This window comes from Lactobacillus sp. B3795 (assembly GCF_026535805.1).
Lineage (GTDB): Bacteria > Bacillota > Bacilli > Lactobacillales > Lactobacillaceae > Apilactobacillus > Apilactobacillus kunkeei_C.
Genome location: NZ_JAFNPE010000014.1, coordinates 115,344 through 218,148, shown reverse-complemented (window position 1 = coordinate 218,148; position 102,805 = coordinate 115,344). Strand labels below are relative to the sequence as shown.

The window sequence follows — 102,805 nt, the reverse complement described above, 5'->3', positions numbered from 1 at the left end:
GCCCAATCTTCTGCTCAAAGCTCTGAAGCTCAAAGTTCTAGTGCCCAATCTTCTGCTCAAAGTTCTGAAGCTCAAAGCTCTAGTGCCCAATCTTCTGCTCAAAGTTCTGAAGCTCAAAGCTCTAGTGCCCAATCTTCTGCTCAAAGCTCTGAAGCTCAAAGCTCTAGTGCCCAATCTTCTGCTCAAAGATCCGAAGCTCAAAGTTCTAGTGCCCAATCTTCTACTCAAAGCTCTGAAGCTCAAAGTTCTAGTGCCCAATCTTCTACTCAAAGCTCTGAAGCTCAAAGTTCTAGTGCTCAATCCTCTGTAACAGATGAACACAGCAACAATGCAAGCACTCCAACACAAAGTTCTAGCGTTGAAAGTTCAAGTGCTCAATCTTCTGCAGTAAGCAAGAACGGTAACAATGCCGGTACCCCTACTTCAGACAAGAGCTCTTCTAATACAACTACAGCAACCACTAAACCAGTAACTCATAACAATGCTGGTAAGCCAAATAAGGAAGTTACTATCAAGCATGTAGATCCTGCTGTTCCTGGTCACAAGAACAACACTTCTCATCCTGATACTGAAAATAAAAACAAGTTACCTCAAACCGGTGACGAAACTGAACAAAATGTATTAATTTCTCTTGGTGCCGTAGCAATCGTTACTGCATTAGGACTTGCTGCGTACTCACTACGTCGTAAAAACAAATAATTAATACAATCAAAAAAAGACTTCGATTTCATTCGAAGCCTTTTTTCTTTACATAATTTTAAGATTTTGATTATAGACAGATTAGAAACCTAGATATAACATTTTATATATAAAGAAGAAATCAAAGCAACGGAGGGATTGCCCATGAAAAAATCTATTAAAACAGCGCTTTTATTTTCTACGCTGATTATTGGAGCCGTTGAAACTCCAAACGTCATTAACCAAACTTCTGGTTCAGCTCAATTTGTGGCCCATGCCGACAGTACTGTTGATAACAGCAGTACATCAAATATTAAAAAGCTCGATCCAGAAATTCAACAAATTTTGTTACAAAACGTAAATCAAAACGAATTTAAAAATTACGGTAGTGCAGATCAAATTACAAATGGTGACTTATCAAACCTACAATCAATTAACTACACTGCTTCTGGTTCAGAAAGCATTAAAACATTAGATAACATTAACCCTGATATTTTTCCATCACTAACTTCCATCAATATTAGTAATGTAGATATGAGTTCAGTTAAGGATCTCTCACCATTAGCTCAATTAACGAACCTAAATACAATTAATTTAACTGGTGCTAACATCACCAGTGATCAACTTAGCACTTTAGGTCAATGGTCTGACTCATCACTAAATAACCTAGACCTATCAAATAACAATATTAGTAGCCTAGACTTCCTAAAAGACATCTCTATTCCAAATGTTGAAAACATTAATATTAGTCACAACAAAGTTAGTGATTTTACACCAGTTAAAAGTCAAAAATGGCTTCAATTAGCAACATTAAAAGCTGACTTTAATAATATTTCAGATATCTCTCCAATTGCAGATGTTAATTGGCCTAATCTAACGGTTTTAAGCGTAAAAAATAATCAAATTTCTGATATTTCACCTATTTCATCCGCAAACTGGCCAAACCTAGATCAATTATATGCTGACAACAATAACATTTCTGATATTAACTCATTCGCTAATACCAACTGGCACAAATTAAGTACCATCTCAGCAAACGGAAACCATATTAGCAATGTTGCTTCACTAAAGGACAAAAAAGCTCAGTTCCCTAATTTAACTAAATTCTATGTAAGCAACAACAACATCAATGATATTTCATGGATGAGCGGATATAACTTCGACTCTAGTTCAAACGCGAAACAAGAAATTATTAATGCAACTGCTAATGTCGTGAAGACAACTGATGGCAAACCAGTAACCATTAAGCTTCCAATCTCAATTAACGACATTTCATTAGATAATAGCCTTCTAGCCTCACCTGATTCAAATGGGCAAAATATCATTGTAGATAACAATTATGTAAATAATGGTGTGAACTACAATGAAAATGGAACACTTGTTAATACAGATCAGCTTGTTGGTAATGATGGTAAAGCATATACCATCAACGACGATAATGGTAAACAAACATCAAATGGTTTGGCTGGCATTAATTTGAATAGCGGTACCGGATCAACTAAATACACATTCGGTTTCACATCAACCTTGGGTCAAGGTTACACTGGATACTTCTATGGTGCTTACAACCTAACAGTTAACTGGGGCGAAAACACTACCCAAAGCAAAGATGTTAATGTAACAGTTAAATACGTTGACCAAAACGGTAAGGAAATAAGCACACCACAAACTAAGAAAATCAGCTTCACTGAAACTGGTTTCAAACCAGATGACACTGCTCAACAAATCACTTGGAACAATGATTGGAAGGACGTCGATGGTACTTCTTACTCATTCACCAGTCCAAATATTGAAGGATATGAAGATCCATCAGAAGTTCAAGTAAGCGGAACTGTTGATCATGATTCAACAGACATCGTCAAAACAGTGACATACAAGACTATTCCTGTTTCAAGTTCTGCTTCATCTAGCTCAAGTAACTCACAAAGTGCTTCAAGCGCAGATAGCCAATCTCAAAGTTCAGCTAGCTTAAGCACTTCAAGTGCTGCTCAAAGTTCAAGTGCTTCAAGCCAACAAGCTAGTTCATCAAGTGCCGCTAAAGAAGCAAACAGCTCTTCTAGTGAACCTCAAAGTTCAAGTGCTGCTAAAGAAGCAAACAATTCTTCTAGTGAACCTCAAACCTCAAGCGCTGCTAAAGCTTCTAGTGAAACTCAAAGCTCAAGCGCCGCTAAAGAAGCAAACAGTTCTTCTAGTGAATCTCAAAGCTCAAGCGCCGCTAAAGAAGCAAACAGTTCTTCTAGTGAACCTCAAAGTTCAAGCGTTGCTAAAGAAGCAAACAGTTCTTCTAGTGAACCTCAAAGTTCAAGTGCTGCTAAAGAAGCAAGCAGCTCTTCTAGTGAATCTCAAAGCTCAAGTGCTACTAAAGAAGCAAGCAGTTCAGCTCAAAGCATCCCTGCCTCAAATCAATCAACTGCTTCATCAAGTTCATCTGTATCTTCTTCATCATCAAGCACTAATGAAAGTTCAGCTACTCCAACTACACCATCAAAATCAGCTGTAGTTGCGCCAAAGCACTCAAAGAACAGAACTCCAAAACATTCAAACAACAGTGGAACTCCAAAGACGGATAATGTTCAATCTAAGCAAGTAACTGCTAAAAAGGTTGAAACTCCAAGTTCTTCAGAACATAAAAACGCTAAGTCATTACCTCAAACTGGTGATAGTACAAATCAAAATGCTCTTGTAGCATTAGGATCTGTACTAGTAGCTATTAGCGCAACCATGATTGCATTCGTACTACGTCGTAAAAATAAATAAGCAATAATAAAAAAAGACCTCGAAATCATTTCGAGGTCTTTTTGTTTAGAATATTTTATTTAGACGTTTAACATCGTCAATCTTAAAGTGATTATGTTGCCCGTCGACTAGCTTATTACTCTTTTCGTCACGTTTTACCAAACTATATTGAGATTGATCTTGAATAAATTCTTGAATAATTGCTTTTAACCATTTAGTACTCTTAGTTTGGGTAATGCGCATTTCGATTTCTTTTTGAATAACCTGAGTCGCAGCATTTAAATCACTTTGTGAACTAGTGATATCGTATGTATCATCACCATAATCAAAATATTCGTTCATAAAATTGATGTATTGGGTTTCTAAACGTTTGCTTGGCCACCATGCCATCAAGATTGGTCGACGATCATGTTCTGTGGATTTTTCCCACTTTTGACCGTTTCTTAGAATCATCTTTGGTCGATACCAGGTGTTAAACGTTAAATATCCATCTACAGTGGAGATGTTTTGTTTATCAATCTTGTAAAACGCATTTTTAGCAGCATAATCGTTGTTAGGATTATACGCCGGTTTTACAATCCCTGAAGTTTCCGCCCTGGAATTAGAGATAGATAGAATCAATCCAATTCCAAATAAAGTCGCTACTACAACCGCGCATGTCGCAATCGACAGTAGTAATTTTTTACGTAAGAAACTCAGCTGTCCTTTTTTCATTATAAGCACTCCCAGTTTCATATTATGATGTTAATTTTACCACAAAAGAGCTTTTTTCTTGCCTCTTCATCTTATTCATGAAATATTAGTTAATATTGTTTTATTTTAGGAGATGTTTATATTGAAAGCAAAAATGTTGTTTAGAATCATCTTGTACATAATTGGACTAAACGTTTTAGCCCTTGGTACAACACTATTTGCTTGCGGAAAACTTGGGGTCAGTTCATTAGTCTCTGTTCCACAAACATTGTCATTTATTATTCACACCACACTGGGTCATGCCACGACCATGTTCTTCATCGTCTTGGTATTAATCCAACTGATTATTGTTAGAAGATTTGAATTAAAAATCGTCCTACAATTGGTCCTAGCATTTGTGTTCGGTTGGCTGGTTGATTTCTACGGTTTAACTGTTGGTTTGAAACGCATCCCATTAAACGGATACGCAGAAAGAATTCCGGTCACCTTATTAGCCATTTTATGTACCGCACTTGGTATCTTTATGATGGTAAAGGCCTCATTCGTGTTAATTCCAGCAGATGGTTTCGTTAACGTTATCAGTGAAAAGCTACATAAACCTTTTGGCCAAATGAAGTTTTGTTTCGATGCATCAATGATCGTCATCACAATCATTTTAGGATTAGTATTCCTACATCATATTACTTCAATTGGGATTGGAACTGTTTTAGCAGTTCTTTTCGTTGGTCAATTGATTAACCTATTTAATTACATTGTGGATAAGACTAAAAAAGCTTAGAGCGATTGCTCTAAGCTTTTTTATTATTTAAATTTACGACGGTATCCTAAATACGTTGAGACAACAAACGCTATTGGATATATAACAAAGAGAATAAAGTCGAAGTGGCCGCCCAAAATTAAGTTGAAACAAATAAGAACCGTCATTATAGCTACTAATGTAATTAAATTTTGAATGATAAAACTTCTGATAGCTATTTTTCGTTCACTGTCGGTACTATAATCATATTCATCTAATCCATGGTTTTTCACAACAATATTCATATATGTTAATGCAATTAAAACGGCTATTGAATCTGCAAAAATCATCCCAATCGCAATATCGGAAGTATCGTAAAAGTTCCCTATTCCAAGTGATACAAATATTGAAACAAACAAAAAGATAATTAATCCAAATGCCACCTTGTTGGCAGCCTCAGAAATTACCTTATTGGTAAATTCATCAAATGGTTCATTAATACCGTAAATAAATTTAACTAACTTCGTAAATAAAGATTCCTTCATATTCATTCACCTCATTTTTTAAATTGACGACAATACTGAGTATAGATTGCCACCAAAATACCAATAAAACAACCAATAAAGGATGGAAAAATACTTTCGGACATTCCCAAATATCTAAACCAAACCGAAATTGGATACATAGCAAGTGACAAAGTCAATACAGTCGTGAATATTCTACTGATAATAAATCTTTTACCATAAATCTTTCGTTCTTCTTCATTATCAAATTCATAGCAATCCAATTTATTTTTTCTAATGATTCTACTCATATATGCACTTGCAATAAAATGCACAAATATATCAGCCATAATTACACCACTTACTACATTCATAGGACTGAACCATCTTATCAGTACCATCAACGCATATGCTGACATAAGAAGATATACCATTAACCCCATCGCGATTTTATTTCCAGCATCGTTAATGACGTCCCTGGTAAACTCATCAAACGGTTTGCTAATTCCATAAAAATTTTTAACTAATTTTATAAACAATGATTCTTTCATCGGCTATTCCACTCCTTCATTCCAAAATAAAGTATTTAAATCTGTTTTTAGTGCTTTGGCAATGTTCAAACATAGCTTCAAGCTCGGATTGTATTCTCCCTTTTCAATCAAACTTAACGTTTGGCGGGAGATACCAACAGATTTAGCCAAATCCTTTTGCTGCACATTTTCTTTTGTGCGTATTTCTCTAACACGATTTTCCAAAATGTTGCTCCTCTGATTATCATGTGATCTTTATATTATTTTAGGTAATATATATATTCCATATGTAAACTATATATTACATAGGATTAAAAAACAAGTAATTATTTCAAATAAAAAAGACGCCAATTTCTGGCGTCTTTTTGCGTATCTTATTTATGGTATGGACTACCTTCATTGATCATGAAAGCACGATAAATTTGTTCAGTCAGTACCAAACGCATCAATTGATGTGGCAAGGTAAAACGACCAAATGAAATTTGGGTGTCAGCACGTTTCAATACCTTTGGCGCTAGACCAAGTGATCCACCAATCACAAAAGTGATGTCTGAATGACCATATGTGGCCAACTTATCGATTTCTTTGGCGAATTCTTCGGATGCACGTTCTTTACCAAGAATGGCTAATGCATATACATATTCCTTGTCGGCAATTTTGTCTAAGATTCTAGTTCCTTCCTTATCCATAACGTCTTGCATCTCTGATTCACTAAGGGTTTCAGGCGCTTTCTCATCTGGAACTTCGATAATCCGAAACTTACAAAAACGTGATAAACGCTTGCTATACTCATCAATTCCAGCCTTAAAATATTTTTCTTTTAATTTTCCGACCACAACTAGCTTAATATTCATTTGTGAAATCTCCTTTTTGAAATTTTGAACCACTATATTTAGTATGTGGAAATGTTGTTAACTACTACTAATATTGTCCACAGATTGTCAAGGTTTTTCACGAGTTATCCACATCTGTGCATATGTCATTTTGACCCGTGTAACACTCAAGAAATACTGTCACACAGGCGTTTCACAATAGTGCATTTTCCGTGTAACTTTCTTTTCCACAATGTTATCCACAGAGTTATCCACATGAGGTGGAAAACTAAAAAATAGCGATAATTGTTGATTTTTCGGGCATATATATAGATCTAAAAAATTTTCTTTTTTCTAGTTATACACCGAATGTATGTTTTTTTCTTTGTGAAAAGTTTTGGATTAAAATTTCACAAAGATTATTATACAAAATTAAGTAATCGTTCGTAAAATTTTATATAAAAAAAGCGTTGAATTTAATCAACGCTCTCATAAATAGCTGGTAGTTATTTAGTTGGTAGTTCGCCTTCCACGATTTGATCTAACGTTGTCATAGAAGGGATAAAGAACATGTTACCGGTCACTGGATCAGAGAAATCTAGCAAGCGGTCGGATTGGCCAAACATGTTTTCAAGCATGCGTTTAGTAACTGTCCAATGTCTAGCATATCCAATGAAGTATGTTCCGGTCTTGCCTGAACTAGGATCTGAGAATGGGACATTCATTCTGACAATCTTGTGTTCCACACCATCGTCGTTATCTTGAGATGCGACGTTATGTGAGTTTTCTAGTTTTTCGTCATCCTCTAGTTCCAAGTCGGAGTATTTCTTTCTACCGATTGCCTTTTCTTGGTCTTCGGTCTTTAGTGCATTCCAAGCATCCATATTATGGATGTATTTTTGTGCGAATGCGTATGAACCATTTTCAAAATCGGGGTCTTCATCCCCAATGATGGCGTATCCTGAAGCCTTTTGAATTTCAGGGTTTTCGGTACCATCAACGAAACCGATAATGGCACGTCCTTCGAAGTATCTGAATCCCTTAGTTTCATCTTCCACCGTAGCAAAGTCTCGGTAGTAGTTTCTGATTTGACTGGTTACTTCGTACACAACAGCTTCTGAATCAGCACGAATGTGGATAAATAAATCGGCTGGGGTTGCTGGTGAAGTGTATTTAGGTCCCTTCACTGGTTTAAAATCTTCTAATTCTTGTGGTTTCTTAGCATCAGCGAATAAGTAGTCCCAAATTGAGTTTGAAAAACCAAAAGCGACCTTTAAATGTTCTTCTGGATATCTGATATTCATTGAGCGTAAAATTGCTTGTTCTCTAGATACTAACTCTGCGACTTTCTCACGGTCATCGTCAGCGTTACTTCTATTAATAGTTAGGGTTGTAAATAGTACATTTTTTCCCGCATCTTTATATACATCTTGTGCGTCAGTAGGATCGAATGGCATGGTAGTACCTTCTTTCGTTATTTATAATGATTATAAACTAATAATCAATCTTATTATAACCCATTTTACCCCACCATGAACGATAAAATTTTTAAAAAATTGTTAAAATCGTGAGCATATATTATCATAAGTTTTTATTTAGCATTACAATGTTGGTGTATAAACGTAAAGGGGGAATTATTCATGACCAAACTAACTACTGACGAAGGTCAACCATGGGCAGATAATAATCATTCATTAACTGCTGGAAATCGTGGCCCTGTTTTATTACAAGACTACCAATTAATTGAAAAATTAGCTCACTTTAACCGTGAACGTATCCCAGAAAGAGTTGTTCACGCTAAGGGTGCCGGTGCTAAGGGTGTCTTTACTCTTACCCGCGATATGAGCGACTACACCAAAGCCGACTTATTCAATGGTAAGGGTAAGCAAACACCACTTACTATTCGTTTCTCAGAAGTTGCTGGTGAATTAGGTTACCCTGATACCATCAGAGATGTGCGTGGTTTCGCAATGAAGTTCTACACTAATGAAGGAAACTATGACATCGTTGGTAACAACACACCTATCTTCTTTGTTAACGATCCTTTGAAGTTCCCAGACTTCATTCACTCACAAAAACGTGACCCTGCTACTCATCTTCGTTCAGAAGATATGCAATGGGACTTCTGGTCACACTCACCTGAATCACTTCACCAAGTTACCTATTTAATGGGTGACCGTGGTAACCCAGCTAGCTACGCTAACATGAACGGTTACGGTTCACACACATTCAAGTGGGTTAATGCCAAGGGTGAAGCATACTGGGTTAAGTACCACTTCATCTCAGAACAAGGTGTTAAGAACATGACCGAAGACCAAGCTGCCAAGGTTGCTTCTGAAAACACCGACTACTTAATTCAAGATTTATACGATCGCATTAAGAATGGTGACTATCCAAAGTGGAAGGTATGCGTTCAATTAATTCCTTACGAAGAAGGATTAAACTACAAGTACGACATCTTTGATGTTACCAAGACCGTTTCTCACAAGGACTACCCACTACAAGAAATCGGTGAATTCGTATTAAACGAAAATCCTGAAAACTACTTCAATGATGTTGAAGAAGCATCATTCTCTCCTGCAAATCTAGTTCCAGGAATCGAACCTTCAATGGATAAACTATTACAAGGTCGTTTGTTCGCATACAAGGATGCCGCTAGATACCGTTTAGGTGCCAACTACGAACACCTTCCTGTTAATAGTCCAAAGACTGAAGTTCACAACTATGCTCGTGACGGTTACATGTCACAAGGTCAAAATGGTGACGTTAACTACGAACCAAACCAATATGAAGATTCTCCACGCGAAGATCCTCATGCAAAGATTAAGCCATTTGCAGTTGAAGGCGAAGCCAACAGCTACAAGACCTATGACGAAGACCCATACTCACAAGCAGGTGCTCTATACCACGTCTACTCAGACGATGAAAAGGACCGCTTAATTCAAGCTATCAAGAAGCACTTAGGTAGCGTTAAGAGCCATGACACAAAAGTACGTCAAACTAAGTTGTTCTACCGTGCAGATCATGACTATGGTAAGCGAGTTGCTGATGCTTTAGGCCTAAATATGGATGAAATTACTGAATAATTGATAAAAATAACACCGCTATGATTATTGTCATAGCGGTGTTTTTAGTAGTTTTGTTTCAGTTTGTAACAATTAATAATATAACTGTAACCATGTAATAACGTTACTGATATATAACTCCGATATAGTATTAAACATCATAAGAAATCGAAGAAAAAATTTTTAAGGTTTATATAAAGGAGTTATGTTTCTTGAATAACGTTACAAAATCTTTTATCAAATTCACAGTAATCGCATTTACATCACTATTAATTTTATTTGCAATCAACTTCGCTAAAAACGACGTTCACGCTGATGCTTCAGTTAACTGGCAACATGTTGCTGAAAAGAACCTAAGCAAGAAGAACATTGCCGCAAGACGTTGGATTTCATTCCACGAATCAACTAACAGATACTACGCAAGAAACGGTGTTTGTTACGGTAAGTTCCAATTAGATATCAGCTACCTACACGGTGACAAATCAAAGAAGAACCAAGAATTAACTGCCAACAGATATGTTGCTAGTCGTTACGGTTCATGGATTAACGCCAAGAAATTCTGGCAAAGACACCACTGGTACTAAAATAAAAAGCAGCCTAGCTAATCGCTAAGTTGCTTTTTTATTGTCTAAACATGATTGCTTTATTATCTTTTTGAAGAATTTCTTGGTATAGCATGTGAGCGGATTCGATTGTTTGGTTAGCTAGGTGCCAATACTTACCTTCTAGGTTACTAACATCTTTTAAATCGCTAAGATCAATGTCAGTTCTTAGGATGTATTCCGCCGCAAAGTTATGGTTATCAATTGCTAAATGATGACTACCATCAATGTCGTAGTACGGATTATTTTCTAAAATATCGACGACATCTTGTAACAAGGCGTTGGCAGTTGGCTTTCTTCCGGCCCCCTGACCTAGAAAACCAAGTGGTCCGATGGTATCTCCAGTTAGTTGGACGTAGTTTAAGTTACCGTTGACGGTCGCAATGGTGTTATCAACAGGTAATAATGTTGGTTCAATTGAAATTGCTAATTTGTCTTGATTGTACAATCTATCCTGTCCAATTAATTTGATATTCATGTTACGACCCAAGAAGAAATCAACATCTTTCTTTAATAAGTTTCTGATACCGACCTTCTTAATCGCATCCCCCGGTTTAACAAGTGTATTAAACGCTAAATCAGTCGAAATGCATAACTTATTTTCAACATCATAACCATCGATGTCGGCTGTCGGATCAGCTTCAGCGTAGCCCAAGTCTTGCGCCTGTTTCAGTGCCTCCTTAAAACTGACGTGTTGATTCACAATCGCATCGATAATGAAGTTACTGGTCCCGTTTAAGATTCCCCGATTGATTGAACATCATCAATTCTAAGAACACGTTTAAGGTTTTGAATCCATGGGATTCCACCGGCAACGCTGGGTTCAAAACGAAATGACACATGATTTTGTTTGGCTTCATTGATAAATTCTTCCATATATTTGGCCACAACCGCCTTGTTGGCAGTAACCACATTTTTGCCCGCTTTAAAAGCATCCATAATCATCTCATAAGCTGGATGAATGCCACCCAGAGTTTCGACAATCACCTTAATGTCATCATTATCCAAAATTGATTGATAATCATTGGTCTTATTTTGTGTTGCGTCCACCTTTTCTTTTCTAACCCAGATGGCTGCTACGTTTAACTTTTCCTTTAGGCGTTGACTTTCATCAATGATTTCTTTGACCCCACCGCCGACTGTTCCAAGTCCTAAAATTGCGATATCCAATCCGATCACATCTTTTCTTTTTGTATGTGTATAATAAACACTTGTTTTTTATTAATAAACAGATTATCATGTAATCAAATCTTTTTCAACCACATAGGAGGATATAAATTATGGAAAAATATACTAGCACAAGAGATAAAAACGTCGAAATTAGTTCGTTTGATGCGATTATCAAAGGATTTTCAGACGACGGCGGATTATTCGTTTTACCAGATTTAGCCGATCATAATATTAATATCGATAAAGTTATCGACCAAAGTTACCAAGAAATTGCTTTCGATGTTGTTAAAACATTGCTACCTGATTTTTCAGATTTCCAAATCGCTAACAGCATCCATGAAGCATACGATGATGGCTTTGACGATTACGAAGTTACACCCATCAAAGATGTCGATAATTTCTCAGTTCTAGAATTATTCCATGGCCCTACCTGTGCATTCAAAGACGTCGGTCTTCAATTATTACCAAAGCTAATGAAACAATGTCTCCCTGAAAACAAGCACGTGATGGTATTAGCCGCTACCAGTGGTGACACCGGTACTGCTGCCCTTGCTGGCTTCAAAGATGTCGACAAGATGGGAGCAATGGTCTTCTACCCTCAAAACGGAGTCAGCATGGTCCAACAACAACAAATGCTAACTACTAAGGGTTACAACACTAAAGTTGCTGCTATCAATGGTAATTTCGATGACGCGCAAACTAACGTCAAAAAAATCTTTAACAACCAATCGCTAAAGGAAAAACTAGGTGACGACAACTCACTATCTAGTGCCAACTCAATTAACATCGGTCGTTTAGTTCCACAAATCGTTTACTACTTTGACGCTTACAAACAAATGGTTAAAAACGGCAAAATTAACGTCGGTGACGAAATCATCTTCACTGTCCCTACCGGAAACTTCGGTGACGTTTTAGCCGGTTACTACGCCAAATTATTAGGTCTACCTGTAAAGAAGCTAGTAATTGCATGTAACTCCAACAAAGTTCTTTCCGACTTCTTCGAAAATGGTGTCTATGACAGAAATCGTCCATTCTTCAAGACCATTGCACCAAGTATGGATATCCAAATTTCTAGTAACTTCGAACGTCTTTTGTACTACAAGAGCGGCGAAAACGTCGACTATGTCAAATCACTAATGGATGATTTGGAACGAGACGGTAAATACGAAGTGCTTCCTGAAATTTTAGAATCAATTAAAGAAGATTTCATTTGTGGATACAGCGATGACGATGAAATCAAAGCATCCATCAAGGAAGTCTTTGAAAAATATCATTACCTAATGGATCCACATACTGCTTCCGGATACCGTGTTACACGTGAAACACAAGCTAAGTATCCAAATACTCCTGTCGTAATGCTAAGTACCGCTAGTCCATACAAATTTGTCGATGCGGTCGCTGATGCCATCATTGGTGAACACCGTCAAAGTCCAATCGAAACTAGTGACCTATTAGTTGAAAAGACTGGTATCGAAATGCCCGAACAACTAAGACAAATCTGGCATGATGAATCTGTTGTCCCTGCCAAAATCAACCCTAACGAAATGGAAGACTTGGTAGTCGACACAATAAAGGATGTGTTTAAAAATGATAAAAGTAATAGTGCCCGCAACTAGCGCCAACATTGCGATGGGTTACGACTGTCTTGGTATGGCCGTTAATCTGTTTACAGCGGTCAAAATTGACGAAGCTGATAAATTTAACATTACGGGTTGTGACGAGGCCTTCCAAAACAAAGATAATCTGGTCTATCAAGGTTTCATCCAAGGATGTAAACATTTAAACCGAGCAGTTCCTACCATCTCAATCGATATTCAAAGTGAAATTCCAGAATCCCGCGGTCTCGGTAGTTCATCTGCTTGTATCGTCGCTGGAATCATCGGTGCGTTTGAATACTTCAAAGAAGAAGTAGATAAGGATGTTATCCTTCAAATCGCTACTAAAATGGAAGGTCATCCCGACAATGTCGCTCCTGCCATCTACGGTGGATTATGTATGGCCTTTGAAGATAGTAACGGTCACTACGACGTCATCAAGTACCCAGTAGATGATTCTTACTATTTCACTGCCGTTATTCCCGACTTCAAGGTATCAACCAACGAAGCCAGAAAGATTGTTCCAAAGGAAGTCAAAACAACAACGGTAGCTCATCAACTCTCTCATTGTTTAGCGATGTTAAACGCCCTATCAAATGGTGACATCAAACAACTAAACGACGCCATCGACGACCGTTTGCATGAACCCTACCGTCAAAAACTAATCAACGGATTTGGTGAGGTCAAAAAAATCGTTGAGGCAAATGGTTCTGTCGTATATATCAGTGGGAGTGGATCGACGCTAATAATCATTAGTAATTCAGCTGATAGACGTGATAAAATAATAGAAGCGTTACAAAAACGATTCGAAAAATTCAGCATCAAAAATGTTGAAATTATGAACTAACGGTGGTGAGAACAATCAGTAAGTATTATATTGTCGATGACTCGCTTCTACCAGAAGCATTCGGGAAGGTCATTGAAGCAAGAAAAATGATTGATAACGGGGAAGTTAAAAACGTCAGTGAAGCCGTGAAAAAGGTCGGCATCAGTCGTGCTAGCTACTACAAGTACAAGGACTACGTTTATGAAGCACAACAATCATCATGGCAACGAAAAGCCGTTATTTCATTTTTACTAAGTCATAAAAGTGGTATCCTATCCAAGGTTTTGAATTCCATTTCAAACCGCGATGCCAACATCTTAACAATCAACCAAAACATCCCCATCAACGATTCAGCCAGTGTCGTGATTTCACTGGACTTGAGTCAAATGGATGGCACAATCGATGAATTAATCGCAGATATCAGTGCAATTGATGGCACCAACAAGGTTAACCTAGTCGCTGTTGAGTAATTAGACATAAAATGTTAACATTCTGTCTAATACATAGAAAGGAAATTACAATGGATAAATTGCAATTTATGGATTACACTTTCATGTTTAATCCTGACCATTCTACTTACACCAACAACGAAGAAGGGTTAACCTTTTTTAATTTAGATGGTGAAGTCAGAATCAAAATCAGATTCAAAAATGAACGCCTAGTATTACTATCACAATCAGGCGTTACCATTAAAAAAGTCGATGATAAGACCTACCGCATCATCGCCAACGAATACCAACCCGTATAGGGCAAGGAGATTTAAATGAGAGAAGTTCAAATCAGACAGTATCATTTGAGATACGACGACGATCAAATCGACGGTTATTTCGACGAAAATAACGAAAGACTGGCATTCAATGCTGGAAGCGACTTATTGCTAGTTGTTGATGTCGATAACGACCAATTAACGTTTCATCCCAATGGTGGCGACTACGTTTCAATCGAAGAAATCGATGCTACCCACTATGAACTAAAATCTGACTTTTAAAATAGGAGACTACAATGCCTCAAATAACTTTTCACAATTACACCATTTTCTACCAAGACCATATGCTACCCTTCTTTGATCAAAAAAGAGACGCCATCTTATTTGTAAAATATTTGGCTGAAAACGATGGTGGCAAGGCCTATGATGATGCCCAACTAGTGGTTGAATACGATGACGGTATCGTGTTTACACCGCTTTGGAACATCAAAATCAAACAAACTAACGATAAAGAATTCATTCTAGACTTCAAAGGATAATAAAAAAGACTCAGCGATAGCTGAGTCTTTTTTAGATTGTGCTTGTCTTTGTCTTGGTCATGTATGAGGCTGGTTGTTCTTTGGCTACCAAAGCAGCAACGTTTCTCATATGTTCACCAAAAGTATCGATTAATTCTTGAATATGATTGTATTCAGGATGTTCAGATAGTCGTTTTAATCTTGTGCAAATCACGCGACGTTCGCGACTCTTAAAACATAGCTTTAGTTGACGGCTAACGGTTAGCATCTTGGCTAAGCAGTATACGTTAACTGTCATTGGCGCTGAACCCATCATTTGATCATAAATGGCATCGATGATTTCTTGATTAGTTTGGTTCTTTGGTACAAAGGTTCTCACCTTGTGCACTAGTCCCTTCTTCTTTTCCAAGACATGGCCACCTTCATAGAACTGTTCGCCTAACGCCATGTAAGTGTGTTTCATTACATCAATGTTTTGCAAAAGTTTTGCCATGATTGTATCCACGTCTTCGTTCTTGTTACGGATGATTAAATCCATAAAAGAGTTCAAGAAGTATAACTTGTGTGGTAAATTGTCGATTATCTCGATTCGGTTATCTTCACCTAATTTAATTACACCTGCAGCCGCTAAGTCTAACAAACAGCTGTCTACTAAATAAGCACGTAGACGAACATTTTTTAGCATTACGCGGCTATCTTTGGACTTACTAGTAATTAAAAAATACATTTCAGCAGTTGTAAGTGCCATAATATAGCCTCCATGAGTAGAATAAAAGTATTCTAACACTTATTTGTCTTTTTTGTTACCTTTTTTTCTTTCGACTTCGTTTCTAATCTTAATCGCTCGTTCAAAATTATTGGTGAACACACCAGCGACATTACGTTTCATAATGAAGCGTAATCGAAGATTGCCGTTAACGGTCCAGATGCGTTCCACGTCTTCAATATCTGGTTGGTAAAAACGAAGGTGCAATGCATCTAAGTGATTAGCAGCCATGAATTCCTTGGGATTGTCGATACGATTACCAGTCAAGAATGCAAACTGAGCATCATGGGTAATGGTTTGGGCAATCTTAATCGAGGACATGTTAAAAGAAGAGTAAATGATTGGGTGAAGTAATTCGTATTCATCCACCATTTTAATAACGATTTCTTCAATGTTTTTATAGTGAATCTTATTGGTCTTGAATTCTAAATTAACGTAGACATCCCTGCCCTCGACTAATTCTAAGACCTCCTGTAGCTTTGGAATTGGTTCGTAATTAGACAATGAAAAACGTGATAATTCTTCATATGTATAATCCTTTACATATCCTCTACCATCAGTTGTGCGATCAATTCGTTCATCATGAATCACGACGGGGACGTTGTCCTTGGTTAAATGAACATCAAATTCTAACCCTTCAATATGGTTATGCAGTGCATAACGAAATCCTTGAAGCGAATTTTCTGGATATAAATCTGGTACACCACGATGACCATAAATTATAGTTTTCATTTGAAAGCCCCCCTCATTTTTCTTTTCCCTAATCAATAATAATGCTATTTTTTTATTTTGCAACCAAAGTTTATTTAAATGTTACAATAAACTTATCCAAAGATAAGAGGTGTGCCATGATTTACGCAATTATCAGTTTTTCAGCCAGTTACATAATGTTTGTCTTTTGCCTATTTCAAGGCGTTTTAGACATGTCCGGTCAAATCAACGAACTACATAAAGCAGAACACTCTGCAAAAAAATACCATCCAATGAGAGCCGGACTATGGATGATTCCACCGCTAAAAATCATGCTGGAACGTAATCGTTTAAAAAAGATTTTGTTAAACGCTAAATCCGATACAGATATCAAAAAATTCAGGGCTTTTTACAACGTTTCCAACCAATCGACTGCATGGGCCTACATCTCATTTGCCTGCATGCTAGACTCAATTGTTTCGATTAAAACACTATTCGACGCCTTTAGATGGCACCTATCAATTCCAGTCTTCATCCTTTTATCACTACTTATCATCATCGTAGGATATGCTCAGGTCATGTATCGCGTATCCGATGATCGGAAAGAAAAAATCGGGGCCAAAATTAATCGACTAAAAAAGCAATAATTGCGCGATGTCGTTTTGTTTTTATGCAATTTAACGTTATAATCTAAATATCACAACTCGCGGAGGAAATTATGATCATAAACGACAAAAAACTACATATGATTACCAAAGCTTTAGATAATTCACTTCGAATTAAGATTTTGTATTATCTAGAAGCCAACAATCAAAGTAATGTGTCCAACTTAATGAATTACTTTGAAACTTCCCAACCAAACATCTCTCGCCATTTGAAGATATTAGCGGATGCTAACCTAGTCTACAGCGAAAAGGATGGCCAGGAAAGAATCTATCAATTAAGTGATAACCACGTTTCTCAACTATTAGGAACTTTAAAAACCCATATTAATGATTAAGAAACATCATTCTTGACATATGCCGAATTTAGATATATAACTATATTTGTTATATAACAGAATTCGGTATATTTTTATTTGGAGGCAAACAATGAAAAAATTTAAAGTAGTCGGTCTAATTGCTTTTATCAGCATGTTCTTAGTTGTTCTTGCTGGTTGTTCTTCTACCAAGGCAAACGACCCCCAGAAAAGCATCAACGTTACTTCTTCAGTGAACTTCTATGGTGAAGTTGCTAAGAATGTATTAGGTAAATACGGTAAGGTAACATCCATCATCAACAACCCAAACATCGATCCTCATGATTTCAACCCTTCTAGTTCAGATGCCAAGAACGTTTATAAGGCTAACCTAGTGATTTACAACGGTCTAGGTTACGATTCATGGGCACAAAAACTAGCCAGCAGCAACAACGATGTTGATTCAATCAACGTTGGTAGTCTAATGGGTAAAAAGACTGGTGACAATCCACACATCTGGTATAACGTTGCCACAATGGAAAAACTAGCTAACACCCTAGCTGACAAGTTCGCCAAGCTACAACCAAAACACAAGAAACAATTCGAAGCTAACGCTAAGGCATACATCGCAAAACTAAAAGTCTTAAACACTCAACTTAATGACATCAAGAAGAACAAGATGAGCAAACCAGTCGCAGTTTCAGAACCCGTTTTCGATTACTCACTAGCAAACATGGGTTACAAGGTATCAGACACTTCATTTGAAGAAGCAACTGAAAAGGACAACGATCCAAGTCCAAAATCAATTCGTTCACTTCAAGAAGATATCAAGAACCACAAGCTTTCATTCTTCGTTGTTAACAAACAAGTTAACAGCAAGACCGTTAACAACTTAGTAAAACTAGCTAAGGAAAACAACCTACCAATCGTCTACGTGACTGAAACTAAGCCAAGTAATGAGCCTAACTACATTTCATGGATGCAAAACCAATACAAAGAAATTCAAGCAATCCAAAAAACTAAATAAATCAAAAGCCCCATAAGATTATATTGCTTATGGGGCTTTTTTAACGTATAATTAATAATAAATAACTAATGTTTTAGATAAGGAGAATTCAATGAAGAAAGCCATCACCATTATATTGGCAACAATTATGATTGGACTGTCAGTATCATCAGGCATTATTGTAAATTCAACCATAGTAAATGCAAAAACTGTTAGCACATCACAGACTTCCTATAAAATTCTGGAAAATGATAGTAAAAAGTGGGCTAAAAAACTTACAAAAGCTGAAAGAAAAGCACTAATTAATTACAGCAAAAACAACTACAAAGATGATAATGGATACTTAAGATCCGGTAAGGCAAAAAATAAGAATACCCCTAATGAAGTAAAAAATATAATTTCTGCCCTAAAAAAAGGCAAACTAACTAAATCCATGACTGCCTTTCGTGGCGTCGATTATGAAAGTTTCAAATTAGGTCTTCATGGTCAAAAGATGCGTGTCGGTGCAAAGTATTTAGACCCTGCATTTCAATCTACCAGCATTTATAAAAATGTCGCTTTAGGTTTTACCAATATTGATAAAATTCGTTCAAATGAAAACATACTATTAAAAATTAACCTACCTAAAAAGAGTAATGGCGCATACTTATTCCCATTATCAAAGAATAATTTCGAATACGAATTTTTAATGAACGCGAACCAAAAAATGGTTATTAAAAAGATTCAAAATGCTAAAAGTACAATAGAAATTCAAGTTTCAGGTAAAAAGAAGAGTGAAAAGATTAATTTATCATATAAGCTAATTACAATGGACTTGATTAAATAACAAAAAACATTTACCTAATCTGGTAAATGTTTTTTATTTAAATAATTTGAAGTAAAAAACAGAAAATATTAGTATATAATATAGTTAGAAAATATATTTGGACGAAGGAGTTTGAACCATTATGGCAATTGCACTAGTAAATGAAATGTTTAACGAATTTAACGATCCTGACTTAAGTTACAAGGATTCCAGAGATGGATACACTGAATGGTTTAAATTATCATTTCTAGTGGATGACGGTTACCACAAGTTTGAAGATGGTAAACGCAAATTTATTCCCAAATATGACGAAGAATTACAAGAAGTGATGAGTAACTTCTTGAACAAGTACCAAAAGGAATTCGAATCATCATTCATTAACGAAAAGGAATTCGAAGTTCTAGATCGTACCAAGGAAATTGTAAAAGACTTAAAGCAAACCCTTGAAAAAGAATTCTTAATCGAAGACAAGATTAGCTTGTTTAGTATCGACTTAGTCGGTAGTTGGCAAGCATTCAAGAGTTCTGGTTCTTCCAAACTAGAACAACGTTTCTACAGTGACATCACCAACCACGTTGAAAAGAAACACCAAAAATAATCAAAAAAGCAGCTAAGAAATATTTCTTAGCTGCTTTTTTCTATACTAATTCTGCATTATTTACATCAATAAATTGACCCTTACCGTCGACGATGCGATAGTTCTTATCAACATACTTCAACAATCTAGCATCATGGGTAATGATGATGACCGTCTTGTTTTCACGGTGTGCTAAGTCTTGTAGCATTTGCATCGACTTAACTGCCATGTTTCCATCCAAGGCAGCGGTTGGTTCGTCCGCCAAGATAATATCTGGATTGGTGTATAGTGCTCGCAAAATCGCGACACGTTGTTGTTGTCCACCGGATAATTCATCAGGATAGTTATTCATTAAATCATCGATTTTTAGCGCTTGCGCCCACTTTGAGAATGTTTCTGGATCAATGTTTGCACTCTTCTTGACCTTATCGGCTAGTCTGAATTGATCAGATACCTTTAGGTAAGGCAATAGATTGTAGGCTTGAAGAATGAAACCGATATGTTCCAATCTAAACTTACTTTGTTCTTTTTTACTCATATTACCGTAGTCACTACCATCGATATTAATATCTCCAGATGTGGCTGAAAGAATACCACCCAAAATTTTCATGAAAGTACTCTTTCCTGAACCAGAAGGCCCTGTAATGGCAATCACTTCACCTGAATTGGCGGAGAAATTGATATCTTCAAGAGCAGTAGTTGCGGCCATCTTGTCGCCGAAGACTTTGTTGACGTTAGTTAATTCAATTTTTCCCATTATGAACCTCCCATTGCTTTGGCCGGATCAATCTTTGCGACGGTGCGCATTGGAATTAATCCACCAATAATTGACATCAAAATTACCATCACAGCAACCGCACCCATCAATGTCATATCGAAGGTCATTGGAACTGCTGCCGGCATTGAAATGGCAGTTAAGAAAGTTAATAATCCACTGATTGCCACTCCGGCAATTGCTAGGATCAAAGCGTTTGAAACCACGTTCATGGCTAGATATCCGTTTGATACCCCTTGTACCTTTAACACGGCAAAGTATGGAATCTTTTGCATGGTTAAGACGTATAAGAAGATTGAGATTACCACTAAGGTAATTAATAGTAGAAACGCAATCATGAATTCAAAGGTGCTGTTTTGCGCACTGTATCCAGGAATATCTTGAATAAAGTCTTCAATGTTCATGATTTGAGTTCCTGCGACCGCCTTCTTGACATCGCTTCTATAAATCATGGCACTAATTGTATGGTTCACGTCAGTACCAAACTTTTCAGTTTGCACGGCATCGTTGGTAGCGTAAATCACCGGTGCCACGTTTAATTGGTTGTTCTTTACGGTTCCGACAATCTTAAAAACATGACCGTTTCTGCTGAACTTCACCTTTTCTCCCAGGTGATAGCCGTCTGTTTCCAATAGGCTTTGGTCGACTACGACTTCGTTATCCTTGGTCAACTTGTGGCCACTGACAATTTTTAAGTCGCGGTAGATGAATTGATTCTTATTCAAACCAATCACTTGTGAGTCCACCTTATTTTCATCAGAAACGGTTTGCACGTTAGCACTCATTTGAGTGATGTCAGCGCGTTTGTCATTACTAGCCTTTTTAGCTTGTTGTGCAGTAATGGTAGATTGATCCAATGAACCATTGGCATCAGAATTTAAAACGATTTTTTCAGCATTCCATGAATCGATTGCTTGACGATTAGCTTCGCTTAGACCGTTAGCTAATGCGGTTAAAATGAAAATCAAGTATGCAATCATCACGATTACTAAACAAATTAGACTGTATCTAAATTTGCTCTTCTTAATTTCGCGAAGTGATAAAAACACGGTTGTCCCTCCTAGTTAACTAAACCCTTATTAATTAGTTTTAACAAATCAGAGAAATCTGATAGCGCTTGTTTATCGTCGCCTCCGTTCAATACAGTTCGAATGGTTTGATGAGCTGCTCGACTCGCCCATTTGTAGGTCAACACGATTGTTTTTCTATCCGCAATCTTTTGACCGTTAACCAGCAAAATTAGTTTGTCATCTGGTAGATTATTATAATCATATTCGACATGTTTTAATTCGTATTGGTTAAATAGGACGTATTGACGATAAAACTGTTCGTAATCAGAATTTTCCAATTCATTGATAAAAGACTCAGTTGCCACATAAAAAGCATGAAGTGAATCAGTTGGTTCTGCCTTCAACTGTTCGAATACATCAAAATGAATCTCTCTTAAAACCCTCTTTAAAGCGTATTGATAACTATCGTTAATATCATCGAAGTACTTGTAGAAAGAACCGCGCGCGATTGAACAATCTTTAATAATTCTCGCTACTTGTGCATCCATTAAACGATGATTTGAAAACTCGTTAATCAATGCATTGAAAATTTGGTTTTGCTTGTCTTCATTTAAATTTAAAAAAGTTTGTGTAGGCATTTGTAACTACTCCTTTTTTATGGTGACATTGTGTCATTTTTGAATATATTACTTTTATAGTGACACCGTGTCAACTGATTAGTATTAAAAAACACTGAAAAATTTCAGCGTCTTTTTTGTTCTTACTTGTTGATCTTTCTTACGGCAGCTTGTGCAGCTTCGTTCATGATGTTCCAAGGACGATCAAATCCTGGTTGGAAGAAGAAGTCAGCGTAAGCTAAGTCGTATACAGTTGCATGTTGTTGAATTGCAAATGAGATAGTGTTGATGTTTGCAGTAACATCTCTAGTTGACATGATTTGACCACCTAAGATACGACCATCAGTTGGGTCAAAGGTAATCTTGAAGTAAACCTTAGCATTTCCAGCTTCTTGTGAAACGAATGGAGGAACTGCCCAGTCTTCGATTAGTACTGATTCAGCACCCTTAACACCACATTTTTCTTGAGTGTCTTGTTTAACACCAGTTGAAGCAAAGTGGTAGTTGAATACTGAAAGTGCTGATGAACCTGAAACAGCAGTCATCTTTAATTCTCTTCCAGCAGCGTTAGCAGCAGCAGTACGTCCTTGACGACGAGCGTTTGATGCTAAAGCGATTGATGATAATTCACCAGTTGGTGCGTATGGAACCTTTGTTGCGTCACCAACAGCGTAAATATCTTTAACACTAGTTTCTTGGTGTTCGTCAGTCTTGATACGGCCACGTTCGTCTAGGTCTAATAGACCATCTACTAATGAAGTGTTTGGAATAACACCGGCAGTTTCAACAACTAATTCAGCATCGAAAGTACCTTGGTCAGTCTTAACGCCTGAAACCTTACCGTCTTTTCCAACGAATTCGGCAACGTTTACGCTACCAACAAAGTTAACGCCGTTTTCTTTGAATTCTTGAGTTAGTTTTTCAGTGAATTCTGAATCTAGGTAGTTACCCAATAGACGAGGGTTGTGGTCTACGATAGTAACTTCCTTACCTGCTTTAGCAAATGCTTCAGCAGCTTCGATTCCAATGTAACCTGAACCGATAACAAAAACATGTTTTAGGTCAGGATCTACCATTTTTTGTTTTAGCTTGATTGCCCAGTCACGGCCACGCATTGCATATAGGTTTTCTAGATCCTTACCAGGAACGTCTAAACAACGAGGAGTAGCACCAATAGCTAAGATTAGCTTATCGTAGCTTTCATCACGTTCTGAACCATCAGCTAAGTTCTTAACATGAACTGACTTGTTCTTTTCATCAATACTTGCGATTTCTTGTTGTACAAATACATGTACACCATCTTTTTCTGCGTTGTCTACAGTTTCGTAAGCAACTGTATTTACATCCTTAACAGTACCTTCAAGGTATAATTCCATACCACATGATAGAAATGAGATGAAGTTTCCTCTTTCATACCATTGAATTTCTGCGTCAGGGTTTTCTAAAAGCATTCCACGAACGGCTTCATATCCACCGTGTGAAGAACCAACTACGATAACTTTCATTAGTGTGTGGCCTCCTAATAATTTTCAATTAATATTTATATAACTTCACTTTGTGAGAAATATCACATTTGATTTACAAGAGTTATTTTACCTTTTGTGCGATTATATAGCAAGCAATATTAGCAAAAAAGTGAAAAAAAGATGAAATAATTTTGATAAAAATTAAGAATTAGTCATATTTGCAACTAAAATCGCTATAAAACGCCCTTGTTTTAATGTTTTCTCTAATATTAATGGGCAAAATGATGATCATTTCTTTAATTAAATGATATTTTCATCACAAAGTATCTGTACAAATGTTTAAATATTAATTAAGTTTCCCGCTATTAATTGTAGTGGCCCCTAAATGCTAGTAAAATTAAAGACAATAATAAAAATACTATGAGGGGTTAATTACAATGAAATACGGGTTGATTAAAACTGCACTATTCACTGCAGCCGGCGCTGCGCTTGTGAAGTTATCAAAGAAAAGCATTGATATTAGAAGAGCTAACAGCGAAATATATCAACCATCTAGAGATTTCTTTGTGGATGACAACCTAAACGGTAAGAAAATCGTCTTCCTTGGTTCCTCAGTAACAGCAGGTCTTGCTGCTAAGGGGATTTCATTCGTTGACTTCTTAAGAGTCGAACATGGCGTCCACGCCATTAAGGAAGCAGTTAGCGGAACCACATTGGCAGATATTAATGAAAAATCCTACATTAGTAGAATGAAGAAGAATCTTAACTTTGATTCTCATTATGATTTGTTTGCCTGCCAACTATCTACTAACGATCAAAGAAATGGTGTCGAAATGGGCAGAATCAGTAAGTCATACAATGCTGAAGATTTCGATACCCAAACTACCATCGGTGCGATTGAATACATAGCCGCCACCGTTCAAGATACTTGGGATTGTCCATTGGTCTTTTATACCTGTCTAAGAAAGCCAGAACCTGAGTACGAATTCCTACGTGATAAGCTATTCGAATTACAAAGAAAATGGCATTTTGCCATCATCGACATTTGGAACAACAAGGCATTGAAGAAAATGAACGAAGAAAATCCTTGTTTTATGCTAGACGACACTCATCCAACCTGTGCCGGATATCGTTACGGTTGGACCCCTATTTTCGTCAAAGAATTAGATCAAATGTTAGAATAATTAAAAAAGCCACCGGTGAAAAACGTTGTTATATCAACATTTTATTGGTGGCTTTTTCTTTTTATTAATTTTTAATGAAAAAACAGTTGCATTCTTTTAATAATGGTGTATTATTATAAACAACGACAGAGATATGATAACTACATAAGCAAAACATAAGATTACTGTCTTTATTGGGTTTGTGAGATGTTTAGGTTAAAAATTATCGTTGTTATTTGATATATTTAATAGAAAAATCTTTCACATTTTTTTCTCATTTAAATATCACATGCAGACATATTTATACTCTTTTGAGTAGTTGGATTAAATTCCAAGCACATATTTCATTCTTGCTCTATGGTTCAATGGTAGAACGGCGCACTGTTAATGCGATGGTTACTGGTTCGAGTCCAGTTAGAGCAGTCGAGTAGCATCCCTACTCATCAAAAAGACTTAGATCTTTTATCAAACTACATATTATTGCTCTATGGTTCAATGGTAGAACGGCGCACTGTTAATGCGAAGGTTACTGGTTCGAGTCCAGTTAGAGCAGTTGAGTGGAACCCTACTCATCAAAAAGATAATTTTTCACCTCATTTTTGCTCCGTGGTTCAATGGTAGAATAGCGCACTGTTAATGCGATGGTTGCTGGTTCGAGTCCAGCCGGAGCAGTTGGGAGAAATCCCAAGTTAGCTTTATCCCAATGTTAACTAATAAAGCAAATTGCTTTTCCATATTTTTATTCATAATTATCTATAATTCCACATAATAAAAAGACTTAGCCCTTTGACTAGGTTTTTTTATTTGTTTTCAGATCAAAAAAGGCGATAGTCTAATGACTATCGCCTTTTTCTTTATGCTACATGTTTCTTATGATGTTTCTTCTTGTGGTGAACCTTTTTAACATGCTTTTTCTTGTGGTGTTTCTTAACTGACTTTTTTACATGTTTCTTTTTGTGATGAGTCACCTTTTTAACATGTTTTTTTGCTTTTTTAACATGTCTCTTTGCTTTTTTAGCAGTTGTCTTCTTAGCAGTTGCTTTTTTGGCATTTGCCTTCTTAGTAGTTTCTTTCTTGGCATCTGCCTTCTTAACAGTTGTTTTTTTGGCAGTTTCATTCTTGACGTCTGTCTTCTTAACTGTTGCTTTCTTAGCAGCTAGGTTAACAACTTTAGCAGTCTTGTCATTTGATGTGGCGGCAGGTTTCACTTCAGTGTTACCTTGCTTGTTTTCCACCTTTTGACCCTTGTTAGCGTCATTGTTAGCTACTTTCTTAGCGACTGTACCTAAGAACCAAGATTTTTGTTCACGTAACTTACTTGCATCTACCTTTTTGTGTAATGCAGATGAGTAGTGACGATCAGTGTATTGCCATAATACGTGGGCAATTGATGGTTCATTCTTAGTGTATGAAGCTAACCAGTATCCATCATACTTACTTAATGCTTGAGAAGCATATGTCTTCATGAAACTTAAGTATGAGTAGAATAGAATCTTTTTAGATCCAACAAGTGGACGTAAAGTGTTTACCCATTTTGCAGTCGCAGCGTTTGAATGACGACGACTGATTGAAGCAACTTCAAAATCGTTTACATAAAATTTAGCATTTGGTGCTCTGTGGTATAAGTCACGAGCTTCTCTTGCAGCAGCTGCTGATGAATTATATCTACTAAATGAATACACACCGTATGGTACTTTGTACTTATCTAATAGCGCTTTGTTGTGTTTGAATGTTTTATCACTGTAACTTGATCCGTATTGAACTCTAAGAATTGCGAATGGAACTTCTTTGCTTAAGTTCTTTGCCTTCTTATTAGTTAGACGCCCTTGCCATTCTGACAAGTCATATACGGTTTTACTACTTGCACTTGCATTTGTATTAAAGCTTCCAATTGCTCCAACCCCCGTTGTTAAAGCAAGAGAAGCGACCATTGTCATCAATATTGATTTAAAACTGAACTTAATCAATATACTCACTCCTATTTCTCTAAATGAATCTTTGATTTGCATTATAGACGCCTAATGTTGCAGGAATGATATAGTAATATTACAAAATGTGACAAATTTTAATTTTACTGCAATTTTTCTCTCAAAATGCAACACTTTCTTTCATTTTGATGATTGTTTTGCATACATTTCCGCATATAATAGTCATTACAAATTAAATAACAACAAGGAGTGAAAATAATGTCATTCTTAGAATTAAAAAATATTCAAAAATCATACTACCTAGGCAAAGACGAATTCAAAGTCTTAAAAGGAATTGATTTATCATTCGAAAAAGGCGAAATGGTATCAATCCTTGGGGAATCCGGTGGTGGTAAATCAACATTAATGAACATCATTGGTGGATTGGACAGTAAATACGAAGGTGACGTTTTACTAAACGGCAGTTCATTAAAACATGATACTGACAAACAACTAGATGAATACCGTCGTAAGACAATCGGTTTTATCTTCCAAAGCTTCAATCTAATTAGTCACTTAACTATTTTAGATAACGTATTAGTTCCACTTGAAATGACTACCCTTTCAAAGAAGGAACAAGTAGCCCGCGCCAAAGAATTACTTGCTAAGGTCGGTCTAAGTGATCACATCAACAAGTACCCTAACCAATTATCTGGTGGTCAAAAACAACGTGTTTCAATCGCCCGTGCTTTAGCTGGTGACCCAGAAATGCTAATCGCCGATGAACCAACTGGTGCTTTGGACCCTGAAAACACAACTGAAATCCTACAAATCTTGGATAACATTGCTAAGGAAGGAAAACTAGTCCTAACTGTTACCCACTCTCAAAAGGTTGCTGATTACGGTACTCGTATCGTTCACATGACTGACGGTCGTATCGATGAAGACAGAACTCTTCGTGATAAGTACTCAGAAAGTGACGAACCAGCACTAGAATCAAAATCACTATCATTAAAATCAATCGTTAAAATGACTTGGGATAACATCAAGTACAACTCCAAACGTAACTTACTAATTATCTTTGGTGGATTGATCGGTATCTTCTCAGTTGTATTCATGCTAGGACTTGGAAACGGTGTTCGAGGATACATTAACCATGAAATTTACTCTCAAGTAAATCCAAACAGTGTTCAAGTTTCCCATAAAAACACTAACGATCATTCCTCATTTAAGGATGCTGACGTTAACCGTTTAGAAAACATAAAGGGTGTTAAATCCGTTGAAAAAGCTTACGCATCAACTGGTATTCAAATGAAGGATGGCAACAAGACTGCCCAATCTTCATACATGACTACTAGTTTAGCTACTATTAATGAAGACAATATCAAACACGGTACAACTCCTAAGGATGGCGAAATCCTAATTAACACTACCGCTGCTAAGGCATTAAACAAGAAGAACCCTAACTCAATGGTAGGAAAAGAAATTCAAGTTTCATTCACTGCCATGAAGAACGGTACCCCATACCCAGTAACTAAGAAATTAAAGATTTCTGGTATCATCGACTCACAAAGCCCACTTACTATCATTAACTACGCTACTGTTAAAGAAGCTCTAGCCGACAACGGCATCAAGATTGAACCAAACTTCTTAAACGTAAACATCAAGGGTGGCGTAAACAACGTCAACCCTGTTCAAAACAGAATCAAGGCCATCGAAGTTAATGGTAAGAAAGCATACAGCATTCAAGGTGCTGGTGCGATTGTATCAACTCTAAACACTTACATTAACCTTGCTGTATACGTATTAGCTGCCATTGCTGGTATTTCACTATTAGTATCAGCAATCATGATTATCGTTGTCCTATACATTAGTGTTGCTGAAAGAACTAAGGAAATTGGTATTCTACGTGCCCTAGGTGCTACTAAGGGTAACATCAGAATGCTATTCGTCAGCCAAGCACTATTCCTAGGAATCTTCTCATCAGTAGCAGCTGTCGTTATTTCATACCTAATTCAATTAGGAATTAACTCAGCGGTACATGGTATGATTGATTACTCAATTATCCAAATCTCAGTTGGTAACGCCATCTTCGGTATCGTTGTTGCCGTTATCATCAACCTACTAGCTTCAATTCTTCCTTCAAACAAGGGTGCTAAACTAGATCCAATCGAAAGTTTAAGCGCTGAATAGCTAGTAATTATCCTTCCCCATAAAAAAACACGCTATGAAATTCATAGCGTGTTTTTTTAGTATTGTCGATGCATTAAGAAATCATAGACGTAGTCCTTATCGTACTCATCAAAATGATGAACCCAAAAGGCTACTATCCCTAATGCTGTCGATGAATTATAAGCGGCGAATAGTTTGCGCTTCTTTTCATCCATTGAATCAGTGAAAACCTCAGTAGTTGAATCAACTAATTCGTTAAAAAAGACAATCAATTTCATCGTAAATTGAATATCACCTTTTCCACTTAGTAATAATTCTAAGATTTGTTGATTATCCTCGATAACTGTTAAAAATTGATAAACGAATTTTCCTGCTGCTGTATCAATATATTTCACATTGCTATTCTTTAAATCAACGTTTGCTTCCCTAATATCATTAATAACGCGATCTTCTATTTTCTCAATCAAATCTGGTTTATCAATATAGTGACGATAAAATGTACTTCTATTAATGTTTGCGGTCTTGATGATATCACTCACCGTTACATCAGCAATCCCCTTGTTTTTTGCGACTTTGATTAACGCGCCCTCAATTTTATCCCTGGTAAGTTGGCGCTTGTGTTCGTATTTCACTTTTAATTCCTCCATAAGGTTATTGTTCACTTAAATATGTATGGTTGGTGTTATGATTAACTTATTAAATAGAAAAGAGATGCATAATATGTATAAATTTGGTCTAATGAGTGGACTCATCGTCTTCTTGATAGCTGTATTGACTGTTATCACACTCGTATTTGTTATCGGTCGCAAGGTCTATTTGCACAGAACAATCAAAAACAACATAGTATTTTTAATCTTAGCTTTAGTGGTCAGCATCGCCACATACGATATGGATAAATCGTTCATTAATTTTATTCTAACACCGATGTAAGCCGCAATAGGTTAACATTTTCTTAAGTTAGACGGTTTAACTGTCATCTTAATAATTCTGATGTTACGATATTATATGTGATAATTGTTTAAGGAGTGAACTATATGCTAAAGGTTGCAACCAACCCTAGTTTCATAGCCAGATATTTTCAAAGTTTTAATTGGGACGAGATCCTACATAATTTAACAAATATTGTAATCGATATCGTATTGATTTCAATCTTTTTCTTAATCTTAAAGGGAATTGGTAAAAAAATCATTAACCATCTATTTAAGAACTACGCTAAAAGAGAACGTGGTATTCCTGAAAACAGATTGAAGACTCTACACTCATTATCAGTTAACTCATACATGTACATCCTAGTATTCTTCTGGATTTACTCTGTGCTAACTTTTATCGGTGTACCAATCGGAACACTACTTGCTGGTGCTGGTCTATTCTCAGTTGCCATTGGTTTAGGGGCCCAAGGATTAGCCAGTGATATCATCAATGGGTTCTTCATTCTATTTGAAAAACAAATTAGCATTGGAGACTACGTTACCATTGGTGATGTGACCGGTACAGTATCTGAAATTGGTCTTAGAACCACTAAGATTAGAAGTAACAACGATGCTTTAAACTTCATCCCTAACAGATATATTACTAACATCTGTAACATGTCTAAGGAACGCATGAAGGCAGATATTGACATCCGCGTTAACCCAGATACCCCTATCACTGAAGTTATTAACATTATGAAAGACATTAATGCTAAGAACATTCCAAGTACCGAAGGAATCATTGGTGATCCAGATATCCTAGGTACTGTTGATATGGGTGATGGAACCATTGCCGTAAAGGAATTCATCCCAACTACGGATGAAGCAAGATTTGATGTTCAATTCAAATTCTTACAACTATACCTTGAAGCCATTACCGCAGCTGGTATTAAGTTACCAAACAACAAGGTAATCGCCGATATTTCAAAATAGAGTTTCAACGCCCGTTTTGGGGCGTTTTTTACTATCATATATAAATACGAAAGGAAGTCATTATTATGTTTAGTTTAGCTGCAAAAAATCCAAGTATTCTAAAGCAATATGTAGATAGTTTTAAATGGAGCGACATGCTTCATAATCTAACTTTTGCCGTTATTGATATTCTTTTAATTTCTATTTTCTTCCTTATTATTAAGGTTATTGGTCAAATCATCATCAATCATCTATTTGGTCGATACCTACAAAAACAAAAGAAGATTAGTCCCAAACGTGAAGGTACTTTGAAATCAATTTCATCTAACACATACAATTACATCTTAATCTTCTTCTGGTTATACTCAATTCTAAGTATCATCGGTATTCCCGTTGGTTCACTTCTAGCCGGTGCTGGTCTTGTAACCGTTGCCTTAGGTTTGGGTGCTCAAGGACTAGCAAACGACATCATCACTGGTTTCTTCATCCTATTCGAACACCAAATTGATGTCGGTGACTTCGTCGTATTAGACACCATCACAGGTACGGTATCTGAAATCGGCCTTCGTTCAACTCAAATTCGTGGTGTCGATGACTCACTTAACTTCGTCCCTAACAGATACATCACTAACATCTGTAACATGTCCAAGGATCGTCTAAAGGCTGAAATTAACATTCGTGTTAACCCTGACAGTCCAATTCAACAAATCATCGATATCGTTAAGGACGTCAACGCTAAGAACATTCCAAACACCCAAGGCATTATCGACGAACCTCAACTATTAGGAACTGTCGATTTAGGTGATGGAACCATCGCCATAAAGGAATGGATTCCATGTACCGATACCGAAAAGTTCAACGTTCAATTCAAGTTCCTACAATTATATCTTGAAGCAATTAAAGATGCTGGAATTGTCCTTCCAAACAACAAACTAATCACACCAATTCCACAAAAATAGTCATTATATAGGTATGTTTTTTAAATTTTTTATAAAACATACCTATTTTAGATTAATTTGTGTACTAATTATTTGTAACTAAATGTAAATAGTGTAAAATGGTGATTGGATTAAATTACGTATTTCCATAATTATAGTAAAAAAATAAAGGAGAAGAGATATGAGCGCATGGGATATCATTCGTGATGCGACTCCTCAATTGGTCTCGGCATGTATTGCTTACACGATTCCAATTGCAATCGTATCATTTATCATCGGTTTAACTATCGCCGTTATTACCGCTTTAGTTAAAATCTCACATCGTGGTGGCCTATTCAATATTGTAAAAGCATTCTTTTACTTCTATGTATGGCTATTCAGAAGTACACCATTATTGGTTCAATTATTCATTGTATTCTTCGGTCTTCCATACCTAAGAATCACTGGAATTCTACCAGATGGGATCAGATTAACACCAGTTGTTGCTGGTATTATCACTTTCTCATTGAACACTGGTGCTTACGCTTCAGAAACCATTCGTGGTGCCATCCTATCAATTCCAGATGGTCAATGGGAAGCTGCCTACTCATTAGGTATGACCAAACGCAAGGTACTATGGAGAATTATCTTGCCACAAGCTAGTCGTGTGTCACTACCACCTTTATCCAATGAGTTCATTGGTTTGGTTAAGGATACTTCACTAGCTGCTTCAATTACTATCGTTGAAATGTTTGAAGTCAGTCAACAAATCGCGGCTGAAAACTATCAACCACTAATTATGTACATTCTGGTAGCTGCAATCTATGCAGTCATCTGTAGTGTTCTTACAATCTTACAAAGTTACCTAGAAAAACGAGTTTCTCGTTATTCTGTAAGCAACTAGAAAGGAGTACGTTAATGATTAATTTAAAAAACGTATCTAAAACATTTGGCAAACAACATGCATTAGATAATATCTCCCTTCAATTTCCTAAGAACAAGACCTCAGTGATTGTCGGACCTTCTGGTTCCGGTAAATCAACTCTACTTAGATCTTTAAACCTTTTGGAAACACCAGAAGCTGGTGAATACGAATTCAATGATCAAAAGATTGATTTCTCAAAGAAATTAAGTTCAAAAACCATTTTAAACATTCGTAGAAAAACTAGTATGGTATTCCAAAGTTTTAACTTATTCCCTCACCTAACCGTTCTAAAGAACGTTATGGAAGGCCAAGTTCAAGTTCTAAACAAGAGTAAAGAAGAAGCCAAGGAAGTTGCCGAAAAACTTTTGGATAAGGTTGGAATGCTAGACAAAGCCGACTCATACCCAAGTCAACTATCAGGTGGACAAGCTCAACGTGTTGCGATAGCTAGATCATTAGCAATGCATCCCGAATACATCCTATTGGATGAACCAACCAGCGCCTTGGATCCTGAAATTGAACTAGAAGTTCTAAAAGTGTTATTAGATTTAGCCAAAGAAAAACAATCATTAGTTATTGTTACTCATAATCTTACTTTTGCTCAACGTGTTGCCGACAAGATTGTCTTCATTGAAGATGGTAAAGTTGGTTTCGATGGTGATACAAAAGACTTTTTTGAATCAGATGATCAAAGAATCAAAGATTTTCTTGCAGCAATGACCCTACAAAACATTTAAGGAGATTCAATATCATGAAATTTAACAAATTATTCAAGTCTCTAGCAGTTACTTTAGCCGTATTCGGTACTGGTGCTATCTTAGCCTCATGCGGTAACAGCTCAAGCTCAAAGAACTACAAGTCAGAAGTAACTAACAGTGGTAAGTTAACCATCGGTCTAGAAGGTACTTACGCACCTTACTCATACAGAAAAGATGGTAAGCTACAAGGTTTCGAAGTTGATTTAGCTAAGGATGTTGCTAAGAAGTTAGGTCTAAAAGCTAACTTTGTTGAAACTAAGTGGGACAGTTTAATTGCTGGTCTAGGTAGTAACAGATACGATGCTGTTATGAACAACATGACTGTTACTCCACAAAGAGAAAAGCTATACTCATTCTCTGACCCATACGCTTACTCATACTACACATTGATCACTAAGAGTGACAGCAAAATGATGAGCATCAAAGACATCAAGGGTATGAACATCGTTGACGGTGCTGGTACTGATAACGCCGTTGTTGCTAAGAAGTTCGGTGCTAACGTATCATCAACTCCTGACAACTCAACTGGTTACCAATTAATTCAACAAGGTCGTGCTGATGGTACTGTTAACTCAGTTCCTGCATGGAAGTACTTTGCAAAGCACAACTCAACTAAGGGTCTAAAAGAAATTGATGTTCCAACTAAGCTACAAGCTCCAGCTGAAACTTCAATTATGTTAAACAAGAACTCAAAAGCTCTAACTAAGAAGATTAACCAAGCACTAGCTGAACTACGTAAAGATGGTACTATGAAGAAACTTTCAATGAAGTACTTCGGTTCAGATATCACTACTAAGAACAACTAGTCTTTATATATACGAAAAAAGCACTCAATAATTGGGTGCTTTTTTATTTACTTAAAAGTATTAAAACAATAAAAAAGACCCTGCCAAGCGGAGTCTTTTTATTATTACTTGCGTTTTCTTCTTGATGCGAAGAAAGCTAAACCTAATGCGATTGAAATCAATGCAGTACCAACGGCAACAACGACATTTTCATGTGTTTGATCACCTGTTTGTGGTAAACGGTTTGCATCTTTATTTACAGGATTAGTATTTCCTTTATGTTCAACTAAAGGGTTAACAGCGTTATTCTTGTGGCTTTCTTCAGACTGTGTTGATGTTTCATTCTTATCAGTGTCTGGATTACCATTGTGGTTATCATGGCTTGATGAACCTGGTACAACTACATGATTTGAAGCGGAACTCCCAACACTGCTACTTTGGGCTGAGCTTTGAGCACTGCTACTTTGGGCTGAACTTTCCGCACTACTGCTGTGCGCTGAGCTTTGAGCACTGCTGCTTTGTGCTGAACTTTGAGCATCACTACTTTGGGCTGAGCTTTCCGCACTACTGCTGTGTGCTGAACTTTGAGCACTGCTGCTTTGTGCGGAGCTTTCTGCACTACTACTTTGTGCTGAGCTTTCCGCACTACTGCTGTGTGCTGAGCTTTCCGCACTACTGCTGTGTGCTGAACTTTGAGCACTGCTGCTTTGTGCGGAGCTTTCTGCACTACTACTTTGGGCTGAACTTTCCGCACTACTGCTGTGAGCTGAGCTTTGAGCACTGCTACTTTGTGATGCTTCACTTGAGGATGCTGCAGAGCTATCTGTGGCAGTCGAGCTTGAATTTGGTTGTTCAATTCGTTTCAAAAGAACATTTTTTTCAAAACTATCACCATTAGAATCTAAAGTACCAGATACAACTTTATCATTAGCATCTACCAATTCGTAACCTGACACTTCAGGTGTAGTAAATGAATAGTCTTTTTGTCCGCTAGTAACAGTCCAATCACCATTCCAGTTAGTTTTTCCATCTAATGTATTTGTAACACCTTCGTTAGTATATACTACAGAATTAGTTGCGGAATCTACACCAGAAATAGGTTGGTTAGTATCGGCATCAACATAGTTAACTTTTGCAGTTAATGTTACGTTCTTTTTAACATTTTCATACGGATTGATAACTTCAACTTCTCTTTTTACAGGAGTATCTTGTCCGTCTACTTTGTATGAGATACTGTACTTTGTTGGATTGTCTGCGTTATAAGCGATTTGTCCATTATTTGGTAGATTATCTCTATCATTTACAGTGACTTGGCTATTGTCAACTTGTGTAAAACCATCTTGGGTGGCTTGATATGCACTCACTCCATTTAATAAATCATCGTCACTAATATTGTAATTGCCTTTGTCATCTGTGTATACAATCTTATCAGGAGCAACTATCCATTTTTCATTAGTATTATTCTTACCTGGAACAATACTAATAGTTGATTGTTGCATTTGACTAGAAATAATATCACTACTACCATCAGCATGATAGTGAATCCAACCATGAATATACATATTCTTAGTTAATTGTTGATATGTTACATAAGCAACAAAATCTAATGTATCTCCATTGTATGGTGAATTAGAAACGTCAGCAAAGTATTGGTTTGCTCCACTATCGTAGGAAATATTAACACCTGGAGTATTAGTGATATCAACATATTTATCACCGTCAATAGCGTATACTCTTAAACTATTTGGATCAATATGACTATCACTAGTCCCATCACCCAGGATTAATGTATCTGCCTTGAATCCACGATCACTACCATTAAACTCTGTTAAGGCAACAAAATAAGGTAATCCATTATCATTGGTCTTAATTGGTGCATATGATGCTGAACCAGTGTTAGTACCCTTTGATACCAAATTTTCATTAGCATCTGCTAAACTATACCCATTTGGAGCATCTGGATAGGTAGGCAAACTGGGATCTTGCTTAACATTAAAAGGATAAGCACCCATTTGGAGTGGTTCCCCATTTGGAGGATTTGTGAATCCTGACTTTGCTTTAATTTCAATTGAAGATTGGGAAATTTGGCTGGTGACTCCGTTATAGGTTAATGATGTAGTAAATGGTAACTGAGTATCTGCGGGAATTTTATCGTTTGCTGTTAACGTCAAGCTAACATTTCTGCTTCCTGCATAAATATCTGTATTGGTAGTAAGAACAATGCTGCTTCCGTCTGAACTAACATCAAAAACATTCGCATTACCATTTTCAGTATAAGTTCGGTATCCAATTAGATCAGATAATTTCTTACCATCATTTAAATTAAACGATAGTTTAATTTGGGTTCCCTTAGGTATGTAGTTTCCCCATTGATTATTATTAGTTAATGACACTTGATAGGTTGCTGATTGGTTAGAATAAATACTAGTGCTTGATGAACTAGTTAAATTAGCTGATACATTAGAAGCAGGGGCAGCTGAATTGCTAGCTGCAGCATGTGCAACAACTGCTGTAGGTACAATGCTAACGCCTTGAGAAGCAACATATCCTGCTCCTAAGAAGGTAACTGTAGTCATACCAATTACGACCCAGTTTTTCTTAACTTTGTGTAAGATTTTCTTTTCTTTGAACTGTTTATTCATTATAAACCCCTCCTATAATCAATATCTGTTTATACTTTATTCTAAATTAATGATTATTAAATTTCAGTACGTGTTTTCTTAAATTTTCTTAAATTTTTTCTTAATAATTATACTTTTTTAATTTAACATCTTAATTTATCAATACTTTTTAGAATTATTCATTATAGAAGAGATATTAGAGAAAATAAAAAAGACCCCGTTTAACGGAGTCTTTTTACTATTATTTTCGTTTTCTTCTTGATGCGAAAAATACTAAACTTAGTGCCATTGCAATTAATGCCATACCAATAGCAATAAGTATGTTTTCATGGGTTTGATCACCTGTTTGAGGTAAACGGTTTTGCCCATTAGTTGAAGGTTGTCCGGCGTTGTTTCCATGAGTTGGAACTACTGGAGTAACATGATGGTCATTATATGGGTTACCAATATTGTTACCATGTCCTGGATTAGCAGAACTGGATGCAGAGCTTTGGGCTGAGCTTGCAGATGAGCTTTGAGCGCTGCTTTCAGGGGTTCCACCATTGTTTCCACCATTAGATACAGCGGAACTTGCGGCACTACTACTTTCAGCTGAACTTTTGACACTACTGTTTGCAGATGAACTTTCGGCATTGCTGCTTTCGGCGGAACTTTCCGCCTTACTGCTTACAGCTGAACTTTCCGCCTTACTGCTTACAGCTGAACTTTCCGCCTTACTGCTTTCCGCTGAGCTTTCCGCCTTACTGCTTACAGCAGAAATTTCCGCACTACTACTTACAGCTGAGCTTTCTGCCTTACTGCTTACAGCTGAGCTTTCTGCCTTACTGCTTTCCGCTGAGCTTTCAGCACTACTACTTACAGCTGAGCTTTCTGCCTTACTACTTACAGCTGAGCTTTCTGCCTTACTGCTTTCCACTGAGCTTTCCGCCTTACTGCTTTCGGCGTAACTTTCTGCACTGCTACTTACAGCTGAACTTTCCGCACTACTGCTTACAGCAGAACTTTCAGCACTACTACTTACAGCTGAGCTTTCCGCATTGCTGCTTTCGGCTGAACTTGCAGCACTGCTACTTACAGCTGAGCTTTCTGCCTCACTGCTTTGCGCTGAACTTGCAGCACTGCTACTTTCGGCGGAACTTTCGGCGCTACTGTTTTGCGCTGAACTTGCGGCACTGCTACTTTGTGATGATTCACTTGATGCAGGTTTTGGAACGTAAAGGAATGAGATTTCAGCATATGTTGGTTCGGTGTCACCAAGTGGAGCAGAAACATCCTTAGTAACAGTTGGATTGCTAACTAATGTGTAATTAGGAATTTGGGCTGCATTAGCAGTAACCGCTTTTTTATCAGGTTCATAGCTTCCCCAAGTAACTTCACCAGTTTTTTGATTCTTAATACCCGTCTTAGTGAATGTCACATAAATATGTTGGTCATATCCTGGAATGTTTACGTATGATCCGGATGGCCCACTAGTATTTGTTTTATCCTTAGCTAAAACATTAACATCTTTTACTCTTGTTTGTGTAACTGTTTCAAGTGGATCCATGTAAACGGTCTTAACAAAGTCATCCCCTAGTGGTGTTAAAGTACCAGTCATTTCACTGGTATCTTCTGGAACATAACCATCAATAGTAGGAACTGTGAACTTGTATGAAGTTTCCCCACTTGAAATCTTCCATGGGTCCCAAGTGATTGAGTTATCTCGGGTGTCCTTCAAACCACTTGAAACAAATTCAACTGAACTGCTATCAGTTTTTATTACTTTATTAGTAGTTGAATCTACATAGTTAACAGTTGCGGTTCTAGTAACTTTTTGATCAGAAATAGAAACATATGGGTTAACTAAAGTAAGTGTTGCTTGAGCTTTGGCATTGCTTGAGTCAGTAGATGTGTAAGTTAGATTTAATTGTTGTGATGCTCCTGGAGCCACCTTTATGGTTTGTCCATCGCTAACGTTTCCATCATTTGTAACATCAACTGTAGCATTATCTAACTTTTCGTATCCGCCTGGGTTACCATTAACAGTCTTGTATACATTAACGCCATCTTTTAAACTATTTGCAGAATATGCATAAGTTCCATCTGGTTGAGTGTATGCAGTTTGGTTAGGTGCAACAATCCATGAACTTCCTGTATCGCCTTTAGCAGGAATTATCTTATAAGTGTATTCACCTATTCTTTGAGAACCATTTTGATCTATATCGCTTCGATAGTAATCACCATATCCAACGACGTGATAACTACCTGATAAATCTGTATATGGTCTGTAAGCCACAAAATCAACGATGTCTTTTGTGTAAGCGGACTTAGAAAAATCTGCATAAACAGCTCCATTATTATCAATGCCAAATGAAACACCTGGCTTATCGGTAATGTCTTCAAAAGTCACACCTTCATCATGAGATGCATATAGTTTTAAATTATTTAAATCAAAGTTTTTACCATCACTAAATAAAATTCGAGTACCATAATATCCTGCTATATTCCCACGGTTGAACTCACCTGTAACTACAAAGTATGGTTTTCCATCTTTGTTAGTATATGATGGAGAATAATATGCACTACCGCCATCAGTATTAACATAATTGCCATTTGTATTACTTTGACTGTAATCTTTAACGTCGTCAGGGTAATTCTTAATAAAGTGGCTTGATAGATATCCAGGAATTCCGATATCATCAGGATTCTTCTTTTGGTCTTCTTCTTTAGTGTTTGGCAATACTGAAATTTGATTGCCATCGACATTTATATTTTGTTCACTTTCACCTGGTAATTGTAGTGATGAAGTGATATTCACATTGACTGGATCTGGGTTAGTTTCGTGTTCTTCACTATCACCATCCCAGTCATACTTAGGTCCCTTTACAACTAGTGATAAATTCATGTTAACTGTTCCTGGATAAAAGTCCTTATTAGTGGTTAATGTGATTGTGTTTCCAGAAATACTGTCATCAAAATTATTTTGACTTGAGTAATTTGAATATACAGAATATGAGAATACATCATTAAAACTAGTTTTTTCTGGAGTATTGACATTAATTTTAATTTGAGTTCCCTTTGGAATCACTCTTCCAAGGCTGTCATTGTTAGTCAATGTTAATGAATAGTTAATGGATGCATCTTTCTTAACATTAGTAGTTTGAGAGCCTAGATTACTGATGGTAGCATTTACAGAGCTTTGCGGAGCTGAGTAATCACCTGATTTACTTGCTTCGATGCTTGTAGATTGACTAGCATTACTTGGTTGTGCTGACTCACTACTTTGTTGAACAGCAGAACTGTCGTTGCTTTTATCTGAAGTTGAATTGGTTGTGCTTGATGATGATTGTTTATCACTTGTACTAGTGGTTTCATCCGCGTGCGCAACAACTCCAGTTGGTAATGCGCTTGATGTTTGAGATACCACAAATCCGGTACCCAATAAAGCTACTGAGCTCATACCAATTACGACCCAGTTCTTTTTGACTTTATGTAATATCTTTTTTGATTTTACTTCCTTATTCATAACATCCGCTCCTTTTATCTAAATCTCATAGTGTATTTTAGGTTAAAAAGATTGTGAAAACAGCATTTATAAGTTTAAGTTTGCTATGATAAATTTAAAAATTTCATTGGAATATTTAAGTCATTTGAATATTTTTTCAAACTTTTTATAACGCATATATAAAAACACCTATCTCAATAAGAGATAGGTGTTTTTATTTTTATACATCTTGGTTTTATATTAGAAACTATCTAACTATGTGACTAGTATTAAACTTGCATCATCTACTAAAACTTTGTGATAAACCAAAGTAGATTTTTTGTCTAAAAAATTCACAATTTAGCAGTTGTTTTTAATTTTCCATAATTAGAAAAAAATTCAATTATATAAATCCTTAATGCTTACGTCTTCTTCTTGATGCAACAAATGCTAAACCTAAAGCCAAAGCAATCAGAATTGTACCAACAGCAACTAACACATTTTCATGTGTTTGATCACCGGTTTGTGGTAAACGTTTTGCATCTTTGTTGTTTGCTAATGAATTTGAAGCATTACTTTCGTGATGTCGGGTTTCATGAGTTGAAGCAGATGAGCTTGCTGCTTTACTGCTTTCGGCTGAACTTTGTGCACTGCTGTTTTCTGCGGAACTTTGCGCTGAGCTTGCTGCCTTGCTGCTTTCAGCTGAACTTTGTGCACTGCTGTGTTCTGTGGAACTTTGTGCTGAGCTTGCTGCACTGCTGTGTTCTGCAGAACTTTGTGCTGAACTTTGTGCTGAACTTTCTGCTTTACTGCTTTCAGCGGAACTCTGTGCACTGCTACTTGCAGATGAACTTTGTGTGCTACTATTTTCTGCTGAACTTTGTGCCGAACTTTCAGCCTTGCTGCTTTCAGCTGAACTTTGTGCGCTACTGTTTTCTGTTGAGCTTTGCGCTGAACTTTCCGCATTGCTGCTTTCAGCTGAACTTTGTGCGCTACTGTTTTCTGTTGAGCTTTGCGCTGAACTTTCCGCCTTGCTGCTTTCAGCAGAACTTTGTGCACTACTGTTTTCTGCGGAACTTTGCGCTGAGCTTTCTGCCTTGCTGCTTTCAGCTGAACTTTGTGCGCTACTGTTTTCTGTTGAACTTTGCGCGGAGCTTTCTGCCTTGCTGCTTTCAGCTGAACTTTGTGTTGAGCTTTGTTCACTGCTACTTGCAGATGAACTTTGTGCGCTACTACTTTCTGGGTTTAATTGTGAACCAGGAACATATTGATTCTCAATCGATTTTTTCCCATCTTCTTGAGCTTTAGTTACTCCATCAGAAGTAGTTTGTTGTTGAACATTATCATATGCTTTTTGCAACTCATCAGAAACCTTTTGGTTTTGATCATTTTTTTGTTCGTTTGTTAATTTATCATCATTATTAATTTTATTTGTTGTGTCAGTTGCTGTGTTCTTAAGTTGATCCATTGCTGATTGTTGGGATAAATAAATTGGATCAGCTGAATAAGAAAAGCTATCTAATTGGACTTGTTGTAAGTTGTGACTCAATCCTGTAGCAGCACTAATTACTAGCACCATATTTTGACTGTTACCATCATACGTTTTTGTCCATGTTTGGTTATCATAAGTGACAGTAAATTGCTTAGTTGATGCATTGTAAGAAAAGTCAAACGGTAATAGTTGAGCGTCCTTATTTAAAATACTGGATTTATCTTGAATGAATTGTACTGATGATTCGTTCTTTAGTTGTTCTGAGTTACCACTACCGTCGGTGTAGGTAAATGCTCCAAACGGTGCATCACCTTGACCATCAAGTTTTGCATTATCACCATTTGGCAATGGATCGTCGCCATGATTATAAAAAGTATCAAGTTTAAATCCAACAGCATTCGGAATTCCCCACATACCAACAGATGCTCCTGAACTAATAGCGGTTTTAACAGAGTTTGGATGCAAGAAGATTGCTAGACCATCGGCTCCACCTTCTATATCAGTCTTATCCCCAAGATAAATTGAACCCTTAAGGTCAAAACTTCTATTCATTGAAATTTTATTTTTTAGCGAAACACCACCACTTTGAGAAACATTATCAGTTGTAAGTGTAATAACACCATTTTCTTGATTGTATGAAGCATTATTTAAAGTGTCAAAATAGTTATTAAAATTATTCTTATCAATATTGATATTCACAGGACCTTGGTTGTCCAAGGTGTCAGCATGAACGACAACATTTGAAGATACGATGTTGGTATCTTGTAATGTAGTATATCCTGCACCTAATAATGATACTGTCGCCATTCCAATAACGACCCAGTTCTTTTTAACTTTATGCAAAATCTTTTTTTCTTTAGTTTCTTTGTTCATTATGGTCTCCTCCATCTTTTCTATTAATGTTAATTTTAGATGAAAAACGGCGTCATTGCAGTATATATAACATTAAGAATATCTAAAGATTTTTAAGAAAAAATATACAAAAAAGTCCTAAGATTAAACTTAGGACTTTTTATAGTTATCTTTTAAGAGAATCTCTAATAACATCCAAGACTTCCTTTTGAAAGTCATTGAAGTAATGTGATTTTAGGTAAACCAGGTTGGTAACAAACATTGGCATATCTTCGTCTAAGAATTCTAATTTCACTACCCCATCTGGAACCTGAACTAATGAGTTAAAAAATCCGACACCAACGTTGTTGGAAATCAGACTCATGATGTTGTTGGTTTCATTTGATCTGAAAATCACGTTTGGATGAAATGAATTGCGCTTAGCTAATTGATTAAACGATTCGTTTTGGGTAAATCCTTGTTTAAATAGTACAAAGTCTTCCTTGGCTAGGTCAGCAAAATGAATCTTCCCTTCATTAGCTAATGGATGGTCCTTTGAAACGTATGCACAGAATGGAATTCTTTCGATTTCTTCTGTTTCGATGTCTGGATCTTCCAATGGGTTGTTAGAACCTAGCAATGCTAAATCTAATTCCCCATTCTTCAAGGCCGACTTGGTCGTTTCCGATCCATATTCGTAAGTAATAATGCTGTTTAATAATTTTCTTTCCTTTAAATGTTGAGCAATTGATGGAAAGTATCTCGTTTCAATAATTGGTGGTAGCCCGATTGAAACTTTTTTGGCCTTCAAGTTGGCGATATTGCGCTTAGCAACGTCAAAATGACGAATGATTGCGCGAGCGTGGTTCAACAATTGTTTTCCACTATCGGTTACAATGAGTTCGCCATGGGTACGATGTCTAATAATCAACTTAGCGTCCATCTCTTTTTCCAATCGTTGCAGAGCGAAAGTAATGGTAGGTTGACTTACCTTAAATTCTTCAGCAACTTTCGAAAAAACTTTTAATTCCGTTAAGCTTATAAAATATTCTAGGTCTCTGGTGTTCATAAAAAACGCCTCCCAGCGTTGATATAAAAAGGTTTTATTTTTAGATATAAATTATATTTATTATAACACTAAGTTTTGACTATAAAAATACCCATGTATTATTATCTATATATAAATTATGAAAAGAGGTAAGTACTATGTCTTTTGGATATGATATTTTAAACAATCCTTTCAAGAATAAGGGTACTGCATTTACTAAAGAAGAAAGAAAAGAACTTGGTTTAGAAGGAATGCTTCCACCATACGTTCAAACTTTACAAGAACAAGTGGACCAAGCTTACGCTCAATTCCAAAGCAAACCATCAGATTTAGAAAAACGTGTTTTCTTAATGACTCTATTTAATGAAAACCGTGTTCTATTCTACAAGTTATTCTCACAACACGTTGTTGAATTTATGCCAATCGTATACGATCCAACAATCGCTGAAACTATTGAAAACTACAGTGAACTATTCGTTCAACCACAAAACGCTACATTCTTATCAATCGATGATGATCTAGATTCAATTAAGACTTCATTAAAGAATGCTGCTGAAGGCAGAGACATCCGTCTAATCGTAGTTACTGATGCTGAAGGTATCTTAGGTATTGGTGACTGGGCTACTAACGGTGTTGATATCGCTGTTGGTAAACTAATGGTTTACACTGCCGCTGCTGGTATCGATCCTAGCCAAGTTCTACCTGTTGTGCTAGATGCTGGTACTAACAACGAAGAATTACTTAAGGACCCAATGTACTTAGGTAACAGACACGAACGTGTTTACGGTGAAAAATACCACAAGTTCGTTGATACTTTCGTAGAAGACGCTGAAGAAATGTTCCCAGAAATGTACCTACATTTCGAAGACTTCGGTCGTAGCAACGCTGCTGAAATTCTAGACAGATACAAAGACAAGTACACTGTATTCAATGATGATATCCAAGGTACTGGTATCATCGTTCTAGCAGGTATCTTAGGTGCATTAAACATTTCTGGTGAAGAAATGAAGGACCAAACTTACGTATCATTTGGTGCAGGTTCAGCCGGTACTGGTATCGTTTCTCGTGTATACGATGAATTCGTACAACAAGGTATGGACCCAGAAGAAGCTAAGAAGCACTTCTACCTAGTTGATAAGCAAGGTCTATTGTTCGATGACGACGATACTTTGACTCCTCAACAAAAACCATTTGCTAGAAGCCGTAGCGAATTTGATAACGCAGATTCACTAACTACTCTAGAAGCAGTTGTTAAAGAAGTTCACCCAACTATCCTAGTTGGTACTTCAACTCAACCAAACACTTTCACTGAAGAAATCGTTAAGGACATGGCTGCTCACACTGAACGTCCAATCATCTTCCCTATCTCAAACCCAACTAAGTTGGCTGAAGCTAAGGCTGAAGACTTACTAAAATGGACTGACGGTAAAGCTCTTATCGGTACTGGTATCCCAGTTAACGATATTGAATACAACGGTACTACTTACCAAATCGGTCAAGCTAACAACGCCCTTGTATACCCAGGTCTAGGTCTAGGTGCAATTGCTGCTACAGCAACTGTTCTAGATGACGAAATGATTTCCGCAGCTGCCCACTCACTTGGTGGTATTGTCGACACTGACAAACCAGGTGCTGCTGTCTTACCTCCAGTTTCTAAGTTGGATCAATTCTCAACTACTGTAGCTAAGGCCGTTGCCGATAGCGCTGTAAAACGTGGTCTTACACGTGAAGACATCAAGGATGTTGACAAAGCTATCGAAGATACTAAGTGGGAACCTAAGTATTAATCTCTCTTTTAGATGATGTGTGTATAAAAAAAGACGCCGAAGGGCGTCTTTTTTTGTGCGCTAAATTTTATTAATAATCTTTTCAGTGTTTTCCGCATTATTTAATGAATACAAATGAATGTGGCTAGCACCCGATTGTTTGATTTTATTAATCATCCCCGCGGTGTATTGCACACCATCCTCACCGAACTTATCGCCATGCTGATTCATCAAAGCAGTTAGTTCATCTGGAGCAGTCGAATGGGTCATGTTCAGCATCTTTTCTGCTTGTGATATCGAAATTACCGGCATAATCCCAAACCAGATTGGCGTATCGATTTCAATTTGATTTAAATAATCAACGTAATCATTTGCGTCAAAGCTAAACTGTGAAATCAGATTCGTGCATCCCTTTTCAATCTTTTGTCTCAACCATTTCATTTCTTCGTCACTACTATTTAAGTAGCAAGTGCCAGAGATATTCACATGTGGATACTTTTGATTGATAAATTCAATTAGTCGATCAGCATGTGGAAATGTCACCGCCGTATCATTTTGCGATAACTTATCGCCACGCAGTGCCAGCACGCTGTGGATATCGTGTTGTTGCATCAAATCAATCATCTCTTGGACTCGTTTTTCATCCTTGTCGATTCCAGTCAGATGAATGACGACATCAACGGATGAATTGGCATGAATGTAGTCGGCAATTTGAATGCTTTGTAGCAGGTTATCCATGTCGTGATTTCTATCGGTAATCGAGATGAATTCTGGATTTAGTTTTAATAAACCATCCAGGTTAACTTGATCAATGTTGGGTGTAATCTCAAAAGAATATTGTAAGGGCATGCGAATCTCCTTTTAAACATATGCTATCATTATAATATAACACCAATTTACAGGGAGATGATATCAATTAAAAGTGTTAGAAGTATACTTGAAAAAATTTCAATTAAAGTAATAATTATTGTAATCGTAATAGTTATATCAATAATACTTAACTTATTTTATAATCAAAGCACCTTATTCACAATCGTGACAACATTAATGAATATTTTCTTGCTTTATGAATCGTTTTCTATATCAAACAAAGCACTTAAAATCCAAGAAGATGAACGAATAAAACAAATGTCTGACCAAGCATCAAAAATATATGTTCACACTTTGGATGATAACTTACCATTAAAATCAGTTGATAATCATACAATATATCGTCCAATAATGATAGGTAATTCATCATCCGAACCCATTTATCAAGTTTGGGTTATATCAGTAATCAATAGATACTCTTTTGGTAAAACTAAAATCCAATTCGATGATGAAAATCATAACTATTTATTTTTACCTATACTTACTCCTCAAATAGTATATAAAATAATTGGTACCGAAGGATCAAGCATGGGTGGAATAAGACCAGAAGCATTAATTTATTTCAAAGATAGCAAGGGTAATAGATGGGTTAGGGATCCAAAGGGAAACCTAACATTTATTAAAGATAAAATTGACATTCCAAGAGAATTTAACATCCACGAAATTAAAGAAGTGCCCAGTGATCTTTATGAAAGATTTGATTTTAAAAGCATTGATGAGTTAAAGGAAAAATTAGAAGAAATAAAGGACTCGTGGATATAATGGATTTTTTCATTTATATTAATATTCAGCAGCGCCGATTATCAAAAAGTAATTTTGTTATATAAGTTCAAATGATTTCACACGGAGAAAATAAATGATTAATATAATTAAGCAATTTTTCAAATTCGGTATCGTTGGATTTATTAACACTGTACTAACCTATTTAATTTATACGTGCCTATGGCGGATTACATCACCTACCATTGCTATGGCGATCGGATATGGAACCACTACTTTGATTGGTTTAACCATCAATAAAAAGTGGGTATTCAAGACTAGCGGTAAAGTTACTAGAACTGCAATTAAATATTATTCTACCTACGTATTCACATGGTGTTTAACAGTACTATTAACCTACCTATTATCTGTCTACACATCTATTAACGAACAAATTATCCCGGTACTAACATTAATTGTGACCGTTCCAGTTAACTTTGTACTAAGCAAACTATGGGTATTCAAATAAAAAAGAGACCGTTCCTACCAAACGGTCTCTTTTTATTATTCAGATTACTTGTTTTCACTAATTACGACAGTACCATCTTCCATTTCAGCCTTTAAGTGCTTAATGTCTTCATGGTCTAGGTAGAAGTCAGTAATCTTGTCTCTGATTTCTTGTTCAACTACTCGACGTAGTGGACGAGCTCCCATGGCTTCGTCGTATCCTTGTTCGATTAAGTAGTCCTTAACATCATCTGATACAACAACATCCATGTCTTTCTTAGCTAATGTAGCATTTACGTCTGCTAACATTAAGTCGACAATTTCTTTCAAGTCATCCTTTGTTAAGTGGGAGAATTCAACAATTGCGTTGAATCTGTTTAAGAATTCTGGACGGAAGTATGGAGCTAGACGATCCATTAACTTCTTGTCCTTGTCGTCTTCACCAGTAAGTGCTTCGTTACCGAATCCGGCGTTTGAAGTAGCAATTACAACAGTGTTCTTGAAGTTAACCACATTTCCTTGACCGTCTGTTAAACGACCATCGTCTAATACTTGTAATAGAAGTGTTAGCACTTGTGGGTTAGCCTTTTCGATTTCATCTAGTAATACGATTGAGTAAGGGTTTCTACGAACCTTTTCAGTCAAAGTATTGTTGTTGTCGTTGTATCCAACGTATCCAGCTGAAGCACCGATTAACTTGGAAACGGCAGTTGGGTCGGAGTATTCTGACATATCTAGACGGATAATGTTGTTCTTGTTACCAAACATGTCCTTAGCTAATTGCTTAGCAAGTTCAGTCTTACCTACACCAGTAGGACCTACGAATAAGAATGAACCAATTGGACGGTTACCTTCGTCAAAACCGGCACGGTTTCTACGGATGGCACGAGCGACTGCAGCAACAGCTTCGTCTTGGCCAATTACCTTGCCTTTTAGACGGTCGCCCATAGTCTTTAATCTTTCGATGTCAGTGCTGCTCATCTTAGCAACAGGAACACCAGTCAATCTTTCAACTGACTTAGCAACATCGTTGACAGTAGCAGTGACTTTCTTTTCGTCACTCTTGTTGTCGATTTGCTTTTGTAGTTCTTCAATCTTGTTCTTGTGGTTTAATGCTGATTCGTAGTCTTCCTTAGCTGCAGCAGCTTCTTGAGCTTTCTTTTCAGTTTCAATTTCGTCTTCGATTTGCTTTTGATCTAAGACTGGGTGTTGTGCAGCCAAGTGTGCAGCAGTCATGTCTACTAAGTCAATAGCCTTGTCAGGTAAACTTCTTTGTGGAATGTATTGAACTGAGTAATCTACAGCAGCTTTCAATACTTCGTCAGGTAAAATCACATTGTGGTGTTCTTCATATAATGGACGAATACCCTTCAAGATTGCTAAAGTAGTTTCTTCGCTTGGTGCCTTAATTTGCACTTCATTGAAACGACGTGACAAAGCAGCGTCCTTTAGAATTGTGTTTCTGTATTCATCTTGAGTAGTAGCACCGATAACGGTAATTTCACCACGAGATAATGCAGGCTTGATAATATCTGCTAATCCCTTGGATCCACTTTCGTCGCCGGCATTACCGGCACCTAGGATTTGGTGGATTTCGTCGAAGAATAGGATAACGTTACCCTTTTCTTTGACTTCCTTAATTAAGTTTTGAATGTTTTCTTCAAAACTACCACGGTATTGAGTTCCGGCTTCTAGACCAGAGATATCAATACTAATAACTTCCTTATTCTTAATTGATGCAGGTACGTCACCCTTAACAATTGCTTGAGCTAAGCCTTCAACAACGGCAGTCTTACCGACACCGGCGTCACCAACTAATACAGGGTTGTTCTTGATTCTTCTGGATAATACTTCAGCAGTTTCTTGGATTTCCTTGTCTCTTCCAATTACTGGGTCTAACTTATTATCTCTAGCTTCTTGAGTTAAGTTTCGACCTAACTTTTCAAGAATTCCTCCTTTATTAGATGCAGCTTTTTGTTGGGTATTAGGTTGGCCACCTTGTAGTTGGCCACTTCTTCTTAATTCTTCTAATTGTTCTGGGGTAACTTCTTGACCATTAATCATGTATCGACGTTGGGTATTTGAGTTACCTGTATCGCCTAAAAATTGGTTAAAAATTTTGTCAAAATCATCGTTAAATGGATCAAATGGACTTCTTGCCATAGTACATCCCTCACATTTCATATAATATTTTATTTTCAAATACATTAGCCAAACACGGCATGTATTAGATAAGGCTTTTAGTTGTTCTCTTATTTCCTTATCCAAAGAATATAATACCACCTAAATTACATAATTCAATACTAAATTTGACCTTTTTTGACCTTTTTCTTACATAAGAGCTGAAAACCCTTGATACATATGGGTTTGATCAAAGGTAAAGTTTTTATAAAGTTTTGACTTTCAACTTATACATCCATTAATATGTTATGTTTTATGACATCAAAACTTAACTTTTTTAAAAAAATCGTGTTTTCAGATATACAACGCCCGTCCGTTCTGATATGATAAAAACATACAATGTTATGAAATATAACGTGGAAAAGAAATACTACTTTGAAAAGGGGTTTTACTAATGAAGCGACATTCATCAGTAATTCGATGGTTAATGGCATTAACTGTTGGATTCGTCGTTGCATTTGGTTTATTCTCAGCACCTACTAAGACACATGCTGCAGAAAAGACTTACCAAATTGGTATGGATGTTACATTCCCACCATTTGAATTTGCAAACGACAACAATAAATATGTTGGTATCGATATTGATTTATTCAACGCAATTGCAAAAGACCAACATTTCAAAATTAACTGGAAAGCTTCCAGCTTTAGTGGATTAATCCAATCCGTTCAAGCAGGACAACTAAATGGTATGGTTGCGGGTATGTCCGTAACCCCTGAACGTAAAGGTTCATTTGATTTCTCAGATCCTTACTACAACTCAGGTGTTGTTATGGCCGTATCTCAAAATACCGACAACATTAAGGGTCTAAAGGACCTACGTGGTAAGACAGTCGCAGTTAAGACTGGTACTACTGGTGCTCAATACGCACAATCAATTCAAAAGAAATATGGATTCAAGATTAGTACTTTTGATGATTCAAGTAACGTCTACGAAGATGTGTTAACTGGTAACTCAGCTGCATGTTTCGATGACGAACCCGTATTAAAATACGGTATCAACCAAGGTACTAAACTAAAAATCGTTACTAAACCAGCTGCTGGTACTCCAGTTGCATTCGGTGTTAAAAAAGGTACTAACCAAGAACTACTAAAGAAGTTCAACGTAGGTCTAGCTCACCTAAAGAAAAACGGTGAATACAAAAAGATCATCGATAGATACTTAAACGCTAAGAAGAACACTTCAGATACTCATTCATTCTTTGGTATCTTAAAGCAAAACAAGACTTTCCTATGGCAAGGTTTCTTACAAACCCTATGGTTAACAATTGTTTCAATCTTCTTCGCAACCATCTTTGGTGTAATCTTCGGATTATTTGGTGTTCTACCAATCAAGTTCTTCCGTTGGTTATCATCAACAGTTATCTACTTATTTAGAGGTATGCCTCTATTGGTTCTAGCATTATTCATCTACACTGGTATTCCTACATTAACTGGTACTAGAATTCCTGCTTTCGTAGCCGGGGTTATCACGTTGATGTTAGATGAAGGTGCATACATTGCTGCCTTTGTTAAGGGTGGTATTGAATCAGTTGATAAAGGTCAAATGGAAGCCGCTCGATCACTTGGTTTACCATTCGGTAAGTCAATGAGAAAGGTTATCCTACCTCAAGGTGTTAAGTTAATGGTTCCATCATTCATTAACCAATTCATCATTACCTTGAAGGATACTTCAATCCTATCAATTATCGGTATTCTAGAACTTACTCAAACTGGTAAGATTATCATCGCTAGAAACCTTGAAGGATTCAAAGTTTGGGCAATGGTTGCAATTATCTACCTAATTGTAATTACCCTATTAACTTGGCTATCAAACTGGGTAAAAAGGAGAGCTAAGATATGAGCAAAATTAAAGTAACTGATTTACACAAGCAATACGCAGACAACCATGTCTTACGTGGTGTAGATCTAGAAGTTAAAGATAACGAAGTAGTTGTTATTATCGGCCCTTCTGGTTCTGGTAAGTCAACTCTATTAAGAACTTTAAACAAGTTAGAAGAACCAACTTCAGGTTCAGTTGTTGTTCACGGTACTGACATCGCCAAAAAAGGCGTTGATATCGATAAGGTTCGTGAACAAATCGGTATGGTGTTTCAACACTTTAACCTATTTAACAACCTATCAGTTGGTAAAAACATCATGTTAGCCCCTGTTGAATTAGGTAAGCTATCAAAAGAAGATGCTGTAAAACAAGCTAAGAAGTTACTACAAGTTGTTGGTTTGGAAAACAAATTCGACGCTTCAGTAAGTTCACTATCTGGTGGTCAAAAACAACGTGTTGCTATCGCCCGTGCTTTAGCAATGAACCCAGACATCATGCTATTCGATGAACCTACTTCTGCTCTTGACCCTGAAATGGTCGGTGACGTTTTAAACGTTATGAAGAAGCTAGCTAAAGAAAAAGGTATGACAATGGTTGTTGTTACCCACGAAATGGGCTTCGCTAAAGAAGTTGCTGACCGTGTGGTATTCGTTGATGACGGTATCATCCAAGAAGAAGGTACTCCAGATGAAATCTTCAACCACCCTAAGAACGATCGTCTAAAATCATTCCTATCAAAGATTTTGGAAGTCTAGTATTAAAGAACCTCGCCTATGCGGGGTTCTTTTTTTGTGAATTTTTTGCTTGCATTTTTATTTTATCCCTTTTATAATTGTTAGCATGCTAACAAAATCTAGGAAGTGATATTCATGACAGAAAATATTGGGAGACAACTAAAGATTGCATCAACCCAACTTACCAAGCAATTTGATAAGTTTGCGATTCAATACGATTTAACAAGTATGCAGATGTCTGTAATCGACTTCTTGACCCTGTTTTACGATCAAGAAATGTTTCAAAAAGACATCGAACACGAATTCAACATCCGTCGTTCCACCGCTTCAACGCTATTGAAACGTATGGAAGATAAGGGATTAGTCCGCCGTGTTGAATCGAACAAGGACGCTCGTCAAAAACAGGTTATCCTAACCGATTTAGCTGTTCAATACGAAGACGACATTCAAAAGTTCATGGTTGAAACGCAACAACAAATCCATAGTTTCTTGTCTGATGAAGAATACGCTGCCCTAGAGAGTAGCTTAGATAAAATCATTAAACACATGGGGGATTAATAATGGATAGCAAAATTTCATTAAAGACATTACTATCAGTCATCGCAGCTGGAATCATGTCCTTTAGTGGTGTTGTCATTGAAACTTCAATGAACATCACATTTCCGACTTTGATGCACGACTTTAACGTCGGTACCAGTACTGTTCAATGGATGACTACAATCTATTTACTAATCGTTTCAATCGTTGTACCACTTTCTGCAATATTGAACCGTAACTTTAAAACCAAGCAATTATTTATCGTTGCCAATTTACTATTTATTCTAGGGGTTGTGTGCGACCTATGCGCCCCAACATTTTCAGTATTATTACTAGGTCGTGTGATCCAAGGTTTTGGAACCGGGATTGCCCTACCATTGATGTTTAACATCATCTTAGATCAAGTGCCTGCCGAAAAAATCGGTGTGATGATGGGGGTTGGTAACTTGATTACCGCCATCGCCCCTGCCGTTGGTCCTACTTTCGGTGGAATCGTCGTGTCTTCAATCGGTTGGCGTTACATCTTCGCCATCCTATTACCAATCCTAGTGATTTCTTTAATCTTGGGTGTCTTAAACATCGAACAAAAACGTAAAATTGAAAAGACTAGCCTGGACTTTGTCGGACTAATCCTAATCGTGATTACCTTCACCGGTCTAGTATATGGATTCTCAAACATGGGTGCCGGAAACATCCTAAGTGCCGTTGTCATTCTTCCAATCATCATTGGTGTGATTTCTTTAATTACCCTTTACATGCACTGCATTAGAAGTAAGAACGCCATCTTGGACCTATCCGTATTACAAAATCACAAGTTTGCTGGTCACATTGTTGGATTCTTTATCCTACAATTCATTACACTAGGTTTATCATTCATCTTGCCTAACTACGTGCAAATCGTAAACCACTCATCAGCGTTCATCGCCGGTCTATTGGTATTACCTGGTGCCGCAATTGGTGCAGTCTTCGCCCCACTATCCGGTAGTTTGTACGACCGTTTCGGTGCTTACAAGCCACTAGCACTAGGAATGTTATTCGGACTAATTGGTTTGGTATTATTCACCATCTTCGGTACTCACTTGAGTAACGCCATGATTTTATGTTTCTACGTAATCTACATGCTATGCATGGGATTATCATTTGGTAACATCATGACAAGTGGATTAAGCCAACTAAATTGTGAACAAAGAACCGACGGAAACGCCGTCTTCAACACCATCCAACAAATCTCAGGTGCCATCGCTACTTCCATCGTTTCAGCTATCATTACCATCAGTCAATTGAGTAGCAATAATGAAGCAAACGGAACTGCGGTTGGATCACTTCACGCGTTGATTTTACTACTTGTATTAATCGTGATTGCTAGTCTAATTTTAAACGCCGTTGTAAAACGAAAATAACAATAAAAAAAGCCTAACGTTTAACTCGTTAGGCTTTTGTTTTACTTCATTTTTCTGACGCTAATAAAAATTTTAGTTGCAGGATAAAAACTAACATTGAATTCATCCTTGATAGCTTTAACAACCTCGCTATCTTCATCATGTTCTTCAATCATGGCACGTACTTTAACGACGTTGTCATAATTGTTCAATGTGTCTCTAATGACACGGTTGTTTCTAATGTTTCTAACCACATTATAAATTTCAAGGATAAGTAAAATAAGAATCGAAATTATGGTCCACATATATAAGTTATCACTCCTATTACTTATAATTATACGTGATATGGCGATATTATCAAAATCATATTAACTAAAGCTTAACAATTCAACGGTTTAGAAGGGTTGTCACACGTGATATAATTTAAATATTATAAATAAAGGAGAAATTCATATGATTGATACGATTAAAAAACGTACCATTGGATTTCTAGCTGCAGCTATTATTGCAATTATTAGTCAATTTCTTACAGCTATTATTCCAAACATCGGTGGAGCCACCATCGCAATCCTAATCGGAATCGTGTTGGGTAACACCGTTTTAAAACAACCAGTTCTAAGTGCTGGTACCAAGTTTGCTGAAAAACGATTACTGGAATACTCAGTAATGCTACTTGGCCTTACCATCACTTTCCAAACCATTCTTCAATTACACTGGTCCGGATTACTATTCATCATCATCCAAATGACCATCACCATTATCGCTGCCATCATGATTGGTAAGTGGCTTCACTTCGGTGAAGGAATTTACCTTTGCATGGCCGGTGGTAACGCGGTTTGTGGATCATCAGCGATTGCTTCCATCAAACCAGTCATTAATGCTTCCGACGAGGATGCTGGTATGAGTATCACATTGGTAAACCTAATGGGAACCGTAATGATGCTAGCTCTTCCAGTCATCGGTACCATGGTATTTGGTCACGTTGACATGCTACGTGGTGCCTTGATTGGTGGTACCGTTCAATCAGTTGGACAAGTTATCGCCAGTGCAACAATGGTTAACCAAACTACCGTCCAATTCGCAACTCTATTCAAGATTATGCGAATCATCATGCTAGTGGTTGTGGTTACTGTGTTTGCACGCATTCATGCTAAAAACGAAGCACTAGCTAACGCCGAAAAAGAAGTTGAAGCAGAAGTAAAGAAAGGTAAGATTGATTTTCTACCATGGTACGTTCTATGGTTCTTAATCTTCTGTATCCTAAATAGTTTCTTCCACCTTCCAGCTTTCATCGGTAACACTGCTCACCTATTGAGCTCATGGTGTGAAATCATCGCACTAGCCGCTATTGGTTTACGTCTAAACTTAAAGGCGTTCCTAAAGGCCGGAAAGCGTTTTGCAATCTACAGTGTTTCAGTTGGTCTAATTCAAACCATTGTGGCACTAATCTTAATCAAACTATTAATTCACGCATAATAAAAAGACTAGGCAAATGCCTAGTCTTTTTTAATTACATATACTTTTTAATAAGTTCTTCAAAGTTACTATTCTTACGTGGGTAAGCAATTTTCTTAAGGTTGAGTAAATCAAAGTCAGTAACGTTATGCGAAATGGAGTTAAAGCCCCATGAACCAGTTCCTAGAGTTAGTGAAGGTTCCAATCCGTTAACGATGCTACCAACACCACCTAGACAGCAAGGAGTATTGACTAGGATACGGCAGGCCTTCATCTTGATACCGAATTGGGTAATCACGTCAGAATCAGTTGATCTAATTCCGGCAGTGTGCCCTAATCCACCATAGTTTAGGATGGATTCTAGAGTTTCGTATGCATGGTCTGAATCAGCTACCTTGTATACTGATACAACTGGTGAAAGCTTTTCACCTGAAAGTAAGTGGTCAAGACCAACTTCAGTTAGTTCTGCGGCCAATACCTTGGTACCTTCTGGCACTTCAATTCCGGCCATGTCAGCAATTTGCTTAGCTGAACGACCAGCGATTGGTCCGTTAACACCACCAGTTTCAGGGTTAAACATAGTTTGTGCTAACTTATCTTGATCTGATTCAGCGATGAAGTATACACCAGCGTCACTTAGGCGTTTCTTCATGTCATCATAGATGGCTGAATCGATTACCAGACTGTTTTCAGTGGCACAAATCATACCATTATCAAAGGTCTTTGATAATACGATGTCTTTAACTGCTGCATCTAAATCTGCGGACTTTTCAACATATAATGGTGCGTTACCAGGACCCACACCTAATGCGGGTTTACCACTTGAGTAAGCGGCCTTGACCATGGCAGGTCCACCAGTCGCTAAAATCGTTGCAACACCAGGGTGATGAATCAAAGCATTGGTAGCATCAATGCTTGGTTCACTAATCCATTGAATTGAACTCATTGGTGCCCCTGCTTTAACGGCTGCATCTAATACAATTTCAGCTGCTTTTATTGAGGACTTCAAAGCTTGTGGATGGAAACTAAATACGATTGGGTTTCTAGTCTTCATCGCAATGATTGCCTTAAATAAAGTAGTTGAAGTTGGGTTGGTAACTGGAGTAACACCAGCTAATACCCCTAATGGTTCTGCAATTGTAACTGTTTTAGCTTCATCGTCTTCATCGATAATTCCAACAGTCTTATGATTCTTAATGAAGTTACCAATTTGACCACTGGCAAAAATGTTCTTCATTGTCTTGTCGTGAGTATTTCCACGACCAGTTTCTTCATGAGCCAATTTTGCCAATTCCGCACTGTTATCTAAACCAGCTTGGACCATTGCATCTACAATTGAGTCTACCTGTGATTGATCTAAACCTTCTAATTCAGTTAATGCAGTATGTGCATTACTTACTAAATTGTTAATCATTTCATCAACTTGAACCATCAAAAACGCCCTCCTTTAATTTAGATACTACTAACGTTTTCAATTTGATTGTATCAGTGTCAATAAAGGGTTTCAACCCATTGATCACCAGAAAATAATTAATTTTCACTATGTTTTTTTGAAGAAAATATCCATTTTTAATTAAAAAATAGGTCAACTTTGTTCACCTAATCACAAGTCAAAAGTGCTATATTTAGGCCTTTTGATTTCCGCAAATTCAGTAATGATAAACATACTTGATGTCTAGTTTTCACCGGCGAAAATTAAATTTTAATTTGAATATCATTATGATATTATTAGGCTTATCAAAACAGAGGAGATGAGCTTATCTTAAAGATTGAAAATATTTCCAAATCATTTTCAAAAGTCCAAGCTTTAAACAATGTTTCATTCGAAGCTAAAGACGGCCAAATTCTTGGCCTAATCGGACAAAACGGTGCTGGTAAATCAACAACCTTTCACAGCATTCTTCGTTTTATCGAATTTGATGGAAAAATTACATTAAACAATCACGAAATCACCGTTAAAGACTTCAACGAAGTGGGATATCTTCCAGAAGAACGTAGTCTATTCGAAGACCTAACAATTGAAAGTCAAATTACATACTTTGCGGAACTAAAGGGCCGCGACAAAAAATGGGTCAAGGAACGCATTGACTCATGGTTAAAACGCTTCGAAGTTAAGGGAGAAGCAAAGGACAAAATTAAATCATTATCTAAGGGTAACCAACAAAAGGTCCAACTAATCTGTACCCTAATTCATGAACCAAAGTTGGTAATTCTAGATGAACCATTTAGTGGTTTGGACCCTGTTAACGCCGATCTTTTAAAGAAAGAAATCATCAGGACTAAGGAAAATGGTGCTGCCATCATCTTCTCAAGTCATGACATGAACAACGTTGAAGAACTTTGTGATCACGTCGTCATGCTTAGAAACGGTAACGTTGTTTTAAACGGTAGCGTTGATGAAATCAGAAACCAATTCGGCAAGAAGTATGTCTTCGTGACAACCGACATGTCCGTAAACGAACTAGCTGCACTTGATGGTGTCAGCGAAGTGGTTGCACGTGGTCATAACCGTTACAAGATTACCCTTACTGATGAAGAATACGGCAAGGCCCTCTTCAACGCCGTGAGTCGTGGCGAATACATTGAAGAATTCAGCCAACAACCACCTACATTAGATGAAATCTTTAGAGAAAAGGCGGTGGCAAAACATGCATAAGTTCAATATTGTCTTCATGAGAAACTACCTACTCCACTTAAAATCAAAGAGTTTCATCGCTTTGCTAGTCACACCAATCGTTTCAGTCTTAATTAGTGCTGGAATTGGTGGACTAGTTGCCAGTTCAACCAACAACTTTGACGACTACCAAGTCGCCGTTGTCGGGGATTCAAGCGTTAAAAGCGAACTAGTATCCAAGGATAAAGATTCCATTGATACCAGCATCAAGTCCGAAAGTACTGCCAAAAAGGAACTTAAGAAGGACAACATTGATGGTTACATCAAGGTTTCCAAGGAAAACAACCAATACAAAATTAACTTTTTTGGAAGTAGCTCCTTAGATAGCGACGTTAAGACTGATTTATTAGCAATTGTGAACCAAAAACAAGCTGCCATTAACGTTAAAACCAGTAATGTGACTAGCGAACAATACAAGCAATTGTCTGTAAAACCAGCGTTTAAGTCATCAATCACTGATAAGGAAAAGAAACAAAAATCTGATCAAACATCCAATGCTAATACAGCATCAATCTATGTATTAATCTTTATTTCCTACTTCTTTACCTTAATTTATGCTTCCATCATGTCCACCACTATCGCCAAGGAAAAAGGCACCAAGATTTCAGAAGTTATCTTCAGTAGTGTCTCACCTAGCACATACTTTAGTGGTAAGGTTGGTGCCGTGATTGCCTTGATGGCAACACAAATGGTAATTTACAGTGGAGCCGGCGTGATTGCATACTTCGTATTGAATATGTATCCATTCTTTAATTCACTATTTACATCCCAACACATATTGATTAGTACGTTTATCGGTAATATCTTTAGTATTAACCTACTATTCATCTTAGTTGGCTTCGTAATCTCAATCGTGCTTGCAGCGATTTGTGGTTCTCTTTCAGCCAACGTTGAAGGAGCCGCCAAGTCATCTCAACCACTTGTATTCTTGATTTTATTTATCTTCGTGCTTTCATTCAATTTTGTTAATGATGGTTTTTCTGATTCAATCTTTTCACAAGTTGGATCATACATTCCACTATTCTCATCATTCTTGATGCCAATTAGATTGATTAATCATGCTGCAAACTTATTTGAAGGAATCATTTCACTATTGATTGCGATTGCCTTCATCGCCTTTGTAACTTACAAGTTCTCAAATGTTTACAAACTATTCATGCTAAACAGTGAAGAAGGTAGCTTCTTCAAGCGCATTAAATCAGCTTTAAACAATAAATAAGCAAATAAAAATAACCCTGAACGATTATGTTCAGGGTTATTTTTTTACTTAATTTTGACTGGTTTATTAATTGATAGTAGATAAATAAATTTATCAGTAACCGGTTTATGCAAGATGTTTTCCAACGCCTTAGCATATAGGTTAATTTGACCCTTGTACTTCTTAACGGCCTTATCAATACTTCTATCACTATCATTTGGAACGTAGTCGGTCTTGTAATCAAACAAGATGACTTCATCGTCTAACTCGATATAACCATCAATAATCCCGTGAATTAGGATTTTTTCTGGTGAATCGGCATTAAAGCCAGGGAATACAAGATTGGCATCCATTAGCATCGAGAATGGTGCTTCACGATGAATTCGTTCTGGATGAGCCAGCATTTGTAGTCCTAATTCACTGTCAAACACATTGATAACTTCTTGGGTTTGAATTAAGTCAGCGATTTCTGGGGTAACGATTTTATCGGCAACTAAACGTTGTAGCATCCCTACCACGTCTCCTACTTCTGGCTTGTGGTCCAATGGCACCTCTTGTAGCAACAAGTGGGTGGCAGTACCGACTTCAGCAGGACTTGGTTTGACAACCGATTGCATGAACTTAGGCACCGTGAAGTTAGAGCTGACGTACATGTTCTTTTGCTTATTGTTTTCTTGCCAATGTTCATCGTAGTTACCCAATTGAATGCTATCTGGATCTTCAAATAGTCGTTTAATTTCGGAAACTGATTGATAAGCAGTGGTATGGGTCGCAACTTGATTTTGATAAGTGAAGTCCAAGACCTGGTCAACATCATCAACATTGATATCCTTTGGCACCATCTTCTTGGCACTTTCAACAATGTGATTTAACCACTTGGCACTAACCGCACTGTCGCCTGATGGGCTGTGTTGAGCTAGGTCGTTTGCATTCACGAATTCAACATCAAAGTTAGTCTGATCATCATCTAAACCTTTATAGGTAACGTCGTCACCGAACTTGTTTCTAAAGTTAGGATGACGGACCAATGCAGGTCCAATCCAGTCTAGGTAACTCTTGGCACCACTTCTTAAAGCGGCATCGACTAGTAAGGTGTCACCACTGGCAGCCTTGTTCCAGGCATCGATGACCTTAGTTCTGTCGTTTTCATTCTTGCTGGCACCAACGATGAATAATTGTTGCTCAGCACGGGTTAGCGCAACGTATAGTTTACGCATTTCTTCGGCCAATAAGCCTTGGTTTTCGATTGCACCAACCACTTGGCGTTGCAATGAATCTTGTTTGATTCTAGTTTCAGGGTCGGTGTAGGTAATTCCTAGTCCTAGATGATCATTTAGGATATAGGCCTTATTGCTGTCTTGTCTATTGAAACCATGTGAGGCATCCATTAGGAAGACGACAGGGAATTCTAGTCCCTTACTACCATGAATGGTCATTACTGATACTGCGTCTTGGTTGTCATCAGCATTGGCCTCATCCAAGTCTTCGTTTCTTTCTTGCATGCGACGCACAAATCGAACGAATTGGAATAATCCCTTAAAACTAGTTTGTTCGTAGTCATATGCACGTTCGTATAGGGCATGTAAGTTAGCTTGGCGTTGTCTTCCAGCAGGCATCCCTCCAACGTAATCCAGGAATCCGGTGGTTTCATAGATGTCCCAGATTAAATCAACAATCGCATGTTGTTGGGCAACATCTCTGAAGTGTTTTAATTGTTCGACAAATATCTTCACGCGTGAGAATACTTGGTCACCAAATTCGGAGTGATCCATGTTTTCGTAATTGTCGTAGAAATTAATTACGGCATTGAAGTAATCACCGGTCTTTTGGTTAATTCTCAAGTATGCCAATTGGTTTTCATTTAAACCAACCATTGGCGAACGCAATACCGCCACCAACGGAATGTCTTGGTATGGATTATCGATGATTGATAGCATCGACATCATAATTTGAATTTCGGTGGTCTTGAAGTAACTTTGCGCCCCGTTGATTAGGACTGGAATGTTGTATGAACCAAAGATATCGGAAATGATGAGGTTGTTATTTCTAGTCGAAGAAATAATTGAGATATCAGAGTATTGAATTGGACGCATCACTTGTTTGTCACGGTCAAACACTGGTAACTGTTTTTCAACCATTTCGTTAATCTTTTGGGCAACCATTTCGACTTGGCCATGCGCACTGTCTTGGACTTGAAATTGGTCGTCGATTGGTTCTTCTTCGTCGTCCTTACTTTCGTAAATCATCACATCAACGTTAGATTGCAATTCATCTGGATAGTATTTCGCACCGGCCTTTAGTTTGGCATCCCCGGTGTAGTCAATTTCACCAACTCGTTTGTCCATTGTTTGGGTGAAAACTAAGTTGATGAAGTCATCGATGTTTTCTGCGGAACGGAAGTTATCGGGTAAGACAATGGTGTGGCCATCTTCGCTATCCATGCGTTCGATAAACATAGAAGGATCGGCTAAACGGAAACGGTAGATGGATTGTTTAACGTCTCCCACCATGAACATATTGCTGTGTTCTGGGTTCGCCAATGTTGATAAAATCGCGTCTTGTAGACGATTATTATCTTGGTATTCATCGACCATGATTTCATTATATTGATTTTGGAGGTTAACTCTGACAGCCTTAGATTCGCCGTCTGAGCCAGATAGAATATCGTAGGCATAATGTTCCACATCAATGAATTCTAGACAGTGACGCTTCAATTTAGCCTTTTGATAGCTATCGGTGAATGCTAGGACAACTTGAATTAACTTTTCGATTAATTGTTTAGAAGCCTTCATTACTGAAAGGTTTTCCTCTTCGTTTAATGCAAAGTATTTATCAGGTAGTTTTTGAACCGCCTTCTTGGCATTGTCACGAATGTCTTTGATACGGTCATGAAGTCCCTTGGCAATGTCGTCATAGTCCTTGGTAACACGTGGGAAAGCCTTGAACTTGATATCTTCAAAGGCTTGCTTAATGTCGTTCCAATCGGAATCAGGCAACATGTCGGATAGGCCATTGATATTATCGATATCGACTTGAACGGCAGCCGCTTCTTTTTCCATCAAGTTTTCGTCAGCAATGCGTTTAGCTGATTCAAAAGATAGACGTTGTTGGGTTAAATCATTTTGAATGAATGGTAATAGATTGTTTTGGTAAAAGTCGGAATGAACCAAATCATCCCCATCTATGTCATAAATCTTGGTGGTATTCTTCAACCATTCAATTGGGTCACGGTTTACGTTGGCGTAGTCGTAAATTCTAAATACTAAGTCGGTTAGCCCATCATCGGAACGGTCATTGGAGAAGTTTTCGGTCAATTGAGCAAATAGCCCATCACCATCATTGGCGTATAGGTCCTCACGAACTGAATCCCAGACCTGTTCCTTTAGCATTTGGCTTTCGGTTTGGTCCGCCAACAGTCTAAAGTTAGGGTCCAAATCAATAATGTAGTAGTAACTTTGGACGATTTTTTGACAGAATGAGTCCATTGTTGAAATATCAGCGACTGGTAAGCGACGTAATTGACGCACTAAAAATGCCTTAACGTCGGAGTCAGTGGCTTTTTTCAATTCTTGTTGAAGTGCCTTTTGAATACGGTCACGCATTTCCTTGGCAGCGGCCTTGGTAAAGGTAACGATTAGCATTTCATCAATGTTGACGCGGTCGTGTAACAACTTGTTGATAACCCGATCAACTAAGACACGGGTCTTACCAGAACCGGCTGAGGCTGAAACGAGGACGTTTTCATCAAAATGTCCGGTAACGGCTTCTTTTTGTGGCTTTGTGTATTCCATTATTGATTGTCCCCCCTTAGCATTTTCAAGACGTCTTCTAACGAGTAGTTAGGTACGTCTCTGTAGTTATTTTCATTCAATAGCGGATCGAACTGCATGATTGAACGATAAGGTGTAAATTGCATTGCGTCTTGGTTTTGACCAAAGCGCGCTGGTTTCAAATCGATGTTTCCAGTAAAGATTTCTAATCCGGCCTTCTTGATTAGGTCCTCGTTGTGAGATAGCAATAGGTCTAAGTCTTCGGGTTGCACGATTGGACTGGACTTGTAGAAACTACCATCTTTTTTCTTTCTCAGTGGATAAACGTTGGATGAACCGTACTTGTCATCTTCGATGGTCTTATCAATCTTATCCAATAGTTCACCGTCGTTAACTAGAATTCCTTGGTATTTTTGTTTGCTTAATACCGCTTCTTCAAATGATTTTTTCAAATCATCCTTGGTGTACTTAGGATTGTAGATGTGCATGTAAACAGCACCGGCCAAAGCGGCCTTTTCTTCTTCATCAATGATGCCTAGGTTGTGCGCTAACACATCGATGTAGGTCATCATTTGCATGGAAGTTCCGTCGTATACACGGGAGAAGTCCAACTTACGTTCACTGGACTTGTAGTCGACAATTCCTAGGTAATTCTTGCCGTCGACGTTCATTGAATCGATTCTATCGATTCGACCACGGACGTTAACTAACTTCGCGGTGGTTAATTCGTTGCTCTTGGGCAATTCAAAACTAAGTGGTTTTAAGTCATCCTTGTGACCAACTTGACCGAATGAAATTTCGGTCTTTTTCGCACGCATTGGTGTGTACTTGCTTTGTTTTTGAATGGTTTCGATTGTGTGTTTAACGGTCTTAATCAATTGGTTCTTGATGTAATTCATTCGACTAGAACTACTCAAGATGGTGTATTGGAAGTCGTTTGGATCTTCTAACATCTTGGCCACAACGGTATCAACCAATTCGTTGATTGCTTGTTTGTCCAAGTTTTCCAAGTCGATATGTTCTGAGTTCACAATGCGCATCAAGTGGTCCATTGATTCGTGGTAGAACTGACCGGTACTTGCTGGTGATAGGTCAAAGACATCACGTTCTTTTAGTTTCAAACCATAGCGCAAGAAGTATTCGTATGGGTTGCTGTAGAATTGTTCCAACTTAGAGATGGAAGTGTTGATTTTATCCCCGTATAAACCGGTAACGATTTCTGGCAACAATTGAGTTGGTGTGTTGTTGTAGTCCAAACCACCCAATAGTTTGTTGGTTAAGTCACGATAGTTTAGGTTTTGATCTAGTTTGTTATATACATATTGCCATGCTGGGGCCAAATTAGAATTATTTAGTTTGGCGTCTTGGCTGGCTTGAACCAGGTGACGAAGCGTTGAACGATAAGTTCCGACATATTCGTAGATATCCTTGGCATCAGCGGTTGGATGACTGGAAATGTGTTGGATATCAATGTCGAAGTGTTCCGCAATTCTGGAAACGTATGGTGAAATGGCGACTGAAGATTCGTCACTATCGCCTAGACTGTAGGAAAAGATTAGCTTTTCACTACCTGATAGGAATGCTAGATAGTTTAGGAATGGATCGTTGGCCATTTGGTTTTCAGATGTTTCACGCAAGTATTGGTCATCGTCAAAGAAGTCACGCAAATCATCACGGTCTGCGTCACTAAATAGTGCTTCGTTGGTAATCTTATCTGGCATCACTTCGTCGGTAGCTCCCATCATGAAGACCACTTTACGGTTGTTCATTTGAACGATTCCACTTTCAGAAATGGCAACTTGATCCAATGTGGAAGGAATTTGTGAGTAGTTGGCACCTGAGAATCCACTTTGAAGAAGACTCAAAAAGTCGTCGGCAACAAATTCACGGTTTCCCAAGATTGAAACGTAGTCATCCAAGAGATTACAGAATGTTTGCCATACCTGTTCTGGTTGCGCCGCATCCAATAGATTGTCCTTTAAGATGGAGTCGTTACGCCATTGCTTTAGTCTTCTAACCACTCCCATGTCCACTAGGAATTGGAATAATGTGGCAGCGGCCTCTTGGCCAGTCTTGGCGTTTCGCATCTTCTTGAAGAATGGTGGGAAGTTATCGCCAATAAAGTGTCTAATCACGTTAATCTTTCCGGAAATGTTACGCATTCTATCTGCTTGAACACCAAAATCACTGTCCGATAGCCATGCGTATTGCCAGTCTTCCTTTTGAGTCCAGCGAGAGCCTTCATAACCATTCTTTAGTACCAAGTTTTCGGTTAAGGCAACGTATTGACGGTAATCGTCACCTTCAATAAAGTTTCCATTGCCATCACCTGGGACCATTAATTCGGTCTTTAATAAACGCATGACGTCTTGGTATTGGTACTTACGAGAGCCATTTTCTAGGCTAAAAAGTGCATCAATTAATTCCACCAATGGATGGTCTTCCATTGACTTGGTAACGTCGTTAAACGCAGGAATATCGAGTAGTTTAAATACTGGTTTGATAACGTTTTGGTACTTGTCCAAGTGACGAGTCAAGATTAAGAAATCGGAGTACTTGTAGCCACCATGAGCGACCATTTGGCGAATCTTGACTGCAATATTTTCCACTTCGGCAAATGGACTGTCGGCACGGTAGACCTGAATGCTATCAGGATTGCTTAGTTCACTCTTGTCGATATCGCCCAGTCCGGTGGATTGTGCCCAGTACGTATCTAGTTTGTGTAAATCATCTGACACGCGAAGATTCTTGGCCATTTTATCGACCAACACGGGAACGTTATTGGCACGGGCAATGTTGTAAAAACGGTTGTACCACTTAGCTGATTGGAAGAATAGGTTTGGGCCTTGTGGTAGTTCGTCGGGGTACTTGCGGTCCAAGTTCAAACCAATGGTTACACCGGCAGAACGCTTGATTAGTAATTCGACTAGCTTGGCTTCTTGGGCGGTAAATTGGTTAAAGCCATTGAAGTAGAAATGACTGCGGGATAAGTCTAGTTCATCATTTTCGATAAAACGACAGAAAAGGTTTAAAACGTCTGATTTATATAGGTAGATTCCTTGAGTTTGTTCCTCAAAAGCGCGGTAAATGATGATGAAATCATGCATTTTATCGCGTAATCCAGCGTTTAGTTTGTCATTGTTTTCAACGATTTTTTCAAGGTTGTCGGCAGAAATTTGGCCGGCTTGCATTTCACTGATTTGTTGAGCTAATTTTTGAATAAAGCCAGGTTGACCGGTTTCACCCCTAAAGACGGTCAATTCATCCTGGTGGTCGATTAAAATTTGGTAGATCAGCATGCTAATACCGGAGTCGCTTAGTCTTGTCTTTTGGTATTCCTGGTTATTCTTCATGTAATACCAGACAAGTCGGGTAATGGAGAAAGTCTGGAACTTACTTTCGGCATAGATTGGTTCGTTGTCGGTGTTTAAGTCCTTTAAAGCTTGCACTTCGGATTCGAACTTAATGTGGTTAGGCACTAGATAGAAAAATTCATCATCAGGGTGATTGTTGATTGATTCTTTTAGTGAATCAACGATGACTTCTTCATGATCATAGCTGGCGGTTCCCAAAATAAATTGTAAAGACATTTCATTACCCCTTTTTCATGAATTAATAGTCTAATTATATAATACGTGAAAACATGTGTCAGACTTTTCAAACATTTAATTATTCTCCAAAATATGATTAAGTCGGCGTTTATGCAAACGATAATTTTTTAATCGAAAAAAGTTTGGATTTTTCGAGTCATAATCTTTGGTGCAGTTATTTGGTTGTGGTATATTAAATCGTACACAAAATATTAATACAAAACGTATGGATATTTTGGACAATAAAAAACAATTAAGATGTAATATAGGATCGATTTTTTATTTATTGGGATAAAGCTCTGACTTGGGTTTTAAAAATCGTCTACCGCCTTGAACATCTAAGGAAAGAGGTACTGTTATGTTCAGACATACTCGTAAACTACAATACAACGCTAAGCCAGATCGTCCAGATCCAATTATGGCTCGTCGTCTACAAGAAGCCCTAGGTGGTCAATGGGGTGAAACTACTGGTATGATGTCATACCTATCACAAGGTTGGTCATCAACTGGTGACGAAAAGTACAAAGACTTACTATTAGACACTGGTACTGAAGAAATTGGTCACGTTGAAATGATCTCAACTATGATTGGTTACCTATTAGAAGGTGCACCAACTACTATGACTACTGAAGAAATGAAGAATGACCCAGCTAAGGCTGCCCTACTTTCAGGTATGGACCCAGAACATGCATTAGTTCATGGTCTAAACGCTGGTCTAAACAACCCTAACGGTGCTGCATGGAACGCTGGTTACGTTACTTCATCAGGTAACCTAGTTGCTGACATGCGTTTCAACGTTGTTCGTGAATCACAAGCTCGTCTACAAGTTAGCCGTCTATACGACATGACTGATGACGAAGGTGTTCGTGACATGTTGAAGTTCCTATTAGCTCGTGAAACTCAACACCAACTACAATTCATGAAGGCTCAAGAAGAACTAGAAGAAAAATATGGTGTTATCGTTCCTGGTAACATGCATGATATCGAACACAGCGAATACGCTCACGTTCTAATGAACTTCTCTGATGGTGACGGCTCACGTGCATTCGAAGGCCAAGTTGCTAAAGACGGTCAAAAGTTCACTTTCCAAGAAAACCCAGAAGCTATGGGTGGTATTCCAGAAGTTAAACCAGCTGACCCTCGTTTACACAACGACCAAGGCTAATTTCTGTCTTTTATCCTACAATTTTCGAAATACGACAATTAAACTTATTAATCCAAACAAAAACTCCAACTTCGGTTGGAGTTTTTTTATATTTTCTTAACTTGTTATTTTTTCATAATAGAATTAGAATTAGATTAATAAAAATTTATAGGAGTGTTTGTCGTGCAATTTATTTTCGCTTTACTTCATGGAATCGCCGAAATGATTTCTAACTCAATTGCTTTTCACTTAACCCTATTACATATCGAACCTTCAAACATCTTTTTGAAGCTTCCCCACATTATTCAATCAATTGTTAACTTTATTAGATAGATCAAAAAGACACTCCTGTTTAGGAGTGTCTTTTGTTTATTTGCTTAAATCTTTATCATTAAAAATTTTAGTGATTTTAGTTCCGCTACTATCGACTTTTCCGTCAATACCGATTGCTAAAGATTTGTTTCTATATGTAACAACGTAGTATAAAACGTGACCAGAGCCTTGATTATCGGTAAATTCCGGATGTTCTTTACGGTGTTTCTGAATGAACTTAATAACTTCTGGTTCCTTACAATATTTCTTCAAACTTTTATCGTTTTGAACGATACCGTAATATTCATTTTCCACACTGAAATCAGATTGCTTATAAATGTGAAAGGCAAGAACTGCCACTACCAAGACACCAATTGCTGCCGCAATTACGAGGAATGCTTTTTTCATCTTATATAACCTCTCTCTAATCCAAAATTAATGTTAGCCTTAACCGTATCACTTTCACACATCAATGTAAATAACGTCAACATGGAGTGTCTTTTGTTTAATATCCAATTCGTTGTGGTAATATTAGGCACAATATAAACATAAATTAGGAGGAATGCCCATGCCATCAAATAATGAAGCTGAACAGTTAAAGAAAATCATGAACGATACTTTAGACATATCAAAATACATATTAGCCAGCAAAGACGATGACGAAATCCTTACCCATATTGCCAAATTAATAAATTGTGACGCATATATTATGGATATTTTCGGTCGCCTTCGTTCATACAGTGAAAACGCAAAGATGGATGCATCCCTCTTCGAATCCGTAACTCATGATTTAAAACTCATCGAATTAACCGAACCGGTCACCATTTTAGACAAGTACAGCATCTATCCACTAAAGACAATGGACAAGTTGACCCGCAGATTTGTGGTATTTTCGATGAAGATGCCAGAAGATTTAAGTTCTCAATTATTGATTGAAAACATGGTCAACCTCCTAAGTCTAGAAAGCATGCAGGTCAGCATTAATTTGAACCAAGTTAGACAACGTCGCAACGAATTGTTCGACACCATCTTGGCGCAAAATCTACCTGAAAATGCCTTCGAAGATACTTTGAAACTAAACGGACTAGACTCCAATTCAATGTACAAGGCGTTTGAAATCGACGAAATCAATTCAGTCGATACCGGACACCACCAAGAAGATATGCACCGTGTTAACGACTATATCTACTGGTACTTTGAAAAACTACAAATTCCAATCATCTTGATTTCATGGCATTTCAAGCCATTCATTTTGGTCGAAACTAAAAAGAGTTTACTGCCACTATTAAACGAACTCAGCAAGTTTATTCACGAAAACTTTGTTGGATCAAAAACGCAAATCGGATACACCGATGATGCAAAGCCACTGATTCAATTCAAGAAGTTACTTCGTGAGGCCGATGAAGCCTTGGATGTCGCTAAACGTGAAAACATATTGAAGCCAAATAAATTCATCCCGCAACAGGTTGAAGATATCTTGAGCCTAGTACCAAAGAAAGAAGCCGACATGTTTGTCGACGCCATCCTCGGTCCCGTTTTAAACCTAAAGGATGACGAAAAAGATGAACTAATCGAATTACTTTCATACTACTATGCTGATAATCAATCGATTTCAATGGCGGCCAACGATCTATTTATTCATAGAAATACCGCCGTTTATCGATTAAAGAAGCTAGAAAAACTACTTAACATGAGCCTAAACGATGTTTCTGATAGTGAACAACTCAGAATGGCTACCAAGTTATACTTAATTCACCACTAAGGAGGGCTAATTTATTTGATTGATAGCAATATAAATAAGTATATCGATAATAATGATGTTTTAGAGATATACTCAAAATCCAGGGATAACTTTGAGTTTGAAGATTTTATTTTGGGAATTATTGTGTCAGAAAAAGATAATTACCTATTGGTTGAAACAATAGATGATTCCGGACTCTTAGATTCATATACATTATTACTAAAAAGCGATATCTCTAAAATATCTTCAAACACCAACTATACAAACGTATTTAACCATTACGTCAATAGTAATAAAAAGAATAATATATACGATCCTTTTGAGTTAAAAAAAGAAATGATCAGTATTCGTAATAAAAAGATGGATGATATTATCCAAACTTTCTTGAGTAACAGAAAAGTTATATCACTTTGCACAAGTGTTGATGAAAACTTTCATAAAGGCAATATAATCGCATATGATAACAATCACATCGTTTTAGATGAAGAAAGGTATCAACAAACTTTTGAAAGTAAAATACAGGAGAAAAATAATTTAATAAAATTAGATACTATCACTGCATTTGACTTAGTCAGTAAGGAAAATAAACTATACGAAGAATATTTAAATAACCACTAAAAAAAGAGCTAACCAAAATGGTTAACTCTTTTTTATTTAGGCGTATGCTTTTGAGCTTCTTTCCTTTAGATATAGAGCTCCGCAGAAAACGATTGACCAGATAATTGCACCAATTGCTCCAACGACGTCACCTGGGATAAAGAATAGACTCGCGAAGATGACGAAGAAGAATAGGATTGTCAAAGGACTGGTAATTGCGTATGCAGGCATCTTGAAACCATCGCTTAGGAAGTCGTTTGATGCGCGGTACTTTCTGTGAGCAACCATTGTTAGTAGGTAAACAATGATGTACATGTCACTTGATGATCCAGCCACGATTGTAAATACAGAGCTAACGCTGTTACTTACACTCATGATTGGAGTAATGAAGATTAGAGCAGCCGAGATTAGAATTGCGGCACTTGGGATTCCGTTTTTAGAAACCTTACCGAAATGTCTGTTCATGAACCCTTCCTTACGTCCTTCAGTAGCTAGTTGGTAGAAGTGACGGCCGGCAGAGAAGATAATACTGTTTAGAGAAGATGCAGCTGATGTTAATACAACGAAGTTAATAATAGCAGCGGCTGCAGGTAGTCCAGCAAGTGTAAATACTTGAACGAATGGACTCTTATCTGGAGTAATTGATGTCCATGGAATAACTGCCATGATAACGGCTAGTGCTCCAATGTAGAATATCATGATTCTCCATAGAGTTTCGTTAACAGCCTTCTTAACAACTTTGTGTGGGTTCTTTGATTCACCTAGGGTAATACTTACGAATTCAATACCTTGGAATGCGAAGAATACCATTGGGAAAGCTGAGATAAAGTTAAATGAACCATGTGGGAATAAAGTAAAATGATTAGTAATATTGCTAATTGATGCGTGTCCCAAAGGTGTTGATGTGTGTGAAAATACCATGATAATTCCAGTTACAATCAATGCGACGATTGCCACAATTTTGATCATTGCAAACCAGAATTCAGCTTCACCAAATAGTTTGGCGGCAATTAAGTTAATTGCTGCTAGTACAACCAAGAAGGCAACTTCGACAATCCACGATGGAATGTTTGGGAACCAGAAGGCAAAGTATGTAGCAATGGCGGTTAGTTCAGCCATGCTGGCAAACAAAAGTCCTAACCAGTAACTCCAACCGGTAAAGTATCCAGCAGTTGGTCCGAGGTATTTAGAGATAAATGATACGAAAGTGTGTTGAGATGGATCGGCGTAAAACATTTCACCGATGGCTCTCATCATTAGAAAGAAGAAACACCCTAATACTAGGTACACTAGCATTACTGACGGTCCTGTCTTTGAAATGGTACTTCCAGAACCTAAGAATAATCCGGTCCCGATGGTTCCACCAATTGCAATCATCTGAACATGACGGTTGCTTAGTGAACGAATCGTACCATCAGCATTTTTCGTTATCTTTTCTTGCATAAAGATTCCCCCTTTTAAGTTAATTGATTTATTCGTTTATCAATTTCACTTGGATTGTTGAAAATATTATCATCATTTTTCACGATGACAATAGGTTTTAAAGACTTTTGGTAGATGTAACAATGCAGTTGTAACATCTTACAAAACGCCTCAATTATGCATAAGAACGGGAAGTAAAGCGTTTTACAGCAACACCAATTGCGTAAGCAACAACCCAAACTACTGCACTAATTGCACCGATTGCATCTGCTGGAATAATTAGTAAACTAGCAAAAATGAAGATGAATGCGGCAATCGTTAATGGACTTGTGAATGAGTATCCAGGCATCTTAAATCCGTCATCTAAGAAGTCAGATGATTGTCTGTACTTTCTGTGTGCAAACATAGTAAGTAGGTAAACAATGACACTCATATCACTGGTAGCTCCTGAAACTAATGTGAACATGAAGTCCACGCTGTGGGCAACGGAGATCATTGGTCCAATCAAAATTAGAACGGATGTCACAATGATGCTGCCAACCGGAATTCCATTTTTAGAAACATGGGTTAGACTGCGACTGATAGCTCCATCGCTGTTACTATCGTCAGCTAGTTGGTACAAGTGACGACCAGCGGAAAAGATAATACTGTTTAGCGCAGATGCTGCTGATGTTAAAACGACAAAGTTAATGATGGCAGCGGCAGCTGGCAAACCAGCAAGTGCGAAGACCTGCACGAATGGACTCTTATCAGCAGTGATAGATGTCCATGGAATAACGGCCATGATGACAGCTAATGCACCAATGTAGAAGATCATGATTCTAAATAGCGTTTCATTAACTGACTTCTTTACCACTTGGCGTGGGTTTTTAGATTCACCCAAAGTGATACTTACGAATTCAATTCCTTGGAAGGCAAAGAATACCATTGGGAATGCTGCGAAGAAGCTAAAGAATCCGTGTGGAAATAAAGTGAAATGGTTTGTAAGGTTAGCAAGTGAGGCATGGCCTAGCGGTGTCTTCACATGAGTAAAGGCCATGATTAGTCCTGTGACGATTAATGCGACGATTGCGATAATTTTAATCATTGAGAACCAGAATTCGGCCTCACCGAATAGACGCGCCGCAATCAAATTAATCATCATAAGAGCGACAAGAAAGACGACTTCGATAATCCACGCGGGAATATTGGGGAACCAGTAATTTACATATGTAGCAATCGCTGTTAGTTCAGCCATACTACCGAATACTAGACTTAACCAGTAGCTCCAACCGGTAAACGTCCCAATCGTGTGACCTAAGTAACGGTTGATAAACGTTACGAAGGTATGCTGATTAGGATCGGTATAAAACATTTCACCGATGGCTCTCATCATTAAGAAGAAAACAATTCCCATAATTAGATAAATCAATAGAATTGACGGTCCGGTCTCAGAAATCGTGCTACCTGATCCTAAAAATAGTCCGGTCCCGATGGTTCCACTAATCGCAATCATCTGAACGTGACGGTTACTTAGCGAACGAACGGTTCCATCTGCGTTTTTCGTTGTTTTTTCGTGCATAAAAAAACTCCCCCTTTTTAAGCGTATTGATTAGGTCTTTCATCAATCTCACTTGGATTGATGAAGATACTACCATCATTTTTCACGATGACAATACGTTTGGGAGAGTTTTGGAAAGCCTCACAAGGCGATTGTATTATCCTACAAAAGCACTCAATTATGCTTTAGAACGAGAAACAAGACGTTTTATACCGATACCTGCATAGAATGCAACTGTCCAAATTACTGCACTAATTGCGCCGACTTCATCCCCTGGAATGAAGAACAAACTAACGAAAATGAAGACGAAAAATGCAATTGTTAGTGGACTGGTAAATTGGTAAGCTGGCATCTTGAATCCATGATCCAAGAAGTCGGTTGACTTTCTGTATTTACGATGTGCAAACATGGTAAATAGGTAAACGATAATACACATGTCACTGGTTGCACCGGCAACTAAGGTGAACATGAATGAAACGCTATGAGTAACCGTTAGGATTGGGTTAATCAAGATTAAAGCAGCGGTCAAACCAATACTTGCGATTGGAATCCCGTTTTTTGAAACGTGTGTTAGGTTTTTGTGAATGAAGCCATCGGTGTGAGTATCCTTAGCTAGTTGGTACAAATGACGACCAGCGGAGAAGATGATACTGTTCAATGAAGAAGCAGCTGATGTTAGTACCACGAAGTTAATAACAGCAGCGGCCGCAGGTAAACCTGCAATTGAAAAGACTTGCACGAACGGACTGTTAGTTGGAGATAATTTTGTCCATGGAATTACCACCATGATTACTGATAGTGCTCCAATGTAGAAGATCAAAATTCTCCATAAAGTTTCATTAACGGCCTTCTTAACAACAGTCTTTGGATCCTTAGATTCACCAAGCGTGATGCTGACGAATTCGATTCCTTGGAACGCAAAGAATACCATTGGGAATGCGGCAAAGAAGTTGAAGAATCCGTGTGGGAACATTGTAAAATGATCAAAAATGTTACCAAATGATGCGTGACCAACTGGAGTTGAGGCGTGGAAGAACGCCATGAAAATCCCGGTCACAATCAACGCAACAATGGCAATCACTTTAATCATGGCAAACCAGAATTCGGCTTCACCGAAGACCTTAACGGCAATGATATTCAATGTCGCTAAGACGGCTAAAAAGACGACTTCGATTAACCATGCCGGAATGTGTGGGAACCAAAAGTTCACATATGTAGCGATTGCTGATAATTCGGCCATGCTGGCAAATAGTAAACCAATCCAGTAACTCCATCCGGTGAAGTATCCGGCGGTATGACCTAGATATTTAGTAATAAATGCAACGAATGTATGTTGGTTTGGATCAGAGTAAAACATTTCTCCGATTCCTCTCATCATCAAGAAGAATAGACAACCAATCACTAGATATACCAATAGTACAGAAGGACCAGTCTTTGAAATGGTACTACCTGAACCTAAAAATAGCCCTGTTCCGATGGTTCCACCAATCGCAATCATTTGAACATGACGATTACTTAGTGAACGCACCGTTCCATCGGCGTTTTTCTTGTTTTTCTCATGCATAGAAATGCCTCCAATATGGCTTTTCCGTTATTCATAATTTAAATTTATCCCATGTAATTGTTGATAATACTAGCATTTATCACCCTTTTAATAAGCAAATCTGGATGAATTTGTAACATTATACATACGACTTGTAGAATCATACAAAAAAGCCACACCATTTATTGGTGTGGCTTCGTTTCATGTGAAACATTTTTATTTGTTTTGTGGCAACTTGTTATCTGCTAGCACATCATTAGTGTATTGTTCCACTTGTAATGCCACTTCAGCAGTGTTTGGATCGTTTGGTTGTAAATGACTAGCAGTATCTTGTGCGACTGCCCAGTATGCCAAACTATCGGTAACTGGAACGATGTCTCTAACAATTTCCATTTTTAATTCTGGACGTTGTTTTTGGAGAGTTTCAAAAGTTCCATAGTTAGTAATCATGTGAATTTCACCGCCTGATTTTGGTGAAACACTCTTGAAGATTACCAAGTGTGATTCCTTTTGAGTGTCAGTTAGTTGTTGTTTGATTTGTTTCAATTGTTCTTTGTTTAATTGTAATGCCATTTTAAGCACCTCACTTATCTTTCGATTAATCCAATGGATTGATTGATAAATTGTTGATATTCTACTACTTTCACGGCAGTGTTTGCAACATTATCGGCGGAAACACGACCGTATTGCATTGAGATTCCTTCATCAATTACGTCCAATTCACCTGATTGTTCATCAACAATTTCAACCGGTCTTAGGATGGTGTATGGAATTTCGTATTCGTCCACCAACTTAACGGCGTATCTTTGTTGATTCAAGTATTCCTTATTATTATCCACATCTGGATAAGTCACTTCTTCGGTTAATTCATTATCGATACCGGCTGTTGATAACATAATAAACTGTTCAAGTGGTGGGTTAACGCGGTCCAATGCTTGGATGACCGCACCGATTTGTAGATCGACATCAAGTGGTCCCAAGAATGTGTAGATAACGTTTACTCCTGATAAATTGTCAGCGTAGGCACTAACATCCTCGAAATCGATGCCATCTAGTAAGTTTACTTCATATTGATTTGATAATTTATCGTAGACCTCTTTGCCCAATTGATGAAAATTACCAATAATCAAAACCTTCTTCATGGTTAACCCTCCTTCATTCATTAAATTTATTTTATCAAAAATTAATGCTTAAGTTAACGCCAAATGGTTTAAAAATCGGCGCTTAGGGTTCATAATTATATTGAACGTATAAAAAATTTGAGGAGGCCTTTTTACATGGTAAAAATTGGTAAATCAAACGTAGAATCAACCCCACTTGGTTTAGGAACCAATGCAGTTGGTGGTAACAACTTATTCCCAAACTTAAAAGATGAAACTGGTATTCAAATCGTAAAGACCGGTCTAGATTCCGGAATCACCCTATTAGATACTGCATTTGCATACGGTATGGGTCATTCAGAAGAACTAATTGGTCAAGCCATTAAGGGCTACGACAGAAGCAAGTTCGTTATTGCTACAAAGGCCGCTCAAGACACATCAGACGGCGATGTAAAAATTAACAATAACCCACAATTCTTAAAGCAATCTGTAGACGATGCATTGAAGCGTCTACAAACTGACTACATCGATATCTTCTACATTCACTTCCCAGACGACCAAACTCCAAAGGATGAAGCGGTTGCTGCATTAAACGAAATGAAGCAAGAAGGTAAGATTAAGGCAATCGGTGTTTCAAACTTCTCACTAGATCAAATCAAGGAAGCTAACAAAGACGGCTTAGTTGATGTTGTTGAAGATCAATACAGTCTATTACACCGTGATGCTGAAACTGAAATGTTCGATTACTTACGTGAAAACAACATTTCATTCGTACCATTCTTCCCATTAGCATCTGGTTTATTAACTGGTAAGTACTCAGAAGTTGTCGACTTCCCTGAAAATGATATCAGACACGGTAACCCTGACTTCACCGGTGAACGTTTCGAAAAGATCGTTGAAAAGGTTAACAACCTAAAGCCACTTGCTGACAATCATGGTATTACCACTGCTCAATTAGTATTAGCATGGTACATCAAGAACCCAGACGTTACTGTTGTTATCCCAGGTGCAAAGCGTCCAGAACAAGTTGAAAGCAATGCCAAAGCATTGAACGTTTCACTAAGTGACGATGAATATGCACAAATTGATAATGACTTTAGAAACATCTAATCGATTTTAACTCCAATGTTCGGATTTTACTCCAACATTGGAGTTTTTTTATCATAAAACGTCAATTTTTGTTTAAATTTATCTAAAATAGTTCGCTTTTTAGTGGACTTATGTTCTAAATATGGTAATATATACGTATAATATTAATAAATACGAACATTAAAGGAGAATGTTTCATGTTAAAGGGAATTGCTAATTTCTTTCATTTTGATGAACTAGGTACTAACTACCGTACTGAATTCATCGCTGGTTTAACTACCTTCGTTTCAATGGTTTACATTCTGTTTGTAAACCCAAACGTTATGAGTGCTTCAGGTATCGATAAGGGTGCCATGTTCACTGCAACAGCACTTGCAACCGCTCTTGGATGTTTCTTAATGGGAATCATCGCTAACTACCCAATCGCTTTATCTACCAGTTTGGGTACTAACGCTTTCTTCGCCTACTCAGTCTGTGTGGGTATGAAGGTTCCTTGGCAAACAGCGCTAGCCGGTACATTTATCGCAGCTATTATTTTCATGATTTTAACAGCGTTCAAGCTAAGAGAAACAATCATCGACGCTATTCCAGCTGATTTAAAGAGTGCCATTGCCGGTGGTATTGGTCTATTCATTGCCTTTCTTGGTTTAAACCAAGGTGGCCTAGTTGTTGCTGACAAGGCAACTCTAGTAACTCTTGGATCACTTCACGTTGGTAGTACTTGGTTAACTATCTTTGGTTTAATCCTAACCGTTGTATTAATGAGTGCCCGCGTTCCTGCAGCTATCTTCATTAGTATGGTTGCTACTACTATCTTAGGTATGGTTACTGGATTAATCGCTTTACCAACTCACGTAGTTTCAAGCGTTCCAAGTATCAAACCAATCTTCTTAACTGCAATTTCACACGTTACTGATATCAACACATTACAACTATGGATTGTTGTATTTACCTTCTTATTAGTTACCTTCTTCGATACCACTGGTACTCTAGTTGGTTTAGCTAAACAAGCTGGTTTCATTAAGGACAACAAAATCCCACGTATCGGCCGTGCCCTAGGTTCTGACTCACTAGCCATGGTTGGTGGTTCTCTACTAGGTTCATCTCCAATGGGTGCCTTCGTTGAATCATCAGCAGGTATCGCCGTTGGTGGTCGTTCTGGTTTCACAGTAATCGTTACTGGTATCTTCTTCTTACTAGGAACATTCTTCTCACCACTACTTGGTGTAATTACCGATCAAGTTACTGCTCCTGCATTAATCGTTATCGGTATTCTAATGGCTAACGCCCTACGTGATATTCACTGGGACAAGTTCGAATTAGCTGCTCCATCATTCTTGATTGTATTAGGTATGCCACTTACTTACAGTATCTCAGATGGTATTGCTTTAGGTTTCATCGTATACCCAATCTCAATGTTAGCTGCTAAACGAGGAAAAGAAGTTCACCCACTAATGTACGTGCTAGGTGTAATCTTCATCATCTTCTTCTGGCTATTAAACGAATAATAAGACAAATAAAAAGAGACCTCGTAGGAGGTCTTTTTTTTGTTATTTACAAAATTCCTTTAATTGGTCTAATAAAGGAATAAATTTACTTAAATCAAGCGTTTCGTAATTTTTATATACATATTTAGACAATGTTTGCTTTCCAAATTCTTTATCATCGTTTTTTACTTTTCGACTAAAAGTTTTATTATTAATTGTTATTTTTGAATAATCTATAAGATCCTCAATATCTATTGATAAATCGTTATTATATTTAAATTTTCCAATATTGTCTTCAATATATTTTTGTAATTTATTTTTGTACCTTTTATTTTTAATTAAGGTTATTAAATAAAGATTATTATCTATCTCTAATTTTCCTTCAGAGATAAGTTTTTGATATTGACATGTTAATTCCTTTGTTTTATAAATAATTTCCAAAAAATTCCGTAATGGTTTTTTATCTTTGTGATAAAATTCATTATCTAACAATAAAATCACTTTTTTACTTTTGTTACCTAGCTTCCTTACAAAGTAGTCATAATAATCTAAGTTAATTCTATCTTTCTCATCTTTTTCATCATTATTTTTTTTATTATTTTTTTTATTATTTTTTTTATTATTGACTTTATTAATTCCCCAATATTTAACTATCTTATTAAGTTCTCCTGCGCCTTCACCTGATAGACCCAGGTAATAATCCTTAATGTTATAGTCTATCTCATTACGCTTATAACCTTCTTTTAAGTATCCTTCGTTTCCTCTTTTAAAAAAGTCAACATTAAATTCAAATTTCCCTTTATTATTTTTTTTAATAAGTTCTGGATACTTATAATAATACTTCATCATAGCAGCTTTTATATATCTGATGTCTGTTTTTCCTTCAACTAAGATTATTGGTCTAGGTCCATGAATAAAATACTTGAAAAACAAAAATTTACGATATTGCTCATCAAATCCACCTATATAAGGATAATGTCTATATTTAGTCATAGATTCTATAAAATCACTATAATCATCACTCATTTTTGCGTATTTTCTTAAATCAATCAAGTAATTATAACGTTTCACTTGATTGATAAAAGAAAACCTGCCCTCAAGTTTATTTAATTTACTATATCCCTCTCCATCTATAAAATAATATCCATCTTTATACATATTATATGCTTGAGCTCTGGTATCCCTGTAATACTTTCTAGAAACATTAATTTTTTTGTTAACTATCAATCCAGTAACTTCTTGTTTAGAAGAAGAAAACTGTAGTCTTGTCTTCTTTTCATTAATTTTAAATCCTTGTCGATGAAGTAAATCTCTTAATTCATCGACAAAGTTAATATAAATACTTTCGAAGTTGGAATCGTTAGTAGAGAATGTCATATCATCAGCATATCTCGTATAATCTAGCTTATATTTTTTTGAAAGTTTCAAAATCTTAAAATCCACTATTCTAAAAATAAAATTAGTCAATACCGGAGAAGATGGTGATCCCTGGGGCAATTTATTCTTATATGTAAATATTTTGCTCAATATTACCGAAAGCTGTTTATTCATTTTAAAATCATTACTTTTTTGAAGATATCCATAAACTCTACCAAAATTAAATTCATCGAAAAAATCTTCTATATCTAAATTGAGGATAAATTTCTTATTTCTATGTACTTTAGCGTTAGACATTATATTTCTTTTCTTAATAAATGCTTGAGATACATTAAAAGAACCATATCTATCATTATATTCATGAGAAAGCTTTTCTTGTAATCTCTTTTGTAATTTCTTCAAAGGACCCTTAGGACATGATATAACTCTGTCCCCTCCACTTTTCTTAGGTAAAGAGAATTCCTCATAAAAAGAATCTACTCCCTCAACGTAAACCACAAAATTTATTAGTCCAACACTAACACCTAGATATATTGACAAATCTTCTACAGTTTTTAAATCTTTAAGCAAAACATTACCTCCAGAGTACAAAAAAAGTATAAGATCACTCATTTCGATAGCGTCTCTTAGTATTGTAATGATACTTTTGAGCGAAGATTAGGAGGTCCACCCCTAACAATTTAGTCAAAGCTCGCGAAACACGAGCACAAAATCTGATCTTATACCATCATTAATTTTATTGTAGTCTGTATAATCTTTCAAATTAAATTTCTATTAATTTTAAATGTCATAATTATACTATTTATGAATTTATTAATACATAATGCGGAAATTTAATAAAATATTATATTAAATATCCAAGTAATGCTGCTAGAATCCCTAGTAATGCACTTAATAGGTAGTATGCATATGCCATGACCTTTTTCTTGGTACCTAATTGTACCGTTTCATTCATATAGGTAGAAAAAGTGGTGTATCCACCTAGAACTGCAATGGAAAAAGCAAGGATAAAAGTACTCTTAGGTAGTTGTCCATTTACCAATCCTAACAGAAATGAGCCGGTGACGTTAATGAAGAAAGTCGCTACCGGAAAGGCGTTTTTCGAAAACATCTTTTTTAGTCCGTTGGTGACACCATACCGGATTAGAGAACCAACTGCGGCACCCAAACCAACGATGAAAACACTCTCAATCATAGTTGATCCTCCTTATTTTCAAAGCTTTGGCCTAATTTAGTTCCAATCTGAGCTAATATTAAACCTCCGATTAGACTCACTAATACGTACAAAAGACCTATACCAATTTTGTGGTTTAAAAATAAATTGATACTGTCGAATGAAAATGTTGAAAAAGTGGTAAACCCACCAACTAAGCCAACGCTTAGTCCAGTCATCAAATCATTAGATATCTCAATTAAATAAGGAAGTGCACCAGTAATAAACGCTAAGACAAACGCACCAATTAAGTTAATTATGATGGTTGCGATAAAGTGATCATCACCAGCTAAAAGCGTGAAGTAACCGCGCAAAAGACCGCCAATAAAGGCTAGAAGGAATATGTATAGTACTCTTCTCATCTAAAATTACCCTTTCTATTTATAAACATTCATAATAATAAATCTTATCATACCCCATATATTTACTATACCAATTAGCATTTTTACTTTGACATTTAGTCTATGAAAACTTATCATAATTAGAGAGTGATAACTAAAATTAAAAAACATTAAAAACAAAACTTAAAATCTTAGATAAAAATTTTTAAAACCATTTTAAAACCGATTTATAGATAAGATAAGAAGATATAAATAAGGAGCAATAACTTTATGTTACTGGGAAGCATAGAGGCTGGAGGCACAAAATTCGTTTGTGCTGTGGGTAACACTGACTACCAAGTGTTAGATAGTTTGGTAATTCCTACCACTACCCCTGCTGAAACTTTTAGTAAGGCTATCGACTTCTTCAAACAATTTGAAGATTTAGCCGCACTAAGTATTTCATCATTCGGCCCAATTGAAATTAGAAAAGATTCCACCAAGTACGGTTACATTACCGAAACTCCCAAGCCTGGTTGGTCAAATGAAAACTTTTTGGGAGTATTTAAAGAGGAATTCGATATTCCAATGTATTGGACAACCGACGTTAATGGATCAGTGTTCGGCGAATACGTTAATCTAAAAAATAGTGGCCACAGATTAGATTCTTTGGTTTATTACACTATCGGTACCGGTGTCGGTGCTGGAATCATCATTAACGGACAATTTGTAGGAGACATGGGTCATCCTGAAATGGGTCACGTGAAGTTAAAACGTCACGAAGACGATCTAGATTTCGATGGAATCTGTCCATACCACAAGGACTGTCTTGAAGGACTAGTCTGTGGACCTACATTCGAAGCCCGCCTAGGTATGAAGGGTCAAGAAGTTGCACAAACTAACCACGTTTGGGACATCATGGCCTACTACGTAGCACAAGCTGCATTGCAAACCACACTAACCTTCAGACCTGCCAAAATTATTTTTGGCGGTGGCGTAGTTAGTGAAAAATTTCTCAAAAAGGTTAGATTTGAATTTTCTAAGCTATTAAATGGCTATATTGACATTAAGAACCTAGAAGAATACATTTCAACTCCAACCCTTGATGGAAACGGCTCTGCAACCTACGGAAACTTCGCTTTAGCGGATGCTTTAATTAAGCACGAAGTTAAATAAGTTCAGTTTTACACAATCTAAAATTGAATTAATCAAATATTTTTATAAAAAAAGTTACACGGCGTAAAACGTTATTATATCAACGTTATACGCCGTTTTTTCGTGTCTTTTATATAATCTTAAGAATTAAATTTCATCAAAACACTTTCATTTTTTAAAAAATGAGTTATTATAATACTTGTAAGTTTGTGAAAGTCTTAATTAATTCACAGCTGCATAAAAAATAATACTTAAAATTCAATTTGGAAAGGATCTTGAATTATGAAAGCATTAGTTTTAACAGGCAAGAAACAATTAGAAATCCAAAACACTGAAATGCCAGAACCAAAGGCAAATGAAGTTGTTATCAACGCAAAATACGCTGGTATCTGTGGTACTGACTACGCACTATACAATGGTCTACCAGGTTCAGCAGATGCTGTTCCTCCAATCGTATTAGGTCACGAAAACTCAGGTGTTATCTCAGCTGTAGGTTCAGACGTTACCGATCTTAAAGTTGGTGACCGTGTAACTGTTGACCCTAACATCTACTGTGGTAAGTGTGACTACTGTCGTACAGCTCGTCCAGAACTATGTGACAACCTATCAGCCGTTGGTGTTACTAGAAATGGTGGTCTAGAAGAATACTTCACTGCCCCAACTCAAGTTGTTTACAAGTTACCAGACAACGTTGACTTAAAGTCAGCTGCTACTTGTGAACCAATCTCATGTGCCGTTCACGGTATGGACTTATTAAACATCAAACCTTACCAAAAAGCTCTAGTTATTGGTGATGGTTACATGGGTCTAATCTTTGCACAATTACTACGTTCATACGGTGTTAAAGAAGTTGACTTAACTGGTCGTCATGATGACAAATTAGCTGCTGAAAAAGAAAAGCTAAACATCGACCGTGTTATCAACACTACTAAGGAAGAAATTCCAGCCGAATACGACGTTGTTATTGAAGCCGTTGGTCAACCAGCTACTCAAGAACAAGCAATCGAAGCAACTGTTAAGGGTGCTCAAGTATTGATGTTTGGTGTTGGTGCTCCAGATCAAAAATTCAGCATGAACACTTACGAAGTATTCAAGAAACAATTAACTATCCAAGGTGCATTCATCAACCCTAACTCATTCGAAGATGCTATTGCCCTACTACAAAGTGGTAAAGTTAATGTTGAAAAGATTATTGACAACATCATCTCACTAGAAGACGTTGAAAGTGTCCTAAACGGTACTTCAAACCTAACTGGTAAATGTGTTGTTAAAGTTTCTGACTAATTTTTGGAGGCTTAAATTATGGCTTTAAACGATTACTTTGATGGTCTACAACACGTAGGTATCCCATCAAAAGACTTAGATAAAACAATCGAATTCTACAAATCACTTGGTTTTGACCAAGCTGGTTTATTCCACAATGGTGAAAACCGTTGTGCCTTCATGAGATACGGTAACCTAACCGTTGAAACATGGGAAGGCGATCCAGTTGCAATGGAAAATGGTGCTATCAACCATATTTCAATGAACTGTACTGATGTTGATAAAGCATTCGCAGCCGCTAAAGAACAAGGCTTCGATGTTTTAGACGACGAAATCCAATCAATCCCAACTTTCTGGGACAACGGAATCCGTTTCTTCAACATTCAAGGTCCTAATCACGAAAAGATCGAATTTTGCCAAATTGTAAAATAATATCTTTCGATCATAAAAAGCACCCAAGCATAAGCTTGGGTGCTTTTTTTATTCAATATTTAAGATGGCATCGAATACCAATTGTGGCAGTTGAATTGCTTCACTAGCACTCTTTGACTTGTTCAAACTTTGACGTCGCAATAGTGCTTGTTTCTTTGAAACGCTCTTCTTGTCGCCACTAACCGCCGCATTCTTCCTCAATGGTGGTACATCAACTCTGGCCACCACTCTTCCCTCAATATATCCCTGTACAGGCATTGGATACAGTTTGCGTGGAATTACATACTTTAGTTTATGAACGATTTCTTGAGCCAATTTTTCGGCATTCAAGCGGTGAACGATGAAGGTTAGTTCATCCACCGGTGAGTAGTTCACATCAATCGTAATTTTGACGATATCTGATTCGACGTATTCCATGAATTGACTATCGTAGGTCGCAAAACCATGAGTAATTGACTTCAATTGATTGAAGAAATTAAACGCGATTTCGGCTAACGGAACGCTATAAGTCATCTTCACCAATTGATCCGTGTTATCCATGTCCAATAGAACTCCGCGACTCTTACTTAGCAGCGTCATCACGTCGTTAACCGTCTCGCTTGGCGTTTCAATGACAACCTTATTGAACGGTTCTTCGATTGTCTTTAAGATCGAAAAGTCCGGTAAATCAGACGGATTATTAATCGTCTTTAGTGTTTCGTCATTCTTGGTGGTATAACGATAGTTAACATTTGGTGAAGTGATAATCACGGACATCCCAAACTCATTAATTAGACGTTCGCGGACAATTTGGAGATGGAACATCCCCAAAAAGCCACAGCGATAACCTGGTCCCAATGAATTTGAGACGTGTTCAGTAAATTCAATCGAAGAATCGTTTAGTTTCAACTTTTCCATCGCTACTTTTAAATCATCAAAATCGGCATCCTTGGGATAAATTCCTGCAAAGACGACACTGTGAGCCGGTTGATATCCAGCCACCGCCTGCTTGGTTTGACGAGATTGACCGGTGATGGTGTCACCAACACGCACGTCTGCTGGGTCCTTGATTCCGGTGATGACATAACCAATATCACCCGACTTTAATTCCTTTAATGGTAATAATTGCGGGCTGAAAATTCCCACTTCTGGGGTTTCAAACTTCACCTTTTGGTTCATCGACATTAGTTTATAGTTGGCCTTAATCACCCCATCAATGATTTTCACATACGCGACGACTCCTTGATATGAATCGTAGTGAGAATCAAATATCATCGCCTTTAATGGTTTAGTTTCATCACCCTTGGGACTTGGAATGCGGTTGACGATTGCCTCTAGGACTTGATCGACATTCAAACCGGTTTTGGCTGAGATATGGATAATGTCGTGCTCTAAAAATGATTCGTCTAATTCGTAAATTTGTTGTTCACACATATCGACTTGGGCGCTTTGGTTGTCGACCTTATTGATGACTGGAATAATCACTAGATTGTTGTTTTTAGCGATCCGGTAGTTGGCAACAGTTTGGGCTTGGACTCCTTTGGTCGCATCCACCAACAAGATAACCCCGTCACTGGCTGACACACTCTTTTCAACCTCGTAGTTAAAGTCGACGTGTCCCGGCGTGTCGATTAAGTTTAATTCGTATTCTTGACCGTCGTTGGCACGATAAATATTACGAACAGTTCTTGAGCGAACGGTTACCCCGTGGTCTTGTTCGACCTTCATGTCGTCTAAGACCTGTTCTTCATTGCCACGAAAACTAAAGGTGTCAGTCATCTTCATGATTTGATCGGACAATGTCGACTTTCCATGGTCGATGTGGGCAACAATCGAGAAGTTGCGAATATTTGCTTGTTTCATCATAGTTACTCCTTTATTTGCTAAGTAACCCCGTTAGATAAAAGTCGAAAGTTTCCATTGAGTCGTTTAGGATACTAACCTTAAAATCATCCATGTTTCCCGGAATTGGTTCTTGGTTAAACGAATCCAAATTCGATAGATTAATCAATCCACTGGCAATGCTGCTTTGAATAATGAAGATTTTGTTGGCAGTTTTGACGTCGATTGATGGAAATGAATCATGAATGAATTGTGCTAATTGTTCATGGACTTCATATAACTTCTTGCGACCTTCAATCGTCTCTTCTCTAGATGCCTTTCCCTCTAAGACGGGTCCGCGAAGTGCGTTTAACTTAATTAATGTTAGGTGGTTTTCAATTAAGTCCTTGGTATTAGCTAGTAGAAACGATTTTAGTTCATCTACGGTTGTTAGCTTGGCTTGTTGTAATTGGTTTAGTGTTTGTAAAAAGAAATCCTGATATCCCACCAAAAGTAGGTGCATGAATATGTTTTCCTTGGTCTTGAAGTAGTTAAAGACCGTTCCCTTTGCGACGTGGCTTCTTTGCGCAATCGCGTTGATGGAGATATCATAAAAATCTTTTTCTTCAAACATCTTGAGTGCAGTTTCTGCAATCAATGCTTGTTTTTGTTGCTTTTCATCAGCAGTTTTAATATTCATGATTGGCTCCTTTTTCTAAATTGACCGTTGGTCATTATTGTATACGAAGAAGAAAATTAATACAACAAAAAAAACGCCTGATCGAAACAATCAGACGTTTTTATTTTAGGCTGCACGGTAAACAATTTTCTTGGCGTGCTTATGATGAATCTTCTTCACACTGTATTTGTAGTGTCTTTTAGCCTTATTATGCTTCTTAGTTTTATAAGAATGATGTAGCTTCTTGTGCTTTAGGTTCTTCTTAACCTTGTAAGTAAGCTTCTTTGCGTATTTGTACTTAGCATGCTTACGAGTCTTCTTCTTAGCTAACTTGTAAGTATATTTCTTCTTAGTATGCTTCTTGTACTTCTTAGCATGTTTTTTTGCGATACGTTTCTTTGTAGCATGGTTTAGCTTGTAAGTGTACTTACTATGCTTTTTAGCGTGCTTCTTGTAAGCCTTCTTGTGACTCACCTTTTTAGTAGTAGCGCTTGCATATTGGTAAGTATTGTTAGCAATTGCAATCTTCTTTGTAGCTTGTTTTTTCACGTGATATGCACGTTTTACATGCTTCTTGGTGTGATGACTTACTTTATTAACAAGTGGTGTGTATTGGACCTTTTTAGCCCTTGCAGCGGTAGTCTTAGTAATCACTTGTGTCTTAGCAGCCTTATGTAAAACATTGGCTGTAGCATGTTTTTTGATGTGTCTAGCGGTTCCTGTTTTGGCAACGATACGCTTTTGACCGTTAGCAGTATTTTCGGTGGTCCAGAATGCTAACTTACGACCACCAACTGGAATAGTATCAGCATCTAGAGCTTCACCTAGTGCCTTACTTTGGTACTTGTCAGTGTATTGCCACAAATCATAGTTGTACTTTGGATTTGGGGTGTAGTTGGTGTAATTAGCCAACCATACCGCACTGTAAGCATTCAAAGTACTTTGTTGGAATTGATCCAAGGTTGATTGTGAACTGTACAAGATAACCGGTTGATTGGTTAGTTGTTTCATCGCGTTTGCCCAACTTACCGCATTTTGATCGGATGTGTTGGTAAAACCAGTTTCAAAGTCGTTTACATAGAATCTAGCGTTTGGTGCTAGTGAATGTAGACGTTGTGCTTCTTCTTGGGCTTGAGCAGAGTTGGTGTATCTACTGTAGCTGTATACACCGTATGGAATGCCATACTTGTCCATCAAGCTGATATTATTATTTACCTGTTGATCATGATATTGACCATCTTGAATTCTTAAAACAACGAATTTAACTTCATTCTTTAAATTCATTACTTGTTGATCATTTAATTTCCCCTGAAATTCGGAAATATCATAGGCCACTGGTGTGTATGGTTTAAATGATTGAGTTGTATCAGCGTGAGACTTGATACCATTCAAAGACAAGGCCATTGTTGATCCTAACGCCGCGGAAAATAATAAATGTTTTATTTTTTTAGAATCATACATTTTCCAATACCTTCATTTCGAATATTTTTTGTCACAATAAAACCAGGTCAAAATAACCTGGTTTTTTAATGCATTTACTTAAGTGAAGTTACCATTTCTAATGCTGTGTTTAGAGAGTTAGCTTTAATTGAGTAAACGTCATTACCCATTTGCCAAGTAATAGTTGCTGAACCGTCGATTTCAGCGGTAATGCTACCCTTGCTTTCTGGAACTGGTAGGTTGTGGTTTTGAATGTAATTTACTACGGTCTTACCCTTAGTAGTTGCGGCACCCTTGTACTTACCGAAGTTACTACCGTGTGTTAGTAGTGACCAGTTACCAAAGTTTGCTTGGATGTATTCTTGTCCGGCACCCTTATCTGAGTGACCAACAACGTTGTAACCTAAGTCAACTGATGGTAGACCAGCAACGTTTGCAGCAGCTTGGTAGCCAACTTGTTGCATTGCAGCTGAATCACTTTCATAAGTGTGCTTAGTGTAAGTAGCGTATGTTGAACCGTTGTTTAAGTAGCTAATTGTAAAGTTGGTCTTGTTTCCATCCAACTTAGCATTTACGCTTTCGTTTGAATCTAAACCATTGCTTTGTGGTAGCTTTTCATTTCCTAATTTGTTTGCAATTTTGTCATTGCTTGATGATGATGATGAGCTCATCTTGCTAGTTTGAGTAGTTGAAGTTGAACTTGATGCATCACTATTGTCGCTTTTCTTTTGTCCACAAGCAGTTAAAACTAATCCTAAAACTGCAACTGCAGGTAAAATTTTCTTCCATGCTTTCATAATGTAGGACATCTCCTTAAAAAACTATTTGAGAACAGTATAACAAAACATCAGTGTTACGTTAATAAAGTTTGTATTAAATTCTTGTTACTTTATCATAGATTACCGCAATAATATAAATGATTGTTTCTATCGTTGCGATAAAGAAACTCACTGGTAGGTTCGTTACAAAGCTTAAGTATAGACCAAACCAAGTACCAATTAAAGAAAAGACAAATGTCAAAATGGTCATTGACCAGATACTGTGCACGAAGTAGCGTGCTGATGAGGCTGGAATGGTCAATAGAGCAAAGATTAGAAGTGATCCGACGATTTGAGCTGTCACGCTGACAGTACATGCAAGTAGAATCAAGAAAATCACTGATACTAAGGTGTTGGCACGGGAGTTAAAACTAGCACCAACGTTATCAAATGAGTTGTATTTTAGTTTTCTGTAAATCAAAGTCGTAATTACAATGATGGCGATACTTAAGCCCACCAAGGTTTGTACATTGCTGTAACTAATTCCAACGATACTACCGAATAAGATGTTGGTAGCATAACTGGATTGGGTATCGGCCAATGATAGGAATAAAATTCCTAATCCAATAAAGAATACCGAGAAGACACTGATTGAGGATTCACGACGGCTCACCCTTGAGCCAACGGTACCAATCATCAATGAACTTAAAACGGTGAATAATAGCATCCCTAAAATTGGGTTAGTTCCCAAGAAGACACCAAATGATGCCCCTGAGAAACTAATTTCGGAAAGTGTGTGGGTGAAGAAAGCAGTCTTTCTAGCAACCACGAATACCCCCATCAATCCACATAAAATGGAGATGAAGAAACTAGCGACGAAGGCGTATTGCATGAATGGATAACTTAACATTTCTAACATTATTGGGCCTCCTTCACTGGTTTAATGGTGCCGGCTTGATTGGCAATGTTTAAATCATAGTCACCGTATTGTTGTACTAAAACTGGATCATGGGTGATGAATAGCACGGAAGCACCAGTTTCTGCGATGACGCTCTTAACCACGTCTAATAGCATAAATTTGGCTTCTTTATCCAAGCTAGCGGTACTTTCATCCAAGATTAGTAGCTTAGGTTGTGATACCAATGCTTGAGCCAAGTAGACACGTTGTTGTTCCCCTCCGGAACAGCTACCCAAAGGTGTGTTGGCCAAATCTTGTAACTTGGTCATTTCGATAACTTTTTGGACACTTTGTTTTTCTTTTTTGCTCAACCATGGCAGTATTGAATGTTGTAAACCTAATCCGATAAAATCAAAGACGGTCAATGGATAGTCATCATCAATATTTCTTAATTGAGGAATATATTGCATATCTGATCGTTTGATTTTGGATTGAACGTGTTCATTTTTATTAAATTGTTTTAAAATAGTCTTTATTAATGTTGTCTTCCCAACACCATTTTCACCGGTTACGCAGGTTAAGGTCTTGGCGAAGATATCAAAAGACAAATCGTTAATTAATTTACGGTTCTTAACAGCTACGTCTAAATCGCGTACTGATAAGATTAAATTGGATTCTGTACTCATCATTAATCCTCACTGTCTCAATTATTTATATATCATTGTAGTCTGATTATGAAAACAATCAAACATCTGATATATATTAATTTTTGTTATATAATTGATTTTAACATACATAATACAATCGGGGTGATAATTTGGTTAATCGTTTTATAACTAGATTCAGGGAAACACCAAACAAAAAGCTGATTTACCGCGGTGTCGTAACTTTTATCCTCTTAGTAATTTTAATAATCGAATTAGCCAGATTTTTATCATTACCTAAGGTTGATGCCACTACTTTATATCTACGTGAACAACCCAATGACGAATCAAAAGTCGTTGAAACAATTCCACATGGTCGTCATTTGAGTATCATCAAGTCCAAAAATAATTGGTGGTACACCAAATATAATGGTCAAAAAGGCTGGGTCCCTTCATGGTTGGTCGGAGTCGATGATTACAACGTCAAAACCGGCGACAAGTTAGCCCAAAAAACAATCATTATCGATCCTGGCCACGGGGGTGGCGATTCAGGGACCCTTTCAGTCAACCAAAAGTACATGGAAAAGACATATACCTTACAAACCGCTAAAAAAGTGGCCGATGAATTAAGAAAACGCCACGTCAATGTCGTGATGACTCGTACCGATGATACCTACGTGACATTGAAGAAACGAACGGATATGGCCAGTGATTATCATGCCGACCTCTTCGTTAGTTTCCACTTCAATTCAGATAACGGATACGGCAGAGCCAACGGTTATGGTATCTACAACTACCACAAGAATGCGGTCAAGGTCGCCGACCAAGTCGCAGACGGATTAGACAACCTCCCCGTTTCAAATCGTGGTGTCTCATTCGGTAACTACTACGTTTTACGTGAAAACAAACGTCCAGCAATCTTATGCGAAATGGGCTTCATGGATAGCTCACACGATCTTCCATATATTCAAAGTTCTACTTACCAAGAACACGTCGCAAAAGATGTCGCAAAATCACTCGATAAGTACTTCAATTAGATAAAAAAATATACTTTGTGTCTAAATTTAGTCACTTTTTTTGTGCTCAAAACGTTTATAAGACAACATTTATAACATTTTCTCTTTTTTTAGTTATAATAATTTTTAGTTAGAAAATACATATTAAATAAAAATTTGGAGGAAAATGTAATTCATGAAGAAATCAACTAAGATACGACTAGTATCTCTAATTTTAGTTGGCATATTATTAGGTTTTTTATCGGAAATGTTTTTAACAATTTTTTCTCAATGGACAACTAAGATGATTACATCATCTACTATAAACGTATTCTTTTCTCTATTGGGTCTTTCTATTTGTTGTGTCATTTTTGTGTTTTCTTATTTGGGAATCGTAAAAAATGACGAAAAATGGCCTATTAGAGCTTATTTCACTACGTTTATTTTGTATGACGTTATGATCGTATTTGGCGGTGAACTTTGCAGATTATTCATATTAACGTTCACTCAATCATAATAATAATTGACTATAACCATCGCAAAAATGTCTTGTTTTATTAATTTATCTTTACTATTTTAAAATTTTATATAATTTTCAAATAATGAGATATAAATGTATTTCTCTTAAACTATAATTAGACCCGTTACATAAAGGTTCTAATAAGGGGGGGAATATAGTGGATAAAAAGACAAAGAAACGATTAATCAACATATCTATCACTGGTATTGTTCTTGGTTTTATGTCTGAACTAGCCTTAACAATTCTCTATTCATGGCAGATTGATTTTATCAAATCTTCATATATATACTTTGGCCTATCCATTATATTAATGGTTGCAATTGGCCTTCTAATCATATACATGTTCCTTAGAATAATTATGGTCTACCCATTAGGAGCTAACTTTCACTACCTACTACATTTCGCAGTCTACGATGTATCAATATTAATAGGCGGATCTCTGGGTAAGGTTATACTGACGAAAGTTATCAATAGCCTAAAATAATAATTTATGGGAGTTCTATGTTTAAATGAAAAAGCAACGTTTATCTCAGTTAATCAACATGGCTTTAATCGGCTTCGAAACTGGGGCCATTTTATTATTACTGGGTGATTTAACCCAATACGTGTTACTTGATCCTGAAGGCGCAAATCTATTTGAAATCATATATGGTGTAATTGCGGTCATATTGTCACTAATCATTTTCTATGAATCTAATAAAAAATTCTATCCATTAACGGATTGGCAATACCAGCGAAATTTACTCGTGTTTGAAGTTTCCTTTTTCGTAGGTATATTCATTGCGAAAATAATCATTGATTTATTCATATAAAAAAGAGACCTCGAGGGAGGTCTCTTTTTTAGTGGATGCCTTTTTTAACTGCCCTAAAGAATAGGAAAAAAATGATTGCTACGTGAATAACAAAAATAAGTACAAATAACCAAACTAATTTCTCATAGCTACCGCCATTTTGAATAACGTTGGCTAGTTTAATAACATAATATCCTGGGAATATTTTTTGAATATCAGTAACGACATCAAAAAATTTGTTTTGAGCGAAGGTGTAAAAAGGCATTATTAATAGAGCAACCACACACATAAATGGGAAGCCTGCCACATCTAATAAATCGGTTTTAGCAACTACCCCAATCAAAAAACCGACAAAACTAAAGTAAATCCCCAATGACAATAAAATAATTATTAATAATAATGTAGATAGGTTAAAGGAAATTGCGCCAAAAATTCTCGCTTCCAATGTCAATATACATAGGATAAGTAAATTTAGTAGAATTTGTTGAATCATCGAATCCATTATCCATCTAAACGGGTTATAAGGAGTGGTCTTAATTGAAATCAAATAATATTCCTTCGAATTCCCTATCCTTTTCCCAAAGGTAACGATTGAATTACCAATTATGCCCATAAGCGCGCTGATAATAAACCATGTCATTGTTAAATTTTTTGCAAATGTGCCGATTCCTAAATCCATAAAAATAAACCAAATCGCAGGAAAAACGATTGTAAAAATTAAAAATCTTTTATTACGTAAAACTGTTTTTAAATTAATTGTATTAATCATGATTCAAACCTCCGTTATTAGTGCGGTACCATTGTTCAACAGTTTGATTATGACTATGAATCTTGTCAACAGACATGTCATTTTCAATTCTGCCGTCCTTTAGCAATAGGACTCTCGAAAAGAACTTATCAATTTGGTTGAAATCATGAGTCACCATTAGTATTGATCCGGTAACGTGTTCAAGATGGTTCCATAAAATATCAATGGTTTCCAAATCCATCCCTACTGTTGGTTCATCTAAAACTAGTAGCTTTGAAGGTGACATTAAACTTAATAGAAGAGATAGTCTGCGTTTTTGTCCACCTGATAATGACCCAACATAATGGTCCATTAATTCAGTAAAATTAAATTCTTTTACCATGGATTCGATGTGGTTATTATCTTTTACTTTGTTTAGTAATTGGGTTAGTTTAAGTAGTTCACTAACCTTCATATCATTAATCAACACGTCGTTTTGAGGCATTAGCTTTAAGCCTTTTTTCTGATTAAAACTAAATTTCACATCACCACTGTCAGCATTTTTAAGTCCCGCCATAATGCTAATCATTGTGGTCTTACCAGATCCGTTTAAACCTAATAGAGCAATCCTTTCATTATCATAAATGTCTAGACTCAAATCGTTTAGTACTTGGTTGTCATATGATTTATTTATATGACTAATTGAAACTAATTTATCTTTATCTGACATGTTACCCATAATTAAGTTATCTAGACTAGTGTTAAAAATTTCAGCAATACTAATTAACTTGTCGATGCTGGGTTCGGATTCGCCATTTTCCCATTTTGAAATTGACTGTCTAGTAACGAATAATTTATTAGCTAACCCAGCCTGTGATAATTGATTTTTTCGGCGTAAATCAATCAACTTTCTACTAAATATGTTTTTTTCCATTTAATCATTTCACTCCTTTTTTCGAATTACTTTTTATTATCACTAAAAAATTTTTTATGTATATAACATCCCGTCCAAAAGCGGATAATCCTCTTTGACAACCTCGCAACCTAAAGTTGCATCGTTGTCATATCAACATTTATTATACCTTTAATGTGAGTGGAAAATGGCTAAGTTTAATCATAAATAAAAAAGAGACCTCGGGGAGGTCTCTTTTTTTAATACAATTTGATAATCGCAACAGCGATTAACATCACGACTAAACCAATATATTTCATAATGCCAACCGGTTTTTTCAGTGAATTCAATAAGCCGTATTTGTCGACCATTACACTTCCGAATAAGTTACCCAGTAGGACTAAAACAACGGTGGTTCCGGCACCAATTTGTGGGCTTAAGAATGCGTTTGATAAAACAAAGATGGCACCCAAGACACCACCGAGCCAAATCCACCAAGGATTGCCCTTTCCAATCGCATCTTTGGCGTGAACGTAAGAACGATCAACTAGTCCGGTAATCACGAATAAGATGATGGTACCGACTAAAAATGAGATAAAGGCCGCATGGATTGGTGAGTGAAGTACTACTCCAAGATGGCCATTAACTGGCGCTTGAGAAGCTTGAAACATCCCCGCAACGATTCCTAGAATCTGCCAAGGCAATTGTTTAGCCTTATCGGAACCATTGCTTGCCTTCTTGTCTAGGACAACCATCAAGATACCAATGACTAGTAGGATGACTCCGATTAATCTGATAATGGTAAATGCATGTTGGTCTGCGTCAAATAAGGAGAAGTTATCGATAATCATCCCCATGATGATTTGACCGGTAATTGGCATAATCACCGTTTGCACCGCCCCTAGGTAAGGGAAAATTAAAACGTTAGTGGTTAACCCGATGACACCAAACAATCCGCCCAACCAAATCCATGCTGGTTGGCTTGTAAACAAGTGACTAGAAAAGAATAGTGATTTGCCACTCAATAAAGTGGCAAAAAGTAACGCGATGGTTCCAATCGTAAACGATAGCATTGAAGCTAGAAATGGTGATCCACCAGCTCGATTCTTCAAGTTTGTATTGACCGAGGTCTGAATGGGTAAGACCAATCCGGCTAATATACCGAGTCCGTATAACATTAAAATTCCCCCTTAGTTATGTACAATAAAACCTCCCGGCACGGGAGGTTTTTAGTTTATATATTATTATTACATGTAAAACCTAATTCGTCAGAATAAATGCTTATTCTTCAACTGCTAGACCTTTCAATGCAGGAATAGTCATCATAGTGATGAAACTGATTAGGTATAGTACTGATAGCATTGCCATGATTACTAGTAATGAATGGCTTTCCATCAATAAACCGATAATGGCTGGTGAGAATCCACCAATCGCACGTCCGAATCCCATGATGAAGTTGTTTGCAGTGGAACGAACTTCGGTTGGGTATAGACGACTGATGATGGCACCGTATCCACCGTACATACCGTTTGAGAAGAAACCAAGTACTGTTGATGCTAGTAGCAATGTGAAACCATTGAATGAGAATGTAATTCCGTATACCGCTACAGAAGCGACTAGTAGGAATAATCCAAAGGCCTTTCTAGGTCCAATCTTGTCTAGGATTGTACCGAATGTTAACATCCCGGCACTCATACCGATGATAGTAACGATTGTCCATAGTGATGAGCCGGCAACACTTAAACCAAGTTTCTTTTGCATGATTGAAGGTAACCAGTTAATTAGACCGTAGTATCCGGCGATTTGCACAATTACCATTACGATTAATGCGATAGTTTGGTATGCCAATCTTGGTGTTGCGAATAATTTCTTTACAGAAACCTTAGGACGCTTGCCTGTTTCCATTGTATCAATGAAATCTTGGCTTTCGTTTAGGTTCTTTCTAATGATGAAGGCAAAGAAGATTGGAATAATTCCGATTAGGAAAAGTGAACGCCAACCGAATGCTGGAATCATGATTGCGGCTAATACGGCTGCCATCATTGATCCAACTTGCCCACCGATTGTGGTGATTGACACAGACTTTCCTAATTGCTTTTTCTTGAATGATTCAGCCACCATGGCAACACCTGAACCATATTCACCCCCGGCACCTAGGCCGACACAAAAACGTAAAATAGCAAAAGTAATAAAATTCTGGGCGAACATAATTCCGGCAGTTGAGATGGCGAAAATGAAGATGGTGTAGGTCAAAATACGTACTCGACCGAAACGGTCAGCTAAAAGACCAAATAAAATACCACCCAACAACGATCCAAAAGTAGTAACTGTTGAAAGCATTCCAGCAGCTGCAGTACTAATGTGTAAACCGATAATGATTGAAGACATTGCAAATGAGATGAATGAGATATCCATGCTTTCTAGCATTTGTCCAATCGATGTCGATGCTAAAACCCATTTTTGAGCCTTAGTCGTTGAAGTGTGGTCTTGCGTGTTTTCCATTATTCAATTCCTCCAAAATGAACGCTCACTGTCGTTCCTTATTTTTTTGAAATATCCGTTTTTAGATATTTTATAAAACTATACTCTTTAATCTTTTCTAATGCAAGTTTCATTTTTTGGTTGCTTTATTCTGAGAAAAGCGTATATTGTAATCAGCATATGATTTTAAATTAGTCCAGAGAGGCTAGTAAATCGACGAACGGAATAAATGGACCCTAATTTGTCGTATAGTCTCTGAGGCTATACGACTTTTTTGTTGGAGGGAAACGTATGAAACCAGTATTCATTGCACTAGATTTTGTCGATGCACCCACTGCTTTAAAATTTTTAGATCCGTTTAAAGACGTCAAACCATTGGCGGTAAAGGTCGGTATGGAACTATTCTACCGCGAAGGAGCAAGTATCATTAGAGCTCTTCGCGATCAAAATATCGACGTCTTTTTGGATTTAAAACTACACGATATTCCACACACCGTACAACAAGCTGCCAAACAAATCGGCCAATTGGATGTTCAATTCACCACCGTTCATTCATTAGGTGGAAGCGAAATGATTAAGGCTGCCAGACGTGGACTAGACGAAGGTGCCAATCAAGCAGGTGTCGACGCTCCACAATTACTTGCAGTGACGCAACTAACCTCAACATCAGAAGAACAACTCCATGATGAAGAATTAGTCCCCGTTTCAATGGCCGAATCGGTATCACACTTGGCTAAAATGGCCAGTCAAAGCGGTGCCGACGGTGTCATCTCTTCTGCACTAGAAAACAACCTGATTCATCAAGCGGTTTCCGATGAATTCAAGTGCATCAATCCAGGAATTCGCCTTCCCAGCAACAGTGTCGACGACCAAAAGAGAGTCGTGACACCAACAAAGGCTTTTGAATTAAACACTAGCGGAATCGTCGTGGGTAGAAGCATCACTCAATCAGACAATCCGGTACAAACATATAAAGACATCTACAACGCAGTTAATGGAGGAATCAAATAATGAATACTAACCAATTAATCGCTTCAGACCTTTTAAAAATTAACGCAGTCACCCTATCACCCAACGAACCATTTACTTGGGCATCAGGTATCAAGGCGCCAATTTACACCGACAACAGAATCACCATTAGTTTCCCAGAAGTTCGTACCCACATCGCAGACGGTTTAGCCGAATTAATCCGCAACAAGTTTCCCGAAGCAAAAGTAATCGGTGGTGTCGCAACCGCCGGAATCCCACATGCCGCCATCGTTGCCGACAAGATGGACCTTCCAATGATTTATGTGCGTTCAAAGCCAAAGGATCACGGTCGGGGTAAGCAAATGGAAGGAAGCATCGACGAAAACGCCCCAATCGTTTTAATTGATGACCTACTTTCTACTGGAAAGAGTGTTTTAAACGCTGCGCAAGCACTTAAGAATGAAGGATACAACGTGATTGGTGTCGTGGCCATCTTCTCATACGAACTTCCTGACAGCACTAAGAACTTCAAGGAAGCGGGTATTGAATTTGATACACTAACCAACTACTCCACAATCATCGAACAAGCCAAAGAAGAAAACAGTATTTCAGACGATGAATTAGTCGTGCTCCGTAAGTGGCGTGACGATCCATGGAACTGGATGTAAACAAAAAATCCCACAAAATGTGGGATTTTTTTATTTGATTTTGGGCCAATCTTGATGGTTATAAGCCATGTCCCAAAATAGATATTCATACCTGGTGGTATTTTTGAAAATTTCGGTTAATTCCTTGAGCTCTTCTTCAGATTTTCCAGCAGTAATTTGATCCAATAAATCGATTGTCCAGTTGGTTAAGTCGGTGTACTCATCATCGCTGTAAATCGCTACCCAATTGGCGTAGAGCGGATGTTTGGCTCCCGGGGTATCTTTTAATAAATGACCGATTTGATTGTAGCTCCACATGCATGGCAGCAAGGCCACTAGGACCTTATCCACCCCGCCACTTTGGCCAACGGAAAGCATATAATTGGTGTAGCTTAGAGTCACCGGAGTGGGATTAGCGTTTTCTAGTTCGGCTTCTTCAATGCCAAATTCCTTGGCGTAACTACGATGCAAACCCATTTCGGTATTCAATGTTTCACTCAATAACTCGGCAAACTTGCCCTCAACGGCTAGGTCGGTCGCTTTAATCGCACCCAGCGCAAATAGTTTGGCGTAGTCGATTAGGTAAACGTAATCTTGAACCATGTAGAACTTAAATTTTTCAATATCAAGAGTGCCATCAGCCAATTCTTGAACGAATGGATGGTGATGGTTCGCCTCCCAGATTGGTTTAAGTTCGGTTACTAAACGTTGACTGAACTTCATCACTACACCTCCTTTTTGGTGTTTAGCCATTCATACATGAATTGAACTAACACCTTGGTGTATTTAACGAGGTCGGAAATCTCAACGGATTCATCGACGGAGTGGGCTTCGTCGATAGTTCCGGGGCCGTAAATGGCAGCTGGAATATTGGCGTGGCCGAACCATCCCCCATCGGTAACACTTGGTGAAACATCGACAATTGGTGCTTCATTCACAACAACTTGGTGCGCATTTTTTAGAATGGAAACCGGTTTTGATTTCGTATCTAAATCAAGTGCGGGGAAAATTTCGCCACGATCTTCGACCATTGATTTTCCGCCCCACTTATAGATTGGCATGTGGTCTTTTAACCAGACATCAGCCTGTGCGACGCGGTGTAGATGGTCCTCCACCTCTTTGATTACTTCTTGGTAATCTTCGTTTGGATAGAAGTGAACGGTCACCCATAAACGACATTCATCGGCGATAAAGGCGGCGTTTCTACCACCCTCGATGACGGCCGGATTGATGGTATCTGACCCAGGCGCAACGCCAGGGTAGCTCTTGTTAACTGCCCAATCGCGTTCCAATTCATTTAATCCGGTAATAATTTTAGTCATCTTTTCGATGGCACTGGCACCCTTCAAGTGGCCGCCGGCATTCATCATTTGGCGTCTGGTAGCATCGTGGAAAGTTTGGTCACTTTTGACCGTAATCCAACCTGTGATGACCCCGCCTTGACCTTGAATATGGAAATCACTGATGTCCCCGACAATCGCAAAATCGGCCTTGTGGCCATGCTTAATCGCATCCCAAGTTCCAGCCTCACCACTTTCTTCACCGATGACTGATTCAAACTTCAATTCACCCGGTAAGGAAACATTGGCGTCGTTTAACACCTTAATCGCCATTAACATGGCAGCGATAGCACCCTTCATATCCGCAACACCACGACCGAATGCCTTGCCTTGTTTGACTACCATTTCAAACGGATTAGTTTGCCACTTTTCGTCTTCTTGGATGGAGGCGACGTCCATATGACCGTTTAAAATTAGACTATGGTATTGGCTACTTTCAACACTATTCTTGGTACCGACAACAATAGAATCGTGTTTGTATAAATCCCATTGATCGATGTCAAAACCATTTGATTTCAAAAAATCGACTATGTATGATTGCGCATCATCTGAATTTCTTCCAGGTGGTGCTGGTGTTGGAAACGCAACTAGTTTACTTAAAATTTCCAGTAACTCCTCTTGATGATTGTCAATCTCATTAACTAATGCTGCAATATCTTGTTCCATGAACAATATCTCCTTATTCGTCACCGCAAGAAAAAAGGGATTCTTCGATAGAAGAATCCCTTGTAATTGGTCCATTTGTTATGTATGTACCGATTTTCAAGTCAACTTCCTTTCGCTGGTACTAACCAGATTCAAGTTCAAAGGGTCAAATTAATTCTCAGCTACATAGCTCCCCTAGTGACGTTAATTTATTAACTTGATAACAAGTATAATTTAAAAAGATTTTGAAAGCAAACTAAAAAAAGATTCCAGTAATCTGGAATCTTTTCGATTATTTTATAGAATTGGTGAGAATAAACGACTAAATACTTGTTTGAATTTCAACCAACGTGATTGTTTTTCAAAGTCCGCATAAGTCATTAATTTACTGCTTCTGATGTCGTTAACGTAGATTGAATGTAATTGTTCAGCCAATCCTTCGTCGTAGATAAACGCGTTAATTTCGAAGTTTAATTTGAAACTTCTAAAGTCCATGTTGGCGGAACCAACTGACGCGATTTTACCATCGACTAAGACGGTCTTGGCGTGAATAAATCCATTTTCGTAGAAGTAAATTTTGACACCATATTTTGATAATTGTTTTGCATAGTATTGAGTTGCACGATATACGAATGGATGATCGGGCATGCATGGCACCATGATTCTAATATCAACACCTGACATAGCAGCAGTTCTGATGGCGTCTAAGGCACTATCGTCTGGAATCAAGTATGGTGATTGAATCCAACAGTAGTTCTTGGCGTTTTGAATCATCTTGATGTACCCCAATTTGATTTGTTGTAAATCAGAGTTAGGCCCACTGGATACCACTTGGATATTGGTAGAACCTTCTTGGTATACCTTAGGGAAGTAGAAGCCCTTAGTTTCTTCAACATCAATCTTGTGGTCCATGTCTGTAACATTCCAGTCCAAGATGAATTGGGCTTGTAGATGATGAACGGCTGAACCAGCAATTCTCAAGTGAGTATCACGCCAGTTACCAAACTTCTTCTTACGACCTAGGTATTGGTCACCGATGTTAAAACCACCGATGTATCCGTACTTACCGTCGATAACCACAATCTTTCTGTGATCTCTAAAGTTCAAACGGAAGTCCATTACGGCTGAGTGGGTGTGTAGGAATGGTTCTACAAATCCACCGGCTTCACGCAATGGGTCGAAGAAATGGTGCTTGTTTCCCATTGAACCCCAACTATCGTAGATAACGTGGACTTTAACGCCTTCCTTAGCTTTTTTGATTAACTCTTTTAAGACGCGATGACCGATTCTGTCATCATAGAAGGTATAAAATTCAATGTTAATTGAACTTTTAGCGTTTTTAATGTCGGAAATAATGCAATCAAATAAGTGATTACCTTCGGTGAAGACCTTAACATGGTTTCTTCTAGATAAGTCAGTAACGTCTGAGGTTTTGAACAGCTTAACAAGTGTTCTGTATGAGTATGAGACCTCATCAGCTCTGATTTTTTCCGGATTGTTATGTATCTTGCCTTGTTCTTTTAGGATGTCATACATCAATTTATTGTCTTTGTATTGGAAACGGAATAAACGTTTTTTAGGTAGTTTTCTTCCAACGAATGCATAAATCAAAAATCCCAGCACAGGTAGGAATGAAAGCACTAATAACCATGCCCATGTTGCGGCAATATCACGTTCTTCTCTAAAGACTGTAATCAATGCCAAAATTTCATTAATTAGAACAATGGAATATAGGATGTTTAAAAGCATAATTATCCCTCCTTTAAGCTTAATATAGCATAATTATAGCACAATATATTTCGCTTTTAGCTCATCATGATATACTATAAGCATATAAATCTAAGGAGGTTAGACTATGACGTC

General features: G+C 37.4%; 95 protein-coding genes, 3 tRNA genes, 1 pseudogene and 1 riboswitch (1 of these 100 running past the window's edge). Of the genes and pseudogenes, 51 read left to right on the top strand and 48 right to left on the bottom strand.

The window, feature by feature from the left end; all coding sequences use genetic code 11:
* Together J3U50_RS06360 and J3U50_RS06355 are read left to right on the top strand one after the other, a co-directional pair.
* Nucleotides 1–699: LPXTG cell wall anchor domain-containing protein (locus J3U50_RS06360; protein ID WP_301945851.1), on the top strand; the 699-nt coding region annotated here is incomplete at its 5' end.
* A gap of 144 nt (nt 700–843) precedes the next feature.
* A complete protein-coding gene (locus tag J3U50_RS06355; RefSeq protein ID WP_301945850.1) occupies nt 844–3,435 on the top strand; it encodes a leucine-rich repeat domain-containing protein in 2,592 nt (863 codons plus the stop codon).
* 45 nt (nt 3,436–3,480) lie between these two features.
* Here the strand turns inward: J3U50_RS06355 and J3U50_RS06350 are convergent, their stop codons facing one another.
* Nucleotides 3,481–4,128, bottom strand: coding sequence for a glycoside hydrolase family 70 protein (locus J3U50_RS06350; RefSeq protein ID WP_263526124.1), 648 nt, complete (start codon nt 4,126–4,128; stop codon nt 3,481–3,483).
* A 121-nt stretch (nt 4,129–4,249) separates the two neighbouring features.
* Here J3U50_RS06350 and J3U50_RS06345 point away from each other — a divergent pair, with 121 nt between their 5' ends.
* Nucleotides 4,250–4,885 carry a YitT family protein gene (locus J3U50_RS06345; RefSeq protein WP_301945849.1) on the top strand — a complete coding sequence of 212 codons (636 nt, stop codon included), beginning with the start codon at nt 4,250–4,252 and terminating at the stop codon, nt 4,883–4,885.
* Nucleotides 4,886–4,908: 23 nt separating this feature from the next.
* Here the strand turns inward: J3U50_RS06345 and J3U50_RS06340 are convergent, their stop codons facing one another.
* The 5 genes from J3U50_RS06340 to J3U50_RS06320 form a co-directional block, all read right to left on the bottom strand.
* Nucleotides 4,909–5,388, bottom strand: a complete 480-nt coding sequence (locus J3U50_RS06340; protein ID WP_301945848.1) for a DUF3278 domain-containing protein — start codon at nt 5,386–5,388, stop codon at nt 4,909–4,911.
* A gap of 11 nt (nt 5,389–5,399) precedes the next feature.
* Nucleotides 5,400–5,897: a DUF3278 domain-containing protein gene (locus tag J3U50_RS06335; protein ID WP_301945847.1), complete on the bottom strand. Its 498-nt coding sequence runs from the start codon at nt 5,895–5,897 to the stop codon at nt 5,400–5,402.
* A gap of 3 nt (nt 5,898–5,900) precedes the next feature.
* A complete protein-coding gene (locus J3U50_RS06330; protein ID WP_301945856.1) occupies nt 5,901–6,104 on the bottom strand; it encodes a helix-turn-helix transcriptional regulator in 204 nt (67 codons plus the stop codon).
* A gap of 146 nt (nt 6,105–6,250) precedes the next feature.
* Complete coding sequence (gene rlmH / locus J3U50_RS06325) at nt 6,251–6,730, bottom strand: 23S rRNA (pseudouridine(1915)-N(3))-methyltransferase RlmH (protein WP_301945846.1); 480 nt, start codon at nt 6,728–6,730, stop codon at nt 6,251–6,253.
* Nucleotides 6,731–7,194: 464 nt separating this feature from the next.
* The gene (locus tag J3U50_RS06320; RefSeq protein WP_301945845.1) at nt 7,195–8,145 is read right to left on the bottom strand and encodes a Dyp-type peroxidase; all 951 of its coding nucleotides are present in this window, start codon (nt 8,143–8,145) and stop codon (nt 7,195–7,197) included.
* Nucleotides 8,146–8,328: 183 nt separating this feature from the next.
* Between J3U50_RS06320 and J3U50_RS06315 the strand changes: the two genes are divergently transcribed.
* A complete protein-coding gene (locus J3U50_RS06315; protein WP_301945844.1) occupies nt 8,329–9,774 on the top strand; it encodes a catalase in 1,446 nt (481 codons plus the stop codon).
* 263 nt (nt 9,775–10,037) lie between these two features.
* The gene (locus J3U50_RS06310; protein WP_237756993.1) at nt 10,038–10,337 is read left to right on the top strand and encodes an aggregation promoting factor surface protein; all 300 of its coding nucleotides are present in this window, start codon (nt 10,038–10,040) and stop codon (nt 10,335–10,337) included.
* Nucleotides 10,338–10,374: 37 nt separating this feature from the next.
* Here the strand turns inward: J3U50_RS06310 and J3U50_RS06305 are convergent, their stop codons facing one another.
* On the bottom strand, nt 10,375–11,058 hold the full coding sequence (locus tag J3U50_RS06305; RefSeq protein ID WP_301945843.1) for a hypothetical protein: 684 nt from the start codon (nt 11,056–11,058) through the stop codon (nt 10,375–10,377).
* Between the two features lie 32 nt (nt 11,059–11,090).
* Nucleotides 11,091–11,525, bottom strand: a complete 435-nt coding sequence (locus J3U50_RS06300; RefSeq protein WP_301945842.1) for a hypothetical protein — start codon at nt 11,523–11,525, stop codon at nt 11,091–11,093.
* Nucleotides 11,526–11,635: 110 nt separating this feature from the next.
* On the opposite strand from J3U50_RS06300, the gene thrC reads away from it, so the two are divergent.
* Genes thrC through J3U50_RS06270 form a run of 6 tightly spaced genes read left to right on the top strand, consistent with a single transcriptional unit; the run spans nt 11,636 to nt 15,191 of the window.
* Nucleotides 11,636–13,141, top strand: coding sequence for a threonine synthase (gene thrC / locus J3U50_RS06295; protein WP_301945841.1), 1,506 nt, complete (start codon nt 11,636–11,638; stop codon nt 13,139–13,141).
* On the top strand, nt 13,113–13,967 hold the full coding sequence (gene thrB / locus J3U50_RS06290) for a homoserine kinase (protein WP_301945840.1): 855 nt from the start codon (nt 13,113–13,115) through the stop codon (nt 13,965–13,967). The genes thrC and thrB overlap by 29 nt, the downstream gene beginning before the upstream one ends.
* 14 nt (nt 13,968–13,981) lie before the next feature.
* Complete coding sequence (locus J3U50_RS06285; RefSeq protein ID WP_034530904.1) at nt 13,982–14,416, top strand: ACT domain-containing protein; 435 nt, start codon at nt 13,982–13,984, stop codon at nt 14,414–14,416.
* Between the two features lie 50 nt (nt 14,417–14,466).
* Nucleotides 14,467–14,694, top strand: coding sequence for a hypothetical protein (locus tag J3U50_RS06280; protein WP_301945839.1), 228 nt, complete (start codon nt 14,467–14,469; stop codon nt 14,692–14,694).
* Between the two features lie 15 nt (nt 14,695–14,709).
* Nucleotides 14,710–14,934 (top strand): hypothetical protein, encoded by a 225-nt coding sequence (locus tag J3U50_RS06275; protein WP_301945838.1) that lies wholly within the window; start codon nt 14,710–14,712, stop codon nt 14,932–14,934.
* Between the two features lie 14 nt (nt 14,935–14,948).
* The gene (locus tag J3U50_RS06270) at nt 14,949–15,191 is read left to right on the top strand and encodes a hypothetical protein (RefSeq protein ID WP_301945837.1); all 243 of its coding nucleotides are present in this window, start codon (nt 14,949–14,951) and stop codon (nt 15,189–15,191) included.
* A gap of 31 nt (nt 15,192–15,222) precedes the next feature.
* On the opposite strand, the gene J3U50_RS06265 is transcribed toward J3U50_RS06270, so the two are convergent.
* Together J3U50_RS06265 and J3U50_RS06260 are read right to left on the bottom strand one after the other, a co-directional pair.
* Nucleotides 15,223–15,918, bottom strand: coding sequence for a GPP34 family phosphoprotein (locus J3U50_RS06265; RefSeq protein WP_041153168.1), 696 nt, complete (start codon nt 15,916–15,918; stop codon nt 15,223–15,225).
* A gap of 39 nt (nt 15,919–15,957) precedes the next feature.
* Nucleotides 15,958–16,668, bottom strand: coding sequence for a glycerophosphodiester phosphodiesterase family protein (locus J3U50_RS06260; RefSeq protein WP_054605076.1), 711 nt, complete (start codon nt 16,666–16,668; stop codon nt 15,958–15,960).
* A gap of 116 nt (nt 16,669–16,784) precedes the next feature.
* Between J3U50_RS06260 and J3U50_RS06255 the strand changes: the two genes are divergently transcribed.
* The 5 genes from J3U50_RS06255 (at nt 16,785) to J3U50_RS06235 (ending at nt 19,993) form a co-directional block, all read left to right on the top strand.
* Nucleotides 16,785–17,273, top strand: coding sequence for a hypothetical protein (locus J3U50_RS06255; RefSeq protein ID WP_041153170.1), 489 nt, complete (start codon nt 16,785–16,787; stop codon nt 17,271–17,273).
* 71 nt (nt 17,274–17,344) lie between these two features.
* Nucleotides 17,345–17,626 (top strand): metalloregulator ArsR/SmtB family transcription factor, encoded by a 282-nt coding sequence (locus J3U50_RS06250; protein ID WP_176589783.1) that lies wholly within the window; start codon nt 17,345–17,347, stop codon nt 17,624–17,626.
* A 91-nt stretch (nt 17,627–17,717) separates the two neighbouring features.
* Nucleotides 17,718–18,611: a metal ABC transporter solute-binding protein, Zn/Mn family gene (locus J3U50_RS06245; RefSeq protein ID WP_301945836.1), complete on the top strand. Its 894-nt coding sequence runs from the start codon at nt 17,718–17,720 to the stop codon at nt 18,609–18,611.
* 91 nt (nt 18,612–18,702) lie between these two features.
* Nucleotides 18,703–19,416 carry an ADP-ribosyltransferase gene (locus J3U50_RS06240; protein ID WP_301945835.1) on the top strand — a complete coding sequence of 238 codons (714 nt, stop codon included), beginning with the start codon at nt 18,703–18,705 and terminating at the stop codon, nt 19,414–19,416.
* A 121-nt stretch (nt 19,417–19,537) separates the two neighbouring features.
* On the top strand, nt 19,538–19,993 hold the full coding sequence (locus J3U50_RS06235; RefSeq protein ID WP_034534941.1) for a hypothetical protein: 456 nt from the start codon (nt 19,538–19,540) through the stop codon (nt 19,991–19,993).
* A 40-nt stretch (nt 19,994–20,033) separates the two neighbouring features.
* On the opposite strand, the gene J3U50_RS06230 is transcribed toward J3U50_RS06235, so the two are convergent.
* The 4 genes from J3U50_RS06230 to J3U50_RS06215 form a co-directional block, all read right to left on the bottom strand.
* Nucleotides 20,034–20,729 carry an ABC transporter ATP-binding protein gene (locus tag J3U50_RS06230; RefSeq protein WP_054608546.1) on the bottom strand — a complete coding sequence of 232 codons (696 nt, stop codon included), beginning with the start codon at nt 20,727–20,729 and terminating at the stop codon, nt 20,034–20,036.
* Nucleotides 20,729–21,796: an ABC transporter permease gene (locus J3U50_RS06225; RefSeq protein WP_301945834.1), complete on the bottom strand. Its 1,068-nt coding sequence runs from the start codon at nt 21,794–21,796 to the stop codon at nt 20,729–20,731. Before J3U50_RS06225 ends, J3U50_RS06230 begins: the two co-directional genes overlap by 1 nt.
* Before the next feature lie 11 nt (nt 21,797–21,807).
* On the bottom strand, nt 21,808–22,395 hold the full coding sequence (locus J3U50_RS06220; RefSeq protein WP_301945833.1) for a TetR/AcrR family transcriptional regulator: 588 nt from the start codon (nt 22,393–22,395) through the stop codon (nt 21,808–21,810).
* Nucleotides 22,396–22,517: 122 nt separating this feature from the next.
* Complete coding sequence (locus tag J3U50_RS06215) at nt 22,518–23,879, bottom strand: FAD-dependent oxidoreductase (protein ID WP_301945832.1); 1,362 nt, start codon at nt 23,877–23,879, stop codon at nt 22,518–22,520.
* Nucleotides 23,880–24,277: 398 nt separating this feature from the next.
* Here J3U50_RS06215 and J3U50_RS06210 point away from each other — a divergent pair, with 398 nt between their 5' ends.
* The 4 genes from J3U50_RS06210 to J3U50_RS06195 all read left to right on the top strand — a co-directional run bounded on the left by J3U50_RS06210 (nt 24,278) and on the right by J3U50_RS06195 (nt 25,675).
* Complete coding sequence (locus J3U50_RS06210; RefSeq protein WP_054608550.1) at nt 24,278–25,024, top strand: SGNH/GDSL hydrolase family protein; 747 nt, start codon at nt 24,278–24,280, stop codon at nt 25,022–25,024.
* A 330-nt stretch (nt 25,025–25,354) separates the two neighbouring features.
* Nucleotides 25,355–25,426, top strand: a tRNA-Asn gene (locus tag J3U50_RS06205).
* Between the two features lie 58 nt (nt 25,427–25,484).
* A tRNA-Asn gene (locus tag J3U50_RS06200) sits at nt 25,485–25,556 on the top strand.
* Between the two features lie 47 nt (nt 25,557–25,603).
* Nucleotides 25,604–25,675, top strand: a tRNA-Asn gene (locus tag J3U50_RS06195).
* A 182-nt stretch (nt 25,676–25,857) separates the two neighbouring features.
* Here J3U50_RS06195 and J3U50_RS06190 read toward each other — a convergent pair.
* The gene (locus J3U50_RS06190) at nt 25,858–26,970 is read right to left on the bottom strand and encodes a GH25 family lysozyme (protein WP_301945831.1); all 1,113 of its coding nucleotides are present in this window, start codon (nt 26,968–26,970) and stop codon (nt 25,858–25,860) included.
* A gap of 219 nt (nt 26,971–27,189) precedes the next feature.
* On the opposite strand from J3U50_RS06190, the gene J3U50_RS06185 reads away from it, so the two are divergent.
* Entirely contained in the window at nt 27,190–29,103 is a 1,914-nt protein-coding gene (locus J3U50_RS06185) for an ATP-binding cassette domain-containing protein (RefSeq protein ID WP_301945830.1), read from the top strand.
* 56 nt (nt 29,104–29,159) lie between these two features.
* On the opposite strand, the gene J3U50_RS06180 is transcribed toward J3U50_RS06185, so the two are convergent.
* A complete protein-coding gene (locus J3U50_RS06180) occupies nt 29,160–29,714 on the bottom strand; it encodes a TetR/AcrR family transcriptional regulator (protein ID WP_301945829.1) in 555 nt (184 codons plus the stop codon).
* 402 nt (nt 29,715–30,116) lie between these two features.
* Between J3U50_RS06180 and J3U50_RS06175 the strand changes: the two genes are divergently transcribed.
* The 5 genes from J3U50_RS06175 to J3U50_RS06155 all read left to right on the top strand — a co-directional run bounded on the left by J3U50_RS06175 (nt 30,117) and on the right by J3U50_RS06155 (nt 34,368).
* The gene (locus J3U50_RS06175) at nt 30,117–30,983 is read left to right on the top strand and encodes a mechanosensitive ion channel family protein (protein ID WP_054608555.1); all 867 of its coding nucleotides are present in this window, start codon (nt 30,117–30,119) and stop codon (nt 30,981–30,983) included.
* A gap of 65 nt (nt 30,984–31,048) precedes the next feature.
* Nucleotides 31,049–31,921 (top strand): mechanosensitive ion channel family protein, encoded by an 873-nt coding sequence (locus tag J3U50_RS06170; RefSeq protein WP_301945828.1) that lies wholly within the window; start codon nt 31,049–31,051, stop codon nt 31,919–31,921.
* A 160-nt stretch (nt 31,922–32,081) separates the two neighbouring features.
* Nucleotides 32,082–32,783 carry an amino acid ABC transporter permease gene (locus tag J3U50_RS06165; RefSeq protein WP_301945827.1) on the top strand — a complete coding sequence of 234 codons (702 nt, stop codon included), beginning with the start codon at nt 32,082–32,084 and terminating at the stop codon, nt 32,781–32,783.
* A 14-nt stretch (nt 32,784–32,797) separates the two neighbouring features.
* Nucleotides 32,798–33,541, top strand: coding sequence for an amino acid ABC transporter ATP-binding protein (locus tag J3U50_RS06160; RefSeq protein ID WP_054608557.1), 744 nt, complete (start codon nt 32,798–32,800; stop codon nt 33,539–33,541).
* Nucleotides 33,542–33,555: 14 nt separating this feature from the next.
* A complete protein-coding gene (locus J3U50_RS06155) occupies nt 33,556–34,368 on the top strand; it encodes a transporter substrate-binding domain-containing protein (protein WP_054608558.1) in 813 nt (270 codons plus the stop codon).
* Between the two features lie 104 nt (nt 34,369–34,472).
* Here the strand turns inward: J3U50_RS06155 and J3U50_RS06150 are convergent, their stop codons facing one another.
* The 4 genes from J3U50_RS06150 to J3U50_RS06135 form a co-directional block, all read right to left on the bottom strand.
* A complete protein-coding gene (locus tag J3U50_RS06150; protein WP_301945826.1) occupies nt 34,473–36,989 on the bottom strand; it encodes an LPXTG cell wall anchor domain-containing protein in 2,517 nt (838 codons plus the stop codon).
* Nucleotides 36,990–37,209: 220 nt separating this feature from the next.
* Nucleotides 37,210–40,473, bottom strand: coding sequence for an LPXTG cell wall anchor domain-containing protein (locus J3U50_RS06145; protein ID WP_301945825.1), 3,264 nt, complete (start codon nt 40,471–40,473; stop codon nt 37,210–37,212).
* A gap of 373 nt (nt 40,474–40,846) precedes the next feature.
* Nucleotides 40,847–42,796 (bottom strand): DUF1542 domain-containing protein, encoded by a 1,950-nt coding sequence (locus J3U50_RS06140; protein ID WP_301945824.1) that lies wholly within the window; start codon nt 42,794–42,796, stop codon nt 40,847–40,849.
* Between the two features lie 145 nt (nt 42,797–42,941).
* The gene (locus J3U50_RS06135; RefSeq protein ID WP_301945823.1) at nt 42,942–43,823 is read right to left on the bottom strand and encodes a LysR substrate-binding domain-containing protein; all 882 of its coding nucleotides are present in this window, start codon (nt 43,821–43,823) and stop codon (nt 42,942–42,944) included.
* 137 nt (nt 43,824–43,960) lie between these two features.
* Between J3U50_RS06135 and J3U50_RS06130 the strand changes: the two genes are divergently transcribed.
* Nucleotides 43,961–45,589, top strand: coding sequence for a malolactic enzyme (locus tag J3U50_RS06130; RefSeq protein ID WP_054608564.1), 1,629 nt, complete (start codon nt 43,961–43,963; stop codon nt 45,587–45,589).
* 60 nt (nt 45,590–45,649) lie between these two features.
* On the opposite strand, the gene J3U50_RS06125 is transcribed toward J3U50_RS06130, so the two are convergent.
* Nucleotides 45,650–46,417 carry a methylenetetrahydrofolate reductase gene (locus tag J3U50_RS06125; protein WP_301945822.1) on the bottom strand — a complete coding sequence of 256 codons (768 nt, stop codon included), beginning with the start codon at nt 46,415–46,417 and terminating at the stop codon, nt 45,650–45,652.
* A 279-nt stretch (nt 46,418–46,696) separates the two neighbouring features.
* Here J3U50_RS06125 and J3U50_RS06120 point away from each other — a divergent pair, with 279 nt between their 5' ends.
* Nucleotides 46,697–47,200 (top strand): hypothetical protein, encoded by a 504-nt coding sequence (locus J3U50_RS06120; RefSeq protein WP_301945821.1) that lies wholly within the window; start codon nt 46,697–46,699, stop codon nt 47,198–47,200.
* A gap of 94 nt (nt 47,201–47,294) precedes the next feature.
* Nucleotides 47,295–47,666, top strand: coding sequence for a GtrA family protein (locus J3U50_RS06115; protein WP_301945820.1), 372 nt, complete (start codon nt 47,295–47,297; stop codon nt 47,664–47,666).
* Nucleotides 47,667–47,710: 44 nt separating this feature from the next.
* Here the strand turns inward: J3U50_RS06115 and J3U50_RS06110 are convergent, their stop codons facing one another.
* Nucleotides 47,711–49,807 carry an AAA family ATPase gene (locus J3U50_RS06110; RefSeq protein WP_301945819.1) on the bottom strand — a complete coding sequence of 699 codons (2,097 nt, stop codon included), beginning with the start codon at nt 49,805–49,807 and terminating at the stop codon, nt 47,711–47,713.
* 445 nt (nt 49,808–50,252) lie between these two features.
* On the opposite strand from J3U50_RS06110, the gene J3U50_RS06105 reads away from it, so the two are divergent.
* From J3U50_RS06105 to J3U50_RS06090, 4 genes are all read left to right on the top strand, one after another.
* Nucleotides 50,253–51,665 carry an amino acid ABC transporter substrate-binding protein/permease gene (locus J3U50_RS06105; RefSeq protein ID WP_301945855.1) on the top strand — a complete coding sequence of 471 codons (1,413 nt, stop codon included), beginning with the start codon at nt 50,253–50,255 and terminating at the stop codon, nt 51,663–51,665.
* Complete coding sequence (locus J3U50_RS06100; protein WP_053792184.1) at nt 51,662–52,399, top strand: amino acid ABC transporter ATP-binding protein; 738 nt, start codon at nt 51,662–51,664, stop codon at nt 52,397–52,399. The genes J3U50_RS06105 and J3U50_RS06100 overlap by 4 nt, the downstream gene beginning before the upstream one ends.
* A gap of 114 nt (nt 52,400–52,513) precedes the next feature.
* Nucleotides 52,514–52,936, top strand: a complete 423-nt coding sequence (locus tag J3U50_RS06095) for a MarR family winged helix-turn-helix transcriptional regulator (protein ID WP_263502842.1) — start codon at nt 52,514–52,516, stop codon at nt 52,934–52,936.
* Between the two features lie 2 nt (nt 52,937–52,938).
* Nucleotides 52,939–54,315, top strand: coding sequence for a DHA2 family efflux MFS transporter permease subunit (locus tag J3U50_RS06090; RefSeq protein ID WP_301945818.1), 1,377 nt, complete (start codon nt 52,939–52,941; stop codon nt 54,313–54,315).
* Between the two features lie 41 nt (nt 54,316–54,356).
* On the opposite strand, the gene J3U50_RS06085 is transcribed toward J3U50_RS06090, so the two are convergent.
* Nucleotides 54,357–54,599 carry a hypothetical protein gene (locus J3U50_RS06085; RefSeq protein WP_054608569.1) on the bottom strand — a complete coding sequence of 81 codons (243 nt, stop codon included), beginning with the start codon at nt 54,597–54,599 and terminating at the stop codon, nt 54,357–54,359.
* A gap of 160 nt (nt 54,600–54,759) precedes the next feature.
* Between J3U50_RS06085 and J3U50_RS06080 the strand changes: the two genes are divergently transcribed.
* Nucleotides 54,760–55,770 (top strand): YeiH family protein, encoded by a 1,011-nt coding sequence (locus J3U50_RS06080; protein ID WP_191978857.1) that lies wholly within the window; start codon nt 54,760–54,762, stop codon nt 55,768–55,770.
* An 85-nt stretch (nt 55,771–55,855) separates the two neighbouring features.
* Here the strand turns inward: J3U50_RS06080 and J3U50_RS06075 are convergent.
* Nucleotides 55,856–57,181: pseudogene (locus J3U50_RS06075) on the bottom strand (aldehyde dehydrogenase family protein); the annotation flags it as partial.
* A 327-nt stretch (nt 57,182–57,508) separates the two neighbouring features.
* On the opposite strand from J3U50_RS06075, the gene J3U50_RS06070 reads away from it, so the two are divergent.
* Both J3U50_RS06070 and J3U50_RS06065 read left to right on the top strand, forming a co-directional pair.
* A complete protein-coding gene (locus J3U50_RS06070) occupies nt 57,509–58,405 on the top strand; it encodes an ABC transporter ATP-binding protein (protein ID WP_301945854.1) in 897 nt (298 codons plus the stop codon).
* Nucleotides 58,398–59,642, top strand: a complete 1,245-nt coding sequence (locus tag J3U50_RS06065) for an ABC transporter permease (protein WP_301945817.1) — start codon at nt 58,398–58,400, stop codon at nt 59,640–59,642. The genes J3U50_RS06070 and J3U50_RS06065 overlap by 8 nt, the downstream gene beginning before the upstream one ends.
* Nucleotides 59,643–59,686: 44 nt before the next feature.
* Here J3U50_RS06065 and addA read toward each other — a convergent pair whose 3' ends face one another.
* Both addA and J3U50_RS06055 read right to left on the bottom strand, forming a co-directional pair.
* Entirely contained in the window at nt 59,687–63,412 is a 3,726-nt protein-coding gene (addA, locus tag J3U50_RS06060) for a helicase-exonuclease AddAB subunit AddA (protein WP_301945816.1), read from the bottom strand.
* Nucleotides 63,412–66,981 (bottom strand): PD-(D/E)XK nuclease family protein, encoded by a 3,570-nt coding sequence (locus tag J3U50_RS06055; RefSeq protein WP_301945815.1) that lies wholly within the window; start codon nt 66,979–66,981, stop codon nt 63,412–63,414. The genes addA and J3U50_RS06055 overlap by 1 nt, the downstream gene beginning before the upstream one ends.
* A 358-nt stretch (nt 66,982–67,339) precedes the next feature.
* Here J3U50_RS06055 and J3U50_RS06050 point away from each other — a divergent pair, with 358 nt between their 5' ends.
* Together J3U50_RS06050 and J3U50_RS06045 are read left to right on the top strand one after the other, a co-directional pair.
* A complete protein-coding gene (locus tag J3U50_RS06050; RefSeq protein WP_301945814.1) occupies nt 67,340–68,146 on the top strand; it encodes a manganese catalase family protein in 807 nt (268 codons plus the stop codon).
* Between the two features lie 162 nt (nt 68,147–68,308).
* On the top strand, nt 68,309–68,458 hold the full coding sequence (locus tag J3U50_RS06045; RefSeq protein WP_155443317.1) for a hypothetical protein: 150 nt from the start codon (nt 68,309–68,311) through the stop codon (nt 68,456–68,458).
* 36 nt (nt 68,459–68,494) lie between these two features.
* Here J3U50_RS06045 and J3U50_RS06040 read toward each other — a convergent pair whose 3' ends face one another.
* Entirely contained in the window at nt 68,495–68,845 is a 351-nt protein-coding gene (locus J3U50_RS06040) for a hypothetical protein (RefSeq protein WP_301945813.1), read from the bottom strand.
* 160 nt (nt 68,846–69,005) lie between these two features.
* On the opposite strand from J3U50_RS06040, the gene J3U50_RS06035 reads away from it, so the two are divergent.
* Together J3U50_RS06035 and J3U50_RS06030 are read left to right on the top strand one after the other, a co-directional pair.
* Nucleotides 69,006–70,199, top strand: coding sequence for a CdaR family transcriptional regulator (locus tag J3U50_RS06035; RefSeq protein WP_301945812.1), 1,194 nt, complete (start codon nt 69,006–69,008; stop codon nt 70,197–70,199).
* 15 nt (nt 70,200–70,214) lie between these two features.
* The gene (locus J3U50_RS06030) at nt 70,215–70,796 is read left to right on the top strand and encodes a hypothetical protein (protein WP_301945811.1); all 582 of its coding nucleotides are present in this window, start codon (nt 70,215–70,217) and stop codon (nt 70,794–70,796) included.
* A 36-nt stretch (nt 70,797–70,832) separates the two neighbouring features.
* Here J3U50_RS06030 and J3U50_RS06025 read toward each other — a convergent pair whose 3' ends face one another.
* The 5 genes from J3U50_RS06025 to J3U50_RS06005 all read right to left on the bottom strand — a co-directional run bounded on the left by J3U50_RS06025 (nt 70,833) and on the right by J3U50_RS06005 (nt 76,422).
* Nucleotides 70,833–72,218 (bottom strand): amino acid permease, encoded by a 1,386-nt coding sequence (locus tag J3U50_RS06025; protein ID WP_301945810.1) that lies wholly within the window; start codon nt 72,216–72,218, stop codon nt 70,833–70,835.
* A 154-nt stretch (nt 72,219–72,372) separates the two neighbouring features.
* On the bottom strand, nt 72,373–73,758 hold the full coding sequence (locus tag J3U50_RS06020; protein ID WP_301945809.1) for an amino acid permease: 1,386 nt from the start codon (nt 73,756–73,758) through the stop codon (nt 72,373–72,375).
* Nucleotides 73,759–73,915: 157 nt separating this feature from the next.
* Nucleotides 73,916–75,301, bottom strand: coding sequence for an amino acid permease (locus tag J3U50_RS06015; RefSeq protein ID WP_301945808.1), 1,386 nt, complete (start codon nt 75,299–75,301; stop codon nt 73,916–73,918).
* 195 nt (nt 75,302–75,496) lie between these two features.
* A complete protein-coding gene (locus tag J3U50_RS06010; protein ID WP_301945807.1) occupies nt 75,497–75,853 on the bottom strand; it encodes a hypothetical protein in 357 nt (118 codons plus the stop codon).
* A gap of 14 nt (nt 75,854–75,867) precedes the next feature.
* The gene (locus J3U50_RS06005; protein WP_301945806.1) at nt 75,868–76,422 is read right to left on the bottom strand and encodes an NAD(P)-binding oxidoreductase; all 555 of its coding nucleotides are present in this window, start codon (nt 76,420–76,422) and stop codon (nt 75,868–75,870) included.
* 135 nt (nt 76,423–76,557) lie between these two features.
* On the opposite strand from J3U50_RS06005, the gene J3U50_RS06000 reads away from it, so the two are divergent.
* Together J3U50_RS06000 and J3U50_RS05995 are read left to right on the top strand one after the other, a co-directional pair.
* Nucleotides 76,558–77,490 carry an aldo/keto reductase gene (locus J3U50_RS06000; protein ID WP_301945805.1) on the top strand — a complete coding sequence of 311 codons (933 nt, stop codon included), beginning with the start codon at nt 76,558–76,560 and terminating at the stop codon, nt 77,488–77,490.
* Between the two features lie 176 nt (nt 77,491–77,666).
* A complete protein-coding gene (locus tag J3U50_RS05995) occupies nt 77,667–78,977 on the top strand; it encodes an NCS2 family permease (protein WP_054608583.1) in 1,311 nt (436 codons plus the stop codon).
* 42 nt (nt 78,978–79,019) lie between these two features.
* On the opposite strand, the gene J3U50_RS05990 is transcribed toward J3U50_RS05995, so the two are convergent.
* The 3 genes from J3U50_RS05990 to J3U50_RS05980 all read right to left on the bottom strand — a co-directional run bounded on the left by J3U50_RS05990 (nt 79,020) and on the right by J3U50_RS05980 (nt 81,908).
* Nucleotides 79,020–80,903: a retron Ec67 family RNA-directed DNA polymerase/endonuclease gene (locus tag J3U50_RS05990; RefSeq protein WP_301945804.1), complete on the bottom strand. Its 1,884-nt coding sequence runs from the start codon at nt 80,901–80,903 to the stop codon at nt 79,020–79,022.
* Nucleotides 80,904–81,177: 274 nt separating this feature from the next.
* A complete protein-coding gene (locus tag J3U50_RS05985) occupies nt 81,178–81,528 on the bottom strand; it encodes a CrcB family protein (RefSeq protein WP_301945803.1) in 351 nt (116 codons plus the stop codon).
* Nucleotides 81,525–81,908: a CrcB family protein gene (locus J3U50_RS05980; RefSeq protein WP_041153209.1), complete on the bottom strand. Its 384-nt coding sequence runs from the start codon at nt 81,906–81,908 to the stop codon at nt 81,525–81,527. The genes J3U50_RS05985 and J3U50_RS05980 overlap by 4 nt, the downstream gene beginning before the upstream one ends.
* Before the next feature lie 249 nt (nt 81,909–82,157).
* On the opposite strand from J3U50_RS05980, the gene scrK reads away from it, so the two are divergent.
* From scrK to J3U50_RS05965, 3 genes are all read left to right on the top strand, one after another.
* Entirely contained in the window at nt 82,158–83,042 is an 885-nt protein-coding gene (gene scrK, locus J3U50_RS05975; RefSeq protein WP_057198665.1) for a fructokinase ScrK, read from the top strand.
* A gap of 261 nt (nt 83,043–83,303) precedes the next feature.
* Entirely contained in the window at nt 83,304–84,305 is a 1,002-nt protein-coding gene (locus J3U50_RS05970; RefSeq protein WP_034532357.1) for a zinc-dependent alcohol dehydrogenase family protein, read from the top strand.
* A gap of 18 nt (nt 84,306–84,323) precedes the next feature.
* Complete coding sequence (locus J3U50_RS05965; protein ID WP_034532358.1) at nt 84,324–84,716, top strand: VOC family protein; 393 nt, start codon at nt 84,324–84,326, stop codon at nt 84,714–84,716.
* Between the two features lie 48 nt (nt 84,717–84,764).
* On the opposite strand, the gene lepA is transcribed toward J3U50_RS05965, so the two are convergent.
* From lepA to J3U50_RS05935, 6 genes are all read right to left on the bottom strand, one after another.
* Nucleotides 84,765–86,558 carry a translation elongation factor 4 gene (gene lepA, locus J3U50_RS05960; protein WP_301945802.1) on the bottom strand — a complete coding sequence of 598 codons (1,794 nt, stop codon included), beginning with the start codon at nt 86,556–86,558 and terminating at the stop codon, nt 84,765–84,767.
* 13 nt (nt 86,559–86,571) lie between these two features.
* Entirely contained in the window at nt 86,572–87,216 is a 645-nt protein-coding gene (locus J3U50_RS05955) for a TetR/AcrR family transcriptional regulator (RefSeq protein WP_301945801.1), read from the bottom strand.
* 105 nt (nt 87,217–87,321) lie between these two features.
* Nucleotides 87,322–88,656: a GH25 family lysozyme gene (locus J3U50_RS05950; RefSeq protein ID WP_301945800.1), complete on the bottom strand. Its 1,335-nt coding sequence runs from the start codon at nt 88,654–88,656 to the stop codon at nt 87,322–87,324.
* Nucleotides 88,657–88,730: 74 nt separating this feature from the next.
* Nucleotides 88,731–89,432 carry a hypothetical protein gene (locus tag J3U50_RS05945; protein ID WP_301945799.1) on the bottom strand — a complete coding sequence of 234 codons (702 nt, stop codon included), beginning with the start codon at nt 89,430–89,432 and terminating at the stop codon, nt 88,731–88,733.
* Between the two features lie 76 nt (nt 89,433–89,508).
* A complete protein-coding gene (locus J3U50_RS05940) occupies nt 89,509–90,303 on the bottom strand; it encodes a metal ABC transporter permease (protein WP_034534243.1) in 795 nt (264 codons plus the stop codon).
* A gap of 8 nt (nt 90,304–90,311) precedes the next feature.
* The gene (locus tag J3U50_RS05935; protein WP_053792206.1) at nt 90,312–90,977 is read right to left on the bottom strand and encodes a metal ABC transporter ATP-binding protein; all 666 of its coding nucleotides are present in this window, start codon (nt 90,975–90,977) and stop codon (nt 90,312–90,314) included.
* A gap of 131 nt (nt 90,978–91,108) precedes the next feature.
* On the opposite strand from J3U50_RS05935, the gene J3U50_RS05930 reads away from it, so the two are divergent.
* The 3 genes from J3U50_RS05930 (at nt 91,109) to J3U50_RS05920 (ending at nt 93,262) form a co-directional block, all read left to right on the top strand.
* Entirely contained in the window at nt 91,109–91,972 is an 864-nt protein-coding gene (locus tag J3U50_RS05930; RefSeq protein WP_301945798.1) for an N-acetylmuramoyl-L-alanine amidase, read from the top strand.
* 635 nt (nt 91,973–92,607) lie between these two features.
* Nucleotides 92,608–92,934, top strand: a complete 327-nt coding sequence (locus J3U50_RS05925) for a hypothetical protein (RefSeq protein WP_301945797.1) — start codon at nt 92,608–92,610, stop codon at nt 92,932–92,934.
* Nucleotides 92,935–92,959: 25 nt separating this feature from the next.
* Nucleotides 92,960–93,262 carry a hypothetical protein gene (locus J3U50_RS05920; protein ID WP_301945796.1) on the top strand — a complete coding sequence of 101 codons (303 nt, stop codon included), beginning with the start codon at nt 92,960–92,962 and terminating at the stop codon, nt 93,260–93,262.
* 28 nt (nt 93,263–93,290) lie between these two features.
* Here J3U50_RS05920 and J3U50_RS05915 read toward each other — a convergent pair whose 3' ends face one another.
* The 4 genes from J3U50_RS05915 to J3U50_RS05900 form a co-directional block, all read right to left on the bottom strand.
* The gene (locus J3U50_RS05915; protein WP_301945795.1) at nt 93,291–94,010 is read right to left on the bottom strand and encodes a hypothetical protein; all 720 of its coding nucleotides are present in this window, start codon (nt 94,008–94,010) and stop codon (nt 93,291–93,293) included.
* Nucleotides 94,003–94,902 (bottom strand): XRE family transcriptional regulator, encoded by a 900-nt coding sequence (locus J3U50_RS05910; protein ID WP_301945794.1) that lies wholly within the window; start codon nt 94,900–94,902, stop codon nt 94,003–94,005. Before J3U50_RS05910 ends, J3U50_RS05915 begins: the two co-directional genes overlap by 8 nt.
* A gap of 218 nt (nt 94,903–95,120) precedes the next feature.
* Nucleotides 95,121–96,038 carry a DMT family transporter gene (locus J3U50_RS05905; protein WP_301945793.1) on the bottom strand — a complete coding sequence of 306 codons (918 nt, stop codon included), beginning with the start codon at nt 96,036–96,038 and terminating at the stop codon, nt 95,121–95,123.
* Between the two features lie 103 nt (nt 96,039–96,141).
* The gene (locus J3U50_RS05900; protein WP_301945792.1) at nt 96,142–97,362 is read right to left on the bottom strand and encodes an MFS transporter; all 1,221 of its coding nucleotides are present in this window, start codon (nt 97,360–97,362) and stop codon (nt 96,142–96,144) included.
* 270 nt (nt 97,363–97,632) lie between these two features.
* Between J3U50_RS05900 and pyrF the strand changes: the two genes are divergently transcribed.
* Both pyrF and pyrE read left to right on the top strand, forming a co-directional pair.
* Nucleotides 97,633–98,352 (top strand): orotidine-5'-phosphate decarboxylase, encoded by a 720-nt coding sequence (gene pyrF, locus J3U50_RS05895; protein WP_301945791.1) that lies wholly within the window; start codon nt 97,633–97,635, stop codon nt 98,350–98,352.
* Entirely contained in the window at nt 98,352–98,978 is a 627-nt protein-coding gene (gene pyrE, locus J3U50_RS05890; protein ID WP_301945790.1) for an orotate phosphoribosyltransferase, read from the top strand. The genes pyrF and pyrE overlap by 1 nt, the downstream gene beginning before the upstream one ends.
* 30 nt (nt 98,979–99,008) lie before the next feature.
* Here the strand turns inward: pyrE and tenA are convergent, their stop codons facing one another.
* The 3 genes from tenA to cls all read right to left on the bottom strand — a co-directional run bounded on the left by tenA (nt 99,009) and on the right by cls (nt 102,691).
* Nucleotides 99,009–99,680 carry a thiaminase II gene (gene tenA, locus J3U50_RS05885; protein ID WP_301945789.1) on the bottom strand — a complete coding sequence of 224 codons (672 nt, stop codon included), beginning with the start codon at nt 99,678–99,680 and terminating at the stop codon, nt 99,009–99,011.
* 2 nt (nt 99,681–99,682) lie between these two features.
* Complete coding sequence (locus J3U50_RS05880) at nt 99,683–100,963, bottom strand: acetylornithine deacetylase (RefSeq protein ID WP_301945788.1); 1,281 nt, start codon at nt 100,961–100,963, stop codon at nt 99,683–99,685.
* Nucleotides 100,964–101,053: 90 nt separating this feature from the next.
* A riboswitch (TPP riboswitch) is annotated at nt 101,054–101,149 on the bottom strand.
* Nucleotides 101,150–101,239: 90 nt separating this feature from the next.
* The gene (gene cls, locus J3U50_RS05875; protein ID WP_301945787.1) at nt 101,240–102,691 is read right to left on the bottom strand and encodes a cardiolipin synthase; all 1,452 of its coding nucleotides are present in this window, start codon (nt 102,689–102,691) and stop codon (nt 101,240–101,242) included.
* Between the two features lie 106 nt (nt 102,692–102,797).
* Between cls and J3U50_RS05870 the strand changes: the two genes are divergently transcribed.
* A protein-coding gene (locus J3U50_RS05870) for a hypothetical protein (protein ID WP_301945786.1) crosses the window boundary here: on the top strand, nt 102,798–102,805 show its 5' portion. Its footprint extends 955 nt past the window's final position; only the first 8 of its 963 coding nucleotides appear in the window; it begins with the start codon at nt 102,798–102,800; the stop codon falls past the right edge of the window.

Bases quoted from the DNA above. Each gene is read 5' to 3' on its own strand.
- J3U50_RS06355 (WP_301945850.1), top strand. From the start codon at position 844: ATGAAAAAATCTATTAAAACAGCGCTTTTATTTTCTACGCTGATTATT.
- J3U50_RS06350 (WP_263526124.1), bottom strand. From the start codon at position 4,128: ATGAAAAAAGGACAGCTGAGTTTCTTACGTAAAAAATTACTACTGTCG.
- J3U50_RS06340 (WP_301945848.1), bottom strand. From the start codon at position 5,388: ATGAAGGAATCTTTATTTACGAAGTTAGTTAAATTTATTTACGGTATT.
- J3U50_RS06335 (WP_301945847.1), bottom strand. From the start codon at position 5,897: ATGAAAGAATCATTGTTTATAAAATTAGTTAAAAATTTTTATGGAATT.
- rlmH (WP_301945846.1), bottom strand. From the start codon at position 6,730: ATGAATATTAAGCTAGTTGTGGTCGGAAAATTAAAAGAAAAATATTTT.
- J3U50_RS06320 (WP_301945845.1), bottom strand. From the start codon at position 8,145: ATGCCATTCGATCCTACTGACGCACAAGATGTATATAAAGATGCGGGA.
- J3U50_RS06315 (WP_301945844.1), top strand. From the start codon at position 8,329: ATGACCAAACTAACTACTGACGAAGGTCAACCATGGGCAGATAATAAT.
- thrC (WP_301945841.1), top strand. From the start codon at position 11,636: ATGGAAAAATATACTAGCACAAGAGATAAAAACGTCGAAATTAGTTCG.
- thrB (WP_301945840.1), top strand. From the start codon at position 13,113: ATGATAAAAGTAATAGTGCCCGCAACTAGCGCCAACATTGCGATGGGT.
- J3U50_RS06280 (WP_301945839.1), top strand. From the start codon at position 14,467: ATGGATAAATTGCAATTTATGGATTACACTTTCATGTTTAATCCTGAC.
- J3U50_RS06275 (WP_301945838.1), top strand. From the start codon at position 14,710: ATGAGAGAAGTTCAAATCAGACAGTATCATTTGAGATACGACGACGAT.
- J3U50_RS06270 (WP_301945837.1), top strand. From the start codon at position 14,949: ATGCCTCAAATAACTTTTCACAATTACACCATTTTCTACCAAGACCAT.
- J3U50_RS06265 (WP_041153168.1), bottom strand. From the start codon at position 15,918: ATGGCACTTACAACTGCTGAAATGTATTTTTTAATTACTAGTAAGTCC.
- J3U50_RS06260 (WP_054605076.1), bottom strand. From the start codon at position 16,668: ATGAAAACTATAATTTATGGTCATCGTGGTGTACCAGATTTATATCCA.
- J3U50_RS06255 (WP_041153170.1), top strand. From the start codon at position 16,785: ATGATTTACGCAATTATCAGTTTTTCAGCCAGTTACATAATGTTTGTC.
- J3U50_RS06250 (WP_176589783.1), top strand. From the start codon at position 17,345: ATGATCATAAACGACAAAAAACTACATATGATTACCAAAGCTTTAGAT.
- J3U50_RS06245 (WP_301945836.1), top strand. From the start codon at position 17,718: ATGAAAAAATTTAAAGTAGTCGGTCTAATTGCTTTTATCAGCATGTTC.
- J3U50_RS06240 (WP_301945835.1), top strand. From the start codon at position 18,703: ATGAAGAAAGCCATCACCATTATATTGGCAACAATTATGATTGGACTG.
- J3U50_RS06235 (WP_034534941.1), top strand. From the start codon at position 19,538: ATGGCAATTGCACTAGTAAATGAAATGTTTAACGAATTTAACGATCCT.
- J3U50_RS06230 (WP_054608546.1), bottom strand. From the start codon at position 20,729: ATGGGAAAAATTGAATTAACTAACGTCAACAAAGTCTTCGGCGACAAG.
- J3U50_RS06220 (WP_301945833.1), bottom strand. From the start codon at position 22,395: ATGCCTACACAAACTTTTTTAAATTTAAATGAAGACAAGCAAAACCAA.
- J3U50_RS06215 (WP_301945832.1), bottom strand. From the start codon at position 23,879: ATGAAAGTTATCGTAGTTGGTTCTTCACACGGTGGATATGAAGCCGTT.
- J3U50_RS06210 (WP_054608550.1), top strand. From the start codon at position 24,278: ATGAAATACGGGTTGATTAAAACTGCACTATTCACTGCAGCCGGCGCT.
- J3U50_RS06185 (WP_301945830.1), top strand. From the start codon at position 27,190: ATGTCATTCTTAGAATTAAAAAATATTCAAAAATCATACTACCTAGGC.
- J3U50_RS06175 (WP_054608555.1), top strand. From the start codon at position 30,117: ATGCTAAAGGTTGCAACCAACCCTAGTTTCATAGCCAGATATTTTCAA.
- J3U50_RS06170 (WP_301945828.1), top strand. From the start codon at position 31,049: ATGTTTAGTTTAGCTGCAAAAAATCCAAGTATTCTAAAGCAATATGTA.
- J3U50_RS06165 (WP_301945827.1), top strand. From the start codon at position 32,082: ATGAGCGCATGGGATATCATTCGTGATGCGACTCCTCAATTGGTCTCG.
- J3U50_RS06160 (WP_054608557.1), top strand. From the start codon at position 32,798: ATGATTAATTTAAAAAACGTATCTAAAACATTTGGCAAACAACATGCA.
- J3U50_RS06155 (WP_054608558.1), top strand. From the start codon at position 33,556: ATGAAATTTAACAAATTATTCAAGTCTCTAGCAGTTACTTTAGCCGTA.
- J3U50_RS06150 (WP_301945826.1), bottom strand. From the start codon at position 36,989: ATGAATAAACAGTTCAAAGAAAAGAAAATCTTACACAAAGTTAAGAAA.
- J3U50_RS06145 (WP_301945825.1), bottom strand. From the start codon at position 40,473: ATGAATAAGGAAGTAAAATCAAAAAAGATATTACATAAAGTCAAAAAG.
- J3U50_RS06140 (WP_301945824.1), bottom strand. From the start codon at position 42,796: ATGAACAAAGAAACTAAAGAAAAAAAGATTTTGCATAAAGTTAAAAAG.
- J3U50_RS06135 (WP_301945823.1), bottom strand. From the start codon at position 43,823: ATGAACACCAGAGACCTAGAATATTTTATAAGCTTAACGGAATTAAAA.
- J3U50_RS06130 (WP_054608564.1), top strand. From the start codon at position 43,961: ATGTCTTTTGGATATGATATTTTAAACAATCCTTTCAAGAATAAGGGT.
- J3U50_RS06125 (WP_301945822.1), bottom strand. From the start codon at position 46,417: ATGCCCTTACAATATTCTTTTGAGATTACACCCAACATTGATCAAGTT.
- J3U50_RS06120 (WP_301945821.1), top strand. From the start codon at position 46,697: ATGTCTGACCAAGCATCAAAAATATATGTTCACACTTTGGATGATAAC.
- J3U50_RS06115 (WP_301945820.1), top strand. From the start codon at position 47,295: ATGATTAATATAATTAAGCAATTTTTCAAATTCGGTATCGTTGGATTT.
- J3U50_RS06110 (WP_301945819.1), bottom strand. From the start codon at position 49,807: ATGGCAAGAAGTCCATTTGATCCATTTAACGATGATTTTGACAAAATT.
- J3U50_RS06105 (WP_301945855.1), top strand. From the start codon at position 50,253: ATGGCATTAACTGTTGGATTCGTCGTTGCATTTGGTTTATTCTCAGCA.
- J3U50_RS06100 (WP_053792184.1), top strand. From the start codon at position 51,662: ATGAGCAAAATTAAAGTAACTGATTTACACAAGCAATACGCAGACAAC.
- J3U50_RS06095 (WP_263502842.1), top strand. From the start codon at position 52,514: ATGACAGAAAATATTGGGAGACAACTAAAGATTGCATCAACCCAACTT.
- J3U50_RS06090 (WP_301945818.1), top strand. From the start codon at position 52,939: ATGGATAGCAAAATTTCATTAAAGACATTACTATCAGTCATCGCAGCT.
- J3U50_RS06085 (WP_054608569.1), bottom strand. From the start codon at position 54,599: ATGTGGACCATAATTTCGATTCTTATTTTACTTATCCTTGAAATTTAT.
- J3U50_RS06065 (WP_301945817.1), top strand. From the start codon at position 58,398: ATGCATAAGTTCAATATTGTCTTCATGAGAAACTACCTACTCCACTTA.
- addA (WP_301945816.1), bottom strand. From the start codon at position 63,412: ATGGAATACACAAAGCCACAAAAAGAAGCCGTTACCGGACATTTTGAT.
- J3U50_RS06055 (WP_301945815.1), bottom strand. From the start codon at position 66,981: ATGTCTTTACAATTTATTTTGGGAACCGCCAGCTATGATCATGAAGAA.
- J3U50_RS06050 (WP_301945814.1), top strand. From the start codon at position 67,340: ATGTTCAGACATACTCGTAAACTACAATACAACGCTAAGCCAGATCGT.
- J3U50_RS06040 (WP_301945813.1), bottom strand. From the start codon at position 68,845: ATGAAAAAAGCATTCCTCGTAATTGCGGCAGCAATTGGTGTCTTGGTA.
- J3U50_RS06035 (WP_301945812.1), top strand. From the start codon at position 69,006: ATGCCATCAAATAATGAAGCTGAACAGTTAAAGAAAATCATGAACGAT.
- J3U50_RS06025 (WP_301945810.1), bottom strand. From the start codon at position 72,218: ATGCAAGAAAAGATAACGAAAAATGCTGATGGTACGATTCGTTCACTA.
- J3U50_RS06020 (WP_301945809.1), bottom strand. From the start codon at position 73,758: ATGCACGAAAAAACAACGAAAAACGCAGATGGAACCGTTCGTTCGCTA.
- J3U50_RS06015 (WP_301945808.1), bottom strand. From the start codon at position 75,301: ATGCATGAGAAAAACAAGAAAAACGCCGATGGAACGGTGCGTTCACTA.
- J3U50_RS06010 (WP_301945807.1), bottom strand. From the start codon at position 75,853: ATGGCATTACAATTAAACAAAGAACAATTGAAACAAATCAAACAACAA.
- J3U50_RS06005 (WP_301945806.1), bottom strand. From the start codon at position 76,422: ATGAAGAAGGTTTTGATTATTGGTAATTTTCATCAATTGGGCAAAGAG.
- J3U50_RS06000 (WP_301945805.1), top strand. From the start codon at position 76,558: ATGGTAAAAATTGGTAAATCAAACGTAGAATCAACCCCACTTGGTTTA.
- J3U50_RS05995 (WP_054608583.1), top strand. From the start codon at position 77,667: ATGTTAAAGGGAATTGCTAATTTCTTTCATTTTGATGAACTAGGTACT.
- J3U50_RS05985 (WP_301945803.1), bottom strand. From the start codon at position 81,528: ATGATTGAGAGTGTTTTCATCGTTGGTTTGGGTGCCGCAGTTGGTTCT.
- J3U50_RS05980 (WP_041153209.1), bottom strand. From the start codon at position 81,908: ATGAGAAGAGTACTATACATATTCCTTCTAGCCTTTATTGGCGGTCTT.
- scrK (WP_057198665.1), top strand. From the start codon at position 82,158: ATGTTACTGGGAAGCATAGAGGCTGGAGGCACAAAATTCGTTTGTGCT.
- J3U50_RS05970 (WP_034532357.1), top strand. From the start codon at position 83,304: ATGAAAGCATTAGTTTTAACAGGCAAGAAACAATTAGAAATCCAAAAC.
- J3U50_RS05965 (WP_034532358.1), top strand. From the start codon at position 84,324: ATGGCTTTAAACGATTACTTTGATGGTCTACAACACGTAGGTATCCCA.
- lepA (WP_301945802.1), bottom strand. From the start codon at position 86,558: ATGAAACAAGCAAATATTCGCAACTTCTCGATTGTTGCCCACATCGAC.
- J3U50_RS05955 (WP_301945801.1), bottom strand. From the start codon at position 87,216: ATGAATATTAAAACTGCTGATGAAAAGCAACAAAAACAAGCATTGATT.
- J3U50_RS05950 (WP_301945800.1), bottom strand. From the start codon at position 88,656: ATGTATGATTCTAAAAAAATAAAACATTTATTATTTTCCGCGGCGTTA.
- J3U50_RS05945 (WP_301945799.1), bottom strand. From the start codon at position 89,432: ATGAAAGCATGGAAGAAAATTTTACCTGCAGTTGCAGTTTTAGGATTA.
- J3U50_RS05940 (WP_034534243.1), bottom strand. From the start codon at position 90,303: ATGTTAAGTTATCCATTCATGCAATACGCCTTCGTCGCTAGTTTCTTC.
- J3U50_RS05935 (WP_053792206.1), bottom strand. From the start codon at position 90,977: ATGAGTACAGAATCCAATTTAATCTTATCAGTACGCGATTTAGACGTA.
- J3U50_RS05920 (WP_301945796.1), top strand. From the start codon at position 92,960: ATGAAAAAGCAACGTTTATCTCAGTTAATCAACATGGCTTTAATCGGC.
- J3U50_RS05915 (WP_301945795.1), bottom strand. From the start codon at position 94,010: ATGATTAATACAATTAATTTAAAAACAGTTTTACGTAATAAAAGATTT.
- J3U50_RS05910 (WP_301945794.1), bottom strand. From the start codon at position 94,902: ATGGAAAAAAACATATTTAGTAGAAAGTTGATTGATTTACGCCGAAAA.
- J3U50_RS05905 (WP_301945793.1), bottom strand. From the start codon at position 96,038: ATGTTATACGGACTCGGTATATTAGCCGGATTGGTCTTACCCATTCAG.
- J3U50_RS05900 (WP_301945792.1), bottom strand. From the start codon at position 97,362: ATGGAAAACACGCAAGACCACACTTCAACGACTAAGGCTCAAAAATGG.
- pyrF (WP_301945791.1), top strand. From the start codon at position 97,633: ATGAAACCAGTATTCATTGCACTAGATTTTGTCGATGCACCCACTGCT.
- pyrE (WP_301945790.1), top strand. From the start codon at position 98,352: ATGAATACTAACCAATTAATCGCTTCAGACCTTTTAAAAATTAACGCA.
- tenA (WP_301945789.1), bottom strand. From the start codon at position 99,680: ATGAAGTTCAGTCAACGTTTAGTAACCGAACTTAAACCAATCTGGGAG.
- J3U50_RS05880 (WP_301945788.1), bottom strand. From the start codon at position 100,963: ATGGAACAAGATATTGCAGCATTAGTTAATGAGATTGACAATCATCAA.
- cls (WP_301945787.1), bottom strand. From the start codon at position 102,691: ATGCTTTTAAACATCCTATATTCCATTGTTCTAATTAATGAAATTTTG.